This is a genomic window from Myceligenerans indicum, from assembly GCF_016742955.1.
In the GTDB taxonomy this organism is placed as follows: Bacteria; Actinomycetota; Actinomycetes; order Actinomycetales; family Cellulomonadaceae; genus Myceligenerans; species Myceligenerans indicum.
Genome location: NZ_JABBYC010000006.1, coordinates 1 through 115,343, shown reverse-complemented (window position 1 = coordinate 115,343; position 115,343 = coordinate 1). Strand labels below are relative to the sequence as shown.

The 115,343-nt window shown below is 70.5% G+C and carries 94 protein-coding genes and 1 pseudogene (1 of these 95 running past the window's edge); 67 read left to right on the top strand and 28 right to left on the bottom strand.

From position 1 onward, the window contains the following. Window positions 1-584, bottom strand: the 5' portion of a protein-coding gene (locus tag HGK34_RS06220) for a glycosyltransferase family 2 protein (protein WP_201845713.1). The gene continues 520 nt to the left of window position 1, outside the view; the window shows 584 of its 1,104 coding nt (coding positions 1-584); it begins with the start codon at window positions 582-584; the stop codon falls past the left edge of the window. 170 nt (window positions 585-754) lie between these two features. On the opposite strand from HGK34_RS06220, the gene HGK34_RS06215 reads away from it, so the two are divergent. Continuing rightward, entirely contained in the window at window positions 755-1,135 is a 381-nt protein-coding gene (locus tag HGK34_RS06215) for a DUF3499 domain-containing protein (protein WP_307815819.1), read from the top strand. Window positions 1,136-1,272: 137 nt separating this feature from the next. Next, window positions 1,273-3,360: an acyltransferase family protein gene (locus tag HGK34_RS06210; protein ID WP_201845711.1), complete on the top strand. Its 2,088-nt coding sequence runs from the start codon at window positions 1,273-1,275 to the stop codon at window positions 3,358-3,360. Window positions 3,361-3,486: 126 nt separating this feature from the next. Here HGK34_RS06210 and HGK34_RS06205 read toward each other — a convergent pair whose 3' ends face one another. The 4 genes from HGK34_RS06205 to HGK34_RS06190 form a co-directional block, all read right to left on the bottom strand. Beyond that, window positions 3,487-4,830 (bottom strand): polysaccharide pyruvyl transferase family protein, encoded by a 1,344-nt coding sequence (locus tag HGK34_RS06205; protein ID WP_201845710.1) that lies wholly within the window; start codon window positions 4,828-4,830, stop codon window positions 3,487-3,489. A gap of 337 nt (window positions 4,831-5,167) precedes the next feature. Next, a complete protein-coding gene (locus tag HGK34_RS06200) occupies window positions 5,168-6,886 on the bottom strand; it encodes a glycosyltransferase (protein ID WP_201845709.1) in 1,719 nt (572 codons plus the stop codon). Window positions 6,887-6,988: 102 nt separating this feature from the next. After that, on the bottom strand, window positions 6,989-7,162 hold the full coding sequence (locus HGK34_RS06195) for a Trm112 family protein (protein WP_372433080.1): 174 nt from the start codon (window positions 7,160-7,162) through the stop codon (window positions 6,989-6,991). Between the two features lie 23 nt (window positions 7,163-7,185). Continuing rightward, window positions 7,186-8,664, bottom strand: a complete 1,479-nt coding sequence (locus tag HGK34_RS06190) for a phosphomannomutase/phosphoglucomutase (RefSeq protein ID WP_201845708.1) — start codon at window positions 8,662-8,664, stop codon at window positions 7,186-7,188. 116 nt (window positions 8,665-8,780) lie between these two features. On the opposite strand from HGK34_RS06190, the gene HGK34_RS23470 reads away from it, so the two are divergent. From HGK34_RS23470 to HGK34_RS06175, 3 genes are all read left to right on the top strand, one after another. Further along, window positions 8,781-10,877: a polysaccharide pyruvyl transferase family protein gene (locus tag HGK34_RS23470; RefSeq protein ID WP_201845707.1), complete on the top strand. Its 2,097-nt coding sequence runs from the start codon at window positions 8,781-8,783 to the stop codon at window positions 10,875-10,877. A gap of 93 nt (window positions 10,878-10,970) precedes the next feature. Continuing rightward, on the top strand, window positions 10,971-12,896 hold the full coding sequence (locus HGK34_RS06180) for a glycosyltransferase (protein WP_201845706.1): 1,926 nt from the start codon (window positions 10,971-10,973) through the stop codon (window positions 12,894-12,896). Beyond that, entirely contained in the window at window positions 12,893-13,993 is a 1,101-nt protein-coding gene (locus HGK34_RS06175) for a sulfotransferase domain-containing protein (protein ID WP_201845705.1), read from the top strand. The genes HGK34_RS06180 and HGK34_RS06175 overlap by 4 nt, the downstream gene beginning before the upstream one ends. Window positions 13,994-14,057: 64 nt before the next feature. Here the strand turns inward: HGK34_RS06175 and HGK34_RS06170 are convergent, their stop codons facing one another. After that, window positions 14,058-14,951: a hypothetical protein gene (locus tag HGK34_RS06170; protein WP_201845704.1), complete on the bottom strand. Its 894-nt coding sequence runs from the start codon at window positions 14,949-14,951 to the stop codon at window positions 14,058-14,060. Window positions 14,952-15,065: 114 nt separating this feature from the next. Further along, on the bottom strand, window positions 15,066-16,304 hold the full coding sequence (manA, locus tag HGK34_RS06165) for a mannose-6-phosphate isomerase, class I (RefSeq protein ID WP_201845703.1): 1,239 nt from the start codon (window positions 16,302-16,304) through the stop codon (window positions 15,066-15,068). Between the two features lie 168 nt (window positions 16,305-16,472). Here manA and HGK34_RS06160 point away from each other — a divergent pair, with 168 nt between their 5' ends. Genes HGK34_RS06160 through HGK34_RS06150 form a run of 3 tightly spaced genes read left to right on the top strand, consistent with a single transcriptional unit; the run spans window position 16,473 to window position 19,726 of the window. Further along, window positions 16,473-17,714: an acylneuraminate cytidylyltransferase gene (locus HGK34_RS06160; RefSeq protein WP_201845702.1), complete on the top strand. Its 1,242-nt coding sequence runs from the start codon at window positions 16,473-16,475 to the stop codon at window positions 17,712-17,714. 59 nt (window positions 17,715-17,773) lie between these two features. Continuing rightward, window positions 17,774-18,667, top strand: coding sequence for an N-acetylneuraminate synthase family protein (locus HGK34_RS06155; protein ID WP_201845701.1), 894 nt, complete (start codon window positions 17,774-17,776; stop codon window positions 18,665-18,667). A gap of 30 nt (window positions 18,668-18,697) precedes the next feature. After that, entirely contained in the window at window positions 18,698-19,726 is a 1,029-nt protein-coding gene (locus HGK34_RS06150) for a glycosyltransferase family 2 protein (RefSeq protein ID WP_201845700.1), read from the top strand. Window positions 19,727-19,791: 65 nt separating this feature from the next. On the opposite strand, the gene HGK34_RS06145 is transcribed toward HGK34_RS06150, so the two are convergent. Together HGK34_RS06145 and HGK34_RS06140 are read right to left on the bottom strand one after the other, a co-directional pair. After that, window positions 19,792-21,027, bottom strand: a complete 1,236-nt coding sequence (locus tag HGK34_RS06145) for a DUF6716 putative glycosyltransferase (RefSeq protein ID WP_201845699.1) — start codon at window positions 21,025-21,027, stop codon at window positions 19,792-19,794. Beyond that, window positions 21,024-22,034 (bottom strand): hypothetical protein, encoded by a 1,011-nt coding sequence (locus HGK34_RS06140; RefSeq protein WP_201845698.1) that lies wholly within the window; start codon window positions 22,032-22,034, stop codon window positions 21,024-21,026. Before HGK34_RS06140 ends, HGK34_RS06145 begins: the two co-directional genes overlap by 4 nt. A 156-nt stretch (window positions 22,035-22,190) precedes the next feature. Between HGK34_RS06140 and HGK34_RS06135 the strand changes: the two genes are divergently transcribed. Beyond that, a complete protein-coding gene (locus HGK34_RS06135) occupies window positions 22,191-23,168 on the top strand; it encodes an ABC transporter permease (protein ID WP_201845697.1) in 978 nt (325 codons plus the stop codon). Continuing rightward, complete coding sequence (locus tag HGK34_RS06130; RefSeq protein WP_201845696.1) at window positions 23,161-24,132, top strand: ABC transporter ATP-binding protein; 972 nt, start codon at window positions 23,161-23,163, stop codon at window positions 24,130-24,132. Before HGK34_RS06135 ends, HGK34_RS06130 begins: the two co-directional genes overlap by 8 nt. Before the next feature lie 61 nt (window positions 24,133-24,193). Here the strand turns inward: HGK34_RS06130 and cysC are convergent, their stop codons facing one another. Together cysC and HGK34_RS06120 are read right to left on the bottom strand one after the other, a co-directional pair. Continuing rightward, window positions 24,194-25,411 (bottom strand): adenylyl-sulfate kinase, encoded by a 1,218-nt coding sequence (gene cysC / locus HGK34_RS06125; protein ID WP_201845695.1) that lies wholly within the window; start codon window positions 25,409-25,411, stop codon window positions 24,194-24,196. Next, window positions 25,408-26,373 (bottom strand): sulfite exporter TauE/SafE family protein, encoded by a 966-nt coding sequence (locus tag HGK34_RS06120; protein WP_244666465.1) that lies wholly within the window; start codon window positions 26,371-26,373, stop codon window positions 25,408-25,410. Before HGK34_RS06120 ends, cysC begins: the two co-directional genes overlap by 4 nt. Before the next feature lie 160 nt (window positions 26,374-26,533). Here HGK34_RS06120 and HGK34_RS06115 point away from each other — a divergent pair, with 160 nt between their 5' ends. Genes HGK34_RS06115 through cysN form a run of 3 tightly spaced genes read left to right on the top strand, consistent with a single transcriptional unit; the run spans window position 26,534 to window position 29,649 of the window. Then, on the top strand, window positions 26,534-27,415 hold the full coding sequence (locus HGK34_RS06115) for a 3'(2'),5'-bisphosphate nucleotidase CysQ (RefSeq protein WP_201845693.1): 882 nt from the start codon (window positions 26,534-26,536) through the stop codon (window positions 27,413-27,415). 3 nt (window positions 27,416-27,418) lie between these two features. After that, window positions 27,419-28,321 carry a sulfate adenylyltransferase subunit CysD gene (gene cysD / locus HGK34_RS06110; RefSeq protein WP_201845692.1) on the top strand — a complete coding sequence of 301 codons (903 nt, stop codon included), beginning with the start codon at window positions 27,419-27,421 and terminating at the stop codon, window positions 28,319-28,321. Next, window positions 28,321-29,649, top strand: coding sequence for a sulfate adenylyltransferase subunit CysN (cysN, locus tag HGK34_RS06105; protein WP_201845691.1), 1,329 nt, complete (start codon window positions 28,321-28,323; stop codon window positions 29,647-29,649). The genes cysD and cysN overlap by 1 nt, the downstream gene beginning before the upstream one ends. An 81-nt stretch (window positions 29,650-29,730) precedes the next feature. On the opposite strand, the gene HGK34_RS06100 is transcribed toward cysN, so the two are convergent. The 3 genes from HGK34_RS06100 to HGK34_RS06090 all read right to left on the bottom strand — a co-directional run bounded on the left by HGK34_RS06100 (window position 29,731) and on the right by HGK34_RS06090 (window position 34,452). Then, complete coding sequence (locus HGK34_RS06100) at window positions 29,731-31,245, bottom strand: S8 family peptidase (RefSeq protein ID WP_307815817.1); 1,515 nt, start codon at window positions 31,243-31,245, stop codon at window positions 29,731-29,733. 226 nt (window positions 31,246-31,471) lie between these two features. Next, window positions 31,472-33,385: a gamma-glutamyltransferase family protein gene (locus tag HGK34_RS06095; RefSeq protein ID WP_307815816.1), complete on the bottom strand. Its 1,914-nt coding sequence runs from the start codon at window positions 33,383-33,385 to the stop codon at window positions 31,472-31,474. Between the two features lie 77 nt (window positions 33,386-33,462). Next, a complete protein-coding gene (locus HGK34_RS06090; protein ID WP_201845690.1) occupies window positions 33,463-34,452 on the bottom strand; it encodes a stage II sporulation protein M in 990 nt (329 codons plus the stop codon). 87 nt (window positions 34,453-34,539) lie between these two features. Between HGK34_RS06090 and HGK34_RS06085 the strand changes: the two genes are divergently transcribed. The 6 genes from HGK34_RS06085 to HGK34_RS06060 all read left to right on the top strand — a co-directional run bounded on the left by HGK34_RS06085 (window position 34,540) and on the right by HGK34_RS06060 (window position 41,156). Next, window positions 34,540-35,376, top strand: a complete 837-nt coding sequence (locus HGK34_RS06085) for an RDD family protein (RefSeq protein WP_201845689.1) — start codon at window positions 34,540-34,542, stop codon at window positions 35,374-35,376. Window positions 35,377-35,542: 166 nt separating this feature from the next. Beyond that, the gene (locus tag HGK34_RS06080) at window positions 35,543-36,727 is read left to right on the top strand and encodes a hypothetical protein (RefSeq protein WP_201845688.1); all 1,185 of its coding nucleotides are present in this window, start codon (window positions 35,543-35,545) and stop codon (window positions 36,725-36,727) included. Window positions 36,728-36,735: 8 nt separating this feature from the next. Beyond that, window positions 36,736-37,485: a DUF4129 domain-containing protein gene (locus tag HGK34_RS06075; protein ID WP_244666464.1), complete on the top strand. Its 750-nt coding sequence runs from the start codon at window positions 36,736-36,738 to the stop codon at window positions 37,483-37,485. A gap of 5 nt (window positions 37,486-37,490) precedes the next feature. Beyond that, window positions 37,491-38,765, top strand: coding sequence for a DUF4350 domain-containing protein (locus HGK34_RS06070; RefSeq protein WP_244666475.1), 1,275 nt, complete (start codon window positions 37,491-37,493; stop codon window positions 38,763-38,765). After that, window positions 38,762-39,814, top strand: coding sequence for an AAA family ATPase (locus HGK34_RS06065; protein WP_307815815.1), 1,053 nt, complete (start codon window positions 38,762-38,764; stop codon window positions 39,812-39,814). Before HGK34_RS06070 ends, HGK34_RS06065 begins: the two co-directional genes overlap by 4 nt. Before the next feature lie 10 nt (window positions 39,815-39,824). Continuing rightward, complete coding sequence (locus HGK34_RS06060) at window positions 39,825-41,156, top strand: DUF58 domain-containing protein (RefSeq protein ID WP_201845685.1); 1,332 nt, start codon at window positions 39,825-39,827, stop codon at window positions 41,154-41,156. Window positions 41,157-41,364: 208 nt separating this feature from the next. Here HGK34_RS06060 and HGK34_RS06055 read toward each other — a convergent pair whose 3' ends face one another. The 6 genes from HGK34_RS06055 to HGK34_RS06030 all read right to left on the bottom strand — a co-directional run bounded on the left by HGK34_RS06055 (window position 41,365) and on the right by HGK34_RS06030 (window position 49,140). Beyond that, window positions 41,365-43,125: an LpqB family beta-propeller domain-containing protein gene (locus tag HGK34_RS06055; RefSeq protein WP_201845684.1), complete on the bottom strand. Its 1,761-nt coding sequence runs from the start codon at window positions 43,123-43,125 to the stop codon at window positions 41,365-41,367. Next, window positions 43,125-44,855, bottom strand: coding sequence for an MtrAB system histidine kinase MtrB (gene mtrB, locus HGK34_RS06050; protein ID WP_201845683.1), 1,731 nt, complete (start codon window positions 44,853-44,855; stop codon window positions 43,125-43,127). Before mtrB ends, HGK34_RS06055 begins: the two co-directional genes overlap by 1 nt. Further along, window positions 44,852-45,535, bottom strand: a complete 684-nt coding sequence (mtrA, locus tag HGK34_RS06045) for an MtrAB system response regulator MtrA (protein WP_201845682.1) — start codon at window positions 45,533-45,535, stop codon at window positions 44,852-44,854. Before mtrA ends, mtrB begins: the two co-directional genes overlap by 4 nt. A 151-nt stretch (window positions 45,536-45,686) precedes the next feature. Next, window positions 45,687-46,349, bottom strand: coding sequence for a ribosome hibernation-promoting factor, HPF/YfiA family (hpf, locus tag HGK34_RS06040; protein WP_201845681.1), 663 nt, complete (start codon window positions 46,347-46,349; stop codon window positions 45,687-45,689). 208 nt (window positions 46,350-46,557) lie between these two features. Next, window positions 46,558-47,316, bottom strand: a complete 759-nt coding sequence (locus HGK34_RS06035; protein ID WP_201845680.1) for a ComF family protein — start codon at window positions 47,314-47,316, stop codon at window positions 46,558-46,560. Window positions 47,317-47,436: 120 nt separating this feature from the next. Continuing rightward, the gene (locus HGK34_RS06030) at window positions 47,437-49,140 is read right to left on the bottom strand and encodes a cation:proton antiporter domain-containing protein (protein ID WP_201845679.1); all 1,704 of its coding nucleotides are present in this window, start codon (window positions 49,138-49,140) and stop codon (window positions 47,437-47,439) included. 277 nt (window positions 49,141-49,417) lie between these two features. Between HGK34_RS06030 and secA the strand changes: the two are divergent. The 24 genes and pseudogenes from secA to HGK34_RS05915 form a co-directional block, all read left to right on the top strand. Beyond that, window positions 49,418-51,914: pseudogene (gene secA, locus HGK34_RS06025) on the top strand (preprotein translocase subunit SecA); the annotation flags it as partial. A 56-nt stretch (window positions 51,915-51,970) separates the two neighbouring features. Then, on the top strand, window positions 51,971-52,420 hold the full coding sequence (locus HGK34_RS23820) for an SEC-C metal-binding domain-containing protein (protein WP_443677251.1): 450 nt from the start codon (window positions 51,971-51,973) through the stop codon (window positions 52,418-52,420). Window positions 52,421-52,436: 16 nt separating this feature from the next. Further along, the gene (locus tag HGK34_RS06020; protein WP_201845677.1) at window positions 52,437-53,720 is read left to right on the top strand and encodes a homoserine dehydrogenase; all 1,284 of its coding nucleotides are present in this window, start codon (window positions 52,437-52,439) and stop codon (window positions 53,718-53,720) included. A gap of 2 nt (window positions 53,721-53,722) precedes the next feature. Further along, entirely contained in the window at window positions 53,723-54,823 is a 1,101-nt protein-coding gene (gene thrC, locus HGK34_RS06015) for a threonine synthase (RefSeq protein ID WP_201845676.1), read from the top strand. 82 nt (window positions 54,824-54,905) lie between these two features. Continuing rightward, window positions 54,906-55,880 carry a homoserine kinase gene (thrB, locus tag HGK34_RS06010; protein WP_201845746.1) on the top strand — a complete coding sequence of 325 codons (975 nt, stop codon included), beginning with the start codon at window positions 54,906-54,908 and terminating at the stop codon, window positions 55,878-55,880. A 295-nt stretch (window positions 55,881-56,175) separates the two neighbouring features. After that, window positions 56,176-58,140: a transcription termination factor Rho gene (rho, locus tag HGK34_RS06005; protein WP_201845675.1), complete on the top strand. Its 1,965-nt coding sequence runs from the start codon at window positions 56,176-56,178 to the stop codon at window positions 58,138-58,140. 136 nt (window positions 58,141-58,276) lie between these two features. Further along, window positions 58,277-58,492 carry a 50S ribosomal protein L31 gene (gene rpmE, locus HGK34_RS06000; protein WP_201845674.1) on the top strand — a complete coding sequence of 72 codons (216 nt, stop codon included), beginning with the start codon at window positions 58,277-58,279 and terminating at the stop codon, window positions 58,490-58,492. Window positions 58,493-58,612: 120 nt separating this feature from the next. Further along, a complete protein-coding gene (gene prfA, locus HGK34_RS05995; protein ID WP_201845673.1) occupies window positions 58,613-59,713 on the top strand; it encodes a peptide chain release factor 1 in 1,101 nt (366 codons plus the stop codon). 85 nt (window positions 59,714-59,798) lie between these two features. After that, on the top strand, window positions 59,799-60,728 hold the full coding sequence (gene prmC / locus HGK34_RS05990; protein WP_201845672.1) for a peptide chain release factor N(5)-glutamine methyltransferase: 930 nt from the start codon (window positions 59,799-59,801) through the stop codon (window positions 60,726-60,728). Between the two features lie 13 nt (window positions 60,729-60,741). Beyond that, window positions 60,742-61,407, top strand: coding sequence for an L-threonylcarbamoyladenylate synthase (locus HGK34_RS05985; protein WP_201845671.1), 666 nt, complete (start codon window positions 60,742-60,744; stop codon window positions 61,405-61,407). After that, window positions 61,404-62,630, top strand: coding sequence for an MraY family glycosyltransferase (locus tag HGK34_RS05980; protein WP_201845670.1), 1,227 nt, complete (start codon window positions 61,404-61,406; stop codon window positions 62,628-62,630). Before HGK34_RS05985 ends, HGK34_RS05980 begins: the two co-directional genes overlap by 4 nt. Next, on the top strand, window positions 62,623-63,060 hold the full coding sequence (locus HGK34_RS05975; protein ID WP_201845669.1) for a Cg1360 family ATP-synthase-associated protein: 438 nt from the start codon (window positions 62,623-62,625) through the stop codon (window positions 63,058-63,060). Before HGK34_RS05980 ends, HGK34_RS05975 begins: the two co-directional genes overlap by 8 nt. 278 nt (window positions 63,061-63,338) lie before the next feature. Beyond that, window positions 63,339-64,142 (top strand): F0F1 ATP synthase subunit A, encoded by an 804-nt coding sequence (gene atpB / locus HGK34_RS05970; RefSeq protein WP_201845668.1) that lies wholly within the window; start codon window positions 63,339-63,341, stop codon window positions 64,140-64,142. Between the two features lie 125 nt (window positions 64,143-64,267). Further along, on the top strand, window positions 64,268-64,495 hold the full coding sequence (gene atpE, locus HGK34_RS05965; protein ID WP_201845667.1) for an ATP synthase F0 subunit C: 228 nt from the start codon (window positions 64,268-64,270) through the stop codon (window positions 64,493-64,495). An 11-nt stretch (window positions 64,496-64,506) separates the two neighbouring features. Continuing rightward, window positions 64,507-65,085: a F0F1 ATP synthase subunit B gene (locus HGK34_RS05960; protein WP_201845666.1), complete on the top strand. Its 579-nt coding sequence runs from the start codon at window positions 64,507-64,509 to the stop codon at window positions 65,083-65,085. After that, entirely contained in the window at window positions 65,085-65,897 is an 813-nt protein-coding gene (locus tag HGK34_RS05955) for a F0F1 ATP synthase subunit delta (RefSeq protein ID WP_201845665.1), read from the top strand. The genes HGK34_RS05960 and HGK34_RS05955 overlap by 1 nt, the downstream gene beginning before the upstream one ends. A 146-nt stretch (window positions 65,898-66,043) precedes the next feature. Continuing rightward, a complete protein-coding gene (atpA, locus tag HGK34_RS05950; protein WP_201845664.1) occupies window positions 66,044-67,669 on the top strand; it encodes a F0F1 ATP synthase subunit alpha in 1,626 nt (541 codons plus the stop codon). 3 nt (window positions 67,670-67,672) lie between these two features. Continuing rightward, complete coding sequence (locus tag HGK34_RS05945) at window positions 67,673-68,575, top strand: F0F1 ATP synthase subunit gamma (protein ID WP_201845663.1); 903 nt, start codon at window positions 67,673-67,675, stop codon at window positions 68,573-68,575. A 49-nt stretch (window positions 68,576-68,624) separates the two neighbouring features. Continuing rightward, window positions 68,625-70,106, top strand: coding sequence for a F0F1 ATP synthase subunit beta (gene atpD / locus HGK34_RS05940; protein WP_201845662.1), 1,482 nt, complete (start codon window positions 68,625-68,627; stop codon window positions 70,104-70,106). Between the two features lie 84 nt (window positions 70,107-70,190). Then, entirely contained in the window at window positions 70,191-70,451 is a 261-nt protein-coding gene (locus HGK34_RS05935; RefSeq protein ID WP_201845661.1) for a F0F1 ATP synthase subunit epsilon, read from the top strand. A 10-nt stretch (window positions 70,452-70,461) separates the two neighbouring features. Next, on the top strand, window positions 70,462-70,872 hold the full coding sequence (locus HGK34_RS05930; protein ID WP_201845660.1) for a DUF2550 domain-containing protein: 411 nt from the start codon (window positions 70,462-70,464) through the stop codon (window positions 70,870-70,872). A 127-nt stretch (window positions 70,873-70,999) separates the two neighbouring features. Further along, complete coding sequence (gene nucS, locus HGK34_RS05925) at window positions 71,000-71,695, top strand: endonuclease NucS (protein ID WP_201845659.1); 696 nt, start codon at window positions 71,000-71,002, stop codon at window positions 71,693-71,695. 88 nt (window positions 71,696-71,783) lie between these two features. Then, window positions 71,784-73,034, top strand: coding sequence for an N-acetylglucosamine-6-phosphate deacetylase (locus tag HGK34_RS05920; protein ID WP_201845658.1), 1,251 nt, complete (start codon window positions 71,784-71,786; stop codon window positions 73,032-73,034). A gap of 169 nt (window positions 73,035-73,203) precedes the next feature. Beyond that, window positions 73,204-73,821, top strand: a complete 618-nt coding sequence (locus tag HGK34_RS05915) for a ribonuclease FAU-1 family protein (protein ID WP_207193248.1) — start codon at window positions 73,204-73,206, stop codon at window positions 73,819-73,821. Between the two features lie 25 nt (window positions 73,822-73,846). Here the strand turns inward: HGK34_RS05915 and HGK34_RS05910 are convergent, their stop codons facing one another. Next, window positions 73,847-76,549, bottom strand: a complete 2,703-nt coding sequence (locus HGK34_RS05910; RefSeq protein ID WP_207193247.1) for a glycoside hydrolase family 3 C-terminal domain-containing protein — start codon at window positions 76,547-76,549, stop codon at window positions 73,847-73,849. A 166-nt stretch (window positions 76,550-76,715) separates the two neighbouring features. Between HGK34_RS05910 and HGK34_RS05905 the strand changes: the two genes are divergently transcribed. The 3 genes from HGK34_RS05905 to HGK34_RS05895 all read left to right on the top strand — a co-directional run bounded on the left by HGK34_RS05905 (window position 76,716) and on the right by HGK34_RS05895 (window position 80,351). Beyond that, on the top strand, window positions 76,716-78,389 hold the full coding sequence (locus HGK34_RS05905; protein WP_201845657.1) for a type 2 periplasmic-binding domain-containing protein: 1,674 nt from the start codon (window positions 76,716-76,718) through the stop codon (window positions 78,387-78,389). A 128-nt stretch (window positions 78,390-78,517) separates the two neighbouring features. Next, window positions 78,518-79,432, top strand: coding sequence for an ABC transporter permease (locus HGK34_RS05900; RefSeq protein ID WP_307815810.1), 915 nt, complete (start codon window positions 78,518-78,520; stop codon window positions 79,430-79,432). Then, window positions 79,419-80,351 (top strand): carbohydrate ABC transporter permease, encoded by a 933-nt coding sequence (locus HGK34_RS05895; RefSeq protein ID WP_307815809.1) that lies wholly within the window; start codon window positions 79,419-79,421, stop codon window positions 80,349-80,351. The genes HGK34_RS05900 and HGK34_RS05895 overlap by 14 nt, the downstream gene beginning before the upstream one ends. A gap of 30 nt (window positions 80,352-80,381) precedes the next feature. Here the strand turns inward: HGK34_RS05895 and HGK34_RS05890 are convergent, their stop codons facing one another. Further along, complete coding sequence (locus HGK34_RS05890) at window positions 80,382-81,395, bottom strand: LacI family DNA-binding transcriptional regulator (protein ID WP_201845655.1); 1,014 nt, start codon at window positions 81,393-81,395, stop codon at window positions 80,382-80,384. Window positions 81,396-81,630: 235 nt separating this feature from the next. Here HGK34_RS05890 and HGK34_RS05885 point away from each other — a divergent pair, with 235 nt between their 5' ends. The 5 genes from HGK34_RS05885 to yicI are packed head-to-tail and all read left to right on the top strand — an operon-like array spanning window position 81,631 to window position 89,225. Continuing rightward, complete coding sequence (locus HGK34_RS05885; RefSeq protein WP_201845654.1) at window positions 81,631-83,712, top strand: beta-galactosidase; 2,082 nt, start codon at window positions 81,631-81,633, stop codon at window positions 83,710-83,712. After that, window positions 83,709-85,013 (top strand): ABC transporter substrate-binding protein, encoded by a 1,305-nt coding sequence (locus HGK34_RS05880; protein WP_201845653.1) that lies wholly within the window; start codon window positions 83,709-83,711, stop codon window positions 85,011-85,013. Before HGK34_RS05885 ends, HGK34_RS05880 begins: the two co-directional genes overlap by 4 nt. Next, on the top strand, window positions 85,006-85,974 hold the full coding sequence (locus tag HGK34_RS05875) for a carbohydrate ABC transporter permease (protein WP_244666463.1): 969 nt from the start codon (window positions 85,006-85,008) through the stop codon (window positions 85,972-85,974). Before HGK34_RS05880 ends, HGK34_RS05875 begins: the two co-directional genes overlap by 8 nt. A 1-nt stretch (window position 85,975) precedes the next feature. After that, complete coding sequence (locus HGK34_RS05870; RefSeq protein ID WP_201845652.1) at window positions 85,976-86,866, top strand: carbohydrate ABC transporter permease; 891 nt, start codon at window positions 85,976-85,978, stop codon at window positions 86,864-86,866. A 55-nt stretch (window positions 86,867-86,921) separates the two neighbouring features. Next, entirely contained in the window at window positions 86,922-89,225 is a 2,304-nt protein-coding gene (gene yicI, locus HGK34_RS05865) for an alpha-xylosidase (protein ID WP_201845651.1), read from the top strand. Between the two features lie 20 nt (window positions 89,226-89,245). Here yicI and HGK34_RS05860 read toward each other — a convergent pair whose 3' ends face one another. Next, window positions 89,246-89,485 (bottom strand): hypothetical protein, encoded by a 240-nt coding sequence (locus HGK34_RS05860; RefSeq protein WP_201845650.1) that lies wholly within the window; start codon window positions 89,483-89,485, stop codon window positions 89,246-89,248. 182 nt (window positions 89,486-89,667) lie between these two features. On the opposite strand from HGK34_RS05860, the gene HGK34_RS05855 reads away from it, so the two are divergent. The 7 genes from HGK34_RS05855 to HGK34_RS05825 all read left to right on the top strand — a co-directional run bounded on the left by HGK34_RS05855 (window position 89,668) and on the right by HGK34_RS05825 (window position 98,748). After that, window positions 89,668-91,113 carry a GH1 family beta-glucosidase gene (locus tag HGK34_RS05855; protein WP_201845649.1) on the top strand — a complete coding sequence of 482 codons (1,446 nt, stop codon included), beginning with the start codon at window positions 89,668-89,670 and terminating at the stop codon, window positions 91,111-91,113. A gap of 107 nt (window positions 91,114-91,220) precedes the next feature. After that, entirely contained in the window at window positions 91,221-92,666 is a 1,446-nt protein-coding gene (locus tag HGK34_RS05850) for a serine hydrolase domain-containing protein (protein WP_201845648.1), read from the top strand. Window positions 92,667-93,125: 459 nt separating this feature from the next. Next, window positions 93,126-93,368, top strand: coding sequence for a glutaredoxin-like protein NrdH (gene nrdH / locus HGK34_RS05845; protein ID WP_201845647.1), 243 nt, complete (start codon window positions 93,126-93,128; stop codon window positions 93,366-93,368). 25 nt (window positions 93,369-93,393) lie between these two features. Beyond that, on the top strand, window positions 93,394-93,846 hold the full coding sequence (gene nrdI, locus HGK34_RS05840; protein ID WP_201845646.1) for a class Ib ribonucleoside-diphosphate reductase assembly flavoprotein NrdI: 453 nt from the start codon (window positions 93,394-93,396) through the stop codon (window positions 93,844-93,846). After that, the gene (nrdE, locus tag HGK34_RS05835) at window positions 93,843-95,978 is read left to right on the top strand and encodes a class 1b ribonucleoside-diphosphate reductase subunit alpha (protein WP_201845645.1); all 2,136 of its coding nucleotides are present in this window, start codon (window positions 93,843-93,845) and stop codon (window positions 95,976-95,978) included. The genes nrdI and nrdE overlap by 4 nt, the downstream gene beginning before the upstream one ends. Before the next feature lie 120 nt (window positions 95,979-96,098). Continuing rightward, window positions 96,099-97,079 carry a class 1b ribonucleoside-diphosphate reductase subunit beta gene (gene nrdF, locus HGK34_RS05830; protein WP_201845644.1) on the top strand — a complete coding sequence of 327 codons (981 nt, stop codon included), beginning with the start codon at window positions 96,099-96,101 and terminating at the stop codon, window positions 97,077-97,079. Window positions 97,080-97,251: 172 nt separating this feature from the next. Next, a complete protein-coding gene (locus HGK34_RS05825; RefSeq protein ID WP_201845643.1) occupies window positions 97,252-98,748 on the top strand; it encodes an ATP-binding protein in 1,497 nt (498 codons plus the stop codon). An 86-nt stretch (window positions 98,749-98,834) separates the two neighbouring features. Here HGK34_RS05825 and HGK34_RS05820 read toward each other — a convergent pair whose 3' ends face one another. Beyond that, a complete protein-coding gene (locus HGK34_RS05820; protein ID WP_201845642.1) occupies window positions 98,835-99,650 on the bottom strand; it encodes an NmrA family NAD(P)-binding protein in 816 nt (271 codons plus the stop codon). An 80-nt stretch (window positions 99,651-99,730) separates the two neighbouring features. Between HGK34_RS05820 and HGK34_RS05815 the strand changes: the two genes are divergently transcribed. Then, complete coding sequence (locus tag HGK34_RS05815; protein ID WP_201845641.1) at window positions 99,731-100,660, top strand: AraC family transcriptional regulator; 930 nt, start codon at window positions 99,731-99,733, stop codon at window positions 100,658-100,660. Between the two features lie 161 nt (window positions 100,661-100,821). Here the strand turns inward: HGK34_RS05815 and HGK34_RS05810 are convergent, their stop codons facing one another. Together HGK34_RS05810 and HGK34_RS05805 are read right to left on the bottom strand one after the other, a co-directional pair. Next, window positions 100,822-101,694, bottom strand: coding sequence for an oxygenase MpaB family protein (locus tag HGK34_RS05810; RefSeq protein ID WP_201845640.1), 873 nt, complete (start codon window positions 101,692-101,694; stop codon window positions 100,822-100,824). A 324-nt stretch (window positions 101,695-102,018) separates the two neighbouring features. After that, window positions 102,019-103,050: an FKBP-type peptidyl-prolyl cis-trans isomerase gene (locus HGK34_RS05805; protein ID WP_201845639.1), complete on the bottom strand. Its 1,032-nt coding sequence runs from the start codon at window positions 103,048-103,050 to the stop codon at window positions 102,019-102,021. A 171-nt stretch (window positions 103,051-103,221) separates the two neighbouring features. On the opposite strand from HGK34_RS05805, the gene HGK34_RS05800 reads away from it, so the two are divergent. The 3 genes from HGK34_RS05800 (at window position 103,222) to HGK34_RS05790 (ending at window position 105,246) form a co-directional block, all read left to right on the top strand. Further along, window positions 103,222-103,521, top strand: a complete 300-nt coding sequence (locus tag HGK34_RS05800; protein ID WP_201845638.1) for an Rv1322 family protein — start codon at window positions 103,222-103,224, stop codon at window positions 103,519-103,521. Between the two features lie 26 nt (window positions 103,522-103,547). Continuing rightward, a complete protein-coding gene (locus tag HGK34_RS05795; RefSeq protein ID WP_201845637.1) occupies window positions 103,548-104,318 on the top strand; it encodes an alpha/beta hydrolase in 771 nt (256 codons plus the stop codon). An 88-nt stretch (window positions 104,319-104,406) separates the two neighbouring features. Next, the gene (locus HGK34_RS05790) at window positions 104,407-105,246 is read left to right on the top strand and encodes an alpha/beta fold hydrolase (RefSeq protein WP_201845636.1); all 840 of its coding nucleotides are present in this window, start codon (window positions 104,407-104,409) and stop codon (window positions 105,244-105,246) included. 37 nt (window positions 105,247-105,283) lie between these two features. On the opposite strand, the gene HGK34_RS05785 is transcribed toward HGK34_RS05790, so the two are convergent. Beyond that, window positions 105,284-106,786 (bottom strand): DivIVA domain-containing protein, encoded by a 1,503-nt coding sequence (locus HGK34_RS05785; RefSeq protein ID WP_201845635.1) that lies wholly within the window; start codon window positions 106,784-106,786, stop codon window positions 105,284-105,286. Between the two features lie 259 nt (window positions 106,787-107,045). On the opposite strand from HGK34_RS05785, the gene HGK34_RS05780 reads away from it, so the two are divergent. The 4 genes from HGK34_RS05780 (at window position 107,046) to HGK34_RS05765 (ending at window position 111,766) form a co-directional block, all read left to right on the top strand. Then, window positions 107,046-108,638, top strand: coding sequence for a hypothetical protein (locus HGK34_RS05780; RefSeq protein WP_201845634.1), 1,593 nt, complete (start codon window positions 107,046-107,048; stop codon window positions 108,636-108,638). Beyond that, complete coding sequence (locus HGK34_RS05775; RefSeq protein WP_201845633.1) at window positions 108,635-109,657, top strand: DUF8094 domain-containing protein; 1,023 nt, start codon at window positions 108,635-108,637, stop codon at window positions 109,655-109,657. Before HGK34_RS05780 ends, HGK34_RS05775 begins: the two co-directional genes overlap by 4 nt. Beyond that, entirely contained in the window at window positions 109,654-110,688 is a 1,035-nt protein-coding gene (locus HGK34_RS05770) for a DUF8094 domain-containing protein (RefSeq protein ID WP_201845632.1), read from the top strand. Before HGK34_RS05775 ends, HGK34_RS05770 begins: the two co-directional genes overlap by 4 nt. A gap of 115 nt (window positions 110,689-110,803) precedes the next feature. Beyond that, window positions 110,804-111,766 (top strand): tetratricopeptide repeat protein, encoded by a 963-nt coding sequence (locus HGK34_RS05765; RefSeq protein ID WP_201845631.1) that lies wholly within the window; start codon window positions 110,804-110,806, stop codon window positions 111,764-111,766. A gap of 86 nt (window positions 111,767-111,852) precedes the next feature. On the opposite strand, the gene glgB is transcribed toward HGK34_RS05765, so the two are convergent. Further along, the gene (gene glgB, locus HGK34_RS05760; protein ID WP_201845630.1) at window positions 111,853-114,159 is read right to left on the bottom strand and encodes a 1,4-alpha-glucan branching protein GlgB; all 2,307 of its coding nucleotides are present in this window, start codon (window positions 114,157-114,159) and stop codon (window positions 111,853-111,855) included. A 138-nt stretch (window positions 114,160-114,297) separates the two neighbouring features. On the opposite strand from glgB, the gene HGK34_RS05755 reads away from it, so the two are divergent. Next, a complete protein-coding gene (locus HGK34_RS05755; RefSeq protein ID WP_307815802.1) occupies window positions 114,298-115,326 on the top strand; it encodes a LacI family DNA-binding transcriptional regulator in 1,029 nt (342 codons plus the stop codon). The last annotated feature ends 17 nt before the right edge of the window (window positions 115,327-115,343 follow it).

Genomic DNA, 115,343 nt, shown 5'->3' with positions numbered 1-115,343 from the left:
GGGATGCTCGCGATCCGCAGGCGCTTGTTGCCCGCCTGGATGATCGTCTCCATGCAGTAGCTGAACTGCGTCACCACGTTCAGGCGCATCAGTGAGGCGCGCGAGTAGGCGCGGAACCCGCTCGCGGCGTCGGGCAGGTCGGTCTCGGCGGCGAAGTTGACCACCTCGCTGCCCACCTTCTGCAGCGCCTTCTTCAGCGGCGAGAAGTGCTCGATGGTGGCCGTCTGGCGATCTGCGATGGCGATGTCGGCCTCGCCGCTGACCACCGGCGCGACCAGATCGCCGATGCGCTCCTGCGGGTACTGGTTGTCACCGTCGGTGTTCACCACGATGTCGGCGTCGTGGCGCAGGGCGTAGTCGACGCCGTCGCGGAACGAGCGGGCCAGCCCCATGGTGCGCGCGTGGTGCACGAAGTGCCGCACGCCGAGCCGGCGTGCTACCTCGACCGTTCCGTCGGTGGACCCGTCGTCGATCACGAGGATCTCGACCTCGTCGACCCCCGGGATCTCACGGGGGATCGTGGCGAGCACAAGAGGGAGGGTCTCCGCCTCGTTGAGGCAGGGGATCTGCACGAACAGCTTCATGGGGTGGTACTTCCGCCTCGGGGCTGGGGCTCTCCCATCGTACTGAGCGGAAGGAGCGGCGCGGAGCACCGGCCAGGTGGGGCCCTGTGGAGGTGATGTGTCCGCAGATCGGCGGCGCCGGCCCGGCGTGTTCGTCACGTTGCTCCCGGTCAGCGGCGTACCCTCAGCGAGTGAGATCGGTGAGACAGTGCTCGAGGTCCGCATGCACCAATGCCGCGGTCGCGACACTCACGTACGTGTACGCGGACTCGACGGCGGTCCTGGGGCCGCTCGCGCATCTCGCCGAGCCCCATAGCTACGACCTCTGCTCCGAGCACGCCGACGGTCTCACCGCGCCGCGCGGGTGGGAGGTGGTCCGGCTGGTCCAGGAGTTCCCCGCCGAGCCCGCCCCGACGTCCGACGACCTGTCGGCGCTGGCCGACGCCGTCCGCGAGGCGGGACGCTCACGCAGGGGTGCCGACGCCGCGGCGGCAGAGCCCGTCGCCGAGGAGCCGGGGGTCACGGAAACGGCACGGCGAGGCCATCTGCGAGTGCTGCGCGCGGAGGAGTAGGCTTCACCGCGGCGATGCGGCGGCGACGCCCGCTCGTCGCCACAATTCACCCCTGTGCCTCAGGGCTCATCAAACGTGATCGATTTGAGCCCATTTCCGGGCATACCTCCCAGTAGCGCAGGGAATACTGGGCGGCTATGTACGCCATTGCGCCTTATGTGCCGGACTCGGCCAGCGTCGCTTCGACACGGTCCGCATCGACGTCAGGGCGCCTCCCGGAGATCCACGGACTTCGCGGGCTGGCGCTCGTCCTGGTGGTGGTCTTTCATCTCTTCGGCCATGGTCGCGTGTCGGGTGGCGTCGACGTGTTCCTGGTCGTCTCCGGGTTCCTGGTGACTCGTTCGCTGGTGCGACGCGCGGACGGGGGCCGACTTCGGCTGAGTTCCGTGTACGCACGCAACGCCGGCCGTCTGGCGCCGGCGGCTCTCTTGGTACTGGCTGCCGTCGCGGGCGCGACCTGGCTGATCCTCCCAGAGAGCCAGTGGCTCGACGTGTGGCGCCAAACCGTGGCCTCCGCGCTGTACCTCGAGAACTGGGAGCTGATTGCGAACCACCTCACCTACGGTGCGGCCGGCCCGGATACCAGCCCTCTCCAGCACTTCTGGTCCTTGTCGGTCCAGGGCCAGTTCCTGCTCGTCTGGCCGATGGTGATCTTCCTGATTTCCCGGCTCCTGCGTCGGAGCGGCACTTCCGCACGCCTGGTCATGGTGCCGCTCACCGTGGTCCTGACCGTCGCATCTTTCTGGTATGCGGTCGTGCTGACCGCGGAGGCCCAGCCCGTGGCCTACTTTCACGCGGCGTCCCGCCTGTGGGAGCTGACGACAGGGGCACTGCTGGGTCTCGTTCCGCTTGGCGTACCGAGGCGATTGCGAGCACTCGGGGCATGGCTCGGCCTGGGGCTGGTCGTGGCCTCTGGATTCGCTCTCGACGGAGGAGTGCTGTTTCCCGGGCCGTGGACGCTCTGGCCCGTGATCGGTGCGATCCTGGTGATCCTCGGCGCCGGCACCCAGTCGTCGTGGGGCCCGCGGGTCATGCTCGAGTCGAGGCCGCTGCGCTTCCTCGCCGACATCTCCTACGAGCTGTACCTCTGGCATTGGCCGGTGCTGATCTTCCTGATGGCGATCCTCGACATCACCGAGGTCGGCTGGCGCGAGGCGGCGATCGTTCTCGGATGTTCCGTGCTGCTGGCGTGGAGCACGCGGGCGGCCGTGTCGGTTCCGGTGAGCCGGGTCATCGCGCCGGGGCTTCCCGCAGGTCGTTCGATGCTCGCGCTCGGTGCTGCGACGATGGCGACGTTGCTGGTCGCCGTTCCGGTGGTCGGGGCTCACGCCTCGGTCACCAGGGACCGGGAGCAAGCAAGCCAGGTCTTCGGCCAGACCGATGACCTCCACCTCGGAGCCGCGGCGTTCGGTGTCGTGGAGCGGGTGCCGGACGCACCTGTTCGGCCCCGGCTCGATGTCTCGCGCGAGGACATGGGGGAGTTCTTCACGGACGACCGTTGTGTCAATCGGATCCAGGACGGAAAGGGCGCCGACGAACTCCGCTGGTGCGAGCTGAACTCCCCCGCACAACCCCGCTTCACCGTCATGCTGGCGGGCGCATCACACACATATCAATGGGCCGACACCTTCCTGGCCATTGCGAGAGAAAACAACTGGCGCCTGGTCGTCGCGGGCAAGGGAAGGTGCAGGGTGAGATTCGACGAGGCGAAGGACACACCGTGCTACCGCTGGGGCAGGTCGGTCATCGACCTGGCGACCGAGCTCCGACCTGACGCGGTGGTGGTCGCAGGGACACACACCCACTACGAGGGAGAGCTGGAGACGGTCCCGGCCGACCAGGTGGCCGCATGGAGCGAGATCGCCACCGCAGGGATCCGAGTCATCGGGCTGCGTGACAATCCGCGGCCGGGCGGTTCGGCGTCCGCCACGGAATGCCTTGCCGTGAACGGTCCGGAGAGTGGGGCCTGCGACCTGAGGTACTCCCAGTTCTATCAGGAGCAGCCAGTCGGGTGGGAGTCCACAGGGGCTCCTGCCTCGATGGTTCATGTCGATCTGACGCCCTGGATGTGTCGCGTCGAGACGGACCGTTGCCCCGTCGTGATCGGAAACGTCTTGGTGTACCGCGACGGCAGTCACCTGACGAGCACCTTCATGGTGTCGCTGACGCCGATGCTGGAGGAAGCGCTTCAGGAGCAGGCCAGCTGGTTGTTCGAGGCACCATGACCGAGGCGCGCGGCGCGGATGCTCTTCATCGCGCCGCGTAGGGGGCGGGGCGCCGGCGACCCCGCCGATGGCGAGCGCCTGCCCTTCGACCGACGAAGGGCAGGCGCTCTGCTCGTGGCCTGTCGCTCAGCCCAGGAGCTTCTTGCGAAGCGGTCGCAGCCTACGACGCAGCCCTTCAGGCACGATCGACGTGCGGGAAGTTCCTGAGGCGCTGGCGGCCTCGAGCTCCTTGCGCACCTTGCTCAGCTCACGCCTGAGCTGGCCGTTGTCCTGCTCGACCTTGTCGAACCGCATGGAAGAGTCGTACGCCCGTGCTGCGGTGCGGCGCTCCGGCGCCGTCAGCGGACGGAACGACGGCGTGGCCGCCTCGCCCGTGAGGGCCTCGTAGATGCCGGCGAGGTTCTCCATCGACGTGTCGAAGAGCTCCTGGCGGACGCCGGCGAGCTCCTTGCGCAGCTCCGGCTGGCGCTCGTGGACCTCGTTGATCGTCGTGTAGAGGGTGTCCTGGAAGTCGTCTGCGCGGGGGTCGATCGCCCACTCCTCGTGACCGATGTCGGTCGCGAAGTAGCGGGTCTTGTGATGCACGTGCAGGGACAGCGGGATGGTGCCCATTCCGAAGGGCACCATCTGCGCGTGGCCACGTGTACCGAGGATGATCGGCAGGTCGGCGAAGTAGTTGACGCCCTGGTACAGGACATCGCGATTGCCCCAGAGGACGCTCTCGTCGCTGACGATGCCGGTTTCCTTGAGCCGATCGTGGAATCCCATGTCGGCACGTGCGTGGGGCACGCTCTCGATCTGCCAGCCCTCGTGGGACAGCTTCTGCAGGACATCGATCTGGTCCGTGTAGATCTTCTCGGCATCGAACCCGACCCGCGTCTGGCGCTTGCCGACGATCGACTCGGCGGAGATGCGCCGCTCGTGCGGGATCTCGGCCTGGAACAGGTCCGGGTAGAGGAAGGACGACAGCGTCGTCGGGCAGGGCTGGTAGACGACTCGGTCCCGGTTCGGCTCGTCGATGTACTCCTTGATGGACTCCACCGAACCGTGGTTGCGCAAGCCGAAGAAGACCGACTTCTCAAGCGTCAGATTGACGTGCTCACGGAACGGGTCCGAGAAGTCCGCCTGGCCGATGAAGCGGTTGTTGCCCACCGCGAAGACGATGAGCGGCTTCTCGATCCGGCGCAGGAGGTCGAGCGAGATGTTCCACTGCCAGCCGGAGCGCTGGTTCGGGTTGGTGTCGCTGAGGAAGAGGCCACCACCGCCGACCACGACGGCATCGACGTTCTGGTTGATGAAGTCGACCAGGCGGGGTGTCACGGGGTCACGCAGCTGTCGGCTCTGGACGATCTCGAAGGCGTCTCCGCCCGCGAAGCCCTCGAAGAGCTCGCGTACGGTCTCGAAGAGCAGGGTGTCCCCGTAGTTGCCATAGGTCTTGATATCGAAGTGGAACAGTCGGAGTCGCTTCATCGAGTCACGTCCCGGTTCTCGGAATGCACGGGCACCATCCTTGATCGCTGTGGTCAGAACTGCTGGGTCCACCGTCCGGGGACAGCGGAGCGTTTGTGAACGGATCGGTCACTTCCCGCCGCGAGGATCAGGTGACTTCGCCTTGCTCACCGTGAGGTCGGCACGCCGCTCGAGAGGTCACTCGTCACCACCTCGTGCAGGACTCTGTTCGACGGCGGGAGCGCGCTCGATCTCCCCGAGCCACCGGGTCCACGGCGTGAAATGGCCTGGGGAAGGATAGCACCGGGCTGTGCGCGCCAATGTGCGTGGGCCCAGCCCTTGGGCGCCCGCCGCACCCTCAACTCAGGTTTGCGAGAAACGCTTCCGCGCCGTCGGCTTTGTCAAAGAGCGCAAGCTGCCCGAGCAACTCTGCGCGTTCCCAATCGTTCGTTGCGGCATAGCGCACGGCCTGGGTCAAGGGTGCGTCGAATCGACCTGCCTGTACGGCCTCGAGGAGTGCCACCGTACCTGCCGCGGCGTCATCCGACGCGTCGGTCGGCCGCCGGCCCTCGGCAAGGAACTGACGCTGGTCGGCGGGGACCTCGGCCAAGAGCCTCTCGTACCACTGGAGCAACTGCGTGCCGGTCGCGGTGTCATCGGGAGTCTGCGTGACATACCGGCACATGTGAGCGACGTCGCCGACGGCGTACTCGTGCCACCGCTCCTCGACGAGGTGATAGCCCTGCTCGCCGCCCTGCCATGGCTTGAAGCGTCCGGTGAAGTGCAGGACGCTGACGTCCTCGGGCAACGACTCTCCCGGCCGGGTCGCCCGCTTCACCCAGTTGAGCTCGCGGCCGAGCCGTTCGTACTCACCATCGAGCACCGCGGTCAGCACCCCTTGGTCGTGCCGCTCCAGCTCGTAGTCACCGGACAGCCCGACGGCGTCGATGCGGGCGACGAACTCGTCGGTCATGCAGGTGCTGTCGAACACCATGAGCCCGCTGTTCAGCTTGCGGCCACCGTCCGAGTCGAAGAACTGCGGTACCGCCGCGAACGCCGAGTCGCGGTCGAAGAGGTGGCCGATGTCCTTGAGCACCACCATGTCCGTGTCCAGCGTGACCACCTTGTCATAGCGCAGGCGACGGAATACGTCCAGGATGAGGTACGCCTTGACGTAGAGATAGTTGGTCGTGTCGCCCTTGACGTATGACAGGTAGGGAGTCGGGTCCACGCGCACGAACCGTATGGCGGGATACAGCTGGCGCGCACGGAGCACGTTTCGCGGTTCCAGACCGTCGTGCAACACGACGATATCCGTGTCCTTCACGGTGCTCGTGAGGAGGAGGCTCTTCAGGAGGGTCACGAAGCCCTCGAAATAGTTGTCGTCCACGAATGCGGCATAGGCCTTGTGGTGAACGGCCGGGCCGTCACCCGGCACGCGGCCCGCCAGCGTGCGCGCGGCCGACCGGACGGCGGGATCACGCGGAGCATCGAACGCGCGCTTCAGCACGGGGAGGACATCGGAGATGTCGACCTCGCCGAGCAGCGCCCGGGTCACGGCGAGGTGCAGCGTGGGCTTCAGAGCGGGCTCCGTGTCCCTTGCCTGCTTCATGAGGCGAGCTGATCGCAGGCGTGAGCGGTTCGCGAGATCGGCGACGGCGGTGGGGTTCTCGTGAATGTCGACGACCAGCGATGCGGCTCGAGCCGCAAGATCCGGGTGGTCCTTGAGCAGGTCCTTGCCGACCGCCAGGATCGTGTCGACCGCCCTGGTCGCCATCTCGTGCCACGCGACGTGTCCCGTGTCGACTGCGGCACGGCCGGAGAGGCCCGCCAACTCCCCGGACACGGTGGTCTGGAGCCGGAGAATCCTGCGAGTGAGACGAATGTTCGGCCACGACGCGCTCGGGGCGATCCGAACGGCAAGTTGGCCGGTGTCCCGGAGGAAATCGGCGAACTCCTGGTTCGCCGCGAGGTGTGGTCCGACGTCGGCCGGCACGGAACGCTTTCGAGTCAGGAATGCCATGGGTGTTTGCGCGTCCCGCGCGTCTCCTGTGTCCGTTGGGAACCGGGCAGCCACTCAAGAAAATCCGGCCGACATGCCCGTGGGCCGCGTCAGAGTATCAGGGGGTGTGGCTGCAAAAGGGTGCCCGGAGCGGTTCCGCGAGTTCGATGGCGGCCCTCAGAGCTGGCGGGCGTCCGACGCCAGCAGTACCGGGATACCCTCGCGCACCGGGTAGGCGAGCGGCCGCTCACGGCTGGTCGAATGCAGCTCCGGTTCACCGTCGGGGCCCGTACCGTCCGTCAGCGTCGCACCGGTCACGGGGCAGCGCAGGATCTCGCGCACCCATGGCATCAGCGCCTCACTCCTGTCAGTGCTCACGATGTCTCTTCTCCCTCGGACGAAGCAGCCGGACCCCGCACGAGCAACAGGACGTCGTCGCGCACCTTCTCCATCATGTCGTGGTCCGCGGCCTCGACGTTGAGCCGAAGCAGCGGCTCCGTGTTGGACGCGCGCAGATTGAACCACCATTGCGGATGTCCGTCCCAGTGCGACACCGTGAGGCCATCGAGCTCGTCGACCTCGACCTGCCCGGCACCCTCCTGCGTCACGTACGCCTCGTACACGCGGGCACGGGCGGCCGGCACATCGGCCACACGCGAGTTGATCTCACCCGAGGCGACGTACGGTTCGTACATCTCGCCCAGCGCACTCAGCGGGTTCGACTGCTCCCCGAGCGCGGCGAGCACGTGCATGGCGGCGAGCATTCCGGTGTCCGCGAAGAAGAAGTCCCGGAAGTAGTAGTGCGCGCTGTGCTCGCCGCCGAACACGGCATCGTGCCTCGCCATGTGCGCCTTGATGAACGAGTGGCCCACACGGGTCCGGACCGTGGTGGCACCCGCCGCGGAGAGGAGGTCCGGGACGGCACGGGAGGTGATGAGGTTGTGGATCACCGTCGCTTCGCGGCCCGCGGCCTTCTCCTTCTCGACCTCGCGCAGCCCGACCAGCGTGGTGATGGCCGAGGGCGAAACCGCGACGCCCTTCTCGTCGACGACGAAACAGCGATCGGCGTCGCCGTCGAAGGCGAGGCCGATGTCCGCGCCGTGCGCGATGACGGCGGCCTGCAGGTCCAGCAGGTTCTCCGGCTCCAGGGGGTTCGCCTCGTGGTTGGGGAAGGTGCCGTCCAGGTCGAAGTACATCGGCACGATCTGCAGCGGTAGCTCCGGGAGCCCCGCCGCTGTGCCGAGGACCGCCGGGACGGTGTGCCCGCCCATACCGTTCCCCGCGTCGACCACGACCTTGAGCGGCCGGATGGCCGAGAGGTCCACGAGATCCCGCAGGAATGTCGCGTACTCGGCGAGCGTCTCCTTGTCGTGCACCTCTCCGGTGCCGGCGGATGACGGTGGCTGGGCCGCGCCGTCCAGGATTGCCTGGGCGGTGGCGCGGACCTGCGTGAGGCCTGAGTCCTCGCCGACCGGCCGCGCGCCGGCGCGGCACAGCTTGATGCCGTTGTACTCGGCAGGATTGTGGCTCGCGGTGAACATCGCCCCTGGCAGATCCAGGGCGCCCGACGCGTGGTACAGCCCGTCTGTGGAGCAGAGGCCGATCCGTGTCACGTCCACGCCCAGGGCTACGACCCCGGCGGTGAACGCCTCGACGAGTTCAGGGCCGGAGTCCCGCATGTCGTGCCCGACGACGATCCCGGGCCGGCTCCCGGTGCTGTCGCCGACGGCAGGAAGTACCACCTCGCGGGCGAAAGCGGTGCCGATGGCGCGGGCCACGTCGGGGGAGAAGGGCTCGGGCACCGTGCCCCGGACGTCATACGCCTTGATGAGGGCGTGCAGGTCAATCCTCACGCGGACATCCTACGGATGCTGACCGCCCGGCGACAGACGTCGAGGCTCGTGCCGGTATCGGGCACCCTTCCTCGATCTCGTACATCACACCTGGCCGACCGTTCTATGATCACCCGGTGCAGAAACTTGACCCCTCCAGCCGTCGTGCGAATTCGCGTCGCGCGGCCGAGGTGGCGAGCGCCCTCAGGTCCGTCACCGGCACATTTCCACGGCTCGACCGGCGAACGGCTCGTGACCTCAAGGCCGGCCGGACGGCCTGGACGGACGTCGCCCCGCTGCACGACGCCATGGTGCACGGCGTCGAGGCTGCCCTCGGCGACTGGGACAAGGACGGTGCCGCGACGCTCGTCGCGCTGCTCGTCGCCGACGCGGCGTCTCCCGAGAGCAACCGTCTCGCCGGGCTGGCGGCCGGCCTGGCCGGAGACGACGCACTGGCCACGGACTACTTCTACGCGGCGTCCAAGGGCACGGGATCGGTCGAGCGCCGGAAGCGGAACGTGGAGCGGCAGGTGTCCGAGCTCGCCAGGATCCGCCGAATCCGTGAACTGGTCCGCACCCGTGAAGACCAGCCAGGCTTCGAGACGCTCCGACGCGCCGTGCTGACCGCGTCGTTCGGTCGCCCGGAGGACGCGGCGCTCGCGTGCGCCCGGTATCTGGTCGCCGCGCTGCTGTCGGGCGACGTCCGGCCCTTCGGAGAGCTTCTCACCGAGTCCGTCCCACGCGGCTTCGACGCCATCCGGGCGAAGGAGCCCGAGGCGCTGGAGCTCGCCGTCGACAATGCCGCCTGGGTCGCGACCGCCGGCAACCACCCCGGAGCTCTCGACCTGTTGCGAGCCTCCTTCGCCCGGACGGGGACCATCAGCGAGCAGTTCTGCCTGGCTGCCGCGAACAGCCTCTCGGCGATCAGCAGCTACGACGCCGCGCGACACATGTACCTGCTCGCGGACAGCGGGTCCGGGACCGCCGCCGCGGCAAAGGTCGCCTGGATCGTGCACGACGACGACGCCGCCTATCACCTCGGACGCAAGGCGCTCCGGCAGGGCTCGTCACGAGTCTCCGTCCGCGCCGTCCTGGAGCGCTCGCAGGACCCCGTCACCCCGAGCGAGGCGGACGCCCCCCACGGCGGGTTGGGGCATGTCGCGTTCTACGTCGGGCCCGGCGAGAACTTCGGGGACATCGTCCTGCCGGACGCCGTCCGTGACGCCGTCGACGAGGCGGGTTCCTCGAGCGACTCCTCGAGGTGGGTGTCGTTCCACGCACACCAGGTGTTCGACGAGGAGTTCACCCGGATCGCCAACGAGCAGCGTGGGCTCGTCGTCGGTGGCGGGGGACTGTTCCTGCCCGACACGTCTCCCAACGGCAACAGCGGCTGGCAGTGGAACGTGCCCCGGGAATCGCTCGAAGCCCTGCGGGTCCCGGTCTACGCCTTCGCGGTCGGCTTCAATCTCTTCCAGGGGCAGCGGTTCACCGGCGACCTGTTCCCGCGCAGCCTCGAGGCGTTCACGCGCAAGTGCGAGTTCCTCGGCCTGCGCAACACCGGGTCGATGTCGCGGGTGACCGAGATGCTTCCCGCGGACCTGCACGACAAGGTGCGGTTCGTGCCGTGCCCCACGACGGTGCTGCGGCACCTCCGCCCGGGCATCGCTCCGGGGCGGTCCGGAACCGGCAGGATCCTGCTCAACGCGGCGTTCGACCGCAGCGAACGCCGGTTCAGCGCCGGCTACGCCGACTTCCTGGAACAGATCGTCGGGTTCACCGAGAAGGTACGCGGCGCGGGCGTGGGCGCGGACGTCCAGGTGGTGGCGCATACGCGCGGCGACCGCAAGCTCGCGAGGGATCTCGCCGACGCCCATGGCCTCGAGCTTCCGCTCATCGATCTGCAGGACATGGATCAGGCGGACGCGCTCGCCGTCTACGCGGAGTCCTCGCTCGTCATCGGCATGCGTGGCCACGCCGGCATGATCCCGTTCGGGCTCGGCACGCCGATCCTGAGCATCGTGTCGCACCCGAAGATGCGGTATTTCCTCGAAGACATCGACCGGCTGGAATGGGGATGCGATGTCGGCGAGGAGAAATTGGGTGAACTTCTCGCAGAGCGTGCCATCGACGTCCTGAGCCACGAAGACCGATATCGTGCAGACGTCGTGGAGCGTCAGCAGGTCCTCCTGCCGCACGTCCGCTCGGCGGCGGCAGAGATCGCGAACGCGGGATGACGCGCCGCGGCGTGCACAGAGTCCCTGACGCGCCCGGCTCACCGTTCGCACCGGACACAGACTCGACCAGATCCACTGAAAGGGAAGTCACCGATGCCCACCATGCGTAGCGTGCCGCTCGGCCGCGAGCCGGGCGAGGCCGAGATCGCATCGTTCGCCGACCTGATCGACAGGCCCCTGCTCATCGTCGGCAACGGCCCGTCGTCGGCGATGCCTCCTTATCACCGGATTCCCGCGGACGTGGTCGTGTTCCGGATGAACTGGTTCTTCCTGGAGAGCAACTACCACTTCGGCAGGCGGGTCGACGGTTACTTCAGCGCCATCCCCAACGAGAAGATGGAGACGCTACTTCAGGACGAGATCCGTGCGAAGCGCTACGAGGTCGACCGAATCCTCAGCCCGATGCGGCATGCGGCGCTGCGCGACGGTGACCAGTACAGCCTCGAGCCGATGGGCGATGGCGTCGAGGAGCTCGACTCCTGGTCGATCCCGTCCCGGCACCCGCGCCTCGCGCGCGCGTTCATGAGTCGGCCCGGGCTCCCCACCACGGGGCTGCAGGCCCTCGCGTTCGGTCTCGGTGTCGGGTTCCGCGAGGTCTATCTCGCCGGTATCGACCTCTACGAGGCCAAGGACAGCCGCTACGGGTACACGGTCACCCAGGCGGCCGAGTCGGCGCTCAAGGACAAGGACCTGACCCCGGGCTACGAGTCCGCTCACGGCCTGGACACGGACCTGGCCTTCCTCCGCTCGTGCCTCGCCGAGTTCCCTGACGCCACCGTCCGCTCGGTGAGTCAGTCGGACACGCTGCACCTGTTCGTGCCGCAGGCCGAGGACCTCACGGACCGTCCCCATCTGGAACCCGGGACGCCGGACGCGGTGGCGGCGTCGAAGGACACGGTCGACCTCGAACTGCCCGAGGTGGGGGAGCGAACCACCGGCGTCGTGCCCAAGGTGGACGCTCCGCTGTGGAAGGAGATCGACGGCCGGAAGTGCGCGTTCGTCACGGTCGTCTCCGGCGCGTACCACCACGGTGCACGCGCCTTGGCGAACTCGCTCCGAGAGGTCTCGGACGTTCCCCTGATCGCGCTGGTCACGCCGGACGCCGATCGCCTGGCCCTCGCGTCGAGCGGCATCACGACGATCGAGATCCCCGGCATCCGCAACCCGATGAACTCGGGCGGGAACAAGATCCAGTCGCGATTCGCCGCCACGTACACGAAGCTGCACGTGTTCCGCCTCGACTTCCTGGACCGGGTCGCCTACCTCGACAGCGACACCGTCATCTTCCAGAACGTCGACGACCTGTTCGACGGTGACGACTTCGCCGCCGTCCCGGACGCCGGGCTCGACCAGCCCGACGGGCAGATCTTCAACTCCGGCGTCTTCGCCGTGACGCCGGACCATGGGATGTTCGAGCGGATGATGCCGCAGCTCCGGCGCACGACGTCGTACGACGGCGGGGACCAAGGCTTCCTCAACGAGTTCTTCGACGGCTGGCGCAAGCTCGGCATCGAGTACAACACCACCAAGCGCATGTACTCCCACCACCCGCAGACGTTCCACGAGGAGGACGTCAAGGTCCTGCACTACGTGGGGCGCAAGCCGTGGGAGCCGACGGCGAAGGGTGAGCGCTACGAGCAGCTCGACTACGCGTGGCTGCGCCACCTGAGGGACTGGGAGAAGGACGAGCTCATCCGCGACCTGCGGCACGAGGTCGCGGGCGGGAAGCCGCCGGAGGCGGGGTCGCTGAGCCCGTTCCGTCAGGCGCAGCGGTTCAACCGGACGAACCAGGCCGGCGAGGCCATCCACGTTCTCGAGGACGTCCTGGAGAAGCGCGAGCCCACACCGGCGGAGTGCCGGGAGCTGGCCATCGCCTATCGTCGGCTGGGACGGCACTCCGATGCCGCGCGCATCCTGACGCGTGCATACCGCATGCAGCCCAGCAAGTCGCTGGTGCGTGACATCGTGCTCGCACGGGCTCGTTCCTACTCCAGGAAGATCAGAGGTGATTCCCAGTGAGCTCGTCAGCTCACCTGGACACGGCGCGGCAGGGGCTGCGGAAGCTCTTCGGGCGTTCCTCCTCCGTCACGCCACAGGAGCGCGCGCTCCTCACCCACGACTGGGACAGAATGGCGCGCCACCGCACACCGAACACCGATGCCGGCCGGATGGCGCTGGTTCTTCACGCCATTCATGCCGGCGACACGGCAACCGCCCTCGAAGCGATCCCGGACAACCCCGGCGACGTGATGCGGTATCTCAGCGACTACGCCCGCTGGCAGTCCGGGACGCTGATGTCCGCCCGCGGGGAGGAGTTCGCTTCCGCGTTCGCGTCGCTGCACCAGGACGACGTCGTCACCATCGCCACCATCCAGAAATCCGGCACACACTGGATGAGGTTCTTCCTGACCAACTATGCCCGCTGCCTGGACAACCCGGGCGAGGACCGTCCGATCTCGTACAAGGAACTCTTGCGGGACTACTACGGGAACAACCGCTGGCAGTTCTTCCGCGAAGCAGAGCCATATCGGGTGCCGTCGGGCCTTCTGGCCGGGCACGGCATCTCGGATGTGACGATGCAGCATTTCAGCGGCCAGTTCGACCCGTTCGTGTTCAGCCCCGGCAAGAAGATCATGCTCTACCGGAACCCGCTGGACTACGTCATCTCGCTCTTCCACTACACGATCAAGCAGCGGCCGCAGAACCGGGGCAGGGCCGAGCACCCGCGGGACGTCATCGTGTCCATGCTCGACACGTACTCGAAGCACTACCTGACTCTGGACGCCTACAGGGACGACGAGACGACGTTCGTCGCGGCGTACGAGGATCTCAAGGAAGATCCGGCCGGCCGGTTCCGGGATGTCGTTCGGTTCCTCGGCCTTCCGCTTGAGGAAGAGGCGGTCGACCGCGCGCTGGCACTCTCGGACATCTCGACGATCCATGCCATGGAAGACAAAGCTGGCCGATCGATGGTCGTCAAGCTTGACGGCTACTTCACGCGTGACGGATCGATCGGGCAGTGGAAGCAGTTCTTCGACGACAAGGATGTCGCGGTCGCGGCCTCCGTCCTCGACGGATACGGCATCGACCTGGAGACGTTCACCGTCGAGGGCTGACCCGTCCCGGCCGGCCGATGAGTGGGCCGCCGCAAGCATGGAGCCCGACGTCGGCCCACTGCCGTCACACGACGTAGCGGGGCGGCCCGCTCTCGCCGGTCAGGGCGTGCAGCGCCGTGTTCGACACGTTCAGGTCCGAGAGGATCTGCTTTCTGTGCTCCTCGGTCAGCAGCACCGGCTTCGGATGCGTCACGTTGGAGAAATTCTCGTCGAGGAAGGCGCGCAGGGTGCGCTTGTCCTTCGTGTCGAGCACCGCGTTCCCGGCGAGGGCGATCTTGAGAGCGGCGTTGCTGTAGCCCCTGTTGACGGCCTTCGTGTTGAACGGGAGCTTCGGCCGGGGCAGTCGTGGATCCACGAGCCGGAAGAAGTCGCTGCAGTACTGCCGCGGAGTCTTCTCCTGGATGGTCTCGAAGTAGCGGACGTGCACGTCCGCCCCCTGTGGGAGGGCGCCTTGGATCCGGCGGACCAGATCATCCCATTGCAGGGCCTCGGAAGTCACGTGGGCCATGTACTCGTCGAACGTGACGGCCCAGCCCACGCGGACCCGCTGGAGGTACACGCTCTCCAGGAAGCGATCCTGACGGCGCACGTAGAGGATGACGCTGATCTCCTCGGGCTGAAGGACGTCTTGCGCGATACGCAGGACATCGGCGGCGCCGTCGTAGAGCCTTCCCTCTTCGAACGACGCGATCCGTCCGAGTAGATCCTCGTGCGAGATCACGGCGTTCGGCATGGTGATCTGCGGCGCGAGCCGCTCGAACCCAAGTTTCACGGCGCTCAGACCGCTCTCGCCACTGCGCCAGAGACGGTGCGCGCGGCCGGTGCCCTTCTCGAAATGGTGGCGGACGAGCGTCGCGTAACCGTGATCGGCCAGCTGGTCCGCATTCGCGAGCAGTGCCTTCTGCTGGAGACTGGATCCGGTCTTGGGTGCACCGACGTGCAGGACGAGTCGCTTCATGGATCCTCCGATCTTCGATTGGGACGGGATGAGCCTAGTAGGTGAAATTCTCGGCGAAAAGCGCGCAGGACAGCGGGTGCCCGGCCATCTCGTGCCGTTGTGCCAGACGATCCGTCAGGGCACCCAGGCGCACGTCGCGTGACCGGAACCGCTCAGCTCCAGGTTCCCCGCGTCGTGCGGCACGAAGACCGAGTCGCCCTGACGGAGCGTGACCGGTCCGTGGTCCGCGCGGTCCGCGGTGAGCTCCACCGTGCCGTCGAGGCAGAGAGCGATCCGAGGCCCGGTTGCCGGGAGCGAGACGGGTTCGTCGTCGTCGACGTCTGCGGCGGTCAGGGCGAACTCCGAGACCGGGACCCGATACGTGTGCACCTGGCCGCGGCTTCCCGCACGCGTCATCTCGGGTACCGCGGGGGACCGCGGGGCGAAGGACGTGCACCGCACGAGGTTCTCCTCGTCCACGAGCTTCGTGGTGAGGCCGGCGCGGAGCACGTTGTCCGAGTTGGCCATGATCTCGATGCCGAGTCCGGACAGGTAGGCGTGCACCTCGCCGGCCGGGGTGAACAGGGCCTCGCCCGGTTCCAGCGAGACGCGGTTGAGCATGAGGGACGCGATGGCGCCCGGGTCTCCCGGGTGCTGCTCGGCCAGGTCGATGACGGTCCGGTCGGCCCGTGTGAACGGCGATCCGGACTCGAGACGTGCGCGGACACCATCGACGGTGTACTGGATGTCTGACCGGCAGTCGGTGTCGGATCGGGCGGAGAGCAGGTGATGGAACGCGTCGTGCATCCCGGCGCTGCTGCGGTCGCGTGCGAGGGCCTGACGCACGCCGGACACCAGGCTTCCCTCCAAACCCTCCAGGAGGCCGAGGATGGTACGCACCGACCGGAATCCGGCCAGGCCCTCGAACTGCGTGAGGGCGACCATCATCTCGGGCTTGTGCTGGTCGTCCTTGAAGGACCGCTTGGCGTCGCTCAGGGCGAGGCCCGACGCGTTCTCGCGGGCGAACCCCTCACGGGCCTGGCGTGGTGACGGATGCACCTGCAAGGACAGGGCTCGTCCCGCCGCGAGCACCTTGAGCAGGAAGGGGAGGCGTGGCCCGAACTGCTCGGCGACGCGGTGCCCGAGTGCCTGCACGGGTGCTTCCGTGATCAGCCGGTCGAGAGGAACTCGCTCACCCTCGACGGTCGTGACGGACGGCGCGCTGCCGTGTGCTCCCAGCCACAGTTCGGCCTGAGGATCGCCGTCGGGTTCCACGCCGAGCAGCTGAGGGATGGCGTCCACCGCCCCCCAGTCGTAGCGCTGGACGGTGTTGGTCAGCGGCAGCGGATCGTGGAACCTGGCAGCGGCGAGCATCGGCCCAGATTACCGCGCCGGCCCTACGCCGACACCGGCGCCCGAGCGGGGAAGAGGCGTGAGGAACGCTACAGTAGGCAGCGCAGCGGCACCCTGTTCCCGGCCGTCTCGCGACGGTTGTCCCGAGGGCCGCTGTCATCACTTGTCACAGCCATTTCAGAGGACAGAATGCCAGAGCAGGCCGCGCCGTCGGCGATCGTCATCATTCCCGCTCGCGGCGGTTCGCAAGGAGTTCCGCTCAAGAATCTCGCCCGCGTCGACGGCATCACCCTCGTGGGCCGTGCCGTTCGCGCGGCCCTGGCCGCCCCGTCGGTCGCAACGGTCGTCGTCTCGACGGACCACGACGAGATCGCTGCCGAGGCCCGTTCCCACGGAGCGCGCGTGGTGGTCCGCCCGGCCGAGATCGCCGGCGGCACCGCGTCGTCGGAGTCGGCCCTGACCCATGTGCTGGAGCGCGTCGAGGCCGGGGACGGCGGCCTGCCGCCGCAGGAGATCCCGCCCGTCACCGTGCTCCTGCAGTGCACGTCGCCGTTCATCGACTCCGAAGACCTCGACACGGCGATCCGTCGCGTGACGGCCGGCGAGCGGGACGTCGTCGTCGCCGTCGCCGAGACCCACGACTTCCAGTGGCGGCTCGACGACGCGGTGGCCACCCCGGTCGGGCACACCACCGATTACCGGCCTCGGCGGCAGGACCGTGCCCCGCACTTCCGTGAGACCGGCGCTTTCTACGTGATGCGGACGGACGGATTTCGTGAAGGCGGCAAGCGGTTCTTCGGCGACGTCGGCATCCAGCCGGTCGCGCCGGAATGGTCCATCGAGATCGACGAGCCGAGCGATCTCCGCCTGGCACGGCAGCTCGTGGACCAGGACGTCGACACGGCGTCCGAGCCGATCGACGTCGACGCGCTGGTGACGGACTTCGACGGCGTCCACACCGACGACCACGCCTATGTGGACCAGGACGGGACGGAACAGGTCAGGGTGAGCCGGGGCGACGGCATGGGAGTCTCGCGGTTGCGTCGCGCGGGCGTGCCGATGCTCATCCTGTCCACCGAGACCAACAAGGTCGTGGCCTCCCGAGCGCAAAAGCTTCAGGTCGAGGTGCTGCACGGCATCGACGACAAGGCCACGGCTCTGCGCGGATGGCTCGCCGAGCGGGGGCTCGACCCAGCGCGGGTGGCGTACGTCGGGAATGATGTGAACGACCTTCCCGCGATGGCGGTCGTCGGCTGGCCCGTGGCGGTGGCTGATGCCCGTGGTGAGGTGAAGGCACAAGCCAGAATCGTGCTTTCACACAGTGGCGGGAACGGTGCGGTTCGTGAGATCTGTGACCGTATACTCGCTGGGCGTCCGGGTGAGGTCGCAGCCGCAAGCACGGGTGCCGCCCACACGACCGTCGTCGGCTAGCCTTCGGCGGACATCGCATGAGCACAAACCTGAGCACGACCCCTTCGGAAGGATCTGTTATGAGCGCGACGAACGCGCAGCCCGCGCCGGTGAGCATCGGCGAGCACCTGGTGGGCCCGGGGCAGCCGGTCTATGTGATCGGCGAGATCGGGATCAACCACAACGGCGACGTCGAGAACGCCAAGAAGCTCATCGACGTGGCGGTCGAGGCCGGGTGCCAGGCCGTCAAGTTCCAGAAGCGCACCCCGGAGATCAGCACTCCGAAGGACCAGCGGGACAAGATCCGTCAGACGCCCTGGGGCGAGATGACGTACCTCGAGTACAAGTACAAGGTCGAGTTCGAGGAAGCTGAGTACAGCGAGATCGACGCGTACGCCAAGGAGAAGGGCATCCAGTGGTTCGCCTCTCCGTGGGACGCGCCCTCGGTGGAGTTCCTCGAGAAGATGAACGTGCCGACCTACAAGGTCGCCTCGGCCTCGGTCACGGACCACGAGATGCTCCAGGCGCTTGCCGACACCGGCAAGCCCGTCATCCTGTCCACGGGCATGTCGACGCTCGAGCAGATCGACGCCGCCGTGGAGATCCTCGGCACGGACAAGCTCGTGATCCTGCACGCGACGTCCACCTACCCGCTTCCGCCGGAGGAGGCGAACCTGCGCACGATCACGACGCTGCAGGAGCGCTACGGCGTGCCGGTGGGGTACTCGGGCCACGAGACCGGGCTGCAGATCTCGATCGCCGCCGTGGCGCTGGGCGCCGTCGCGGTCGAGCGCCACATCACGCTCGACCGCGCCATGTGGGGTTCGGACCACGCCTCGTCGCTCGAGCCGAAGGGGCTGGAGAACCTGGTGCGGGACATCCGGATCCTGGAGCTGGCCCTGGGTGACGGTGAGAAGCGGGTCATGCCGGGCGAGTTCTCTCCGATGTCGCGTCTGCGCCGGGTGGACGCTTGAGTTCAGCGGTCGCGGCGCCGGGCAGGCGCCATGGCTGAGCACGAGCCGGGCGTCGCCGTCGTGGCGTGCGTCCGGGACGAGGAGCTCAACCTGGAGAACGCGGTGCGCTCCGCTCTCGGCCAGGACTACTCGGGGGAACTCGACGTGGTCCTGGCCGTGGGCCCGTCCCACGACCGCACCCGGGAGATCGCGGACAAGCTCGCCGCGGAGCATCCACAGGTGCACGTCGTGGACAACCCGACGGGCTCGCGGTCGATCGGGCTGAACCTGGCCTTCGCGGCCGCCCCGGCGGATCGCGAGATCATCGTGCGCGTCGACGGACACACCGCGTTCGAGCCTGACTACGTCCAGCGCGGTGTCGCGGCGCTCCTGGAATCCGGTGCCGTGGGTGTCGGCGGCCTCATGTCGCCCGCCGGCCGGACGCCCACACAGTCCGCCGTGGCTCGCGCGATGAGCCACCCGGTGGGCCTGGGGCAGGCGTCGTTCCACGTGGGTGGCGAGGCCGGTCCGGCCGAGACGGTCTATCTGGGGATCTTCCGGCGGAACGCCGTCGACGCGGTGGGTGGCTACGACCCGACGATCTTCCGCGCGGAGGACTGGGAGCTGTGCCTGCGCCTGCGGCGCGCCGGGGGAATGCTCTGGTTCGAGCCGTCACTCGTGGTGACCTATTGGCCGCGGCGCACCTTCAAGGCCGTGGCCAAGCAGTTCTGGCGCACCGGGATGTGGCGTCGTGAGGTCGTGCGACGTGAGCCGACGACGGCGAGCCTGCGGTACCTGGCACCGCCGGCGGCCTTGCTGGCCCTGGGGGTGAGCGTGCCGACGATCGCCGTGGGGGTGGCAACGGGCTCGGCCGGGATCCTGCTGGCCGGGCTGGCCGCCCCGATGGCCTATTCGGCCGTGGTGCTCGCCGGGACGGCGCACGCGGCGCTCAGGCGCCCCCGTCTGTCGCTGCGCTCGGCCCTGCTGGTCGCGCCCGTCGTGGTGACGATGCACATGGCTTGGGGCGCCGGATTCCTTCGCGGTCTCACCGCCCGCGCTGCCGTCGACCACCGAGCCTGAGCTGTTCGGTGGCCGGCGGCGGTCACGCCGGCCACCGAACCCGGGCGGCTGATCGAACTGGCCGATCAGCCGCCCGGCAGCAGGCGGCGGCGCACTCCTGCGACCGCGAGGGCGATCGGGCGAGGCACGGTGAGCCGCAGCAGCGACCACCGGTGCCGCCGTGACGACCAGGGGACGACGTCGTCCAGAGGAGCCAGTCCGCCCTCCGCGCGGAGGCCGGCCAGGTTCTGGATCGCTTCCGGCAGGTTCGACGGTGCCGCATGCAGGTAGTTCTGCTCGAGCCACTCGTGGTCCGCGTGCGGCCCGCCGTCGTTCAGCACGCCGACGAGCTCGTCCAGCCGGACCATGCATCCGCTGGCCGCGAAGGGTTCGTTGAGCAGGTCCTCACGGACGCCGAGATCACCCACCAGGACGGTGGGCAGCCCGGCGGCCAGGGACTCGAGGGCCGCCGTCGAGCTCACCGTGACAAGTGCGGTGCCGGGGATGAGTTGTGCCGACATGGGGCCGTCCGCGAAGGTGAGCGTGTCCGCGGCATGTCCGAGACCGGCGGCGTTCGCCTCCCACAGGCTGTCGTACGGGTAGGCCTCGTTGTGGGTCTGGCGTTCGCCCGCGCGGGCTCGGAGCTTGACCACCACGTCGAGGCCGGCCTCGCTCAGGCGGGCGAGACGGTCGAGCAGGAGGAGGCGCTCCTCGCGCTCGTCAGGCACGGAGGGCTGCGCGGCGAAGACCAGGCGCTTGACCGGGTCGGTGAGCTGTTCACGAGCGGCACCGCTCCCGGCCCCGGACGGCCCACCAGGAAGGAAGGGCAGGCGAGTCAGCACCAGTTCGGGGGTGACGTCATGCCCGGCGAAGGCGTCGCGGTAGGCCTCGACCTCGCGTCGTCCGTGCGTGATGAAGATGTCGCACCAGCGCCGCCATCCCGTGCCGTGCTCGGTCGCGGGCAGCCCCATGCCCGGAAGGCCGGAGACGAAGACGGGGCGTTCGCGGCCCAGCGCGCGGACGGCCAGGCGTGCCACCACCTCCGCTGTCGGCCCCGTGGCTGCCAGGAGCAGGACGTCCGGCCGTTCCCGCCGGAGTTTCCGCCACAGCCCGGGCAGTCCCAGAACAGGCGGCACGGGGAGGCCTGTGCCCGCCACAGCTGCCTCGGCCTGCCCCGGTGTCGGCTTGATCGGGCTGCGTACGACGACGACGTCGGTCGACCCCGCGGTATCGCCGAGCGCGACGAGCGTCGTGGCCGCCCACTTCAGATACGAGTCGCTGTCAGCCACCGCGAGGACGCGGGGCCGCTGGTCGGCGGTCATGGTGCCCCCACCGTGTTGTCGGGAAGCTGTCGCAGTACTTCTCGTAGATGCTCGCGCAGGGCCGGGGACGCCCGGGGAGTCCACCAGTCCTCGGCGACGTCGTGCACCTCGATGGCCACGCCGCGCGGTTCGAGCAGGGGCGGGAGCAGGAGGGCCGCCGTGGTCGGGAGGCAGATGACCCGCTGGCCGGCCGACAGCCCGCGCAGCCGGACCTCGACCGGGGCACCGGGCTCCGCGACGGTGACGCCGGGAAGCGCGGCGATGCGTTCCACGACCTCCCTCCGGTGCCGACGGTGCGGGATGTACCGTACGGGCCCGGACGCCGCCTGCTTCGTCATCCACATGACGTAGGACTCGGCGTCCACGAGCCCGTCGGCGACGAGCGCCGCACCGATGACGACCGTGGGTTCGGCGATCACCTCGGACCGAGGACGCGATCGCAGCCATTCGAGGCTGTTGGGCACGATCTGGACGCCCAGCTCGCGAACCCGCGACCGGTCCGGCTCGGGGAGGGCGAGAGCCGTGAAGATCTCGAGGCGTCCGCGTCCCGCCAGCCGGCGCACGGCGCGGGCGGCCGCGTGCCCGACGGCACGTCGCAGCAGGCTCGCGGGCTTTCCGGGGCGCAGCAGGGGCTGCGAGGGATCTGCGAGGCGAGCGACCAGGTCGAGCGTGGCCAGGCCGTCGTCGATCAGCGTGAGTTGGGGGACTCGCCCCGGAACCAGCAGGAGCGCCTGGAACAGTCCGGAGCACGCGTCGCCGGTCGCGCGGATCGGCGAGCGGTCGGCCGCGATGGCCCACGGGGACCTGGTGTCGATCGTCAGACCTTCCGGCAGTCCCGTGGCGCGCAGGGAATCGAGGGCCGCGGAGAGTCCGGGGACGTCGTCACGGAGGAGCACTCGCGTGCGAGGTCCGAGAAGGCCCGCCGCGTGCGCCTCGACCGTGCACAGCAGCTGGAGCGGGGACTCCACGAGGGCGTGGGACACACCGTCCGGTTCAGGGGGGTTCATCGGTACAAGGATGGCACATGTCCCGCCTCTGCCTTCGCGCTGGTGGGTCTCCCGATCGGTCGGGGAGCGACGCGTCTCGGGGTAGCGTGTGATGGGTACCATGGCACCCGCCGGGCAGGCCCGGCGTCCACCACGTAGACAGGGTTAGAAGTACACGTGACCACTCCGACGACCGCGGGCGCCGCGGCTGAGGCGCGGCCGAAGCCGCCCCAGCCACCGGAGCCGATCGAGTTCGACCTGACGTCCGAAGAACGCCTGGCTCTTGCCGAGCAGAACGGCTTGACACGGATGGGCGTCCGCCCACCTCTGTGGTCCTACATCCGTGACGTCATCCGCCATTGGCAGTTCATCCGCGTTCTCGGTGCGTCGACGGCGTACTCGAAGAACCAGAACAACTACCTCGGCCAGCTGTGGGCCGTGCTGAACCCGTTCCTCAACGCGATCATCTACGTGGTCATCTTCGGCCTGGTTCTCGGGGCCAGCCGAGGTGTGGCCAACACCGTGGCGTTCATCGTGATGGGGACGTTCATGTTCCGGTTCATCGACACGTCCGTGCACGGTGGAGCGCGATCGATCGCCTCGAAGAGCAGTCTGCTGCGCAACCTGCACTTCCCGCGCGCCGTGATGCCGATCTCCGAGGTGTATTCCCAGCTCGCGACGTTGATCCCTGCTCTGGGGGTCATGGTCGTCATGGTGCTGCTCAGCGGATTCATCCCAGCCTACGAGCCCGTGCGGGTCACCTGGTGGTGGACGCTCTTCCCGCTGGCCATCGTCCTGCTGTGGATCTTCAACATGGGCCTGGCGTTCATCGTGGCACGGGTCACGGCGGCCACACCCGACATGGACAACATCATCTCGTTCGTGCTGCGGTTGGCGATGTTCGCCTCGGGTGCGATCTTCCCGATCACTCGCTTCGTGGACAAGTTGCCGCCGTCCGCCGAGTGGTTCGGCATGGTGATGGAGTACCAGCCGGGCCACGTCTACCTGTACCTGGGGCGGTCCATGATCATGCAGGAGAAGACGATCCCCCCGGACCTGACGATGTGGTACTGGGGAATCGGGTGGGCGATCTTCACGTTCGCGCTCGGTTTCATCGTGTTCTGGCGAGGCGAGGAGAAGTACGGTCGTGACTGAGGCTGACGCACACCTGGATCTGGACCTCGATCTCGAGTTCGACCGGGAGGATCTCGACGGCGAACGGCCTGTCCCATCCCTCGGGTCACCGGTGCTCGTGGTCGACGACCTCCATGTCGTGTTCCGGGTGCTGGGCGCGAAGTCGAAGAGCGCCACGGATGCCGGCGCGCACGTCCAGGAGGCTTCGCCGCGGCGGCAGAGCCTGCTCAAGCGGCTCGTGACGTCAGGGTCGCGACACGTCGGCGCGGTGAGCGAGGTGCACGCCGTGCGCGGCGTCTCGATGGTGGTGCGGCACGGTGAGTCCGTCGGCATCGTCGGGGTCAACGGCTCCGGGAAGTCGACGATGCTGCGAGCGATCGCCGGTCTGATCCCGCCCACGGAGGGTTCCGTGCACGCTGCGGGCGAGCCCGCACTGCTCGGCGTCAATGCCGCGCTCATGCCGCAGCTTTCGGGTGAGCGGAACATCATGATCGGCGGGCTCGCCCTGGGCCTCACGCAGAAGCAGGTCGAGGAGCGGTACGACGAGGTCGTGGACTTCGCCGACATCGGCGAGTTCGTGAACCTGCCCATGAAGACCTACTCGTCAGGCATGGGCGCGCGGCTGCGGTTCGCGATCTCCTCGGCGGCACGGCCGGACATCCTGATGGTGGACGAGGCGCTGGCCACGGGCGACGCCGCGTTCCGCGAACGGAGCCGGGCACGGATCGAGGAGATCCGCAAGGACGCCGGCACCGTGTTCCTGGTGAGTCACTCCATCGGCACGGTGGAGGCCATGTGCACGCGGGTGATCTGGCTGCACCAGGGCAAGATCGTGATGGACGGGAGCACCGATGAGGTGGTTCCCGAGTACCAGAAGTTCGTGCGCGCGCACAAGCGGACCAAGTCTGGTGGACGCGCCGGTGGTGTCGGCCCTCGTGCCCGCAAGAAGCGAAACGGCGGCAAGGGCGACAAGCCCGTCGGGTAGCCGGCTCGTTCCGAGCCGTCGTGGCCCTTCCCGGTACGGGGAGAGGGCCACGACGGCTGTCTCAGCCGGGCAGCCCCAGGTGGGCGCGGACGATGGCGACCGCCTCCGGCACCTCGACCTGGGAGGTGTCGATCGCGACGTCCGCGTCCAGCGGCGTCTCGTACGGGGACGAGATCCCGGTGAAGTCGGGGATGGCACCCGCTCGTGCCTTGGCATAGAGCCCCTTGCGGTCGCGCGCCTCGCAGACCTCGAGCGGCGTGCTGATGTGGACGAGCAGGAATCGTGCACCCGCCCGCTCTGCCAGGGCGCGGACCTCCGCCCGGCTCGACGCGAAGGGCGCGATCGGTGCGGCGACGGCGATGCCGCCGTGCTTGGCGACCAGTGAGGCGACGTACCCGATCCGTTCCACGTTGGTCTCCCGGGACTCGCGGTCGAATCCGAGTCCCTTCGACAGGTGGTGGCGCACGGCGTCGCCGTCGAGCAGCGTGGTGCCCAGACCCTCGTCGTCCAGTTCGGCTGCCAGCGCCCGCGCGACCGTCGACTTGCCGGAACCCGACAGGCCAGTGAAGAAGACCACCGTGCCCTGCTGGTGCCCGGCCGCGGCGGCCCGCTCCACCTCGCGGGCGGACGTCTCGGGGTAGACGCGTCGCAGCGCGTCGGCGTAGGCGCGCGGCAGCGCCGCCAGGGAGGTTCGCGTCCGCTCGGACCGTCCGGCGGGCGGCACGAGAATCTGCTCCGCGCCGTATGCGGCCGCGATGTCCGACGGAGCGGGTGCCTGCTCCCCGTGAGGCCACGGGACGACGACGACGCGGGTCGCGTCACGGGAAGGGCCGTTCGATCCCTGGATCCGCTCGGCGATGCCGAGTGCCGCCCGGGTGAGCCCGGACGCGCCCACGGTGCCCGGCTCTGTGTGCCGGGAGACGGGCACGAGCAGGACGACGTCGTTCGTCGAGGCGACGTCGGCGATCCCGGTGGCGTCCTCCAGCGTCGGAGGCTCTGCCAGCCACACCGCCGTCGTCCCCGGGGCGGCGCCTGCCGCGACGTCCCGTGCCGGGACGCGCAGTGCTTCGTCCCACTGCGGGCCGAGCGCCGTGGCGATCGGCTTGAGCGGGGTGAGGGAACCGTCGGCTGCCACCTCGGCGAGCGGTGTGTTCTCCGTGTCCGTGAGTACGACGGGTCCCTGACCGGCGAACGGCAGACGCTCGATGGCGCCGCCCAGGGCGAGTTCGAGGAGGTCGAGCTCGTCGTCGGTCAGGACACGGGTCGGGGAACTGGTCATGGTTTGCGGCTCGATTCGTCGATGCGGGTGGGGTCGTCCGGGGCGGTGAGCGTCCTGGGCGCCGTCCGCTCCGTGACCGGTGTCGCGAGCCGGCGCCTCACCCAGACCCATACCAGGTTGCCACCCACCAGGGAACTGCCGGCCGCCACGAGGACGAGCCAGAGCGGCGCACCGAGCAACTTGAGCGAGGACGCGAGGAGCAGGATCGCCAGGGCCCGGCGGATGATCCCGCCCGGTGCGCGACTCGAGACGTGCGCGCCGAACCAGGCCCCGGGGATCGCGCCGATCAGGAGCGAGACCGTCAGCCCCAGCGAGAAGTCGCCGTACAGCAGGTGTCCCACGGAGGCGGCGGCGACCAGGGGAACGGCCTGGACCAGGTCAGTACCGACCACCTGGGACGCCTTGAGCGCGGGGTACATGAGCAGCAGGATCACGATGATGACGGAGCCGGCGCCCACCGAGGTCAGGCCAACCATGAGGCCTGCGACGGCGCCGAGCAGCACGGTGGGCAGCGGTCGCACCACGAGCTCGGGTGCGCTGGGTGCCGCGGGTCCTTCCCCGAAGGCGGAACGGGCGCGGACCATCTGCAGCACGGCACGCACGACCAGCCCGAAGGAGGCGAGCAGCAGTGCGACTCCCAGGACGTAGCGCAGCACCGTGTCGAGCTGGTCGCCGAACGGGATGGCCTTGATCAGCAGGGCGCCGGAGAACGCGGCCGGGACGGAACCCAGGCAGAGCCAGCCCACGAGCGGCAGGTTCACGGTGCGGCGCCGCAGGTGCACCCACGCGCCGGCGGGCTTCATGAACAGGCTGGCCACGACATCGGAAGACACCGCGACGAGGGGATCGACCCGGAACACGAAGATCAGCATGGGTGTCATCAGCGCGCCACCGCCCATGCCGGTCAGGCCGACGACGAAGCCGACGACCAGACCGCCCAGGACGAGGGGAAGGTCGACCATCATTTCCTACCTTTCCGGCCGGAGATCTCGACCATCAGTCTGCCACCGGCGGCAGTGATCGTCGAATGGTAGCCTCGGCGCGACCTCGGGTTTCACCCCCGTTCGCGTTCTGCGCGCGGGATCCGGGGTGTCATTGCGCCCCGGAGCCGGCTGGAGACTGATGAACTCGCCCTCACCCCACCTGCCTGCGGCGTCACTCGATGACACCGCTCTGGCGCACGCCCTGGCCGACGGGGCCGCGGAGGTGCTGCTCGCACTCCGCCGCGACGTCGACGCCGCGGGCGGTGGCTTCGACCCGAAGGCGCTCAAGGACGCCGGTGACGCCGCCGCCCAGGACTGGCTGGCGCGCGCCCTCGCCGCGGCCCGGCCGGACGACGCCACGCTGTCCGAGGAGGCGAAGGACGATGTGTCGCGCACGAGTGCAGATCGTGTGTGGATCATCGACCCCCTGGACGGCACCCGCGAGTTCGCGGAGCGCCACACCGGTACCGACGGCCCGGACGGCGAGTGGCGCGACGACTTCGCCGTGCACGTGGCCCTCTGGGAGCGCGGCGCGGGGCTGACGGTCGGGGCCGTGGGCCTGCCGGGCCGAGGAGCCGCGCTGACCACGGCGGACACGACGCCGGGCGGGCCCGACGACGTGGAGACCGTGCTGCGTGGCGACCGGCCCCTGCGGATCGCGGCCAGCCGGAGCCGTCCGCCGGAGTTCGTCGCCACGCTCGCCGAGCGCGACGACATCGAGCTGGTCCCCATGGGATCGGCCGGGGTCAAGGTGATCTCGGTCGTAGGGGGTACGGTTGACGCTTACGTCCACGGCGGCGGGCAGTACGAGTGGGACTCGGCGGCACCGGTCGCGGTGGCGCAGGCTCGCGGACTCGTGTGCACCCGTCTGGACGGGACACCACTCGAGTACAACCGGGAGAGCCCGTGGCTCCCGGATCTGTTCGTGTGTCACCCGGCACTCGCTGCGCGGCTTCGCGAGCTGCTCGACTCCGTCGGTGTCGAGTCGAAAGTCGCATCGATGAGCAAGGAAGGTGCTTGAGGAGTGAAGAGTCACGTCCTGAGCCAGTTGCGCAGCCTGGAGGCTGAGGCCATCCACATCATGCGCGAGGTGGTCGCGGAGATGCAGCGCCCCGTGCTGATGTTCTCCGGCGGCAAGGACTCCATCGTCATGCTGCACCTGGCGGCCAAGGCGTTCGCACCGGCGCGGATCCCGTTCCCGATCCTGCACGTGGACACCGGCCTGAACTTCCAGACCGTCCTGGACTGCCGTGACCGGTGGTCGGAGCGCCTCGGGGTGCAGCTGGTCGTGGCCTCCGTCCCGGAGGCGATCGACCGTGGCCTGGTGCGGGAGGAGCCGAACGGCTCGCGCAACCGGATCCAGACCCCGGTTCTCCTCGAAGCCCTGGAGAAGCACGGCTTCGACGCGGCCTTCGGCGGCGGCCGCCGTGACGAGGAGAAGGCACGCGCCAAGGAGCGGGTGTTCTCCTTCCGCGACGACTTCGGCCAGTGGGACCCGAAGAACCAGCGTCCGGAGATCTGGAACCTCTACAACGGCCGCGTCCACATGGGTGAGTCGATCCGGGTCTTCCCCCTGTCGAACTGGACCGAGCTCGACATCTGGTCGTACATCGAGGCCGAGGAGATCGACCTCCCGGACCTGTACCTCGCGCGCGAGCGTGAGGTGGTCAGCCGCAACGGCATGCTGTACGAGGTCAACGAGTTCACCCCGCTCAAGGACGGCGAGACCGCGGAGGTCCGGCGTACCCGCTACCGCACCGTCGGGGACGCCAACCTCACCGCCTGCGTCGAGTCGGAGGCGACCACGCTGCGTCAGATCGTCGAGGAGGTCGCCGCGGTGCGCCTGACCGAGCGCGGCGCGACGCGGGGCGACGACAAGGTGAGCGAGGCCGCCATGGAGGACCGCAAGAAGGAAGGCTACTTCTGATGACGACGGCGACGGATCCCGCCGAGGGCGCGGTCGCGCAGCCCGGCGTGTACGAGGCCGGTTCGACGGACCTCCTGCGGTTCGCGACCGCGGGTTCGGTGGACGACGGCAAGTCGACGCTGATCGGGCGTCTCCTGTTCGACTCCAAGACGATCTTCGAGGACCAGCTCGAGTCGGTGGAGCAGGTCAGCAAGGACCGGGGCAACGACTACACGGACCTGGCGCTGCTGACCGACGGGCTGCGTTCCGAGCGCGAGCAGGGCATCACCATCGACGTGGCGTACCGCTACTTCGCCACGCCCAGGCGCAAGTTCATCATCGCGGACACCCCGGGACACATCCAGTACACGCGGAACATGGTCACGGGCGCGTCGACCGCGGACGTGGCGCTGATCCTCGTGGACGCCCGTAAGGGCGTGGTGGAGCAGTCGCGCCGGCACACGTTCCTCGCCACGCTGCTGGGCGTGCCCCACGTGGTGGTGTGCGTGAACAAGATGGATCTCGTGGACTACTCGGAGGAGGTCTTCGAGAACATCCGCAGCGAGTTCACGGAGTTCGCCGCCCGGCTGCGGGTGCCGGACATGACGTTCATCCCGGTGTCCGCGCTCAAGGGCGACAACGTCGTGGACCGCTCGGAGAACATGACCTGGTACGAGGGCACGACGCTGCTCAGCCACCTGGAGCGGCTGCACGTCGCCTCGGACCGCAACCTGATGGACGTGCGCTTCCCGGTGCAGTACGTGATCCGGCCGCAGCAGAACGACACGCGCGACTACCGCGGCTACGCGGGCACCGTCGCGTCCGGCGTGATGAAGTCGGGCGACCGCGTGCTCGCACTGCCCTCGGGCCTGGAGTCCACGATCGAGTCGATCGACACCGCCGACGGCCCGGTCGACGAGGCGTACCCGCCGATGTCCGTGACCGTGCGGCTGACCGACGAGATCGACATCTCCCGGGGCGACATGATCTGCCGCCCGAACAACTCGCCGACGGTCACTCAGGACGTGGACGCCCAGATCTGCTGGATGGACGAGGCCGCGTCGCTGACGCCGGGCAAGAAGTACGCCATCAAGCACACCACCCGGTGGGCGCGGGCCATGGTCAAGAGCATCAACTACCGCGTGGACGTGAACACGCTGCACCGCGACGAGGACGCCGGCGAGATCAAGCTCAACGAGATCGCCCGTGTCATGCTGCGAGTGACACAGCCGCTGTTCATCGACAAGTACCAGACGAACCGTCAGACCGGATCCTTCATCCTGGTGGACGAGTCCACGAACAAGACCGTCGCGGCGGGCATGGTCGGCGGGCTGCCCCACTCCTTCTGACGCCGACGGCGCCTGCTCCGACGAGCACGGCCGTGGTTGCCTCCAGGCAACCACGGCCGTGCTCGTCGTCCGTCCGGCGCGTCAGCGGCCGACCGCCTCCAGGGCGTCCGCGATGCCGTCACCGTAGAAGGAGTTCACCTCGAGGGAACCCACGCACTCCGGGCCGCGATCGACCGGACCGCACTCGTGGTCCTCGGCCTGGAGACGGATCTCCTGCTCCATGAGCTGCGGCGACCAGTCCGGGTGCGCCGACTTCATGAGCGCCAGGACGCCCGCCACGTGCGGGGAGGCCATCGACGTTCCGCTGTACAACGCGTACCCGTGACCCGTCACCGTGGACAGGATCCGCGATCCGGGCGCTGCCACGTCGATCTCGCCGAGGCCACGGTTGGAGAAGTACGACAGGTTCGCCTCGGAGTCGAGCGCGGACACGGTCACCACGCCGTCGAGCTCGGTCGGGATGTCCTCACAGCCCGAGTTGATGACGCGGTCGATCGCCTCGGAGTCGTTCGGGCTGGTGCTGTCGCTCGTGTTCGTCGCCAGGTCCGTGGCCGCGTTGCCGGCCGCCGCGGCGTGCACCACGCCCCGGTGCGTGGAGAAGTCCACCGCGCGCCGCACCGCCTCCTTCGCGGCGTACTGGTCCGGCTGGTCCGAGCACCAGTACATGAACGGGTCGATGTAGTAGCTGTTGTTCGTCACGTCCATGCCCTTGAGGCCGGCCCACATGAACCCGCAGATCGCGTACTCGGGGAAGATGTAGCCCTGGTCATTGACGACCTTGACCGATGCCAGCGTCACCCCGGGCGCCACGCCCACGATCCCTGTGCCGTTGCGCGCCGCGGCCACGGTGCCGGCCACGTGCGTCCCGTGGGACGACGTCGTCGGCCACCAGCCCTCGGCCGAGGTGTCCGGGCGTCCCGCGTCGGTGCAGTTCACCGACAGGTCCTCGGACACCTGGCCCACCAGGTCCGGGTGATCCGCCTCGATGCCGCTGTCCAGGATGCCGACCACCACATCGGGCGAGCCGTCGGTGATCTCGTGCGCCGCATCGGCCTGGATCATCGACATGTCCCACTGCTCGGCCTCACGAGGGTCCTCGGTGACCATCGCGGTGAACTCCTCGTCCGCAGCGGCGTCCGCCGTCGCCGCGCCCGCGTCCGTGCTCGCCCGCAGCGACGGCGCGCGCAGGGCATCCGTCCCGACGACCGCTGCGGGCGTGCCCTCGACCGGCGAGGCGGTGCGCGTCGCGCCGACCGAGTCGATCGCCCAGCGGCCGTGGCCCGAGACGACGTCGTCCCGGAACGAGCCGTTCGTCGAATGCGCCACGACCACGCCGATCTGAGGCCAGGACTGGACGACGACGCCACCGGCCGCCCGGACCGCTCGCTCCACCAGGCGGGTGAACCCCGGGTTCGCGTGCCTGGCGTTGACGACGTACGAGAACGTCTCGCCGTCGGGCGTGACGATCGGGACGGGCGTCGAGGTGGGCTCGTCGATTGTTGCGGCGCTCGCTGAGATGCCGAACGACGCGGCCGCGAGCGCCGCCGCCGCGGCGACCGCGAGGGCGCGCGCGGGGCGGGGGTATCGCATACGCATGAGTGCTCCCTGAAATTGGCGCAGCCCCGTGGTCCGGGGCCAAAGGGCAACTTACGGGTTCACCCGACATTCGGGAAAGTGTTCGACAATAAAGTCACCCGCTGGAAACATACCCGGGCGGATCCGCTTTCGCGAGAAGAGTCGGAATTCGACGGTTGCCCGTCCGGGCTTTCCGGTTCGGGGTCGCGGGGCCCGCGGCGTGACGTCTCCCTGGGGCCGGCCGACGTCAGCGGCCCGCCGCGTACCCCTGGGCGCCGCGTGAGTTGGCGGCCGCGCCCAGGAGTCCCGTGGAGGGGTCGCGGGTGACAGCCGACAGGCGGCCCAGTGCCCAGTCGCCGGCTCGTGTGATCCGGTGCCCGCGCGTGGCGAGCTCGGTGATCACGGCGTCCCCGAGCCGGTCCTCCACCACCAGCCCGCCGGGGGTCCACGTGCGTGGCCAGAAGGATCCGGGGAACGAGGTGGTGTGCCAGGCCGGGGCGTCGATCGCCTCCTGCGGCGTGTAGCCGCCGACGAGTACTCGCAGGAGGAACAGCAGCTGCCACTGGTCCTGCTGGTCGCCGCCGGGGGAGCCGCAGGCGAGCACGGGTTCGCCGTCGCGCAGGACGAGTGTCGGGGTGAGGGTGGTGCGGGGCCGGAGCCCGGGGGTGAGGGCCGACGGCGATGCCGGGTCCAGCCAGGTCATCTGCAGCCGCGTGCCGAGGCAGAAGCCGAGGTCGGGGATGGTGGGCGAGGACTGGAGCCAGCCGCCCGACGGCGTCGCGCTGATGATGTTTCCCCAACGGTCGACGACGTCGATGTGGCAGGTGTCGCCCCGCGTGGTGGCCGGCGGGTCCGGGACGGTGGGCTCGCCGGTCCCGGCCGCCGCGCCGCCTCCGGGCGCACCGGGCAGCGACCCGGCCGGGGCGGTGCTCGCGTGGTCGGTGTGCAGTGGGGGCACGGGCGGCCGGACCCGCCCGGGGACGTCGCCCGGCCGGATCTCGTGGCTCGCCGTCTCCCCGATGAGTTTCCGCCGCGACGCCGCGTATGCGGGCGACAGCAGGTGGTCCAGCGGGACCGGGCGCGCCGACGTGGGGCGGTCCCCGTCTCGGGCGCCGGCGGTTCCGTCCGTCCCCGCCGGGGTCTCCGGTCCGGCCGGGAGGCCGTCCCCGTACCAGGTGTCCCGATCCGCCAGAGCGAGTTTCTGCGCCTCCGCGACGGTGTGCACCCCGTGGGCGGTGCCCGGGTCCAGCAGGGCGTCGTCGTACCCGTCGAGGATCGTCAGCGTCTGGAGCAGCGCGGGTCCCTGTCCCCAGGCGCCGGTCTTGGCGACGGTCACGTCGCGGAACCGGGCCATGGCGGGTTCCTCGAAGGTGGCGGTGAACCCGGCGACGTCGTCGGCCGTCATGACTCCGGCGTGGTCGGCGCCGTCGGAGTGGCGGTGCGGGGTGCGGACGAACGCCTCGATCGCGGGTCCGGTGAGTTCGCGCCACCGGGTGCGGGCGGCGTCCGCGCCGGCCTCGCGTGACCCGGCGGCCTCGGCCGCCGCGGCCAGGGACTCCAGCACCGCCGCGTAGGCGGGATTGGTGACCAGCTCCCCGGGAACGGGTGGCCTTCCTCCCGGCATCCAGCGCTCGGCGGAGGTGGGCCAGTGCTCGCGGAACAGGTCCTGCACGGCCGAGATGGTCCGTGCCACCCGGTCCAGCACCGGGTGCCCGTCGCGTGCGTAACCGATCGCCTGGTTCAGGACATCGCGCACGGCCCAGGTGCCCCGGTCCCGCAGGAGCAGCAGCCAGGCGTCGACGGCGCCGGGGACGGCGGCGGCGAGCGCCCCGGAGCCGGGAACGAGCTCCAGATCCTCGCGACGGTAGTGCTCGATCGTGGCCCCGCTCGGTGCCGGGCCCTGGCCGGCGAGCACGACGGGCCTGCCGGGCTCGGCGGCGGAGGCGAGGACGGCGGTCATGTCCCCGCCGGGACCGTTCAGGTGCGGCTCGACGACGTGCAGCACGAAGGCGCCGGCACAGGCGGCGTCGAACGCGTTGCCACCCCGCTCCAGGACGGACTGCGCGGTGGCGGTGGCGATCCAGTGCGTGGACGCGGCCATGCCGAAGGTACCGGTCAGGTCAGGTCGTGTGGTGTGTGCGGGCGGTGGGACGAAGGACACGGCGACACCGTAGCCCGCCAGGCCGACACGGGCCGGCACCGGGACACCACCGGGACGGCCGCCGCTGCGACGCGGGGTCAGCCCGCGGTCACCGCATAGGCCCCCGCCTCGTCCGCGGAGAGGTCACCCGTCTCCCCGTCGCGCACGGCCCGCCCGCCGAGGGCGTACACGTACGCCCAGAAGGCCGCGAGGGCGATCGCCCCGATGACGATCTTCAGCCACCAGAACATCGACGACCCGGTGACGAACCCCTCGATCAGGCCGGACACGCCGAGTACCACCACGAGCGCGATGGCCACCGTGATGAGCGCGCGGCCCTCACGGGCCACGGACGTCGACCGCCTGAGGGGGCCGGGGTCGATCCACGACCAGAAGAACCGCAGGCCGGCGGCCCCGGCCACGAAGATCGCCGTGAGCTCCAGGAGGCCGTGCGGGGCGATCAACGTCAGGAACGTGTCGAGCTCGCCGTGCGCCGCCATCATCCCGCCCGTCGCACCGACACTCACGAAGTTCTGCCACAGCATGTACAGCGGAACGATCCCCGTGATCCCGCCCGCGACACACCACCACGCGATCCAGAAGTTGTTCGTCCACACCCTGCCCGCGAACCCCACCCCGGGGTCGTAGTAGTCCGCGAACGCCTCGTTCACGTACTGCTCCTGCACCGACGGCGGACCCATGGCCCGCAGCGCCTCCGGGTCGTTCGCCACGTTCGCGCCGGTGACGACGGCGACCAGGAGGGCCGCCGCGGTCACGCCGTGCGCCCACCAGCGGATGCGGTAGAGCGCCGCGGGCGCCGTGACCACCGCGAACCGCACGACCCCGCGCCATGCGGGTTCGTGCGAGCCGGCGATCTTCGTCCGGGCGCGGACCAGCAGGTCGGACAACCGCGTCACCACCGCAGGGTCCGGCGCGGCGGACCGCACCGTGGACAGGTGCGTCGCCACGGTCTGGTAGAGCCGCACGAGCTCGTCCGCCTCGGCGCCGTCCAGCCGCCGCCGCCCCGACAGTTGCGCGAGACGGTTCCACTGGCTCGAATGCACGGCGGCGAAGGCATCGATGTCCACGGCCGATAGTCTGCCTCACGCCCGGCACATCCCCTAGATTTTGTCCTGGCACCCACGGCCCCCGGCACAGCCCAGCAAGGAGATCACGTGCACGACGGCATCGTCATCGGCGAAGGAGTGCTCCTCGACGCGCGCCCCGCCGGGTTCCTCTCCAGGGCGCTCGCGGTGCTGCTCGACCTGGTCGTGCTCACCGTCGCCCTCGTGCTGCTGCTCACGCTGGCCGTCCCGTGGCTGACCGAGCAGCTCCAGCGGGGCGAGTCGGGGTTCGACACGCTCATGATCACGAACGTACTGGTCACGATCATGATCATGGTGGGCGTGCCCACCACCGTCGAGACACTGACCCGCGGACGTTCGCTCGGCAAGCTCGCCGTGGGGATCCGCGTCGTCAGGGACGACGGCGGACCCATACGCTTCCGCCACGCGTTCGTCCGGGCACTGGTGGGCGTCTTCGAACTCTGGCTCACGTTCGGGTTCCTCGCCGCCATCACCTCGCTGATCAACCGCCGCGGGAAGCGCCTCGGGGACCTGGGCGCGGGAACCTACGTGGTGCGGGTGCGAGGAGGGCATCCGCCGTCGGCTCCGGTCGTCATGCCGCACGAGCTGGCGGCGTGGGCGGACGGCACCGACATGCGCCGGCTGCCCGACGGGCTGGCGCTCGCCGCCCGCCAGTTCCTCGGACGGGCGCACAAGCTGGCGCCGCAGTCACGGCTCCGTCTCGCGGACGATCTGGCCGGCCGTGTCGAGCCATATGTCGCGCCGGGACCGCCCGCCGGGACGCACCCCGAGGCGTTCCTCCACGCCGTGCTCGCCGAACGGCGGCTGCGGGAGGAGGACGCGGCGCAACTGCGGCAGTCGCGTGCCCAGGAACATGCGAGCCTGCTGCATCGTCTCCCGTACGCGGTGCCGGACCTGCGCGACTGAGGACACCGGGGCGCCGCGGGGCGCGGGGTGGGTGAACCGGGGCGTCGCCCCCGCGGCAGCGCGCGTTTCTGCCCGCCCTGTCACCGTGTCGCGCTAGGGTGGCGACGGCACCAACCGACATGTCGTGGTGCGCCCACACCCCACGATCACCCCGGGAGACCAGCCTGTGACGACGCCAGCCAGCCCTGACGGCGGTTCGGGTACGCCTGCCCCCCAGAACGGGTGGGGCGAGCCGCCGCGCTACGGCCAGTACGCGCCGGGACACGGCCCGGGTCAGCAGGCCGCGGGCGCCCCCGGAGCCGCGTCACCGCAGTCGGCGCCCCAGTACGGGCAGCACCAGTACGGTCAGGCGCAGTACGGACGCCAGGGATGGGAACAGCCCGGAGGCCTGCCGCCGATGGCCGACAAGCCGGGCATCATCCCGCTTCGTCCCCTCTCGCTGGGTGAGATCTATGACGGAGCCTTCCAGGCCGTACGCCACAACCCGGGTGTGGTCCTCGGGTTCACCACGATCGTGCTGGCCGTCGCCGCCGCCGTGGGTGCCGTGCTCAGCCTCCCTCTCACCACGATCTTCGCGGACCTGTGGAGCCAGTTCGAGGACGCGGTGGCGACCGGTGCCGCCGACCCCGCCGACCTCGCCGCCTTCAACCAGGTGAGCGGCCTGGTCCCCGGGCTCTACGGGGTGGCGATCGGCACGTCGGTCACTCTGGGGCTGGCGACCCCCCTGGGCATGGGTGGTGTCGCGCTGTCCGTCAGCGAGTCGGTCATCGACAAGAAGGTCTCCATGGGTGAGACCTGGCGTCGCGTCGGGCCACGCTGGTGGTTCCTCATCGCCCTGGGCCTCCTGCAGGGCGTCGCCGTGTTCCTGTTCGCGGTGCTCATGGTCGCCCTGGTCGCCGGGATGTTCGCGCTCGACGACGGTCTCGGTGTGCTCGGCATCTTCCTGGCGCTCCTCGGCTATCTCGCCTTCGTCGCCTGGCTCGTCGTGCGAACGCTGCTCATGGCGCCGGCAATGGTGCTCGAACGCCAGGGGTTCTGGAGCACGGTGGTTCGGGGCTGGAAGCTGACCCGTGGAGTCTTCTGGCGCATGCTCGGCATCTACCTGCTCTCGGCCATCCTCGTCTGGGTTCTCGGGCAGATCATCGGTGCGCCCCTGTCGTACGGCTTCAGTTTCGCCTCGGTGCTCGCCAGCCCGGTCGTCGTGCAGATCGGCGTCGCGCTGACGACGCTCGTCGTCGCGCTGCTGGAGACCATCTTCATGGGCGCCGTCGTCGCGCTGCTCTACATCGACACACGGATGCGGCGTGAGGGTCTGGACGTGCAGCTCGTGGCGGCCGCGGCGGACCGATGAGCCTCTGGATGGAACCTCCGGTCGAGCCCGGCCGCGAGGAAGCGCGCGACTGGCTGTGGACCGAGCTCCAGCGTGCGGAGTACGCCGACCGCGAGAGCCTGCTCCAGCGCCTCATCGGCGCGGTGACGGAGTGGCTCCGTGGCCTGCGCGTCCCGGACACCGGATTGCCCTCCACCCAGTTCGCCGTCGCGATCCTGGTGCTCGTCGTCGTGGTGCTCGCCGTCGCCTGGTTCGTGGCCGGTCCGGTCCGTCGCGAGCGCAGGGCCGCGGGCTCGGCGGTCGTCGTGGAGCGGGACGACACACGCACGGCGGCGCGGATGCGCGCTGCGGCCGATGCGGCCGCCCATGCCGGTGACTGGTCGGCCGCCGTGGCGGAGCGGTACCGCGCCGTGGTCCGGTCCTGCGAGGAACGCGTCGTCATCGACTTCCGGCCGGGGCGCACCGCCCAGGAGGCCGCAGTGGACATCGGCGCCCGGCTGCCGGAGCTCGCCGCTCGGCTGCACGTCACCGCCGGGCTCTTCGACCGGGTCGAGTACGGCGGGCAGATCGCCTCGGCGGCCGACGACGCCGCGCTGCGTGACCTCGACGACGCGGTCACCGCCGCACGGGTCGAACGTACGGCCCCGGCGCCGGCCGCTGAGGGAGGGAACCTTCCGCCGGTGCCCGCCGAGACGGCCGGGGCCGCTTCTGCGGGTATCGGCGGGGCCCGGTCCACCTCGGACGACCATGCCCGCCCGGGACCAGGGAGCACGTCGTGACGATCATGTACGGCACCACGTCACCGGGCGCGGCCGGTCCTCGGGCAGGCGGCGGCCCGGAGGAGGGCCCGCCGGTGGTTGTCGGGGGTCCCGCCCGGCGCGGGTTCCCGTGGAAGACGGCAGGATGGGTCGCGCTCGTCGTGGCCGCGATCGGCCTGTTCGTCTTCGTTCTCGCCTTCACCCGGCCCGTCGGCTCGAACGTTCCCTTCTCGACCGCCAATGCCGACGACGACGGGGGCCGTGCCCTCGCGCAGGTGCTCGGGGACCACGGGGTCACGGTGCACGAGGTGCACACCGTCCGCGCGGCCTTCGACGGTGCCTCCGCAGGCGAGACGCTGGTCATCACACCGCATCCGGCCTACTTCGAGCCAGGGCAGATCGAGGCCCTGACGGCGGTCGGGGCCGACGTGGTGCTGCTCGCACCGGATCCCCAGCTCCTCGACTCCTTCACGGACGGCCGCGTCGAGGAGTGGTACGCGGGACCCGTCGCCGGCGGTGGGCCCGCATGCGCCGTGCCCGGCGCGCGGGCCGCGCAGGACGTCCGCCTCGAGGCCGGTCTGACCGTCACCGACGGCTCGGGCGACACCTGCTGGCCCGCTGCCGGCGCGGACGGGTTCGCCTACGTGCGGGTCCGGTCCGATGACCGGTGGGTGCACGTGATCTACGATCCTTCCCTCATCCGCAACGACAGCGTGCTGGCCGGCGGCAACGCCGCACTCGCGTTGTGGATGCTCGGCGCTCACGACGACCTCACCTGGCTGGTGCCCGACATCTTCGACACCACGATGCTCGACGGACCGCCTGGCGGCTCGGGCGGCGAGGACGACGGCGCGGGCCGCCCGCTGCCTCCCGAGGCGAGCGCCGGGAGCGTGCTGCCCCAGGGTGCGATCCCCGTCGTCTGGGTGCTCGCGCTCACCGGGCTGGCGGTCGCGATCTGGCGCGGGCGTCGCCTGGGTCCGCTGGTGACCGAGCCGCTGCCGGTGCTGGTCAGGTCGGCCGAGACGATGCGAGGCCGTGCCCGCCTGTACCGTGCGGTACGTGCGCGGGGCCACGCTGCGGCGGGGCTCCGTGCCTCCGCGGCGCACCGCATGGCACAGCGGCTGGGTCTGGCCCGATCGGCCGACGCCACGGCCGTCACCGACGCGGTGGCAGCCGCCACCCATCGATCCACCGAACAGGTGGCGCACCTGCTGTACGGGCCCCCGCCCGCCGACGACGGCGAACTCACCGAGCTCGCCCGGAGTCTCGACAACCTGGAGAGCGAGGTCCACCGATCGTGACCGAACCCGTGTACACCCGGCCCGAGTCAGGCCCCGGCCCGGAGCCCGCCCCGCGGCCCGACGCGCCGCAGGCCGCCGCCCCGCAGCCGCCCACGCCGTCGCAGAGCCTGCGATCCGCCCTGGCGGGGGTGCGGACCGAGGTGGGCAAGTCGGTCGTGGGTCAGGACTCGGCGGTGACGAGCCTGCTCATCGCCCTGCTCTGCCAGGGGCATGTGCTGCTGGAAGGCGTTCCGGGCGTCGCGAAGACCCTGCTCGTGCGATCTCTCGCCGCCTCGCTGTCCCTGGACACCAAGCGTGTGCAGTTCACCCCGGATCTCATGCCCGGCGATGTGACGGGTTCGCTCGTCTACGACGCCAACACCGCGCAGTTCTCCTTCCGCGAGGGCCCGGTGTTCACCAACCTGATGCTCGCCGACGAGATCAACCGCACGCCGCCCAAGACCCAGGCCTCGCTGCTCGAGGCGATGGAGGAACGGCAGGTCTCGGTGGACGGCGTACCGCGCATGCTGCCGGACCCGTTCGTGGTCATCGCCACGCAGAACCCCGTCGAGTACGAGGGCACCTACCCGCTGCCGGAGGCCCAGCTCGACCGGTTCCTGCTCAAGCTGGTGCTGCCGCTGCCCGAGCGCGAGGAGGAGGTCGAGGTGCTGGCCCGGCACGCGGCCGGTTTCGACCCCCGCGACCTGCGGGGAGCGGGGCTTCAGGCGGTGGCTGACGCCGACGTGCTCGCCCGTGCCCGGGCCGAGGTGAGCCAGGTTCAGGTGTCGCGGGAGGTCCTCGGCTACGCCGTGGACGTGTGCCGTGCCACGCGGCACTCGCCGTCCCTCTCCCTCGGGGTCTCGCCGCGCGGGGCCACGGCACTCCTGCGCACCTCGCGCGCGTGGGCCTGGCTTTCCGGCCGTTCGTTCGTGACGCCCGACGACGTCAAGGCGCTCGCCCACCCGACGCTGCGGCACCGGATCCAGCTGCGGGCCGAGGCCGAGCTCGAGGGCGTGACCGCCGAGGGCGTGCTCGACACGGTGCTGGCCTCCGTGCCGGTACCCCGCTGAGGCAGGACGCATGGTCCTGACCTGGCGAGCCGCCGTCCTCATGGCAGCGGGTGTGATCCCGGTGCTGCTCTGGCCTACCGGAGGGACCGTGGTCGCCTGGGCGTTGCTCGTGGTCGTCGTGTGCGCGGCGGACGTCGCGCTGGCGGCCTCGGCTCGCCGTGTCGAGGTCCAGCGGTATGTTCCGTCGTCCGTCCGGCTGGGTGAGCGGACGGCCTCGCGGTTGGTGGTCCGGAACGTGTCCGAGCGGCGGCTGCGGGGCGTCGTACGGGACGCGTGGCCGCCGTCGGCGGGTGCGGGCGAGGCCTCGGTCGGAGGCGGGCCGGGACGGCATGCCGTCGACCTGCCCGACCTCGAGGCCGTCCGCCTCACCACCACGCTGCGGCCGGTCCGGCGCGGCGACCGGCCGGCCGGCGGCGTCACGGTCCGCACGATCGGTCCGCTCGGCATCGCGGGACGGCAGCACACGCTCCCGGTGCCGGGCCGGCTCCGGGTGCTGCCCGAGTTCGCCAGCCGCAAGCACCTGCCCTCCCGCATGGCCCGCCTCCGCGAGCTCGACGGGCGGGCGGCGGTGCAGGTACGCGGCGAAGGCACCGAGTTCGACTCGTTGCGCGAGTACGTGGTCGGTGACGACGTCCGCTCGATCGACTGGCGTGCCACCGCCCGCCGGGGCGACGTCGTGGTCCGCACCTGGCGGCCGGAACGTGACCGTCGCGTCCTCATCGTGCTGGACACCGGACGCACCTCGGCCGCCCGGGTCGGCGCGGTGGGCAGCCAGATCGGCGCCCCGCGCCTGGACGCCAGCATCGAGGCGGCGCTGCTCCTGTCCGCCCTGGCGAGCCGGGCGGGTGACCGCGTCGAACTGGTCGCCTACGACCGTGCCGTCCGGGCGCGGGTGCAGGGTGCCGCCGGTCCGCGGCTCATGCCGGCCATGGCCGAGTCGCTGAGCGTGGTCGCGCCGGTGCTGCTGGAGACCGACTGGCCGGGCGTGGTCGGGCAGGTGCGCGAGCGCATGTCGCAGCGCGCGCTGGTCGTGCTGCTCACCACGCTCGACCCGGCCGCCGTCGAGAACGGACTGCTCGGCGTCGTCGACCAGCTCACACGCGAGCACCAGGTCGTGGTGGCGTCCGTCGCCGACGAGGAGGTCGCCCGGATGGCCGCCGGTCGTGAGTCGTCCTGGGAGGTGTACGACGCCGCCGCGGCGGCACGAGGCAACCTGGAACGCGGGGCGGCGACCACCATGCTGCGTCGTTACGGCGCCGAGGTCATCGATGCCCTTCCCGACGATCTCGCCCCCCGCCTGGCCGACACCTACCTCGCGCTGAAGGCCGCGGGCAGGCTCTGAGACCGCCCGGCAGGTTCTGAGACCGCCCGGCAGGTTCTGAGACCGCAGAGGATCGGCAGGACGTGGGGCCGGCTCCCCGGGCCGGGCGTCTCCCCCGGCTCGGGGGCTACCAGCGCCCGGCAGGCGAGTATCTGTCCGACCGGGCCCGGTACCCGTGACCGGTCAGCCCGGCACGATGCCCGGCACGGCACGATGCCCGGCCCGACGGTCAGCCCGGGTAGCCGACCGCGAGGATGCCTTCGGCGATCGGGTCGCCCCAGCCGGTGGTGTGCTCCTGGTAGAGGTCCCCGTGGTGCGTGAGGGCCAGCGCGCCGGAGTCGGTCACGCCTGAGGTCAGGATCTTCACGTCGGCCAGTTCCTGGACCGTCTCCGTGCCGCCGCTGTCGTCCGGCAGACCGCCCACGCCGGTCTCGAAAATCGCGGTCGTGTCGTCGTCCTGGGTCAGCAGGAGAAGCGCCGTCTGACCGGACCACTGGGCTGAGACCACGCCGGAGACGGAGGCCGCGACCTCCAGCGGCTTCGTGAGCTTCTCGGGTTCGCCGTTCTCACCTCTCACGATGGCGGCGACGTGCACCGACGTGCTGTTCGCCCGCTGGCTCACCACCGCCACCCGCGCGCCGTCCGGGGCGACCCGCACGCCGATCACCTGCCGGCCGCCGAGCCAGTCCGGTCGCCGGACGTGCTTCGTGCCCGACTGGTCCACCACGAGCAGTTCCCCGTCATCGTTCGCGGGGTCGAAGTCCGTCCGTCCGGGGTCGTCGCTCGACCAGACGAAGCCGTACCGGTCCAGTGACGGTGCCACCAGCCGCGCTCCCGTCAGAAGCTCGGGCTGGTCGTCGCTGCCGTCGACGTCGGTGACACGGACGAGTCGGGTCTCCCCGTCGCGCACGACGACAGGTGCGGAGCCCCGGCCGACGGCGATCGCGGTCGGGTCCAGGCCCTCCAGGTGGACCGCCTGCTCGAAGTCCAGCAGCTTGTCGTCGGACACCGTGTAGAGCTCGTTGCCCGACACCGCGACGGGCGCCCCCCGTGTGACAGGCATCGCCGGCTCTGCGATCGCCGGCCTGGTCAGTTTGGCTTCTCCGGCGTACAGGGCGATCTCGGGTTGCACCTCGCCGTCGGTCAGGGTCACGCCGAGCTGCGCGAACAGCAGGCCGAGCTGCGGCTCGTCCAGCTCGGCCATGTCGTCACCCAGCCGTACCTCGACGATGCCCTCGCTGTCGTCGGTGACGGTCGGGACGGCGAGCTGCGTGCCCTCCGGCGCGGCCGTGGCGACGGCACTCTGCAGCCATGCGGGCGGGCCGTACAGGACCTCGGCGACCGCGCTCGTGCGCCACGCGCTGCGCGGGAACCAGCGCTGATCGGGCACCCAGGCCTTGAGGTCGCGGGTGGGGAAGTACAGGCGTGTCGCCCGGAACTGGTTCGCGAACTGGCGCTCCGGCACGAAGACGCCGTCGTCCAGTTCCGAGATGCGCCACTGCTGGTCGGAGTTCCGTCGCAGGGTGAAACTCGTGGTGAACGGAGCCGGGCTCTCGGCCTCGGTGTACATCCCGTGCGCGTCGACGCGGGCAACCGCCTCTACCGAGACGGACACCTCGGCGGTCTCCGCGGCACCGCCGGTGCCCGGCTGGACGGTGATGTCGGGTGCACCGGAGTAGAGCACCACGTTGCCCGTCGGAACCCAGGACTCCTGCATGTCGCCGGTCAGGTAGAGCTCGGCCGTGTCGTACTGCTCGTACGTCTTCCCGGTGGAGCCGGATCCGCCGGCGAGCAGGAAGGACTGGACAAGGGCGGCGGGGTCGGCGTCGTCCTGGGGAGCCGGCGGGACGAAGAAGAAGGAGTCGTCGCTACCCTCGTCCGCCTGCCGGTGCATGACCGGCCCCGACGAGGGCACCGAGGCGCAGCCGGACAGCGTGACCAGCAGCGTGAGCGCCGCTGCCAGGCCGGCGACGAGGCGGGGGGCGCGCATCAGCGGACCTCCAGGTCGGGGATGGCGGTGGGGGACGCCCCTGCGGGCGGATGCACGACGGGGATCTGACCCGTGGCAACCTCGGGCTCGTGCGACTCGGGCACCAGCGGGACCGGGGACGAGTCGAGCCGGATGCCTGCGCGGCGGGGCAGGGTGAGCCGGAAGCTCGCGCCCCGGCCGGGCCTGCCCCACGCCTCGAGCCGGCCGGCGTGCAGACGCGCGTCCTCGTGCGCGATGGCGAGCCCGAGCCCGCTCCCGCCCGTGGTGCGCGCGCGAGCGGGGTCCGCCCGCCAGAAGCGGTTGAAGACGTGTTCCACCTGGGGTTTGGTCATCCCGACCCCGTAGTCGCGCACGACGACGGCGACCGCGCTGGCATCCTGCCCGACGGTCACCTCCACCGGGCGGCCCTCCGAGTGCTCGATCGCGTTCACCACGAGGTTGCGCACGATGCGTTCGATGCGTCGCGGATCGATGTCGGCGACGGTGTCCCCGTCGGGCAGCCGCACGGACACCGGCGCCTGCTTGTTCTCGGCGAGCGGGAGGGCCATCTGCACCACCGATCTGACGACGTCACCGAGATCGCGCTGCTCGGCATCGAGCACCGCCGCGCCGGCATCGAACCGGCTGATCTCCAGCAGGTCCGAGAGGAGCCCTTCGAAGCGTTCGATCTGGTCGGTCAGGAGCTCGGCCGACCGGCTCGCGTCCGCGTCGAGCTGTTCCCGGGCCGCGTGGATCACGTCGCCCGCCATGCGGATCGTCGTGAGCGGCGTGCGCAGCTCGTGCGACACGTCGGACACGAACTGCCGCTGCGCGGTCGACAGCTCCTCCATCTGCTGGATCTGCTGCTGCAGGCTGTCGGCCATCGCGTTGAACGACCGGGACAACGTCGCCATCTCGTCGATGCCGGTGACCCCGGGGAGTCGTTCGTCCAGATGGCCGTCCGACAGCCGCTCCGCCACGGCCGCGGCTCGTGTCACCGGCGCCACCGTCTGGCGGCTGACGAGAGCCGTGATCAGGCCGATGAGCAGGAGGACGAACGCAGCCCCGATACCGAGCACCCGGTACACGAACGACAGGGTCTCCTGCTCCGGCTGCAGGGAGTACACGTAGTAGATCTCGTAGGTGCCGAACTTGGGTACCTGCAGCGACGTACCGACCACGATGCCGGGTCCCGTCCGGTTCGGCTGTCCGGGGTCCTGGACCTCGGCGAACTGCACGACCTGTTCGTTGGCGCCGGCGCGCTGCTCGCGCAGCCTCGCGTTCTCGCGGCGCAGGTCCTCGGTGAGCAGAGCGTCCTGCTGAGCGCCCATGCTCACCGGGATGATCACGTCGCTGACCTGCGGCTGTGTTCCCAGGGGGTGGACCACGAACACGGCCTCGACGTTCGAGGCGCTGGTCAGGATCCGCTGGGCCACCAGACCCATGAGCTGCTGCGCCTGCTGCTCGTCCGTGACCGCCGAGCTGCGGAACTGCTCGTTCGCATCCGTGGTCAGCGCGGCGGTCTCGTTCTCGATCGACTCCAGCCGGCGCTCCACCATGCCGTCCCGGACCGACGTGGACAGGTACAGCCCGAGCGCGGCGACAGCCACGACACCGATGGCCAGCGCCGATGCCATGATGCGCAACCGCAGGGAGGCGCGGAACGCGTGGACCACCCGTCGCACCAGGCGGGCCATGGTGATGCGCGCGCGGACGATCGCCCGACGCGGCCAGGACGTGACCCTGGTCATTGCTGCGGGGTGCCCGCCTTGTAGCCGACGCCGCGTACGGTCAGGACGATCTCCGGGTTCTCCGGGTCACGCTCGATCTTCGAGCGCAGGCGCTGGACGTGGACGTTCACCAGCCGGGTGTCCGCGCTGTGCCGGTAGCCCCACACGCGCTCCAGGAGCACCTCGCGGGTGAAGACCTGCCACGGCTTGCGGGCGAGCTCCACGAGCAGGTCGAACTCCAGGGGCGTCAGGGCGATCTTCTCCCCGTCCCGGGTCACGGTGTGTCCCGTGACGTCGATGTCGATGTCGCCCACCTGGAGCCGCTCGGGGCCAGGGTCCTCGGTGCGGCGCAGCCGCGCCTTCACCCGGGCGATGAGCTCCTTGGGCTTGAACGGCTTCGAGATGTAGTCGTCGGCTCCTGACTCCAGGCCCAGCACGACGTCGACCGTGTCGGACTTGGCGGTGAGCATGATGATCGGGACGCCGGACTCGGCACGGACCTCGCGGCAGACCTGGACGCCGTCCTTGCCGGGCAGCATGACGTCCAGCAGGATCAGGTCCGGCTGGTGCATGCGGGCCATCGACATGGCGTCGTCCCCGTCCGTGCAGAAGATCGGTTCGATCCCCTCGCCCCGAAGCACGATGCCGATCATCTCTGCCAGGGCAGTGTCGTCGTCGACGACAAGGACGCGGGATTTCATGTCGTCCAGTGTGCCAGGTCCATCGGTGTGCAGCGGGTGAATCGGCGCGGCGAGGCGGGGCGGCTCCGCCCTGGCAGGGCACGGATGCGGCGGCGGAGGTTCCGGCTCCGCCGCCGCATCCGCTCATTCGCCCCGGTGCAGCGCAGCGGGGCTACCGGGCGGCGACCGCCTCTCCGATGCACGCGTCGTCGAGCTGGACCACGCCGAACGACCATCCCTTGCGCTTGTAGAGCACGGACGGGCGTGCGGTCTCCTTGTCGATGAAGAGGTAGAAGTCGTGACCCACCATCTCCATCTCGTAGACGGCGTCGTCGAGGGTCATCGGCTCGGCGCTGTGCAGCTTTTGGCGGATCACCACGGGCGAGTCGCCCATCGTGGTCTCCACGGAGTCGCCGGGCTCTGCCAGGGCGGCGGGAGCCTCGACCTGCGGCTCCGTCCGGTTGTCAGGCGTGAGCACGTCGTCGTCGATCGGGCGGGTCGTGGTGGCGCCCGCGTTCGGCCGGTGGTTCCGGTGGTGCTTGCGCCGGTCGCGTGCGCGGCGCAGTCGTTCGTTGAGCTTGTCGATGGCGAGGTCGAGCGCGCCGAACCGGTCGTCCGCCGCGGCCTCGGCCCGGATCACGGGCCCCTTCGCCCGGACCGTGAGTTCCACTCGCTCGCGCTGCTCTGCCATCCGCGGGTTGTTCTCTCGCGTGACCTCCACGTCCACCCGCCGGGCCGTGGGGGAGAGGAGCTCGACCTTGGAGAGCTTGTCCTCCACCTGCTTGCGGAACCTGTCCGCCACCACCGTGTGCCTGCCGACGACGACGATCTCCATGTTGCTGTCTCCGCTTCGGGTCGAGGGCGCCGTGTGCGCCCGGGGTTCCGTCTGAAATGGGGCACCTCGTGCGGTGCCGGGATGGATCACCCCCGTCGCGGTTTCGAAGGGCCGCTGCGCCCCTCGGGGAAACTCAGGCTAACCCCGCACCGCGAGTTTGCGACAGCCCCAACGGCAGGTAAAAAACACAGCATGTTCTGACTGTTCGTCAGTACGCGGGGCCCCGTCCGCGGCGCGTATCCGGTGGTGGCGTCGCTGCCAGCACAATTGCCCCGAGCACGTCAGCCCCGGCCGCCTCGAGGGCGTGTTCGCTCGCAGCGAGAGTCGCCCCGGAGGTGACGACGTCGTCGACCACGACGCAGGCGCAGCCGTCCAGGCGCCGGGTGGATCGCACCGCCGAGGAGAGGTTCTGGCCGCGAGCCCGGGAGCCGAGCCCGACCTGGTCACGCGTGGCGCGGCGGCGCAGCACGCCCGAGCGGCGAGCGGGTGTGCCGCCGTCGCGCAGCCCACGGACGACAGAGGTGGCGAGCTCGCGGACGGGGTCGCGCCCGCGCCGGCGCCGCGCCTGCCTCGTCGAGGGAACCGGGACCACCGCGACCGGAGCGCGCAGCAGCGGGGCGAGGTGCCGGGCGGCCTCCAGAAGAGCTCCCGCGAGCAGGCGGTCCAGGTCTGCCCGCCCGCGGTCCTTCCAGTGGACGACGACGTCCCGGACCGGCCCCGAGTACTCCGTCAGCGCCCACACCGGCAGGGGTGGCGCACCGTCGACCCGGTCGAGCCGGCCCGCGCCGTGCTCCACCCGCACGGGTGGCCCGTCGAAGCGGCGGGCGCACGCCGCGCACCATCGCACGTCCCGCTCGCCGCACGGGCAGGCGACCGGCAGCAGCAGCCGGGACAGGTCGACGAACGGGCGCAGGGCCGCGCGCGGCGGCGCGGCGGCGGGCCGAGGGAACGTGTGCGACGGAGGCATGCGGCCAGCCTGCCCCGGATCGCATCCGCGCACCGGCTGTCCACAGGCGGGCGTCCGCCCGAGGCGGCCCACCCGTGCCCGCACCCGTCGCGCCCCTGGAAGACGGGCCTGCTGACGGGCCTACTGACCTGGCGCGCGCCGCTCGGCCTCGTGCCGCGGATCCTCGCTCCCCGAGTCCTCGCCGGCGGTGTCGTCCGGGCCCCGGCGTGTCCGGGTCTGGGCGTCGCGGCGCTCCTCGGCCACGTCGTAGCCGAGCGCGGCCTCTGCGGCATGGTCCGCGAGTGCCAGCCCGGCCGTGCCGTACAGGTGGAACACCGCGTCGGCGCCGTGCCGTCGCAGCTCGGCGGCATCGTCGTCGTACCGGGCCACGGCCGCGACGGTGCCGTTGAACTCGCCCGCGCGCAGCTGCCCGAGTGCGATGAGGTTGGCCTGGTGGAAAGGCATGGCGAGGATTGCCAGCCGGATGTTGCCGGCGCTGCGTACGCGCGCCCAGAACTCGATGTCGGTCGCGTCGGCCTGGACCACGGTGTAGCCGTCCTCCCGGAGCGCGGCGACGCGTTCGGGGTCGTGCTCGACCCCGATGACGCTCATGCCGTAGTCCTCGGTGAGCTGGCGGAACGCCCCGCGGCCGATACGGCCCATGCCGAGAACGAGCGCCTCGGCGCCGGACACGTCGATGAGGCGTTCCTCGCGGTGCAGCCACTCGTTCGGCTTGGAGGGGAACCTGCTGGCGAGCGCGATGGCGATCTCGTTCCCGCGGGTGTTCAGGGCCGAGGCGACCACGAAGCTCACGGCGACCGCCACCGCCAGGACGACCACCCAGTCCTCGGCGAGGAGACCCGCCTCCGCGCCGACGGCAACGACGATGAGTCCGAACTCGGAGTAGTTGGTCAGCACGAGGCCGGTCAGGATCGCCGTGCGCTTGCGCAGGTGCATGAGGCGCAGCAGGAGTGCGGTGGCGATCCCCTGCAACGGCAGCATGAGCAGCACGAGGAGGCCGACGGCGATCGTCGAGCCGCTGGGCTCGCCGGCGAATCCGATGGACACGAAGAAGCCGACGAGCAGCAGTTCCTTGAGGGTGAACAGGTTGCGGCTGAGCTCGGTGCTGTTGGTGTGCCCGGCCAGGAGGACACCCATGACGAGGGCGCCGAGATCGCCCTTGAGACCCGCGAGGTCGAACAGGGCGTACCCGGGGCCGAGCGCGACGGCGATGCCGAACAGCGCCTGCAGCTCGCCGTGGCCCACGTGCGACCAGGCCTTGCGGAGCAGCCACGCGCCGGGGACCAGGAGGACGAGGGCGAGCGCCCACGGGCTCGGCGGTTCGTCGGCGGTGACCGAGACGAAGACGACGGCGATGAGATCCTGCATGATCAGCACGCCGATCGCGATGCGTCCGTACAGCGCGCGCTGGTCGGAACGGCCGTCGAGCACCTTGACGACGAAGACCGTCGAGGAGAACGAGAGCGCGAGGCCGATGAGCGCGAGGGTCCCCAGGTCCTTGTCCGCGAGGAGCGACAGCCCCACGGCTCCGAACATGCCGAGGAACCCGACGGCGATGGCGACGCTGATGACCAGGTGGGCGACGGTGGTGAGCCAGACCTCCTTGCGCAGCAGGGAGCGCAGGTCCAGCTTGAGGCCGATGCCGAACAGGAGCAGTGTGACGCCGAGCTCCGCCACGGTCTCCAGGTAGGTGGGTTCGGCGAAGCCCGCCGCGTGCAGCACGAAACCCGCGACCAGGAACCCCACGAGCGGAGGGAGGCGGAAGAGGTGTGCGCCCAGACCCAGAGCCGTCGTGACGAGCAGGAATGTCGCCGCGGTCACCATGAGGTGATGGTATGCAAGAAACGTTTCGTACGGTCGTCCGTGGTGTTGCGGACGCGCAGGGTGAGGGCGGCGGCGGTCCGGCGTGGTCCCGGGCGGCCCCTGCCGGGACGGGGCTCACAGGCAGTTCTCCCGAGAGCGAACCCGGCGGCGCGGCGTCCTCGGGGCTGACACCGTTGTGTTCGAACATTCAGCCTTACGGCCTACGATGGGCACGCATGTCCACGCAAGCGTGCCCACTGGTGGGCAGTATCACACCGACCGATCCGGGAGAACCCGCGTGCCCTCGATTCTCGAGAAGGTCCTGCGCTTCGGCGAGGGCCGGACGCTCAAGAAGCTGCACTCCATCGCGGAGCAGGTGAACCGGCTCGAGCCCAGTTTCGAGGAGCTGAGCGACGCCGAGCTCCGTGAGGAGACCGAGCGGTTCAAGGAGCGGCTCGCCGCCGGGGCGCCGCGCGAGGAGATCCGCGCCGAGGCGTTCGCCGCCGTGCGCGAGGCGGCGCGCCGCACGCTCGGCCAGCGGCACTTCGACGTGCAGATCATGGGGGGCGCCGCGCTCGACCTGGGCAACATCGCCGAGATGCGCACGGGTGAGGGCAAGACGCTGGTGGCCACGACCGCGGCGTACTTCAACGCGCTGGACGGCAAGGGCGTCCACGTGGTCACCACGAACGACTACCTCGCCAGGTACCAGGGCGAGCTGATGGGCCGCGTGTTCCGCTTCCTGGGGATGTCGACCGGCATCATCGTCTCGGGCCAGGCCCCGGCCGAGCGCCGCGAGCAGTACGCGGCCGACATCACCTACGGCACCAACAACGAGTTCGGCTTCGACTTCCTGCGGGACAACATGGCCTGGTCGCCCGGCGACCTGGTGCAGCGTGGCCACCACTTCGCCGTCGTCGACGAGGTGGACTCGATCCTGATCGACGAGGCACGCACGCCGCTGATCATCTCCGGCCCCGGGTCGGGCGACGCGAACCGCTGGTACGTCGAGTTCGCCAAGGTGGTACGCCGCCTGGCACCCACCCAGGACTACGAGGTGGACGAGAAGAAGCGCACGGTCGGCGTGCTGGAGCCGGGCATCGCGAAGATCGAGGACTACCTCGGCATCGACAACCTCTACGAGTCGCTGAACACCCCGCTGATCGGCTTCCTCAACAACGCGATCAAGGCCAAGGAGCTGTTCAAGCGCGACAAGGACTACGTCGTGCTGAACGGCGAGGTCATGATCGTCGACGAGCACACCGGGCGTATTCTCGCGGGCCGCCGCTACAACGAGGGCATGCACCAGGCGATCGAGGCCAAGGAAGGCGTCGAGATCAAGGCCGAGAACCAGACGCTCGCCACGATCACGCTGCAGAACTACTTCCGCCGCTACAGCAAGCTCTCGGGCATGACGGGTACGGCCGAGACCGAGGCCGCCGAGTTCCAGGGCACCTACGAGATCGGCGTCGTGCCGATCCCCACGAACAAGCCGCCGCAGCGCATCGACGCCTCCGACCTCGTGTACAAGAGCGAGGAGGGCAAGTTCACCGCCGTGGTGGACGACATCGTCGAGCGCCACGCCGCCGGCCAGCCGGTACTCGTCGGCACCACCAGCGTGGAGAAGTCCGAGCTGCTGTCCGGGCTGCTGAAGAAGGCGGGCGTGCCGCACAACGTCCTGAACGCGAAGGAGCACGAGCGCGAGGCCTCGATCATCGCGATGGCGGGCCGCAAGGGTGCCGTGACCGTCGCGACGAACATGGCCGGCCGCGGTACCGACATCATGCTCGGGGGCAACGCGGAGCACATCGCCGTCGCCGCGCTCGCCGAGAAGGGCCTGGACCCGTCGGAGACCCCGGAGGAGTACGAGGCGGCGTGGCCGCAGGCGCTGGAGCAGGCGCAGCAGGCGGTCGCCGCCGAGCACGACGAGGTGACGCGGATCGGCGGGCTCTACGTGCTGGGCACGGAGCGCCACGAGTCACGGCGCATCGACAACCAGCTGCGCGGCCGCTCCGGTCGTCAGGGCGACCCGGGTGAGTCGCGGTTCTACCTGTCGATGCAGGACGACCTGATGCGCCTGTTCAACTCGGGCCTGGCCGAGACGATGATGCATCGCGCGGGCTTCCCCGACGACATGCCGCTGGAGTCGAAGATGGTCACGCGCGGCATCCAGTCCGCGCAGGCGCAGGTGGAGTCGCGCAACTTCGAGATCCGCAAGAACGTCCTGAAGTACGACGACGTCCTGTCCCGCCAGCGCGACATCATCTACGCCGAGCGTCGCAAGGTGCTGGACGGTGAGGACCTGCACGAGCAGGTGCAGCACTTCGTCACGGACATCATCACGGAGTACGTCACGGCGGCGACCGCCGAGGGCGCACCCGAGGAGTGGGACCTCGACGGGCTGTGGACGGCGCTGCGCAACGTCTACCCGGTGTCGATCACCGTCGACGACGTGGTCGCCGAGGCGGGCGGCGTCGGCAGCGTGAGCCGCGAGCTGCTGCTCGAGGAGGTCCTCTCGGACGCGCGTGTCGCCTATGGGGCCCGCGAGGAGGAGCTCGGTTCGGCCGCGATGCGTGAGCTCGAGCGCCGGGTGGTCCTGTCGGTGACCGACCGCAACTGGCGTGAGCACCTGTACGAGATGGACTACCTCAAGGAGGGCATCGGCCTGCGCGCGATGGCGCAGCGCGACCCCCTGGTGGAGTACCAGCGCGAGGGCTTCCAGCTGTTCGAGGCGATGAAGGACGCCATCCGGGAGCAGTCCGTCGGCTTCCTGTTCAACCTCGAGGTGACGGTGCAGCAGGCCGACGACGGGCAGCAGGGCCGTGCGGTCGCGGGCGCCGTCGCCGGTGCCATGGCCGAGGGCGCGGCGGCCGCCCCGCAGCCCGCACCCTCGGGACCGGGCGCCACGGACGCGGCGGGAGTGCCCGGTGCCACCGGCATGACCGGCGTGATGGCCCCGGTGGGCCGCGACGAGAAGGTGCCGCCGCGCGGTGGCCGCCTGGGCACCGGCCAGCCGGAGCCCACGGAGACCCAGCCGATGCCCGTGCTCCAGGCTCGTGGACTCGAAGGGCCTCGTCGCACGCCGTTGACGTACAGTGCGCCCAGCGACGACGGCAGCGGTTCCGCCTTCGTCCAGGGACCGGCCACTCGTCGCGGTCGCCGTGCGTCCGCCGGCTCCACCGAACAGGCGGCCGCAGGTCCCGCTGACACCCGGACCTTCCCGGGAACGCCGCGCAACGCGCAGTGCCCCTGCGGTTCGGGGAAGAAGTACAAGGCCTGCCACGGCCTCAACGACATGTGAGGAGACACGAGTACCGATGACCGAACCTCGACCGTTGCGCGTCGCCCTGCTCGGTTGCGGAGTCGTCGGCACCCAGGTCGCCAAGACGCTCCTGTACGACCAGGAGGACCTCTCCGCACGTGTCGGCGCACCGCTGGAGATCGCCGGTATCGCGGTGCGCAACGCCGACGCGCCGCGCGACATCGCGATCCCGCGTGAGCTGTTCACCGAGGACGCCGAGACCCTGGTCGACGAGGCCGACGTCGTGGTCGAGCTGATGGGCGGCCTGGAGCCGGCGCGAACCCTGCTGCTGCGTGCCATCGAGGGTGGGGCCGCCGTCGTCACGGCGAACAAGGCACTCCTGGCCGACGACGGTCCGTCGCTCTACCAGGCGGCCGACGCGGCCGGTGTGGACATCCACGGCGAGGCGGCCGTCGCCGGCGCGATCCCGATCGTGCGGCCCCTGCGCGAGTCCCTCGCGGGCGACGACATCACGCGTGTGCTCGGTATCGTCAACGGCACCACCAACTACGTCCTCGACCAGATGTCGAGCCACGGCCTCGAGCTCGATGTCGCCGTGAAGCAGGCACAGGAGCTGGGGTACGCCGAGGCGGACCCGACCGCCGACGTCGAGGGGTACGACGCCGCGGCCAAGGCCGCGATCCTCGCCAGTCTCGCCTTCCACACCCGGGTCCGGATGAAGGACGTCGCGTGCGAGGGCATCTCCGGTGTCACGGCGGAGGACGTGGAGTGGGCCGATCGGACCGGCTACTGCGTGAAGCTGCTGGCGATCGCCGAGCGGACGTCCGAAGGCGTCTCCGCGCGCGTACACCCGGCGCTCGTGCCGAAGGACCACCCGCTGGCGAACGTCCGCGGAGCGTTCAACGCGGTGTTCGTCGAGGCCGACGCTGCCGGCCCGTTGATGTTCTACGGCCAGGGAGCCGGCGGTCGTCCGACGTCGTCGGCCGTGCTGGGCGACATCGTCTCCGCGGGACGGCACCGGGTGCTCGGCGGCAAGGGCCCGCAGGAGTCGACGTACGCGGCCCTGCCGGTGCTGCCGCAGGATGCGGCGGTCACCCGCTACCAGGTGCGTCTCGAGGTCGCCGACCGTCCCGGCGGGCTCGCCGAGGTCGCGGGCGTGCTCGGTGACCACGGTGTCTCGATCGAGACCGTCAGCCAGACCGCTGCCACCAGCGGCAGCGCCACGCTCGTCCTCACGACGCACGCCGCGCGAGAGGCTTCACTGGCGGCCACGGTCGCCGCGGTGGACGGACTCGAGTCCGTCCGCCGGATCATGTCGGTCCTGCGAGTCGAGGGATGAAGATGACCGTCGCTGCCCCCACCGCCCACCAGTGGCGCGGTGTGATCCACGAGTACGCCGACCGGCTCCCCGAGCACCTCACGAGCCATGTCGTGACGCTCGGCGAGGGCGGCACGCCGCTGATCCCCGCCCCGGCGATCGGTGACCGCGTGGGCGCCGAGGTGTACGTCAAGTTCGAGGGCATGAACCCGACCGGCTCGTTCAAGGACCGGGGGATGACGACGGCGATCTCCGCCGCGGCCGCCCGGGGCGCGAAGGCCGTGGTGTGCGCCTCCACGGGCAACACCTCGGCGTCGGCCGCCGCGTACGCCACGCGGGCCGGGATGACGTGCGCGGTGCTCGTGCCGGACGGCAAGATCGCCATGGGGAAGCTGAGCCAGGCCATCGCGCACGGTGCCCAGTTGCTGCAGGTGGACGGGAACTTCGACGACTGCCTGGTGGCGGCGCGGAAGCTGGCCGAGGCCTACCCGGTCGAGCTCGTGAACTCCGTCAACCCGGACCGTATCGAGGGGCAGAAGACGGCGGCGTTCGAGGTGGTCGACGCGCTCGGGGACGCGCCGGACATCCACGTCCTGCCGGTGGGGAACGCGGGGAACATCACGGCCTACTGGAAGGGTTACACCGAGTACGCCGATCCCTCCGCGGGGCCCGTGGGGGCGTCGCGCACCCCGGCGATGTGGGGGTATCAGGCGGCCGGCGCCGCGCCGATCGTCAAGGGCCACCCGGTGGACCAGCCGGAGACGGTGGCCACCGCGATCCGCATCGGAAACCCGGCCTCGTGGCAGCAGGCGATCGATGCCCGGGACACGTCCGGCGGCGTGATCGAGGCGGTGTCCGACGACGAGATCCTCGCCGCGCACCGGATCCTGTCCGCCGAGGTCGGCGTGTTCGTGGAGCCGGCCTCCGCCGCCGGTGTGGCGGGTGTGCTGTCCCGTGCCGCGCGCGGGCTCGTGCCGGCTGGTGCACGGATCGTGATCACCGTGACGGGACACGGGCTCAAGGACCCGGGCTGGGCCCTGCGCACGCCCGACGGCGGCGAGGTCGCGCCCACGAAGGTGGGCGCGGACGTCGTCACCATCGCCGCGGCGCTCGGTCTCGACTGAGGACATGTTCACCGGGCGCCCCGCTCCGGGCGAGCGCCGCCCCCTCGACCGACGGACCTGAATGATCCAGAAGGCAGACCAGATGCAGCTCGGTGCCGACCACGTGGTGGTCCGGGTGCCCGCGACGAGCGCCAACCTCGGGCCGGGGTACGACGCGCTGGGGCTCGCGCTCGCGGTCCATGACGAGGTCGAGGTGCGCCTCGTCGCGGCCGACGAGGTGATCGTCGACGTCGAGGGAGAGGGTGCGGGCGAGGTCCCGCTCGGCGAGGACCACCTCGTGGTGCGTGCCCTGCGCCGGACGCTGGACCTCGCGGGTGCCACGCCCACCGGGATCCACATGACGTGCCGCAACGTGATCCCGCACGGGCGTGGCATGGGGTCGTCGTCGGCCGCGGTGGTCGCCGGCATCGTGGCGGCGCGTGCCCTTCTGGCGGACCCGCGCGCCGTCGACGCCGCGACCGTGCTCCGGCTCGCCACCGAGTTCGAGGGGCACCCCGACAACGCCGCCCCGGCCATCGCCGGTGGGGCCACGGTGGCATGGACCGGACACGAGGGGCCGCGCGCCGTCGACCTGGAGGTGGACCCCGCGATCGAGGCGACCGTGATCGTGCCGGAGGCGCGCCTGGAGACCTCGCGCGCCCGCGCCGCGCTGCCGGCGAAGGTCGACCATGCCGACGCGGCGTTCACCGTCGGCCGGGCGGCGCTGCTCGTCGAGGCTCTGGCCCGCCGGCCGGAGCTCCTGCTGGAGGCGACCGAGGACCGGCTGCACCAGTCGTACCGGGGAGAGGTGCTGGGGGCCTCGAGCGAGCTCCTGCGTTCGCTGCGCGCGGAAGGACTGGCGGCGACGATCTCGGGTGCGGGACCCTCGGTGCTCGTCCTCTCCGACCGCCAGGACGCGGCGCGGCGGGATGCCGTGATCTCCTCGGTCGTCGACGAGTCGGCGGGATGGCGCGTACTGCACCCGGGAATCGACACCGCGGGTGCGAGGGCGAGGAGACTTTCGGGTCACTCGGATGCGTTATCGTCCGTGCCGGCGACTCGGGAAAAAAGGGCCTGAGTTTCCGGATACCAAGCCTTGACGAGGTGGTAGGATGCAGTGAGCCTTTCGGGATTGAAAGCGGCATCATGTGAGTCATCACGCCGCGAACCCGTGAGCAAGGCCGAACCACCACCGCCCACACTGTGTTCGTGTGCGCGAGTTCGTTCAGCCGCCGCATCTCAGGCCGACAACTGCCCCCGTCAGCCGACGTCGTACCACTGATGCGAGGTTTTCAGCGCCCGTTCTCATCTGGGTGCACCGCCGATGTGGCCTCCCAGAAGCAGGCCGCAGTTCCGAGGGGGAAGGGTCCTTCGTGACAGACACCACCGATAACGCCAAGCCGGCTAGCGGCGCGCTGAGCGCCATGCGCCTGGCAGAGCTTCAGTCGCTCGCCTCTGAGCTCGGCGTCAAGGGCATCTCGAAGATGCGCAAGAGCGATCTTGTCGAGGCCATTCGAACCACCACTGGTGAGCCCGTCTCCGGTGCCGGCGCAACGTCGCGTCGTCGACCCGCGCAGAAGAGCGCGCCGAAGAAGGCCGGCGCGCAGAAGCAGACGGAGTCCACGGCTCCCGTCGCGGCCGCAGCGGCCGCCCCCGTGACAGCAGCCGTCGCGCCCGCCACGGCGAGCGCGACCACCGATTCCGCCGCGGCCCCGTCGACCGGCGAGGACCGTGCCGCTCGGCTCGCCGAGCTCGCGGAGGCCGTCGCGCAGCCGCGTTCGCGCCGCGCGGGTCGTGACCAGGGCGCGCCCGCCGAGGAAGGCCAGGGGGACGGCGAAGCCGGCGGTCGCCAGGGCCAGGGCCGTCAGCCCAAGCAGGACCGCTCGGGCAACGCGCCCGGCCGGGACGGCGGAGCCCGTGAGGCCGGAGGACGTGACGGAAGCGGGCGCGAAGGCGGCGGCCGCGGCGACTCGCGCCGGGACAACCGCCAGCGTGACAACGGTCCCCGCAACGAAGGCCCGCGCGCCGACGGCAACCGGGACGACGAGCGCGGCTCGCGCCGTCGCCGGGGCCGGGACCGCGGGCGGGACCGCAAGCGTCGCGGCCGCGGTCAGGGCCCGGACATGGACCTGGAGAACGTCGAGGTCACCGAGACCGACGTGCTGCTGCCCGTGGCAGGCATCCTCGACATCCTGGACAACTACGCGTTCGTCCGGACGTCGGGCTACCTCGCCGGACCCAACGACGTGTACGTCTCGCTGAACCAGGTGAAGAAGGCCGGTCTGCGCCGCGGCGACGCGATCACCGGCGCCGTGCGCCAGCCCCGTGAGGGCGAGGAGCCGCCGTCGGGCAAGAACGCGCGGAACAAGTTCAACGCGCTCGTCCGCCTGGACACGGTCAACGGCATGACTCCGGACGAGGCGAAGGGGCGCGCGGAGTTCAACAACCTCACGCCGCTGTACCCGCAGGAGCGTCTGCGCCTGGAGAACCCCGAGGCCTCGAAGCTCACGCCGCGGGTGATCGACATCGTCGCCCCGATCGGTAAGGGCCAGCGCGGTCTGATCGTCGCGCCGCCCAAGGCCGGCAAGACGCTGATGATGCAGCAGATCGCCAACTCGATCACCAGCAACAACCCCGAGGTCCACCTCATGGTGGTGCTCGTGGACGAGCGGCCGGAGGAAGTCACCGACTTCTCGCGGTCGGTGCAGGGCGAGGTCATCTCCTCGACGTTCGACCGCCACGCCTCGGACCACACCCTGGTCGCGGAACTCGCCATCGAGCGGGCCAAGCGCCTCGTGGAACTGGGGCAGGACGTCGTCGTGCTGCTGGACGGGATCACCCGCCTGAGCCGTGCGTACAACCTGGCGGCCCCCGCCTCCGGGCGCATCCTGTCCGGTGGTGTGGACGCCGCCGCGCTGTACCCGCCCAAGAAGTTCTTCGGCGCCGCGCGCAACATCGAGCACGGTGGTTCGCTGACGATCCTCGCCACCGCTCTCGTCGAGACCGGTTCCAAGATGGACGAGGTCATCTTCGAGGAGTTCAAGGGCACCGGGAATATGGAGCTGCGGCTCTCGCGTTCCCTCGCCGAGAAGCGCATCTTCCCGGCGATCGACGTCAACGCGTCGAGTACCCGGCGTGAGGAGATCCTCATGTCGAAGGAGGAACTCTCGATCGTCTACAAGCTGCGCCGCGTCATGGGTGCACTCGACACGCAGCAGGCCACCGAACTGCTGCTCGGCAAGCTCAAGGAGCACCGGACCAACGTCGAGTTCCTCATGGAGGTGCAGAAGACGACGCCGGGCAAGCTGACGGACGAGCGGCCCGGCGAGACGGTCTGATCGACGAGTTCCGCGTCACTCACACGACCGCGGCACCCGCGAGGGTGCGGCGGTCTGGCAGAATAGATCCTCGGCCCGCCGCTTCACGGCCCGCAGACAGCGGGGCGACCCGGCGGCCTCAGATCAAGGAGCATCCATGAAGTCTGGTATCCACCCCGAGTACGTGGTCACCGAGGTGACCTGCACCTGTGGGAACACGTTCGTGACGCGCAGCACCGAGACGTCCGGCAAGATCAGCGCCGACGTGTGCAGCGCCTGCCACCCGTTCTACACGGGCAAGCAGAAGATCCTCGACACCGGTGGCCGTGTGGCCCGGTTCCAGGCGCGCTACGGCAAGAAGACCGCCAAGTAGCACCCACGCAGCGCCGGCGGTCCCGCACCGACAACCTCTCCAGGGGCAGTCGGATCGTGGGACCGCCGGCGCTGCTGTTCGTTCGGACGACGCCAACTGACCAGGCCGAGGAGCCACGACATGACCGAGCAGTTCTCCGCCGTCGGACCGCTGCTCGAGGAGCACGCCGAGATCGAGCGAGCGCTGGCGGACCCCGCGGTGCACGCCGATCAGGGGCGTGCGCGCAGCCTGGGGCGGCGGTACGCCGAGCTCAACCAGGTGGTGTCGGCGCACCGTGCCTACCAGCGGGCACGTGACGACCGCGAGACGGCGGAGGAACTGGCCGCGCTCGACGACGGCGGTGAGCCCGAGTTCGCCGAGGCGCTCCCCTCGCTGCGGGCGGCGGAGAAGGAAGCCGCCGAACGGCTGCGTCGCGTCCTGATCCCGCGTGACCCCGACGACGGGCGCGACGTCATTCTCGAGATCAAGGCCGGTGAGGGCGGCGACGAGTCCGCTCTGTTCGCGGGCGACCTCCTGCGCATGTACCTCCGCTTCGCGGAGCGTCGTGGCTGGTCCACCCAGGTGCTCGACGAGAACCGTACCGAGCTCGGCGGCTACAAGGACGTGCAGGTGGCGATCAAGGCCAAGGTCGTCGAGGACCCGTCCGAGGGCGTCTGGGCCAACCTCAAGTACGAGGGCGGCGTACACCGGGTCCAGCGCGTCCCGGTCACGGAGTCCCAGGGGCGCATCCACACTTCGGCGGCGGGCGTCCTGGTCTTCCCCGAGGTGGATGACCCCGGCGAGATCGAGATCGACCAGAACGACCTGCGCATCGACGTGTACCGCTCCTCGGGTCCCGGCGGGCAGTCGGTCAACACCACCGACTCCGCGGTTCGCATCACGCACGAGCCCTCCGGGATCGTCGTGTCGATGCAGAACGAGAAGTCGCAGCTGCAGAACCGCGAGGCCGCGATGCGCGTCCTGCGGGCACGGCTCCTGGCCGCACGGCAGGAGGCGGCCGCCGCCGAGGCAGCCGACCTGCGTCGCTCCCAGGTGCGTACCGTGGACCGGTCCGAGCGGATCCGGACGTACAACTTCCCGGAGAACCGGATCGCGGACCATCGCACCGGCTACAAGGCCTACAACCTGGACCACGTCCTGGACGGGGACCTGGAGCCGGTCGTCCGGTCCGCGATCGACGCGGACGAGGCGGCGCGGCTCGCGGAGGCGGGCGACGTATGAGCCGTGCCCCGCGCTCCGCCACGCCCTGCGGGAACCGCACCGCACCGCAGACGGTGCCGGCCCGCTCGTCCACCCCCGCGCTCCGATGATCGCCACCGAACGGCTGATCGCCGGAGCGGCGCAGGTCCTGTCCGACGCCGGCGTGGCGTCCCCGCGTGTCGACGCCGAGCTGCTCCTGGCGCACGTCCTCGGAGTCGACCCCGGCGAGGTACGTCGTCGCGCGATTCTCGGTACGCCCGTGCCCGACGACGCCCGGTCCCCGTTCGACGCTCTCGTCTCCCGGCGCGCGGCCCGGGAGCCGCTGCAACATCTGACCGGCGTCGCTCACTTCCGCCATCTGGAACTGGCCGTCGGGCCGGGCGTCTTCGTCCCCCGGCCCGAGACGGAGCAGGTCGCCCAGGAGGCGATCGACGAGGCATGCCGACTCGTCCGGGAGCCGGCCCCCGGGGTGGGGGATCCGCCGGGCTCCCGTCCGCCCGTCGTCGTCGACCTCTGCACCGGGTCCGGCGCCGTGGCGCTGTCCGTCGCGACCGAGGTCCCCGGCAGCCGGGTACATGCCGTGGAGCTGGACGCCCGAGCGCACGAATGGGCGGCCCGCAACATCGCCGGGTGCGCGGCCGGGCTCGTGCGCCTCGTGCGTGGTGACGCGCGCACGGCGCTGCGCGAGCTGGACGGCGCGGTCGACGTCGTCGTCTCCAACCCGCCGTACGTGCCGTCCGACGCGGTGCCGCGGGACCCCGAGGTGGCTGCCCACGATCCTGCGGTCGCGTTGTACGGGCTCGGCGCGGACGGGCTCGAGGTGCCGCGGGGCATCGTCGCGGCCGCGGCGCGCCTGCTGCGCCCCGGCGGGCTGTTCGTCATGGAACACGCAGAGGTCCAGGCCGCGGAGGCGCGCGCGATGGTCGACCGGACCGGCGCGTTCGCGCCCGCCGTCACCCGGGAGGACCTCACCGGGCGGCCCCGTATGGTCGTGGCCCGGAGGACCACTCGGGACGAATCCACCCCCGGATCGTGAAAGACTGAGGCTCGTGACCGTACCTGCACGTCCCACGCTCGATGCTACGAACCCGCAGACCTGGGGACCGGCGATCGACGAGGCGGTCAACGCGATCGCGCGCGGCAGTCTCGTGGTGCTGCCGACCGACACCGTCTACGGCATCGCGGCCGACGCCTTCGACGCCGAGGCCGTCGCCGCCCTCCTCGCCGCCAAGGGCCGGGGCCGGCAGATGCCACCGCCCGTGTTGATCGGCGACGTCGCCACCCTCGACGGGCTCGCCACCGAGGTTCCCGACGACGCCCGGCGGCTGGCCGAGGCGTTCTGGCCGGGCGGCTTCACGATCATCCTGAGGTCCCAGCCGTCCCTGCAGTGGGACCTGGGGGAGACGCACGGGACGGTGGCGCTGCGCATGCCCGACCACCCGGCGGCCCTCGCGCTCCTGCGGCGCACAGGCCCGCTGGCCGTGTCGAGCGCGAACCTCTCCGGCAGGCCGGCGGCGGTCGACGTCGACGACGCGCGCGAGCAGCTCGGCGACTCGGTGTCCGTCTACCTCGACGGCGGGGCGGCCCCCGGTGGCACGGCGTCGACCATCGTCGACGCCACGGGCGAAAAACTGCGCGTGGTACGGTCCGGAGCCGTCGGGTCGGAGGCGTTGCGCGAGGTGGCGCCCGTGCTGGGCCTGGAGGAAGACGCGTGAGGGTGTACCTGCTGCTGATGCTCGTGGCCGCCGCGGTCACGTTCCTGACCACGCCCGCCGCGCGGTGGGTGGCGATGCGGACCTCGGCCATCTCGGCGGTGCGCGCCCGCGACGTGCACTCGGTGCCGACGCCGCGTGCCGGTGGTCTGGCGATCATGCTCGGGATCGTCGTGGCGGTGCTCCTGGCCTCGCGGATGCCGTTCCTCGAGGGCGTCTTCGAGGATCGCCAGGTGTTCGGCATCGTGGGCGGGGCGCTCATCGTGTGCGCCCTCGGCTGGGCCGACGACATCTGGGACCTGGACTGGCTCACGAAGCTCGCCGGCCAGGTGCTCGCCGCCGGCTTCATGGCGTTGAACCAGGTCCAGCTCGTCACCCTCCCCACACCCGGCGGCCTGACCATCCCGTCGTCGCGGCTGTCGCTGATCGCCACCGTCCTGGTGGTCGTGATCGCGATGAACGCGGTGAACTTCGTGGACGGGCTGGACGGGCTGGCCGCGGGGATCATCGCCATCGGTGGCACGGCCTTCTTCCTGTACACCTACCGTCTGACGGCTGAGGACACGCCCGACAACTACGCGTCGCTCGCCGCCCTGATGATGGCCGTGCTGGTGGGTGTGTGCGTAGGCTTCCTGCCGCACAACTTCTTCCCGTCCCGCATCTTCATGGGCGACAGCGGGTCGATGGTGCTGGGACTCGTGATGGCGGGAGCCGCGATCACGGTGACCGGCAACATCAAGCCCGACGTGATGACGGGCGCCGCCGCGATCCCGGCGCTGTTCCCGCTGCTGCTGCCCGTCGCGGTGATCATGCTGCCGCTGACCGACATGGCCATGGCCGTGGTGCGGCGGCTGGCCGCCGGGAAGTCGCCGATGGCCCCGGACCGGCTGCACCTGCACCACCGGATGCTCGCTCTCGGTCACTCGCACCGCCGCGCCGTGCTCATCCTGTACGTGTGGACGGCCGTCTTCGCCTTCGGCGCCGCGGCCCTGGTGGAATGGGACTGGCGGATCGTCATGTCCTGCACGGCGGCGGCGGTCCTCCTGGCGATCGTGGTGACGATGGGCCCGCTGCGGAACCGGGGCCGTTTCCTGGACGACGACGCCGCGCTGGAGCAGGCAGGCCACGGCTCGGCGATGGCCGGCCGCCCGGCCGCGCCCCGCCCACGGGCCGGTGCCGGCCTCGGACCGCACGCGCCGCAGAACAACGAGGAGAGTCATGCCTGAGACGAGTGCCGAACCCCAGGGGCCGGAGCGCGCCGTCCTGCGATCAGCGCTGCGCGACGGGGGACTGCTGGTGGCCGGCCTGGTCGTGGTCGGCGGCCTCGTCGGTCTGGCGACGGCGGGTCTGCCGGGCCTGCTCGGTGCGCTGGCCGGCGGCGTCGTCGTCGCCTTCTTCTGCGGCACCACCGTGTGGTCGATGTGGGCGAGCGTCGGAAAGCCACCGGCCACCATGGCCGGGTACGTCATGGGGAGCTGGCTCGCAAAGATGGCGGTGCTCTTCCTCGCCCTCCTGGCTCTGCGCGGGGTGATCGACGGGATGCCCGCGGCCGCCCGGTTCGTGGTGCTCGGCGTCGTGGCGCTCGGTGCCGTCGGATCGGCGCTGCTGGACTACCGGGCCGTGCGCAACGGCCGGGTTCCGTACGTCGACGGCTGACGGTGCCGCGCAGCTGCCGGAGCCCTGCCGGCCGGCAGCCGTCCGACCTGGAGTGATCCCCATGGTGTCGGCACAGCGACATGACAAGCCATGCGCGATTCGTCACAAGCGGCCAATCCACCGGCCTAGGACGCCCTGAAGACGCTAAACATGAGTTAGGCTACTCGCGAATCCATGACGGCCAGGCCCGATGGTGCGCCCGTACCGCCAATCGCGGTTGCCTTGCGCGCCGGGCCTTCAGACCACCGGGAGTCATCCTGTCCACGTTTGCGACGTCCATGATCCTCGCCGCCGCAGAGGGCCACGAGGGTGAGAGCGGCTTCCACGCGCCGTCCATCGCGGACTTCTTCCCCCCGGCGATCCTGTTCGAAGGCACACCGTTCGAGCTGAACCGGGTGATGCTCGTCCGGTTCATCGCCGTAGCCGCCCTGATGCTGGTGTTCGTCATCGCCGCCCGGCGTGCGACGGTCGTGCCGGGACGCTTCCAGACGGCCGTGGAGTTCGTCCTGGAGTTCTGCCGCAAGTCGATCGCGTTCGAGATCCTCGGTGAGGAGCGCGGCCGCAAGTACGTCCCGATCGTGACGACGATCTTCTGCGCGATCCTCTTCTTCAACCTCACCGGCGTCATCCCGGGCCTGAACATCGCCGGAACGGGCGTGATCGGCCTGCCGATCGTCTTCGCCCTGTGGGTGTACATCACCTACCTCTCGGCCGGTGTCCGGGAGCACGGCGTCGGGGGCTTCCTGAAGAACAGCCTGTTCCCCCCGGGTGTGCCCGCGCCGCTGTACATCCTGCTGACCCCGGTGGAGATCCTGCAGGTCTTCCTCCTGCGCCCCGCCACGCTCGTCATCCGGCTCCTGGCGAACATGATCGCCGGCCACCTGCTGCTCGCCCTCTGCTTCGCCGCCACGCACTTCCTGCTGCTGGAGGCCCAGGGGGGCATGAAGGTGTTCGGTGTGGTCACCTTCGCGGGTGGCTTCGCCTTCACCCTCCTGGAGCTCTTCGTCGCGGTGCTTCAGGCGTACGTGTTCGCGATCCTCGCTGCCGTGTACATCAACATGTCGGTCGAGTCGGAGCACTGACCCAGACCCTCGAGTCCCGGCGGGACGGCCACCACGGTTCGTCCCGCCATACAGTCGTTCGATCCTGAATCAAGTTACGAGACGCCCGGCCAACACCGGACGGGCGCCCAACGGAAGGAAATCCAGTGGACGTCACCACCCTCGCCGCAGTCGATGGCAGCATCGCGACCGTCGGTTACGGCCTTGCGGCCATCGGCCCGGGCGTCGGCCTCGGCATCCTGTTCGGCAAGACGATCGAGGGCATGGCTCGCCAGCCCGAGATGTCCGGCCAGCTGCGTACCACCATGTTCATCGGTCTGGCGTTCATCGAGGTGCTCGCGCTGCTGGGCCTCGTGACGCCGTTCTTCCTGTGACGGAGCCGGCCATGAAGGTCCTGAACAGCACACTGTTCGCCGCGGAGGATGCGGCGGAGCCCAACCCGCTGCTCCCGGAGACGTACGACATCGTGTGGTCCGCGGTGATCGTCGTGATCATCGCCGTGGTCTTCACGCGCTACGTGCTGCCCAAGTTCCAGGCGGTGCTCGACGAGCGCAGCGCACAGATCGAGGGCGGGATCAAGAAGGCCGAGCAGGCACAGGCACAGGCGGACAAGGCCGTCGAGGAGCAGGAGCGCCTGCTCGTCGAGGCCCGCACCGAGGCTGCGCAGGTGCGCGAGGAAGCTCGTGCCGAGGGCGCGGCCATCATCAAGGAGCTCAAGGCCAAGGCGAACGACGAGGCGGCACGGATCACGGAGACCGCGCACCGGCAGATCGAGGCCGAGCGTCAGTCGGCCTCGGTGTCCCTGCGCTCCGAGGTCGGTGCGCTGGCGACGGACCTCGCGTCCAAGATCGTCGGCGAGTCGCTCGAGGACTCCGCACGCCAGTCGCGCGTCGTGGACCGTTTCCTCGACGAGCTCGACGCCGCCGAGGGCGCCGTGCCTGCCGGAAGCTCGAAGGAGGCGTGATGCGGGGAACGAGCGGAGCATCCCTGGCGGCGGCGCAGGAGCGGTTCGAGCCGGTCCTGCGGGCCGCGGGTGCGGACGCCCTCGCGCTCGGCGAGCAGTTGTTCGCCGTGGTCGAGGCGCTGGACGAGTCGGGCGCACTGCGCCGCTCGCTCTCCGACCCGTCCCGTGCCGGCGAGGACAAGGCCGCCCTGGTGGCCGGTCTGCTGGGCCGCTTCGACGGGCGCGTGGTCGACCTGCTCTCGGGCATGGTCCGGTCGCGCTGGTCCAGCGAGGCCGACCTGGTGGACGGCATCGAACGGCTGTCCGTGGACGCGACACTGGCTGCGGCCGAGGCACGCGGCGCGCTCGAGACCGTCGAGGACGAGCTGTTCCGGGTGACCCGGGTGCTCGTCGGGCAGCGCGAGGCACGCCACGCGCTGTCGGACAGCTCGACCGCGCCCGCGCGGCGGCGCGCCCTGGTCGACGCGCTGCTGGGCGGCAAGGTCGACCCGGTGACGCAGGAGCTCGCCCAGCGGGCGACGGTGCACCCTCGGGGTCGTCGCTTCGTGCCGACCCTCACCTGGTACGGCGAGGCCGCGGCGGAGCGTCGTCAGCGACTCGTCGCCATGGTGACCTCGGCGACGGTGCTGACCCACGCCCAGGAGCAGCGCCTCGGTGCGATCCTGGAACGGTCGTACGGCCGTGCCGTGCAGCTGAACGTCACCGTCGACCCCGTGGTCGTCGGAGGCTTGCGCATCCAGGTCGGCGCCGACGTCGTCGACTCCACCGTCCTGTCGCGCCTGGCGGACGCGCAGCGTCGCCTGGCCGGTTGACGTGGAGGTGCAGCGCAGGGTGGGGGGCGAGGCACGAGCCGCCCGCCCGGAGCGGAACCGAGACCGAAGCCGAGATTCGGGACAGCTGAATCACGTGAGTACAACCCTTCCGCCGCGCCCGACCGCGGCACGACAGGAGAAGAGCAATGGCTGAGCTGACGATCCGGCCGGACGAGATCCGTGCCGCGCTGGACAGCTTCGTGAAGTCCTACGAGCCCGACGCCGCGGCGGCCGAGGAGGTGGGCCGCGTCGTCTTCGCCGCCGACGGCATCGCGCGCGTCGAGGGTCTGCCCGGCGCGATGGCCAACGAGCTGCTGCGCTTCGAGGACGGCACGCTCGGCCTCGCGCTGAACCTGGACGTTCGCGAGATCGGTGTGGTCATCCTCGGTGAGTTCACCGGCATCGAGGAGGGCCAGGAGGTCCGCCGCACGGGTGAGGTTCTCTCGGTCCCGGTGGGCGAGGGCTACCTCGGCCGCGTCGTGGACCCGCTGGGCAACCCGGTCGACGGTCTCGGCGAGATCGCGACGGAGGCTCGCCGCGCCCTGGAGCTGCAGGCTCCCGGCGTCATGCAGCGCAAGTCGGTGCACGAGCCGCTGCAGACCGGTATCAAGGCGGTCGACTCGATGATCCCGATCGGCCGCGGTCAGCGTCAGCTGATCATCGGCGACCGGCAGACCGGCAAGACGGCGATCGCGGTCGACACGATCATCAACCAGAAGTCCAACTGGGAGTCGGGCGACCCGTCCAAGCAGGTTCGCTGCATCTATGTCGCCGTCGGCCAGAAGGGTTCGACGATCGCCTCCGTGCGCGGTGCGCTCGAAGAGGCCGGTGCGCTGGAGTACACGACGATCGTCGCGGCCCCGGCGTCCGACCCGGCGGGCTTCAAGTACCTCGCCCCGTACACCGGCTCGGCCATCGGCCAGCACTGGATGTACAGCGGGAAGCACGTCCTGATCATCTTCGACGACCTGTCCAAGCAGGCCGAGGCCTACCGCGCCGTGTCGCTGCTGCTGCGCCGTCCGCCGGGCCGCGAGGCGTACCCCGGTGACGTCTTCTACCTGCACTCCCGCCTGCTCGAGCGCTGCGCCAAGCTCAGCGACGACCTGGGCGCGGGGTCGATGACCGGCCTGCCGATCATCGAGACCAAGGCGAACGACGTCTCGGCGTACATCCCGACGAACGTCATCTCCATCACGGACGGCCAGATCTTCCTGCAGTCCGACCTGTTCAACGCCGACCAGCGCCCGGCGGTCGACGTCGGTATCTCGGTCTCCCGAGTCGGCGGTGACGCGCAGGTCAAGGCGATGAAGAAGGTCTCCGGAACCCTGAAGCTGGAGCTGGCGCAGTACCGCTCGCTCGAGGCGTTCGCGATGTTCGCGTCCGACCTCGACGCGGCCTCGCGCGGTCAGCTGCAGCGCGGTGCGGCGCTCATGGAGCTGCTCAAGCAGCCCCAGTACTCGCCGTACCCGGTCGAGGACCAGGTCGCCTCCGTGTGGGCCGGTACCAAGGGCAAGCTGGACGATGTCCCGATCGAGGACATCAAGCGGTTCGAGTCGGAGATGCTGGACCACCTGCGCCGCAAGTCCGACGTCCTGCAGAAGATCGCCGAGACGGGCAAGTGGGACGACGAGACCGAGGCTGCCCTGCAGGCCGGTGTCGACGAGTTCCGCGCCGCCTTCGTCAAGAGCGACGGCGTGGCCCTGGTCGGTGGCGGTGACGGCCAGCCCGTCGACGTCGAGCAGGAGCAGATCGTCGTCTCGAAGAAGGCCTGAGACATGGCCGGAGGCTCCCAGCGCATCTACAAGGCGCGGATCAAGTCGACGCAGTCGCTGAAGAAGATGTTCCGTGCCCAGGAACTCATCGCGGCGTCGCGCATCGGCAAGGCCCGTGCACGGACCGCCGCGGCGGCTCCCTACGCCACCGCGGTCACGCGTGCCCTCTCGGCGGTGTCGGCGCACACGATCGTCGACCACCCGCTGACGAGGGAGCGCAAGCAGCCCACGGGCCGTGTCGCGGTCCTGGTGGTCGCGTCCGACCGCGGTATGGCGGGTTCGTACTCGGCGTCGATCATCCGCGAGACCGAGCGGCTCATCGACCAGCTCCAGGCCGACGGCAAGGAGGTCGTGCTGTACGCGGCCGGCCGGCGTGCCATCGCCTACTACTCGTTCCGCGGGCGTGACCTGGCGGGCGAATGGTCCTACGGTTCGGACGCCCCGACCACGGAGGTCTCGGACGAGATCGCCGACGCGCTCCTGGGTGCCTTCCTGGCACCCGCCGAGGAGGGCGGGGTCGACGAGCTGCACGTGGTGTCGACGCAGTTCGTGAACATGGTGACGCAGCGGCCGCGCGTCGTGCGGATGCTGCCGATCGAGATCGTCGAGGGCGTGACCGTTCCTGGCGAGGACCAGATCCTGCCGCTGTACGACTTCGAACCGTCCCCCGATGCCGTGCTCAGCGCCCTGCTGCCGCGGTACGTGCGGGCGCGGATCTTCGCGATCCTGCTCGACGCCGCGGCATCCGAGCTGGCGGCCCGCCAGCGTGCCATGCACACGGCGACCGACAACGCGGAGGACCTGATCCGCACGTACACGCGCCTGGCGAACCAGGCGCGCCAGGCTGACATCACCCAGGAGATCAGCGAGATCGTCTCGGGTGCCGACGCCTTGGCATCCGCCTGAACCCGACCCCCGCCGGAGGACCCTCCGGCCCACCGAAGCGAGGCAAGCAATGACCGCCACCACCGTGGAAGCCACGGTCGATCACACCAGCGGCGCCGGCACCGGCCGGGTCGCCCGTGTGACCGGCCCTGTCGTGGACATCGAGTTCCCCGAGGACGCGATTCCCGACATCTACAACGCGCTCACCACCGAGATCGACCTGTCGACCCAGGGCGAGGGCGAGGAGACCTTCACGCTCACGCTCGAGGTCGCCCAGCACCTCGGCGACTCGCTCGTGCGTGCCATCGCCCTGAAGCCGACCGACGGCCTCGTGCGCGGCGCGGCCGTGACCGACACGGGCTCGCCGATCAGCGTCCCCGTCGGTGACGTCACCAAGGGCAAGGTCTTCAACGTCACGGGTGACGTGCTCAACCTCGCCGAGGGCGAGAAGTTCGAGGTGACCGAGCGCTGGCCGATCCACCGCACGGCCCCGGCCTTCGACCAGCTCGAGTCCAAGACTCAGATGTTCGAGACGGGCATCAAGTCGATCGACCTGCTCACCCCGTACGTGCAGGGTGGAAAGATCGGTCTGTTCGGCGGTGCGGGCGTCGGCAAGACGGTCCTCATCCAGGAGATGATCCAGCGTGTGGCGCAGGACCACGGCGGTGTGTCCGTGTTCGCCGGCGTCGGTGAGCGCACGCGTGAGGGCAACGACCTCATCCACGAGATGGACGAGGCGGGTGTCTTCGACAAGACGGCGCTCGTGTTCGGCCAGATGGACGAGCCGCCGGGCACGCGTCTGCGGGTCGCGCTGTCGGCCCTGACGATGGCGGAGTACTTCCGCGACGTGCAGAAGCAGGACGTGCTGCTCTTCATCGACAACATCTTCCGCTTCACGCAGGCGGGCTCGGAGGTCTCCACGCTGCTCGGCCGTATGCCGTCCGCCGTGGGCTACCAGCCGAACCTCGCCGACGAGATGGGCCTCCTGCAGGAGCGCATCACCTCGACGCGCGGACACTCCATCACGTCGCTGCAGGCCATCTACGTGCCCGCGGACGACTACACCGACCCGGCGCCGGCCACCACGTTCGCCCACCTCGACGCGACGACCGAGCTCTCCCGTGAGATCGCGTCGAAGGGTCTGTACCCGGCGATCGACCCGCTGACGTCGACGTCGCGCATCCTCGACCCCCGCTACGTGGGCGAGGAGCACTACGAGGTGGCGACCGAGGTGAAGTCGATCCTGCAGCGCAACAAGGAGCTGCAGGACATCATCGCGATCCTCGGTGTGGACGAGCTGTCGGAGGAGGACAAGACGCTGGTCGCGCGTGCGCGCCGCATCCAGCAGTTCCTCTCGCAGAACACCTACATGGCCGAGAAGTTCACCGGTGTGGTCGGTTCGACCGTGCCGCTGAGCGAGACCATCGAGGCGTTCAAGAAGATCGCGGCCGGCGAGTTCGACCACATCGCCGAGCAGGCCTTCTACAACATCGGTGGCCTCGAGGACCTCGAGCGCAACTGGGCCAGGATTCAGAAGGAGTACGGCGCCTGAGGCACCGTGCCCCGTACGGGACGCCGCCGGGCCGATGCCCGGCCCGGCGGCGCCCCGCCCGTACTATCGAGAGGGAGGCCCTGAATGGCTGAGCTGAGCGTGGACCTCGTGGCGGCGGACCGCAAGGTCTGGTCCGGCAGTGCCAGGGCGGTCGTCGCGCCGTCGGTCGAGGGCGAGATCGGTATCCTGGCGAACCACGAGCCGCTGCTTGCTGTGCTGCGGCCCGGTACGGTCACCGTACGCACGGACGACGGCGTGGCCCTGGAGGCGAAGGTCGACGGCGGGTTCGTCTCCATGGACGAGAACCTGGTCACGATCGTCGTCGACGAGATCGAGCAGGTCTGAGGGAGGGGCGGTGCCGGGCGTCGTATGGATCGCGCTGGCGATCGTCGTCACGATCGCACTGGTCCTCGGCCTGGGTGCGTCCCGCCTGCGGACCCTCTCCCGCCGGGTCGGGTCCTTCTCCTGCAACGCCCGCGCGTCCGGGCAGGATGCCTGGACCGCCGGGATCGCGCAGTATGCCGTTGGCCGGATCGAGTGGTGGCGCTGCTGGTCCCTCTCTCCTCGGCCGGCGCGCACGTGGTATCGCGAACAGCTCGAACTGGTCGGCCGTGAGCCGTTCGACGACGACGGCCCCGGGCACTATCTCGTCCGGTGCCGGTACGAGGGTCTGGACTTCGAGCTGGACCTGGCCGCGGGCGACTACTTCGGGCTCGCCTCGTGGCTCGAAGCCGCCCCGCCGGGCCGCCGCGACCTGGTTCTGTAGCGCTGGCCCTGTGTTCGCCGAGGTAGTAGCTTCCCCGTGGAGTCTGCTGCCTCGGCGTTCTCGCACCATGCGGCCGGGTCGTGGATCCTGGCCGCCATCTCCGGTTCCCACCTGCTGAGGAGAATCCTTGCGTCTCGTCGTCGCCGACTGTTCCGCCCGGTACACGGGGCGGCTCACCGCTCACCTGCCGCTCGCGACACGGCTGATCGTCGTGAAGGCCGACGGGAGTGTGCTGCTGCACTCCGACGGCGGCTCCTACAAGCCGCTGAACTGGATGAGCCCACCGTGCACGATGACGGAGGCGGACCCGGGCGAGGCGGCGGCGGAGCGCGGCGTGGCCCGCGTCTGGACCGTGCAGCACAAGAAGTCCGACGACCGTCTCGAGATCGACCTTCACGCCGTGCACCACGACTCGGCGCACGAGCTCGGCGTGGATCCCGGCCTGGTCAAGGACGGCGTCGAGGCCCACCTGCAGGAACTGCTCGCCGACCAGATCGGTCTGCTCGGTGAGGGAAGCACGCTGATCCGGCGGGAGTACATGACGGCGATCGGTCCGGTCGACATCCTGGCCCGGGACCCGGAGGGTGCCACGGTGGCCGTCGAGATCAAGCGGCGCGGTGAGATCGACGGCGTCGAGCAGCTCACCCGATACCTGGAACTGCTGAACCGCGACCCGCTGCTCGCCCCGGTCCGCGGTGTCTTCGCCGCCCAGGAGATCAAGCCTCAGGCACGGGTACTGGCGAACGACCGCGGCATGGACTGCCTGACGTTGGACTACGACGCCATGCGCGGCGCCGACGACCCGACCTCACGGCTGTTCTGAGCGGTCCGAGCGCAAGGGACCGCAGGGTCCGGGCGCAGCGTGTGCGCAAACTTGCGGGCCATGCCCCGAACTGGGGCAGGATGGGGCCATGCCGGAGAACTCCATGGTCGTCCTGCGCGGACGAGTGGTCCTGCCCGAGGCGATGATCGACGACGGTGTCGTGATGGCGCGGGGAGATCGCCTGGCCTTCGTCGGCTCGGCCGCCCAGGCCCGTGACGCCGGTCTGGAGGCGCAGCTCGGCCAGGCGCCGTCGTCGTACGACTACGTGCTCCCGGGCCTGGTGGACATCCACAACCATGGTGGGGGAGGCGTCGGTTTCCCCGACGCGACCAGCGCCGGCGAGGCGCTCCGTGGCGTCCTCGAGCACAGGCGGCACGGGACGACGACGATGCTCGCCTCCCTCGTCACCGCGGACCCGGAGACCCTGCGCGCCCGGATGGAGATGCTCGCGGACCTTGCCGACGCGGGCGAGATCGCGGGAATCCATGCCGAGGGGCCCTTCCTGTCGTACGAGCGGCGTGGGGCTCACAACCCTGCCCACCTGCGGGACGGCGACGCGCAACTCGTCCACGAGCTCGCCAAGGCCGCACGCGGCCACCTGGCGACGATGACGGTGGCCCCGGAGGTCCCGGGTGTCGCGGGTCCGGGTGGCGCGGCGACAGCGCTCATCGAGGCGGGCGTCATCCCGTCGCTCGGGCACACGGACGGCACGACCGAGGCGGCCGAGGCGCTGATCTCCCAGGTCACCGCCGGCCTGCGGCTGGCCGCGAACGTGGCCGGGACCGTCGGCCACCGCGAGATGACCGCCACCCACCTGTTCAACGGCATGCGGCCGCTCCACCACCGCGCCCCGGGGCCGGTGGCGGCCTGCTTCGCCGCCGCGGCGCGTGGCGATCTCGTCGTCGAGCTCATCGGCGACGGTGTCCACCTCGACCCCGCCACGGTGCGCACCGTGTTCGGGACGGTCGGCGCGGACCAGGTGGCCCTGGTCACGGACGCGATGGCCGCCGCCGGCATGGCGGACGGCTCCTACGACCTGGGCCCGATGCCGGTGAGCGTGCGGGACGGGGTGGCTCGGATCGCCGACCCCGATGCTCCTGACGGGGGTCCGATCGCCGGAGGCACGGCCCATCTGATCGATGTCCTGCGCCACACCGTCGCGGCGGGCGTCCCTCTCCCGGACGCGGTCCGTTCCGCGTCCGCCGTGCCGGCTCGGGTGCTCGGGCTGAACCGCGAGCTGGGTGCTCTCGCCCGGGGGCTGCGCGCCGACGTCGTCGTGGCGGACGAACAGCTGCGGCCTCGGAGGGTCCTGCGCGGGGGCGTCGACGTCCCCAGGTGATGTCCCGCCCACGTTCCGCCGGTGTCGCTCCCGCGCACCGGCATCGCTCCCGCGCACCGGCATGGCTCCCGCGCACCGGCATCGCTCGGGCGCACCGGCATCGCTCGGGCGCACCGGCATCGCTCGGGCGGTCGGCACCCGGCAACATCGCCCTGTTAGCGTGCGGGCCATGACGAAACGTTTCGAGCCGGGCAGCACGGTGGTGCGCCGCGAGATCATGCGCGGCGAGCCGTGGATCGCGATCCCGCAGATCTGTGTGCACGACGACGGCGACCTGCTGGTGACCTACACGCCTGGTGGAGCGCGCTTCGGCTATCCGGAGTCGGGGACGTTCCCGGTCGGCGAGCACCCGTGGAAGCTGGCGGGCAGCACGTACTGGTGGGGGCACGGGAGGCTGGAACTGCATTGGGCCGGTGTCGAGCACTCGCTCTTCCTCTTCTGGGAGGGCGCCGAGCGCGAGTTCCAGGGCTGGTACTTCAACCTGGAGGACGCCCCGCGACGCACCCCGATCGGCTTCGACACCCTCGACCACGAGTTGGACGTGTGGTGGGCCGCCGACGCCGAGACCTACGAGTTCAAGGACGTCGAGGACTTCGAGACGACGGGACCGGCCCGCTATCCCGGCCGCATGGAGCAGATCCGGGCCGAGGGCGCCCGGATCGCGGCTCTGCTGGACGCCCGAGACCACTGGTGGGACAAGGCCTGGGCGGACTGGACCCCGGACGCGTCCTGGACCGCGCCGGACCTCCCCGCCAACTGGGCGACGGTCCCGTTCGAGGCCCGGTGAGCGGGATCGGGGCCGCCACCGGGCGTCAGGACGGGGCCGTTGCCTCCTCGTGGACGGTGAGGGAGGTCAGCAGGCTCGGTGTCCCCGCGGAGGGTCCGGCCGCCAGAGTGTAGTCGCCGGCCTGGACCCGCAGCCGACCGGCCGTCTCGTCCCAGACCGCGAGGCGGTCCACGTGCAGTGGCACCACGACGCCGCGCGTCTCGCCCGGTAGCAGGCGTGCCCGCGCGTGGCCCAGCAGCAGCCGCCGGGGTGTCTCGACCGGTGCCCCGGACAGGCCCCGCGAGTAGACCTGGACCAGTTCCTCGGCCGGCCGGTCCGAGTCGTTGCGGACGGTGACCGTCGCCGTGTGCTCCTCGACGCGCGGGCCGTCGCCGTCCCGGGCTGCTCGCGGCTCGGGCGCGGGCCCGCCGCCCGCTGCTGCGCCGGACGGGGAACCCTGGGCGGGGGACACCCGGAACCCCGTGTACGCGACGTTCGCGTACCCCAGGCCGTGCCCGAACCAGAACGCGGGCTCTCCCTCCAACCAGCGGTAGGTCTGCCCCTGGGCCCGCACGTCGTAGTCGAACAGGTCGCCCGCCTGCTCGCTGGTCGCGGGCCAGGTCTGTGCGAGCCGCCCGTACGGTTCGCTGTCCCCGGACAGCACGTCCACCAGCCCGTGTCCCAGTTCCTGCCCGGCGTGGCAGGTCCACACCACGGCCCGGGCGTCGTCGTACGACCCGTCCAGCACGTAGGGGTAGGAGGAGATCACCACCAGCACCGACGCCGGGTTGGTGTCGCGGGCGGCGCGCCACAGCCTGCGCATCGGTTCCGGGAGCGGCAGCGAGGGGCGGTCCTCGGTCTCACGTCCCAGCAGGTGCGGGTCGTTGCCCACGGCGACCAGCACGGCATCGGCCCCGTTCGCGGCGCGGGCCACGTCGTCGGCTCCCGTGTACAGCGTCTCCCACGCGAACCGTGTGGCGTCCTCGGGGCGTGTCGCATCGGCCACCAGTGCGCCCATGCCGCGCTGCACCCGTAGCCAGCGCCCGCTGCCGACGTGCTGCAGCGCCCACGCGCCGCTGACGTCGAGCCGCCGGAACGACTCCTGCACCACCCAGCCGCCCACGCGGTCCGCATCGGCGGTCACGATCCAGTCGGCCCCGGTCAGCAGCCTGCCCGAGGCCACCGATCGCAGCGTGAGCAGGCCCTCGCTCCAGTCGGTCACGTCGAACCACGTGTCGAAGGTCGCCTCGGTGGCGCAGGCCGTCACGGTCCCGTCGGCCTCCACGGACACCAGCACGTCCGGATCGAGCGCCCGGAGCGCCACACGGTCGGCACCCGTGACCACGTCGACCTGCACCTCCGCCCACCGTTCCCGGACCGCGTCCGCGAGGGTGACCGTGTAGGGCGGCGTGCCCGAGTACCAGTCCGTGAGCACCTGGTCGGCGTGGGGGCCGACGACGGCGATCCGCGCGGGCGTTCCGGGACCACCGGCATCGCCCGCCGTGGCATCGCCCTCCGTGGCGGCGTCCTCCGTGGCAGTGCCCCTCGTGGCAGTCTCCCGGGTGACGGCGTCCCGGGTGACGGCGTCCCGCGGTGGCCGGGGGAGCGACCCTCCCCGGGGCGTGCTCAGCGGCAGCAGCCCGTCGTTGCGCAGCAGCACGACGCACCGTGCCGCCGCCTCGCGCGCCAGGAGCCGATGCTCCGGCAGGTCGATCGCCTCGGGGCCGATGGTCCGGTACGGGTCGGCGCCCGCGAGTTCCGGGGAGTCCAGTTCTCCCGTCCGGATCCGCAGCTCGATCAGCCGCAGGGCTGCGACGTCCACGTCGTCCCAGGTCATCAGCCCCGCCCCCAGCGCCTCGCGCAGCCGTTCCAGGGTCACGGAGGCGTCCTGGTCGTGGTCCGTGAACGAGTCCACACCGGCCCGCACCATGGCGGCGTGCCCGGCGGCGTGGTCCGGGAACGCGCGCTGCACGGTGACGAGAAAGCTGGGGGCGCCGGCGTCGGACACGACGGCCAGGGAGCCCGGCGCCGCCTCCCGCAGCCGTGCGATCAGGTCCCCGGCGATATGCGCGGGCACCCCGTTCACCCGGTTGTAGGACGGCATCACCGCTCCGGCCGCTCCGGCCCGGACCGGTCCGAGGTAGCAGGGCAGCTCGTACTCGTGCAGGCTGCGCGGGTCCAGGTTGGACGACGTCGCCGCGCGGTCGGTCTCGTTCCCGTAGCCGAGGAAGTGCTTGAGCGTGGGGACGGTCTTCCAGACCCGCGCGTCGTCGCCCTTCAGGCCCTGGCAGTAGGAGGTCGCGAGGGACGCGACCAGCCATGGTTCCTCGCTGTACCCCTCTTCACCGCGTCCCCAGGCGGGATGCCGCAGCGGATTCACCACGGGGGCCCACACGTTGAGGCTCACTCCGGCGTCCTGGGCGTGCCTCGCCCGGACCTCGGTCGACACCGCGTCGCCGATCCGGCGCAGCAGGTCGGCGTCCCAGGTGGCGCCCATTCCCACGGGCTGGGGGAACACGGTGGCGGCGCCGAGCCACGCGAGGCCGTGCAGCGCCTCGTTCCCGGTGTGGAAGGCGGCGATTCCCAGCCGGTCGACGGGCGGCTGGTGCTGGTGCAGCAGGGCGAGGCGTTCCTCGGGCGTGAGGCGCGCCAGCAGGTCACGGGCGCGGTCGGGAAGGGCGGACCGCGGGTCACGGAACAGGGGCGAGGCAGGCACGACGTCGTGCTCCTTCCGCTCGAATCGGTTCAACGGTGAGGATACCCGCAAGGATTGATATGTCCACCTTTCTCCCCTATTCTCGGCGATAACGACTTGTTGAAGCGCTTCGACAACAGTGTGACGGGAACCGGTTACCCGCTACTGTCGCCGGGCGTCGGCCACAGCGCAGTGCGTCGCTCACGAAGGAGTGAAGTCCATGTCCCAGAACGCCCTGGATGCCGCATCGACCGCCGTCGGACCCGTGAACCGCCGGTCCTTCCTCAACCTCGTCGCGCTGGGAGCGGGCGCCGTCGGCGTCCCCTCCCTGCTCACGGCGTGCACCTCGACCGCCCCGGCCGGTCCCGTCGAGGGCGGCGGCACGGTCAGCTCGGACGTCCTGCCGTCCTACGTCCCGATCGAGTACGTCGCGCCGGACTTCCCCGGGGTCAACGGCTCCACCGCGGGCTATGCGGCGATCCCGGACGAGCTCGTCACCGCCTTCGAGGCGCCCCCGGCATCGGGAGGGACCTACACGGCGATGACGCCGCTGTGGAGCGCGATCCCGAAGATCGACGGCAACCCGTACTTCGAGGCCGTCGGCGCGGCGATGGGCGCCACCATCGACTTCCGGATCTCCGACGGCAACACCTACGGCGACAAGCTCGCGGCCGTGCTGGCCTCCGAGAAGGACGTGCCGGACTGGGTCTGCATCCCCACGTGGAACGTCCCCCCGCGCTTCGGCCAGGCCGTGGAAGCGCTCTTCGAGGACCTCACGCCCTACCTCTCCGGCGACAACATCACGAGGTACAAGAACCTCGCCAACCTCCCCACGGACGCCTGGCGCTACTGCGTCTTCAACGACAAGCTCTACGGCCTGCCCTTCCCCGGCGAGGTGATCCAGAACGCCACCTTCCACCGGGCCGACATCTTCGCCGAGCTCGGTGTCACCGAGCAGCCCCGGGACGCCGAGGAGTTCATCGAGCTCGCCAAGGAGCTCACCGACCCGGACAAGAACCGCTGGGGCTCGGCCGACCAGTGGGTGGCGGCCAACATGATGTTCGCGGTGCCGCCCCAGAACAACTGGAAGCTCGCCGACGACGGCTCGCTGGTCAGCCGGATGGAGTCGGAGGAGTACCGGGCGGCGCTCGACTGGCAGGCCCGGCTGTACGCGTCCGGCGCCGTGCACCCGGACGCCGTGGCGGACAAGGCCGAGGAGATCAAGCCGCTGTTCGAGGCCGGCGAGATCGTGATCGCGACCGACGGAGTCGGAGGCTGGCACGAGTCGCTGGGCCGGGTCCTGCCTGGCAACCCGGACTTCGACCCGCGGCCGTTCGCCCCGATCGCGCACGACGGCGGCACACCGGTGGTGTGGAAGGGCGCGCCGGCGAACATCTTCTCGTTCCTGAAGAAGCGCGAGAACAAGGCCGAGATCGAGGAGCTGCTCGCCGCCGCCGACTTCCTCGCCTCGCCGTTCGGCACCACGGAGTACCAGCTCATCAACTACGGCGTCGAGGGCGAGCACTACACCCTGGACGGTGACGGGCTGCCGGTCCCCACCGAGGCGGCCGCCACCGAGGTGGCGCAGTCGTACATCTTCCTCGTGGACCCGCCCGTGGTGAACACCAAGGTGCAGTACCCGGGCTTCGTCGAGGCCTACTGCACCTGGATGGCCGACGCCAGCCAGTACGTCACCGAGCCGCTGTTCTACGGTACGCAGATCACCGAGCCGCAGCGGTTCGCCTCGTTGAACGCCCCGTTCGACGACCTGGAGAAGGACATCGCGCGTGGCCGCAAGACCCTCGCGGACCTCGACGAGGCCGTCGAGACGTGGCGGTCCTCCGGCGGTGACGAGCTGCGCGCCTTCTACCAGGACATCCTGGACAAGCAGTGAGCGTGCACGTCAGCCCCCGCCGGGGGCACCCGCCCCGGGGACCGGAGCCGGCCACGACGACGGACGGCGGGCGCGGGCCGGGACGGCCGGCCGCGCCCCCGCGGCCGGCTCCCGGCAGGCGCCGGAAGGTGGCGTTCCGCACGCGACTGCGCCGCGACGGGGCCCTGCTGCTCATGACGCTGCCGGCCGTGGTGCTGCTGGCGGTGTTCGCCTACGTGCCGATGCTCGGCAACGTCATCGCCTGGCAGGACTACTCGCCGTACACGGGCTTCCTGAACAGCCCGTTCGTGGGCTGGTGGAACTTCGAGCGGGTGTTCACCAACCCGCTGTTCCTCGACGCGGTGGTCAACACGCTGATCATCTCCGCGTTCCAGATCGTCCTGTTCTTCCCGGTGCCGATCGCGCTGGCGCTGCTGCTGCACAGTGTGCTGTCCCCCGCCGTACGGACCACCATCCAGTCGATCGTGTACCTCCCGCACTTCTTCTCCTGGGTGATCGTCGTGACGATCTTCCAGCAGATCTTCGGCGGGGCGGGCTACGTGGCCGGCCGGCTGCGCGAGGCGGGCTCGGCCGGGTTCGACCTCATGACCGACCCCGACACGTTCTACCTGCTCATCACGGCACAGGTCGTCTGGAAGGACGCCGGGTGGGGGATCATCATCTTCCTCGCGGCCCTCAGCACCGTGAACCCGAACCTGTACGAGGCGGCCGTGGTCGACGGCGCGAACCGGTGGCGGCGCATGTGGCACGTGACCCTGCCCGCGCTGCGGCCGGTGATCGTGCTGCTGCTGATCCTGCGCCTCGGCGACTCGCTCACGGTGGGGTTCGAACAGCTCATCCTGCAGCGCAACGCGGTGGGGGTGGGGGTGTCCGAGGTGCTGGACACGTTCGTGTACCACCAGGGCGTCATCAACGGCGACTGGGCGTTCGCGGCGGCCGCCGGCCTGGTCAAGGGCATCGTTTCACTGGTCCTGGTGCTCGCGGCCAACAGGGTGGCCCATGTCTTCGGGGAAGCGGGGGTGTATCAGCGTGCTGAGCGCTAGTGCGTACCGGAAGTTCGTGCGGGGCGGGAACCGCCCCGTCTGGGAGGAGGACCCGAACCCGGCAGGGCTGGCCGTGAAGGCACTGGTCCTGGTGGCGATCGTGGCCGCGGTGCTCTTCCCGCTGTACACGATCGTGCTGACCAGCCTGTCCTCGCAGGCTGACGTCACGCGCGCAGGCGGGCTCGTCACCGTGCCCGGGACGCTGTCCCTGGCCGCCTACGAGCAGATCCTGTCCGGAGGGATCGTCACCCGGGCCACCCTGGTGTCGATCGGGGTGACGGCGGTCGGGACCGTGCTGTCGACCGTGGTCTCCATCCTCGCCGCCTACGGGATGAGCAGGCCGGGATCGCTGTGGCACCGGCCGATCCTGTTCGTCTTCCTCGTCACCATGTTCTTCGGCGCCGGGATGATCCCCACGTACCTGCTGGTGAGCAATCTCGGGCTGATCGACTCCTACTGGTCGCTGATCCTGCCGACGGCGGTCTCGGCGTTCAACGTGCTGATCCTGCGGTCGTTCTTCATGGGGATCGACCGCGAGATCCTCGATGCCGCGCGGGTCGACGGGGCGAACGACTGGCTGGTTCTGGGCCGGATCGTGCTGCCGATGTCGAAGGCTGCGATCGCGGTCGTCGCCCTGTTCTACGGGGTGGGCTACTGGAACGCGTTCTTCAACGCGATGCTGTACATCAACGACAACGCCAAGTGGCCGCTGCAGCTCGTGCTGCGCTCCTACGTGCTGCAAGGAGTGACGCTGCCCGGCAGCGGGACCGGTCAGGTCGACGTGGACGACGGTGCCGTGACCGGGCTGCCGGTGAAGATGGCGGTGCTGGTGCTCGCGGTGATCCCGGTGCTGCTCGTGTACCCGTTCGTGCAGCGCCACTTCACCAAGGGCGTGATCCTCGGGGCCATCAAGGGGTAGGCGGCGGCCTGACGGCGGGTGGCGCCGCCGTCAGCCGTCGGCGGCGGGCCCGGGGGTGGAGCTCTCCCGCTCGGTGAGCACCGGAGCGAGCAGCCGCGTCTCGGACGGCTGATCGCCGTCGAGCCGGGTCATCACCATGTCGACCGCGACCCTGCCGATGTCCTCGGCGGGCAGGTCGATGCTGGTCATCGGGATGCGCTGGGCCAGGGCCACGTCCTTGGGGCAGACCGCGACCACGGCCATGTCGGTGCCGACCGCGATGCCGCGCTCGGCCAGGCGGGACAGCACGTGGGGGAGGGCGCCCTCGTTGTGCACGATGATCCCGGTGGTGTCGGGCGCGGTCGCCAGCAGCGTGTCCACCGCCTGCGAGGCGCCCGACGGCGAGGAGTCGCAGGCCTCCACCCGCACGGTGACGTCGGAGGCCTGGGCCTGGCTGCGCAGCCCGCGCATCAGCCGTTCGGCGTACGAGGTGTGCCGCCGCAGCACCTCGGGCGGTGAGCCGATGAGTGCGACGTCGGTGTGTCCCGTCGCGGCGAGGTGCCGGACGGCGAGCCGGCCGGCGGCCTCGAAGTCGAGGTCGACGCAGCTGAGGCCCTCCGGGTCCTCCGGAAGCCCGACGAGCACGGCCGGCTGCTTGGCGGCGGCCACCAGGGGAACGCGCGGATCGTCCGCCTCGATGTCCATCATGACCAGGGCGTCCACCATGGAGCCGCCGGTCACCCGGTCCAGGCCGCTCACGTCGTCCTGGGTCAGCAGGAGAACGTCGTGCTCGAAGTCACGGGCGCGGGTGACGACGCCCGTGACGAACTGCATGATCACCGGGACGTTCACGCCGACGCGCAGGGGTGCCATCAGCGCGATGACGTTGGTGCGGGCCGAGGCCAGGGCCCGCGCCCCCGCGTGCGGGCGGTAGCCGAGCTTCTCGATGGCGCGCTCGACGCGTGCGCGGGTGGGCCCGGAGATGGGCCGTTTGCCCGACAGCACGTAGGACACGGTCGAGGCCGAGACTCCGGCTGTCTTGGCGACGTCGTCGATCGTGGCCACGGTGCTCCTTCAGGTCGGGTGCCGCGGTGCCCGGCGGGGCGGCAGGTCGTGTGCTCGGCACATGCCGGCACATCAGTGTGCCTCATGGTAGGGAAGCGCTTCGATGGAATGCTAGCGAAATTCGCCAAGGATGGCACTGGACATGAGTCCCTGCCTACAGCTAGCGTGTTGAATCGCTTCGACGATCCCGTCGAGGCGATGAGCCAGACACCGACGTCCGGACAGGAGGGTGACGATGCCGACGACCGAGGGGTTCGACGCGCTCGTGGCCGACGGCGGCATCCGCTTCGGTGGGGACTACAACCCGGAGCAGTGGCCGCGCGACGTGTGGCACGAGGACGCGCGCCTCATGCGGCAGGCCGGCGTCAACCTCGTGACCGTGGGCGTCTTCAGCTGGGCGACGTACGAACCGGAGCCCGGTGCCCGCGACCTCGGCTGGCTGGACGACGTGCTCGGACTGCTCCACGAGCACGGCGTCGGCGTGGACCTGGCGACCCCCACGGCCTCGCCACCGGCCTGGCTGGGCGTCCGCCACCCCGAGACCCTGCCCGTCGACGCGGACGGCGTGCGGCTCGTGGCCGGCTCCCGGAACCACTTCAGCCCCGCCTCGCAGGTCTACCGCGACGCGGCCCTGGCCATCACGCACGACCTCGCCGAGCGCTACGCGGCCCACCCGGCGGTCCGCATGTGGCACGTCGGCAACGAGCTGGGCCAGGTCTGCTACGGCCGCGAGGCGGCGGGGCGGTTCCGCGCCTGGCTGCGTGCCCGCTACGGCGACATCGACGGCCTCAACGAGGCCTGGGGAACCACCTTCTGGTCCCAGCGCTACGCCACGTTCGACGAGATCCTGCCGCCCCGCCGCATGCCCTACCACCCCAACCCGACCCAGTCGCTGGACTGGCGCCGGTACTCGTCCGACCTGCTGCTGGAGATCTACCGCGAGCAGCGCGACGCGATCCGCGCCGCCGGCGCCACCCAGCCGGTCACCACCAACCTGATGGGCTTCTTCCCGCTCGTCGACTACGCCACCTGGGCCGCCGAGCTCGATGTCGTGGCCGACGACGCCTACCCCGACCCGGCCGACCCGCACGCCCCGTCGTCGTCCGCGCTGGGGCAGGACCTGATGCGCTCGCTGCGCGGCGGCGAGCCGTGGATCCTCATGGAGCAGGCCGCCGGAGCGGTGAGCTGGCGGCCGCACAACCTGCCCAGGTCGCCGGAGCGGTCGCGGCTGGAGTCGCTGCAGGCGGTGGCCCGCGGAGCGGACGGGATCTGCTTCTTCCAGTGGCGGGCCTCGCGCGCGGGAGCCGAACGCTTTCACTCCGCGATGCTTCCCCACGCCGGGCCCGACACCCTCGCCCACCAGGGGATCCGCCGTCTCGGCGCGGACCTCGCCCGCCTGCGGCCCGTCACCGGCGGGCGCGTCCCCGCGCGCGTGGCCCTGCTGTGGGACTGGCCCTCCTGGTGGGCCGCCACCGAGCCGGCCGGGCCCACCGACCGGCTCGACCCGCTCGAGCAGCTCCGCGCCTGGCACCGCGTCCTGTGGACCGACGGCGTGGCCGCCGACGTGGTGCGGCCCGGAACAGACCTGGCCGCGTACGACGTCGTGCTGGTGCCCAACCTGTTCATCCTGGACCCGGTCGGCGCCGACCTCCTGGCCGGAGCGGTCGAGCGGGGCGCGAACCTCGTCGTCGGGCCCTTCAGCGGCGTCGCCGACGGCAACGCGCACGTGCGCACCGGCCGCTTCCCCGTGCTGCTCGCCGGCCTGCTCGGCGTGAGCGGCGAGGAGTGGGCCCCGCTGCCGGACGGCGGCGTGGCCCTGCACCCCGCGGGTGGCGCGACCGTCCTGGGCGAACGCCTCCGGACCGACGGCGCCGACGTACTCGCCACCTTCGCGTCCGGGCACCTCGCGGGCAGTCCCGCGATCACGCGGCACACGCCGCCGGACGGCGACGCGTCCCGCCGCGGCACCGCCTGGTACCTCGCCACCGTGCCCGACGGCGACACCCTCGCCACGGTGCTGCGCGCCGCGGTGGAGCAGGCGGGGGTCGAACCCTTGCTGCCCGGCCTGGCCGCCCTCAACGCCCGGCGGGACCCCGGGGACGAGACCGAGGCAGTGCGCCGCGGCGACGTCCTGTTCCTGCTCAACCACTCCGGCGAACCGGCACGCCTCGACGTGCCGGGGACCTGGACCGACCTGCTCACCGGCACGACCGTGTCGGGCGAGACGACCGTGGGACCGACCGACGCGGTGGCACTGCTGCCTGCCGACGCCGGGCACCCGGCCCCGCGGTTTCGCGAACAAGGAGATAGGCAATGAACCACAAGCGCACGACGGCCGTCGTGGGGACCGTTCTCGCGGGCGCCCTGGCCCTGACCGGCTGTACCGGTCAGGCCGCAGGCGGCGGCGACACGGACGACAGCACGCTGACGATCTGGCACTACGAGAACGACGACTCGGCGATGGGCAAGGCGTGGGCCGAGGCCATCCGGATCTTCGAGGAGGAGAACCCGGACGTCACGGTCGACGTCGAGAAGCAGACGTTCGAGCAGATCCAGAAGAACGCCAAGATCGTCCTCACCGGTGACGACGTGCCCGACGTCATGGAGTTCAACAAGGGCAACGCCACCGCGGGCCAGCTCGCCGCCCAGGGACTCCTGACCCCCCTGACCGACCAGGCCGCCGAGCGCGGCTGGGACAAGACGCTGACCGGCTCGCTGGCGACCACCGCGCGGTACGACGAACAGGGCCTCATGGGCTCCGGCGACTGGTACGGGGTGCCGAACTACGGCGAGTTCGTGGGCGTCTACTACAACAAGGACATGTTCGCCGAGCTCGGTCTCGCCGAGCCCACCACCCTCGACGAGTTCGAGGACGTGCTGGCCGCCTTCAAGAAGGAGGGCATCACCCCCCTGGCCGAGGCCGGCGCCGAGTACCCGCTGGGCCAGCTCTGGTACGAGCTCGTGCTCGCCTACGGCGACCGGGACCTGGTGGACGACTACCAGCTCTTCGCGAACGACGTCGACTTCCACGACCAGGCGATGACTCAGGCCACCGAAAAGCTCGACGAGTGGATCGACAAGGGCTACATCGCCTCCGACTCGGCGGCCCTCACGGCCGAGGACATGGGCGTCTCGTTCATCGACGGCACGTACCCGATCATGGTCAGCGGCTCCTGGTGGTTCGGCCGCCTCGCGTCCGAGGTCCAGGCGGACTGGGGTCAGTTCAACTTCCCCGGCAACGCCCTGCACCCGGGCTCGTCGGGCAACCTGTGGGTCGTGCCGGCCAACGCGGACTCCCCGAGCCTGGCCGAGGAGTTCATCGACATCACGCTGCGCCCCGAGGTGCAGAACGTGCTGGCCACCGAGGGCGGCCTGCCCGTGGCGGGCGACCCGTCCGTCATCGACGACGAGCGCACCCGCGAACTCACCGAGAACTTCCAGGCGATCCTGGACGACGACGGCCTCGCCTACTACCCCGACTGGCCGGTGCCCGGCTACTACGACGTGATCGTCAGCCAGCTCCAGTCCCTGGTCAACCGGTCCAAGACACCGAGCGAGGTGCTGGACGGGCTGCAGAGCGCGTACGACGAGGGCAAGGCAGACCTGCTCGATGGCTGAGAGCGTCCTGACGGCACGGCGCTCGCGGGCCCGGCGGCGCCCGCGAGCACCGCGCCGCGCCCGGGCGGCCTGGGTGGGCTATCTGCCCTACCTGCTGCCCGGCGCGGTCGCGTTCGCCGTCGTGATCGGCTACCCGCTTCTCACGAACGTGTACTTCAGCCTGTTCAAGTGGCGCGGAGGCATGGCGCCGCTGCGCTGGAACGGGCTCGGCAACTACGCGGACCTGATGGGCGACGACCAGTTCTGGACGTCGTTCGGCAACTCCGTGGCGATGATCGTCGCGATGGTGCTCGTGCCCACGCTCGTCGGGCTGCTGCTCGCGGCGGTGCTGTTCGACTACCTCGGACGGCGGTTCGGCGAGCGGGTCTCCTCGGTGCTGCGGGCCACCTACTACCTGCCGCAGATCCTGCCCGTGGCCGTGGCCGGCGTGCTGTGGAACTGGATCCTGAACTCCCAGACCGGCGCGCTCAACGAGATCCTGCGCGGGATGGGCATGGACTCCCCGCCCAACTGGCTCGGCGACCCCGCCACCGCGCTGCCGTCCGTGATGCTCGTGCTGATCTGGATCCAGATCGGCTACCCGGTGGTCATCTTCATGGCGGCCCTGCAACGCGTGGACCCGGAGCTGTACGAGGCGGCCGAGCTGGACGGCGCCGGCTGGTGGCACCGGTTCCGGGCCATCACCGTGCCCCAGATCCGGCCGGAGACCTTCGTGGTCACCCTGACCTGCACGGTGGCGGCCCTCAAGGTGTTCGCCCCCATCTACGTGCTGACGCGCGGCGGCCCGGAGAGCTCCACGCTGGTGCCGAGCTACTACTCCTACCTGAACTTCTTCGACAAGTCCCACGTCGGGTACGGAGCCGCGATCGCCACGGTGCTCACGCTCGTGATCGTCGCGGTGGCCGTGATCATCCTCGGGCTGCAGAGCCGGGCGGAACGGCGTGAGCGAGAGGGGATCTGACATGGCTGTCGCCACATCCGTGCGCGCGCCCCGCCTGCGCCTGCGTCACTCCGGCATCGACTCCCGCTACCGGCGTGGGGCCGGCCGCTGGCTGGTGCTTGCCGTGGCCGTTCTCGTGGGGCTCGTGATCCTCGCGCCGTTCGGCATCATGCTGCTCAACGCGGTCAAGTCGCCGCAGGACTACTCGGCGAACGGGCCGTTGTCCCTGCCGTCGAGCATCTACCTCGACGGGGTGGTGGCCTTCTGGGAGCGCACCGAGTTCCCGGTGAAGCTGTGGAACTCCGTGTTCATCTCGGCCGTCGTGGCCGTGCTGGGCGCGCTGCTGTCGCTGCTCAACGCCTACGCGATCGGCATCGGGCGGGTGAAGGGGCGGCTGTGGATCGTCACGCTGTTCCTGCTGGCGAACATGCTGCCGCAGGAGGCCCTGATCTACCCCCTGTTCACGATGGCGCAGTCCGTGGGCCTATCCAACTCGCAGTGGTCGGTGATCATCATCTTCACCGTCATCCAGTCGGCGTTCGGCACCTACCTGCTGTCCTCGGTACTGGGCACGTTCCCGCCCGCGCTCCTGGAGGCCGCCGCGCTCGACGGCGCGAGCCGGTGGCGCATCCTCTGGCAGGTGGTCTTCCCGATCATGCGCCCGACCCTGTCGGTCCTGATGATCTTCTTCTTCATCTGGACCTGGAACGAGTTCTTCATCCCGCTGGTCATGCTCACCACCAACGACACCCAGACCATCCCGATCGCCCTGGCCTCACTGCAGGGCGACCGGATGATGGACGCCCCCACCATCAACGCGGGGACGCTCGTCTCCCTCGTGCCCGCCGTCGTGTTCTTCCTCATCTTCCAACGCACCCTGACCCGGGGCGTGACCGCCGGGGCGGTCAAGTGACCGCGTCCGGCCCGTTGGACCACGACCCCGACCACGATCAAGCGAGGTATCAGCCATGAGATTCACCGACGGCTACTGGGAGCTTCGACCCGGCGTCGACATGCTTCGCCCGCGCGACGTCGACGCGGTGGAGGCCGGCGCGGACACGCTCACCGTGTACGCGCCGACCGCGCCGATCACCCGGCGTGGCGACACCCTCAACCGTCCGGTCGTGACCGTGACGTTCGACGCCCCGGCCGACGACGTGATCGGCGTGCGCATCGAGCACCACCAGGGCCGCCGTGATCCCGGGCCGCACTTCGCGGTCCACCGGGAGCCGGCGGTGGTCAAGATCGTCACACCCGACACCCTGGGCGACGGCCCCGCCGAGTTCACCTCGGGCGGCCTCACCGCCCGTGTCGCCACGGACGGCCCGTGGCAGGTCGACTTCGTGGCCGACGGAGAGGTGCTCACCACCTCCTCCGCCCGGAGCATCGGCGTCGCGACGACCCCCGAGGGCGACTTCGTGCACGAGCAGCTCGGTCTCGGCGTCGGCGAGCACGTCTACGGTCTCGGCGAGCGGTTCGGCGCGTTCGTGAAGAACGGCCAGAGCATCGACATCTGGAACGAGGACGGGGGCACGGCGAGCGAGCTGGCCTACAAGAACGTGCCGTTCTACCTCACCGACCGCGGTTACGGCGTGTTCGTGGCCCACCCCGAGCGGGTGTCGTTCGAGGTGGGAACCGAGGTCGTCAGCCGCACCCAGTTCTCGGTTCCGGGCCAGTCGCTCCAGTACTACGTGATCCACGGGCCCACCCCGGCCGACATCCTGCGGCGCTACACGTCCCTCACGGGACGGCCCGCCGTCGTCCCGGCCTGGTCCTACGGCCTGTGGCTCTCCACCTCCTTCACCACGAGCTACGACGAGGCCACCGTCACCAGCTTCATCGACGGCATGGCCGAGCGTGACATCCCGCTGTCGGTGTTCCACTTCGACTGCTTCTGGATGCGCCAGTTCCACTGGTGCGACTTCGTCTGGGACCCGGCCACGTTCCCCGACCCCGAGGGGATGCTGGCCCGGCTGCACGACCGCGGGCTGAAGGTCTGCGTGTGGATCAACCCCTACATCGCCCAGCGCTCCCACCTGTTCCGCGAAGGCGCTGAGAAGGGCTACCTGGTGACCACCCCGGACGGCGACGTCTGGCAGTGGGACAAGTGGCAGGCCGGCATGGCGCTGGTCGACTTCACCAACCCCGACGCCGTCGCCTGGTACCAGGGCAAGCTGCGCGTGCTGCTGGACCAGGGCGTGGACTGCTTCAAGACGGACTTCGGGGAGCGTGTCCCCACCGACGTCGTCTGGCACGACGGGTCCGACCCGCAGCGCATGCACAACTACTACGCCCAGCTGTACAACCAGGCGGTCTTCGACCTGCTCGAGCAGGAGCGCGGGCGCGGGGAGGCCGTGCTGTTCGCGCGGTCCGCGACCGCAGGCGGACAGTCCTTCCCCGTGCACTGGGGCGGTGACTGCGAGTCCACGTTCGTGTCCATGGCGGAGTCCCTGCGCGGCGGCCTGTCGCTGTCACTGTCCGGGTTCGGCTACTGGAGCCACGACATCGGCGGGTTCGAGGGCACGCCGGATCCGGCGGTGTTCAAGCGGTGGACCGCGTTCGGCCTGCTCTCCTCGCACTCGCGTCTGCACGGATCCGACTCCTACCGCGTGCCCTGGGCGTTCGACGACGAGGTCGTCAGCGTGCTGCGCCGGTTCACCCGGCTGAAGATGTCACTCATGCCGTACCTCGGCCAGGCGTCCGCCCAGGTGGACCGCGACGGCACTCCCGTCATGCGCGCCATGGTGCTGGAGTTCCCGGGCGACCCCGCGGCCGCCACCGTCGACACCCAGTACATGCTCGGCGACAGCCTGCTCGTGGCACCGGTGTTCCGCTCCGACGGGCGGGTGAGCTACTACCTGCCCGAGGGGGAGTGGAGCCCGCTGCTCCCGGCGCTCGCCGACGGCCCCGCCGACACGGCGCCCGCGACGGTCCGCGGCTCACGGTGGGTCACCGAGGAGCACGGCTTCGACTCTCTGCCACTGCTCGCTCGGCCGGGCGCGGTCGTCCCGGTGGGCGCGCACGACCACCGGCCGGACTACGCCTGGGCCGAGGGCGTCACGCTGCACTGCTTCGAGCTCCCCGACGGGTACGAGCGCGAGGTCGTCGTGCCAGGCGGGACCGGGCGGCCCGCGCGGTTCACCGTGCGGCGGACCGGCGACACGGTGAACGTGAGCTCCACCGACGCGCCCGCCGGATGGGGAGTCGAGGTCGCCGGTCGTGGCGCCCGCGCGGAGGGTCCCGGCGAGGTGGTGATCCCCGTGGCCGGGTGACCCTCCGGAGCGCGTGCCGCCTATCCGGCCGGTGCGTCCAGGTCCGTGCCACCACGGAGCACGGCGGCACGGGCCGGGGCGCCCGCCGGCCGCGGGGGACCGGCGGGCACGTGCAGGGGCTCCGGAGGCACGACCACGTCGTACCGGGTGCCGAAGCCGGAACGCGGCGGGTGCGTGGCCTCCGCGTGCCGGTAGGTCACCATCGGTGTGGTCAGAATCGCGTCGATCGCCGCGGCCAGGGCCGCCTCCACTGCTGACATCCTGCACCCCTCCATCGCCCCGCTGTCGTAAACATGTTCGAAGATACCCGCACACCTCCATCCCCGCCAGCCGGTTTCCCCCTCCGGCGGTCGCGGGTGACGATAGATCCGGTGGCCGACATCGACGACGGCGATGCCGCTGCCCGACGAAGAAGTTCGACATCGATTTCACGGAGACACACATGGCGACACCGAGCGACGCCCGTACCTTCCCCGGCGACTTCACCTGGGGATCGGCCACGGCCTCCTACCAGATCGAGGGCGGCGTGACCGAGGGCGGCCGTGGCCCGTCGATCTGGGACACGTTCTCCCACACCCCGGGCAAGACCCTGAACGGCGACACGGGCGACGTGGCCGACGACCATTTCCACCGGTGGCGCGAGGACGTGCGACACATCGCAGACCTCGGCCTGGACGCCTACCGGTTCTCGATCGCCTGGCCGCGCGTGCAGCCGTCCGGTAGCGGCGACTTCAACGCGGAGGGCATCCGGTTCTACTCCGACCTCGTGGACGCCCTGCTGGAGGCCGGCGTCAGGCCCGTCGTCACGCTGTACCACTGGGACCTGCCGCAGGAGCTCCAGGATGCGGGGGGCTGGACGAACCGCGCCACGGTCGAGGCGTTCGCCGCCTACGCGCGCCGGATGGCCGAGGAGTTCGGCGACCGCATCGACGTCTGGACCACGCTGAACGAACCCTGGTGCACGGCACTGCTCGGCTACGGCTCGGGCGTCCACGCCCCCGGGATCAGCGACCCGGTCGCCGCCCTGACGGCGATCCACCACCTCAACCTCGCCCACGGCCGGGCGGTGCAGGAGATCCGCGACGTCCTGGGCGCCGCGGCGAAGGTGTCGATCACGCTCAACCTGCATGTCGTACGGCCCGACGACCCGTCGTCGGACCTCGACCTCGCGGCCAGGCGCAAGGCGGACGAGATCGCCAACGAGTCGTTCCTCGGGCCCCTCCTGGAGGGGGCCTACCCGGCGGGGCTGCTCGAACGAACCGCCCCGCTCACCGACTGGTCGTTCGTGCACGACGGCGACCTGGACATCATCAGGCAGCCGCTCACCGTTCTCGGGGTGAACTACTACTCCACCGCCCGGGTGCGGGCCTGGTCGGGCGAGGGGGAGCGGCAGCAGGCGGACGGCCACAAGGACTCCGCGGGTACCCCGTGGATCGGTGCCGAGGACGTCGAGTTCCTGCCCCAGCCGGGCCCCTGGACGGCGATGGGCTGGAACATCGAGCCGGCCGGCCTCACCGACCTGCTCGTCGAGCTGCACGAGCGCTACCCGGACCTGCCGCTCATGGTGACCGAGAACGGCGCGGCGTTCGACGACGAGGTCACGGTCTCCGGCGGTGTGGCGCGCGTGCACGACCCGCGTCGCGTGCGGTACCTGCACGACCACGTCGAGGCGCTGGGCAGGGCGCGCGACAAGGGTGCGGACGTGCGCGGCTACTTCGCCTGGTCCCTCCTGGACAACTTCGAGTGGGCCTACGGCTACGACCGCCGCTTCGGCATCATCCGGGTCGACTACGACACCCAGGAGCGCATCTGGAAGGACTCCGCCCACTGGTACCGCAGGCTGGTGGCGACGGGCGTGCTTCCGGAGGTGACCGACGTCGAACCCTGATGCCGGCGGACCGGCCGCACCCGGGGTCCCGCCTGGGGCGGGCCCGATGCCGGGCGGCGGGTGGTCGTGGTCCTCGCGCGATCGTCGTGCGTCGGTAACCTTCCAGAATGAACGACCTCGCGCCCGCGCTCGACGAGCTCCTGGACCGTGCCCGCCGCCACTCCCGGGTCCCGGCGCTCGCCGCCGCGGCCGGGCGTGGCGGCGAGCTCGTCTGGGAAGGGGCCGTGGGAAGCGCGAGCCTTCCTGCCGGGCCGCACGCCGGCGAGCCGGCGGACGCGGACGGTGCGCCCGGTGAGCCGGCGACACCCGGCCATGCCTTCCGCATCGGGTCGATCACCAAGCCGATGGTCGCCGTCGCCGTGCTCCGGCTCGTGGAGGAGGGGCGCGTGGCGCTCCCGGACCCGATCGGCACGCACGTCCCGGACGCGCCCGCCGGCGATGCGACGGTACGCCAGTTCCTGACGCACACGAGCGGGCTGCCGGCGGAGCCTCCGGGTCCGTGGTGGGAGCGCGCCGGCCACGGGCCGTGGGAGGACCTGGTCGCGTCCGCCCCGCAGCCGCTCTGGGATCCGGGCGACCGCTACCACTACTCGAACACGGGCTTCGCGGTGCTGGGCAGGCTGGTCGAGGTGCACCGCGGGCGCGCGTGGGACGAAGTGCTGCGCCAGGAGCTGTGGACGCCGCTCGGGATGACCGCGACCGGCCGTGCGCCGGCCGGGCCGGCCGTCACGGGGTACGCGGTGCACCCACACGCCGGGCTCGTGCACGACGAGCCCGTGGCCGCCTACGGCGCCCTGGGTCCCGCGGGCGAGGTGTGGTCGACGGCGGCCGACCTCGTGCGCTTCGGCATGTGGCTGACGGGCCGGGGGCCGGACGTCGCGGCGGACGGCCTCGTGCTGTCGCGCGAGCTGCGGGAGCTCATGGCGGTGCCGCGTGTCGTCGCGGACGATGCCGGGCCCGGCGGAGGGCCGTGGGAGACCTCCCACGGCCTGGGGGTGCGCGTGCGGCAGGACGGCGACGTCCGGACGGTCGGTCACGGTGGCTCGGTGCCGGGCTTCACGGCGGACCTGCGTGCCGACCCGGTCTCGGGCGACGTCGTGGCGGTCTGCGGGTCGTCGACGGCCGGATTCGGCGGTGGCGGACCGTTCCTCCGGGTGATGCGGGACGAGCCCGGGCACGTGGGGCGCCCGGTCGGCGAGGGCCCTCCGGGCCACGGCGCGTCGCAGGACCGTGGCGAGGTTCCGCTCGACGTGCTCGGCACCTGGTACTGGGGTCCGGCTCCGTTCACGGTGAGCCTGGAGGGGCCGGGGCGCCTCGTCCTGCGGTCGGCGGACGAGGGGGGGCGGGGGACGGCGTTCACGCGACCTGGTGGCGGGCCCTGGACCGGCGTCGACGGCGGGTACTGGCTGGGGGAGCGACTCGTGCCGGTCGAGCGCGACGGCACGGTCGTCGCGCTCGACGTCGGCACGTTCTGTTTCACGCGGATGCCGTACGATCCGGATGCCGACCTGCCCGGTGGGGCGGGTGGATGGCGGCCGGCCCCTCTGGAGTGAGACACGCCCAGGCAGGTGCGACACGCCGGGAGTTCAACTCGGATTCGCCTGGTGTTGGCGGGCGGTTAGTCCTTTTTGTCGGGCACGACTCCGGGTGTCGCTCCCTGTCGGGCAGGCCGTCCGTGCGTCCCGTGCGGGGGCTCCGACGGGTCCCGGTGTGTCGTTGCCGAGCAGCGTGTGACGGGCCCGGACGGGCGGCCCGCGGGCTTCCGGGAGGCGCCTCCGGGGTGTCGGCGGATCCCCGTGACACCATGGTCGGCGAGCGGAATCCGGCGATCGGGTGTAGACGCCGCGCCGGTCCGTGGCCGGTGTCAACCACAAGATGTGGTTGTCGAGCAGGTGTCAGACGCTAGGTGTAGTGTTTTCCGTAGCGGGGCAAGCACGGCTCCGCGCAAACCACATCGGTGTAGTTCCACCGGTGTTCTTCGAGGTCATCGGCATCCAAGGGGAGGGGCGGGCATGAGCGTCACCGTCTACAGCAAGCCGGCGTGCGTCCAGTGCGACGCAACGTACCGCGCACTCGACCGCAAGGGCATCGAGTACTCGGTCGTCGACATCACACAGGACACCGACGCGCTCGAGATGGTCCGCGGCCTCGGGTATCTCCAGGCGCCCGTCGTGGTGGCGGGAGACACCCACTGGTCGGGCTTCCGCCCGGACCGGATCATGGCGCTCGCCGCCGCGCAGGCGGTCGTCGCCTGACACCCGCGAAGGCAGGGTCGGAGTGATGGGATCCCTGGTCTACTTCTCCAGCGTCTCGGAGAACACGCACCGTTTCGTGAAGCGCCTCGGGCTCGAGGAGCTGGAGATGGCGGTGCGCCGGATCCCGCTCCGCCCGGCCGACGGGTTCCTGCAGGTCGACGAGCCGTACGTCCTGGTGGTCCCCACCTACGGTGGGGGCAACGAGGGCGGGGCCGTCCCACGGCAGGTTCGCAAGTTCCTGAACGACGAGCGCAACCGGTCGTTCATTCGCGGCGTCATCGCCGCAGGCAACACCAACTTCGGGGCTGCGTACTGCATCGCCGGGGACATCATCGCTGCCAAGTGTGGCGTCCCGTACCTGTACGCCTTCGAGCTCCTGGGCACAGCGCAGGACGTCACGCGCGTCCGCAACGGATTGGCACGATTTTGGCAACAGCAACCACAGAACCCGCCCCGGCAGGTACCGCTCTCGGCGTGAGCGCGGTGGCGCCGGAGGAGACCCAGCCGGACTTCCACGCGCTCAACGCGATGCTGAACCTGTACGGCACGGACGGGAAGATCCAGTTCGAGAAGGACCGCGAGGCGGCCCGTCAGTACTTCCTGCAGCACGTCCTGCCGAACACCGTCCAGTTCGAGACGCTGGAGGCCAAGCTCGACCACCTCGTCGAGCACGAGTACTACGACCCCGAGGTGCTCGGGAAGTACTCCCGGGCGTTCGTGAAGGCGCTGTTCCAGCGCGCGTACAGCAAGGACTTCCGGTTCGAGACCTTCCTCGGCGCGTTCAAGTACTACACCTCCTACACGCTCAAGACGTTCGACGGGACCAAGTACCTCGAGCGCTTCGAGGACCGTGTGACCATGGTCGCCCTCGGTCTGGCCGACGGCGACGAGGCACTCGCCGAGCACATCGTGGACGAGGTGGTCGCGGGACGGTTCCAGCCGGCCACGCCGACGTTCCTCAATGTGGGCAAGGCTCAGCGCGGTGAGCCCGTGTCGTGCTTCCTGCTGCGCATCGAGGACAACATGGAGTCGATCGCGCGAGGCATCAACTCCGCCCTGCAGCTGTCCAAGCGTGGTGGCGGTGTGGCGCTGCTGCTCAGCAACGTCCGCGAGCACGGCGCGCCGATCAAGCACATCCAGAACCAGTCGTCGGGTGTGATCCCGGTGATGAAGCTGCTGGAGGACTCGTTCTCCTACGCGAACCAGCTCGGTGCACGCCAGGGCGCGGGTGCGGTGTACCTGCACGCGCACCACCCGGACATCATGCGGTTCCTCGACACCAAGCGAGAGAACGCGGACGAGAAGATCCGTATCAAGACGCTCTCGCTCGGCGTGGTCATCCCGGACATCACGTTCGAGCTCGCCAAGAAGAACGAGGACATGCACCTGTTCAGCCCGTACGACGTCGAACGCGTCTACGGCAAGCCGTTCGCGGACGTCTCGATCTCCGAGAAGTACGACGAGCTGGTGGCGGACGAGCGCATCCGCAAGACCACGATCAACGCGCGGGACTTCTTCCAGACGCTCGCGGAGCTGCAGTTCGAGTCCGGCTACCCGTACATCATGTTCGAGGACACGGTGAACGAGGCGAACCCGATCGCGGGCCGTATCACCCACTCGAACCTGTGCTCCGAGATCCTGCAGGTCTCGACGGCCTCGACCTTCAACGAGGACCTGTCCTACAGCGAGGTCGGCCGCGACATCTCCTGCAACCTCGGCTCGCTGAACATCGCCAAGGCGATGGACTCGCCCGACTTCGGTGCCACGATCGACACCGCGATCCGGGCGCTGACGGCGGTCAGCGACCAGACCAGCATCGAGTCCGTCCCGTCGGTGCGCCACGCCAACGAGCTGGGGCACGCGATCGGGCTGGGGCAGATGAACCTGCACGGCTACCTCGCGCGTGAGCGCATCTACTACGGCTCCGACGAGGGCGTCGACTTCACGAACATCTACTTCTACACGGTCGCCTATCACGCGATCGCCGCCTCGAACCGGCTGGCGAAGGAGCGCGGGAAGGCGTTCGGCGGGTTCGAGGAGTCGAAGTACGCGACCGGGGAGTACTTCGACAAGTACACCGACCAGGAGTGGAAGCCGGCCACCGGGCGCGTGACGCGGCTGTTCGCGGACGCCGGCGTGCGGATCCCCACGCAGGAGGACTGGAAGGCTCTCAAGGCGTCGGTGATGGAGCACGGTCTCTACAACCAGAACCTGCAGGCGGTCCCGCCGACGGGTTCGATCAGCTACATCAACAACTCCACGTCCTCCATCCACCCGGTGCCGGCCAAGGTCGAGATCCGCAAGGAGGGCAAGCTCGGTCGCGTCTACTACCCGGCGCCGTACATGACGAACGACAACCTGGAGTACTACCAGGACGCGTACGAGATCGGCTACGAGAAGATCATCGACACCTACGCGGCGGCGACGCAGCACGTGGACCAGGGGCTCAGCCTGACGCTGTTCTTCCCGGACACCGTCACCACCCGTGACGTGAACAAGGCGCAGATCTACGCCTGGAAGAAGGGCATCAAGACCCTGTACTACATCCGTCTGCGTCAGATGGCGCTGGAGGGAACCGAAGTGGAGAACTGCGTCAGCTGCATGCTCTGACGCCCTGGGAGGGTGCGTCCGCGTCTGCGCGGGCGCACCCGGACCGACCATGAACAACCTGGCCGCAGCCGTCGTACATGCCCGGCGGAGCCGCCGTCGTACATCGGAAGAAGAACGAAGATGTCGCCCACAGGGAAGCTCAAGCTCATCGATCGCGTGTCCGCGATCAACTGGAACCGCCTGGAGGACGAGAAGGACCTCGAGGTCTGGGACCGTCTGGTCGGGAACTTCTGGCTTCCCGAGAAGGTGCCGGTGTCGAACGACATCCAGTCCTGGAACACGCTGTCGGAGCCGGAGAAGCTCATGACCACCCGGGTGTTCACGGGCCTGACGCTGCTGGACACGATCCAGGGCACGGTCGGGGCGGTCTCCCTGATCCCGGACGCGCTGACGCCGCACGAGGAGGCGGTGTACACGAACATCGCGTTCATGGAGTCGGTGCACGCCAAGAGCTACTCGTCGATCTTCTCCACACTGCTGTCCACGCCGGAGATCGACGACGCCTTCTCCTGGTCGGAGAACAGCCCGCACCTGCAGAAGAAGGCCGAGATCGTCCTGGAGTACTACCGGGGCGACGAGCCGCTGAAGCGCAAGGTCGCCTCCACCATGCTGGAGTCGTTCCTGTTCTACTCCGGCTTCTACGCACCGATGTACTGGTCCAGCCGGGCCAAGCTGACCAACACGGCCGACCTGATCCGCCTCATCATCCGTGACGAGGCCGTGCACGGGTACTACATCGGCTACAAGTACCAGAAGGGTCTGGAGCAGCTCACGCAGCCCGAGCAGGACGAGCTCAAGGCGTACACGTTCGAGTTGCTGTTCGAGCTGTACGAGAACGAGGCGGAGTACACCGAGTCCCTGTACGGCGAGCTGGGCCTGGTCGACGACGTCAAGGCCTTCCTGCGCTACAACGCCAACAAGGCCCTGATGAACCTGGGCTACGAGGCGTTGTTCCCGAAGGAGGACACGGACGTCAACCCGGCCATCCTCGCGGCCCTGAGCCCGAACGCGGACGAGAACCACGACTTCTTCAGCGGTTCGGGTTCGAGCTACGTCATCGGCAAGGCCGTCGAGACCGAGGACGACGACTGGGACTTCTGAGTTCTCTTGGACCCGGTAGCCCGGAAGGGCTGGTGAGGGGCCCGTAACCGCAGGATTCTGCGGTTCCGGGCCTTTCTGCGTGCCGATGGCGACAGGTGCGAACAAGGGCGAGGGCCGATCGACCTTGCTTGCGAGGGACAACTAAAGGATCGCTGGATGTAACATACATGGAGTGACCCTTGATCGTGAGTTCTTCGGGCGTGACCGCATCCTGGCCGACCTCTCGCGGCGTCTCGACGCGGTGAGTCGGCGTGGCAGGGGGCAGATTCTCGCGGTCCGGGGGCGTCGCCAGGTCGGCAAGTCCACGCTGTTGGAACACTTCGTCCAGAGCGCCGACGTCCCCTATGTGTTCACGACCGGGAGATACGGGGCCGCTATACGGCAACAGATCGATGGTGCAGACCGTGCGCTGAGCGAGTCTCGAAGGCCCCTGCCTGACCTCGATCTGATCGCATCGAGTTCGGCCAGGAGCTGGGAGGACTGGCTGACCCGGCTGGCAGTTTCCGCTCGGTCCGGACCGGTCGTCGTCGTTCTCGACGAGTTCCCGTGGCAGACGGCCGCGGACCCGTCGCTCGAAGGCGTGCTTCAGGTCGTGTGGGACCGTGTGCTGGAGAAGTTGCCGGTTCTTCTGGTGCTCGTCGGCTCGGATGTCGCGATGATGTCGCGCCTCACCGAACACGATCGGCCGTTGTTCGGTCGCGTCCGTCCACTCGTGGTGCCGGCGCTGAACCTCGCGGAGGCCGCTCAAGCGCTTCCCGGCTGGGAACCGACAGGGGTGATCGACGCCGCCCTGGTAACCGGCGGCTACCCGCGCCTGCTGGCCGATCTTGCCGACAGCGGCAGGGCGACCGTCCAGCACTACGTCCACGACGGCTTGCGGGACCCCTATTCGCCCCTTGTCACCACGGCTCGTCTGACGCTGGACGCCGAGTTCCCCAGCCCGCAGGACGCCACGCGCGTCCTGGCGGCGATTGGCGCGGACGAGACCGCCAATCCCGGGTTCAACGACATCCTGGGAACGATCACGAACGAGGGGGAGGGGCAGAGCGCTCGTACGGCTACGACCCGGGCGCTCAAGATACTGACCGAGATCAAGGGGCTGATCGAACGCGAGCAGCCCGCGCTGGCGAAGCCCAGCAGCAAGCTGCGGCGCTACCGGATCACGGATCCATACCTGAGGTTCTGGTACCGCTACGTGGAATCGTCTCTCGACCAGATCGAGCGCGGCCGCGCCGATCTTGCCGTCGCACGGTTCGACCGCGACTGGTCGAGCTGGCGCGGCCGTTCCGTGGAACCGCTCGTGCGCGACTCGCTGGTTCGTCTTGCCGCCACGGACGAGCGGCTGGCAGGCATCCAGCGGTTCAGTCCGTGGTGGAGAAGGGCGCGCAAGGGGGAGCCGGATGTCGAGGTCGATGTGGTCGGTACCGATCGCTCGACCCCGCTCCTGGTCGGTTCCATCAAGTGGCGGCCGGGAGGAAGAATCGCGCCGCAGGAGGTCGCCGAGCTGCGAGCCCATCGCGCCCTGATTCCTGGAGCCGACAACGCCATGCTTGCTGCGATCACGCCGGAAGGCCTTCAGCCCGAGGGGGTCGACATCGCCCTGGGCAGCCAGGACCTGGTGGAGGCCTGGTCGCCTGACGTGGACGGCTCAACTCCGATGGGCCGGTGAACCGGTCGGCGCTCGGCGTCCGCGCCTGATCAGAAGGCTGGACCAACGATCAGCAGATCTGTATGCCCCGACCGGCCACGCGCCCCCTACCGCGCGGGCACCTCGCGCCGCGCCCACTCCTGGAAGCTCGTGGCCCCACGGCCCAGCACGCGCTCGACGCCGTCGCTGAGATAGGCGTCCTCGCCTCGGCGGATGCCGCGGAGCATCGCGGCGCGCCAGGGGATGTAGCCGGCAGGTGTTCCGGCCTCGGCCAGGCGTCGTTCGTGGGCGTCGTCGGCCTCGTCCTCGAACCGCACCGGCGCGCCGGCCGCCTCGGAGAGAACGGCGGCGGCCTCGTCGAACGTCAGGGCCGCGGGCCCCGACAGCGCGAGGACCTGACCGGCCCACGTCGCCGGATCCCGCAGCACGGCCGCCGCGACCTCGGCGATGTCCTGGACGTCCACGAACGGTTCGGCGCCGCTCCCGACAGGGGCCACGATGCGGCCGTCCGCGTCCGGGACGAACATCGCCTCGGTGAAGTTCTGCGCGAAGTGCGAGGGACGCAGGATCGTCCAGGCCACGGGACCAGCCTGGAGTGCGGCCTCGGCGCGCGCGACCACACCGTCGGGCAGGAACTCCACACCGCGGGCGGACAGGAGGACGGCGTGCCGCACACCGCGCTCCGCCGCGGTGGCCAGGAAGTCGGACAGGAGGGGGCTCCAGTCGGTCGCGGAGCCGGGCCCGACGACGAACACACCGTCGACGCCGGTCAGGGCGGTGGCCCAGGTGGACCGGTCGTGCCAGTCGAACCGCGGTGTGGTGGAGCGACCGGCGGCGCGGACCACGTGCCCACCGCCGGTGAGAGTGCGGGCGAGGCGGCGGCCGGTCTTGCCGGTGCCGCCGAGGATCAGGAAGGTTGTCATGCCTCGACCGTACGAACGCGCAGTCGGCGGATCAATGTGTGATCTGCTCGCCTGGATTCGTGATCGTCTACGATCGTGCCGTGGATGTCCTGTCGGACCAACTGGCTCAGGCCCGTGCGCGCGGCGCGGTGTTCTCCGTCCTGCGCCGGACGGCCCCCTGGGGCCTCGGGTTCGAAGGCCGGCGTCCCCTGACGGTCCACGTGCTGCTGAACGGGTCGGGCCGCCTGCTGCAGGAGGGGGCCGCGCCGATCGGGCTGCGCGCGTACGACGTCGTCCTGGTGCGGGGTGGCGCGCCCTACGTCATCGTCAGCGAGGCCGGGGCGCCGGCCGAGCCGATCGCCGATGCGCGGCGGCGCGGGTCCGACCCAGGCAGCGCCGACGCGACCGTGCTGTGCGGGGCGTACACGCTGGAGGGCACGGTGGGCCGGGCTCTGCTGCGGGAGCTGCCGCGCTGCGTCGTCGTTCCCCGCGAGCGGCAGGACGGCGACCAGGCCGCGGCCGTCGGCCTGCTCGCGGCAGCGGCGGGGCGTGACGACCCCGGCCAGCAGGCGATGCTGGACCGGCTGCTGGACGTCAACCTGGTCTCCACGCTGCGCGCCGCGTGGTCGGCGTCCGACGATCCGGCACCGGGCTGGTACCGCGCACTCGGCGACGGCGTCCTGCGCCCGGTGCTCGAACGCTTGCACGCGGACCCGTCGCGGTCCTGGACCGTGGAGGAGCTCGCCGGTATCGCGGGGCTGTCGCGAGCGGCCTTCGCGGCGCGGTTCACGGCCGCCGTCGGACGGTCGCCGTTCCGGTACCTGACGGAGCTCAGGATGCAGCGCGCCGAGGACCTGCTGGTCCGCACCGACCTGCCGCTGGCGCGCATCGCCACGCAGGTCGGCTACACCAACGAGTACGCGTTCGCCACGGCCTTCAAGCGGCGGTCCGGCGTCGCACCCGGCCGCTGGCGGGACGAGGCCCACGTGGACCCCGACCCACACCCGGTTCCCGACGACCACGAGCCCTGACGACCGCGGCCGCTGACGACCGCGGCCGCTGACGACCGCGGCCGCTGACGGCCACGGCCGCTGACGGCCACGAACCTGACGGCCGGAAGCCGGCCCCGTCTGTACCGGTGGCGCGCAGTGGGTGCGCGGGCCGATGCTCTCGCCGATCCTGGTCTGCCCGCTCAGGCTCTGACCGGGACCGTGGTCGTGCCCAGGCTCCAGCGGATCGCACCGACGGCCACCCGGCCGGCGAGCCGGGCCGCGGCCCCGTGCGGCCATCGCTCCAGCCGCAGCTCCGTGCGGGCCCAGGCCGGCAGGGTCGCGACTGCGCCGGCGGCGAGCAGTGCGTACGGCACGCGCACCGGGCGGGGCAGCGGCGGCTCGCGAAGGAGGAAGCGCGCGGTGTCCAGGGCCTGAGGTGTGGCGCGCAGCTCCGGGCGGTACGACTCCAGGCACTCGGCCAGCTCCGCCACGGTCTGCGGAACGTCACGAGCCCCGAGGGCGCCGGCGACCTGTCCGAGCTGGGCCACGTACTCGTCGGCTCGGTCGGCGCTCAGGGGCCGGGCTCCGAAGCGCTGGTGCGCCGTGAGGAACGAGTCGGCCTCGGCGGCATGGACCCACGTGAGCAGGTGTGGGTCCCCGGCGCGGTAGGGGACGCCGTCGGGCGAGGTGCCCCGGACCCGGTCATGGACCGCGCGCACCCGGTCGACGGCGGCCTGCGCCTCCTCCGCCGTGCCGAAGATCGTCGCCGCGAGGAACGTGGACGTACGCGCCAGCCGGCCCCAGGGGTCGCTGCGGTACCCCGAGTGCCCCGCCACTCCTGCCATGGCCAGTGGATGCAGGGCCTGGAGCAGCAGGGCCCGGAGGCCGCCGGCGAAGGTTGCCGCGTCCGCATGGACCGCCCGCACCGCACTTTCGGGAGGGAACCAGCGGGGGCCGGGGGTGAGGTGGATGCGGTCGCGGGTGGCGTACGCGTCGGGCCCGGCCACACGGAGGAATATCGCGCCGCCCACCCGGGTGCGGACGCGCTCGATCGGATTGGCCACCACGGGCATGACGTGAGTATGTCGCAGTATCCGCCTGTGGGGTGAGCCCTCATCGCGATCAGCGAAATGCGACGGTGACCGCGTCCGTGCCGGCACGATGAGCCGAGAGCCGAGAGCCGAGAGCCGAGAGCCGAGAGCCGAGAGCCGAGAGCCGAGAGCCGAGAGCCGAGAGCCGAGAGCCGAGAGCCGGGAGTCGGGCTGACGCGGCGAGGCGGCGCGCCCCGGCAAGGGCGCACCGCCTCGTGAGGTCCCGCATCGCGATGCTGGCTCGGCGCGATGCTGGCTCGGTGAGGTGCCGGCTCGGTGAGGTGCCGGCTCGTGGGCGCGGCCGGGTCAGGCCGCAGGCTCGGCCGCGAGGATGTCCACCACGAAGATCAGCGTCTTGCCGCCCAGCTCGTGAGCGCTCGGGTCCTCTCCGTAGGCCTCCGAGGCCGGGGCGACGAGCAGCACCTGGCTGCCGACCTTCTGCCCGTCGAGTCCGTCCGTCCAGGCGGGAATGACGCCGGAGAGCGCGAAGGACGTGGGGGCCGAGCGGCTCCAGGAGGAGTCGAACGACGTACCGTCCAGCAGGCAGCCGAGGTACTGGACGGTGACCTCGTCGTCCTTCGTGACCTTGGCGCCGTCACCCTCGATGAGGGGCTGCACGACGAGCTCCTCGGGGTCGTCGTAATCGTCCGCGATGGTGACGGTCGGGGCGCCGTCGTCACCGAGCTCGACCGTCGGCAGGCCGTCCTCGGGCTTCACCGTGGTGCCCTTGGCGCGCGTCGGCAGCGACTCGGACTCGACGATGTCGAGCACGTGCACCTGGGTGGTCCCGTCCATGGCCTTCATGGCGAGCGTCAGCCGCGCACCGACGTGGAGACCGGCGAACGGCTCGTTGAGCACCTGGTAGGACGGGTCACCCAGGGTGAAGCTCTGCGGAGCCTGCCCCTCGTCCCAGGTCGAGGGGTTCGTCTGTTCGCCGTCCGACCCGTTGACGATGTAGTCCTGGAAGGTGACGCGGTTGCCCGTGGCCAGTTCGGTGCCGTCGCCCTCGTCGAGCACGTTGACGGCCAGGCCCTCCACCTCGAGCGGTGTGTCGAACTCGACCTTCTCGGGCTCCTCACCGGCCGCGCCGGTGACCGTCACGCCCTCGATGGCCTTCTGGTCGGCCTCGCTGGGTTCGGGGATCTCCGCAGGTGCCGAGGGGGCCTCCGGTTCGCAGACGCCTCCGGCGACGACGGGCTCCGCGCTCGCGCCCGAGGCGTCGGCGGACGGGCTGGCCGATGCATCGGCACCCGAATCGTCGCCGTCACCGCATCCGGTGAGCACGAGGGCGGAGCTCAGGGCGAACGCCGCCAGGCCGGCTGAGGTGCGGTGCTTCACGTTGTGTCCTTCGATCGGTGAGGTAGTGCCAGACCGGCACACTGTAACGGTCCGAGCGGGGAAACCTCTGTGCCGAGGTGAATCCGGGCCGGACGCTGCGGCGACGCCCCGCCGTGGGCCGGCGTGACGACGGTTTGGCGGTCGTCGCCGAGGTCCTGGGACAATGGCCGCATGCCGTCCAGACGTCGATCGAGCAAGCGACCCTACGGAGCCGAGCACCGCCCGCTCGACCTCGATCGGGCCACGGGCGGCCGGAGCAGCGAGTCCGCGCCGGACGGCGAATGGGTGGTTCAGCACGTCCGTTCCTCGGACAAGACCTACGTCTGCCCCGCCTGCCGGCAGGACGTCGCGCCCGGCACCGCCCACGTCGTGGCCTGGCGGTCCGACGCCATCGGCGGCCCCGAGGCAGGGCTCGAACAGCGCCGGCACTGGCACACCAGCTGCTGGAGCCGCCGCGCCAACCTCCGCTGACGGGCTCCGTCCCGGTCCGGGTGAGAATGGTCCCGATGACTACCCAGACCTCTCATCAGATCCGCTCCACGACCGTCCTGCCCGCACACCGGGAGGACGTGGAGCTGCACACCGCGGACGGGCTGACGCTCGTGGGCGAACTCGCACTGCCCGTCGGGCCCGACGGCGCCCCACGGACGCCGTCGGCCACCCTGGTGACGTTCCACCCGCTGCCGACGCACGGGGGGTTCATGGACTCCCACGTGTACCGCAAGGCCGCCTGGCGGCTGCCCGCGCTGGCGGACCTCGCCGTCCTGCGGTTCAACACGCGCGGCACGAGCTCGCCCCGCGGCACCAGCGAGGGCGAGTTCGACGGCGGCGAGGCGGAGCGGTACGACGTCGCCGCGGCCATCGAGCTGGCGGAGTTCCGCGAGCTGCCCAGACCGTGGCTGGTCGGCTGGTCGTTCGGCACCGAGCTGATCCTCAAGCACGGGGCCGACCCGAGCATCGAGGGAGCCATCCTGCTCTCGCCGCCGCTGCACCGCGCGACCGACGAGGACCTGGACCGGTGGGCCGCGCTCGGCAAGCCGCTCGTGGTGCTGGTCCCGGAACTCGACGACTACCTGCGTCCCGAGGAGGCCCGTCGCCGGTTCGCCCGGGTCCCGCAGGCGGAGGTCATCGGGGTCGACGGCGCGAAGCATCTGTGGGTGGGCGAGTCGGCGGTCCGCCGCGTGCTCGACGAGATCGTGGGTCACGTCCTGCCGGATCACCCGCTTCCCCTGCCGACACACTGGGAGGGCTCCCTCGATCCGGCCTAGCGTTTGCGCGGGAGAGCACTAACCTGAGAAGTGGGGCGGAGGTCGTCCCGGAGCGAGGGGCGCGGGCGTCCCGCGAGGAGGCGTGGCAATGACTCGGACGACTCCGCTGAACACCATCGACCTGCGTACGGGCGGGGGCCTGCCGCTCGTCCTCCTGCACGGCTTCCCGCTGGACGTGCGGATGTGGTCCGCGTGCGCCATGGCATTGCCGCCCGGGATCCGCGCGATCGGCGTCGACCTGCCCGGGGCCGGGCACTCGGACCTGGACGGCGCTCGGCCGGCGCTCGAGCACAGTGCCGAGTGCGTGCACGACACCCTGAGAGGGATGGGCGTGGGCAACGCCATCGTCGTCGGCCTGTCGCTGGGTGGATATGTCGCGCTGGCTCTGGCCGACCTGTATCCCGACTTCGTGTCCGGGCTCGGCCTCGTCGACACGAAGTCGGTTGCTGACACCGATGAGGTCCGGGCGAAGAGGCGGCGGATCGCGAACGCCGTCGAGGAGTCACAGACCGTCGACGCCGTGCTCGGCATGCCCGCGGTTTTGCTGTCGGAAGTCAGTGCCGCGGAGAGGCGGAACCTCTTCCCCGTTCTCGAGAGCTGGATCCGTTCACAGTCGCCGGCGGGGGTCGCATGGACGCAGCGTGCGATGGCAGCACGCCCGGACAGGACGGCGGTCCTGGAGAAGTTCGACCTGCCGGTGGCGGTGGTCGTGGGAGCGCAGGACGTGTTGTCGCCACGTGACGAGGCAGAACACATGGCGGCCGCGGCGCGGACGGCCGGTGCGGACGTCACCCTGACGGAGATCCCTGGTGTCGGTCACATGGCACCGGTCGAGGACCCGCAGGCAGTCGCCGATGCCCTCGCGGACCTGCACCAGCGGGTACAGGCGAGACCCCGGCGGCGGACCTTGCTCGACTGGTGGCCCTGACCCGCCGGGGTCTCGTCGCTGTCCTACGGGAGGACTGTCAGGCGTTGGCCTCTGCCTTGGACTTGCCGGACTTGGGCTTGCCGGACTTCGGATCGGCTTCCTCGACCTGCGGGATGACGACGGTGGCCGAACTGACCTCGTCGGCCGACGGCGCCGGGTTCGGGGAGCGGGGCGGGATGGCGGCGGGCGGCCTGCCGGCCGGCTCGTCATCGTCGTCGTGGTCCGCGCCGACGCCCCCGAAGCGGGCCTTCTGCGCCGGGGTCAGCGGGCTGCCGCCGGTCGCCGTGGCGAGCGCCGCCGAGCCGTCGGGCTTGGGAGCCTGACCGCCACCACCGAGCATGCCGCGCAGCTCGTCCAGATACCCGTTGATCGAGTCGTGCTGCCGGGTGAGGTCCTCGAGCTGGTTCTGTGCCGCCGCGCGCTGCTGCTCCGCCTCGGCGCGAGCGTCCGCGATGGTCTGGTCGGCGAACTCGCGAGCCTCGGCCACGATGCGATCGGCCGTCCGCCGCGAGTCCGCGACGAGGTCCTTGACGTAGACGTCGGACTCCGAGCGCACCTTCTCGGCCTGCTCAAGGGCGACGGCCACGCGCTTCTCCGCCTCGCCCGCGTGCTCCTCGGCGGCCTTGACGAGCTTGTCGGTCTCCTCCTTGGCCTTGGCGTGCCGCTCGGAGAGCTCGGTCTCCACCTGCTCCTTGCGGGTGGCGATCTCGAGTTCCGCGTCGGCCAGTGCCGTACGTGCCTGCTCGCGCAGGTCCTCGAGGTCCGAGGTGACCGCGTTGGACGCCTCGGCCGCCTCACGCTTCGCCTCGGCCACGAGCTGCTCGGCCTCGCGGCGAGCGCGTTCCAGGAGCTCGCTGGACTCGGTCTCGGCGCTCTCCCGCTGGGCCGCGGTCTCGGCCGCGACCTTCGCGCGGAGCTGGGCGGCCTCGCGTTCGGTGTTGACCCGCAGCTCGGTGGTCTCGCGCTCGACGGTGGAGCGCAGCGTGCCGAGCTCGCGCTCCAGGCTGGAGCGGCGTTCGGACTCCTCGGTGGCGATGCCCGACGTGATCAGCGCGGCCTCGCGCTCCGCGGACCCGACGAGTTCTTCCGCGCGCCGCTGTGCGGCGACGAGGTGGCCGTCGGCCTCCGCGGCCATCGTGGTGCGGATCTCCTCGGCCTCGCGGCGGGCGCTGGCGAGTTGCTCGGCGGCCTCGGACTCGGCGCGCGAGCGTACCTGGCCGGCGGAGAGCTTGGCACGTGCCAAGATGTCGGCGGCCTGCTGGTTCGCCTGCGTGAGAATGTCGGACGACTGCTCCTCCGCGGAGCGCAGCAGCATCTCGATCCGCGACCCGAGGCCTGCGTACGACGGCTTGTCGCTCTCCTTGAGCCGCTGCTGGGCGTCGCCGAGGTCGGACTCGAGCTTGGAGGCGCGGGAATCGGACGACTCGACCTGTCTGCGTGCCTCCTCCAGCGCCGCGTTGAGCCGGTCGAGGTGGCTGTGCACCTGGTCGCGGTCGTAACCGCGCATGACAGTCGGGAAGAGCGAACGCTCGTCGGACACGTGCAGACCTCCGTGGCAAGACCGTGGTTCCCCGGCCAGGGATGCCGCAGATTCGCGGCCCGTCCGGCGCCCAGGATACGCGCCGCGTGGCTCGATGGGTAGCCGCTTGAAATATGGCTTTCGAGGTATTCGTCGAAAGGGCATGAAGACAGCAGGTGAAAGAAGCGTGATGATCTCCGCCGTCGTCTCCCGCTGGACGCTCGCGTAGCAGACCACCCTATGCTGGACCGTCGGTCCTTGGCACCTACGAAGGGAACGGATGGTGCAACGCGTTCTGGCGGTCCTCCTCATCCTCGCCGGCCTCGGCGGAGCTGGATACGGGGTCGCGACAGCGACGGTTCTGCGCGACTCCGACACGGTGGTCGCGACGGCGACCCCGAGCGGCGACGGGACGATGCTGGTCACCGTTCCTGGTGTGCTGGGGATGGTCGACGATAGCGTCACGGTTCGCGCGTCCGTCCCGGAGGGGCAGAAGCTCACGCTCGCGGTCGGCACCGAGACGGATGTGCTCGGCTGGGTCGGCGAGGACCCCTACGACTCGGTGACCGGGATGTCGGACTGGACCACGCTCTCCGTGGTGCCGGGGGGCGGCGTGGCCGAGGGTGGCGACGACGCGGCCGCCGAGGACGCGGCCAGCGCGGACGCGACCGGCGACGACGCAGTCGGCGATGATGCGGCCAGCGCGGACGCGGCCGAGTCCACCGAGAAGCCGTCCAAGGGCCCCGAGCCCGCCGGGTCCGACATGTGGATCTCCGAGGTCAGTGGAGAGACCAGTGTCAGCTTGCGGTACACCGACCAGCCCGGTCCCTACGTTCTGCTCGCCGCGGGCGTCGGCAAGGGCGCGGAAGCTCCGACGGTCGAGCTGACCTGGCCCCGGCCGGTCACGACCCCGTATCTCTGGCCCTGTGTCATCGGCGGCGCATTCCTCGTTCTCCTCGGGCTGTTCCTGCTGATGGGTGTCGGCGGGAAGAAGGGGGGCAAGAACGGCGGCAGCGGCCGGAATCCGCGCAGGACCGTCCGCGAGCCGATCGACCGGCACGAGGAACTGCCGCCTCCCGGTTCGGCGGGCGAGTCACCGTTCTCCCCCGCCCCTGGCGAGAAGCTCGACGCCCCCTTCCCGCCCGGTCCGGCCGAGAAGTCACCCTTCCCGCTGACGGACGACGATCAGTCGGCAGCACCCTTCCCGCCCGCGGCCGCGCCGGCGTGGGGGTCGAGCCCGACACCGCCGCCTCCGGGAGGGGCCGGTCCGGCGGCCGGTCGGCGACCGGCCACCGCCGGTTCGGCCGCGGCTTCCGCTGCTGCCGTGACACCCCCCGGTGTCGGGGCGCCTTCCACAGCCTCACCATGGGGAACCGACAGGTCCGGCGCCTCCGGTCCCACCGAGCCTCCCGTGACGCCCCCGGAGTCTTCCGCGCCGGCAGGGCCTCCCGCACCGGGAAGCCTGCGCCGCCGCCGCGGGCGGCGTGGTGCGGCCGGTCCCGGCGGCGCCGCGCCGGTCGCCCCGCCGCCTGCCGCGGCGCCGCCGCGGGCATCGGCCGCGCCCCAGCCGGGGGCGCCTCAGCCCGCCGCTCCCCAGCCCGCCGCTCCCCAGCCCGCCGCTCCCCAGGCAGCCGTGCCCCAGCCGCCCGCGCAATCCAGCGGATCCTCAGGAACTCCGGGCAAGCTGATGACCCGGCGCGAGCGGCGCCTTGCCGAGCAGGCCGGCCGCCGCGGTAACACGGGCATCCAGCCCGCCGTGGCGCCGCAGCAGCCCGAACAGCCGCAGCAGCCCGAGCCCGGGCAGGACGCCCCGTCGAGCCGCGCCGCCGCCTGGCGTGAGGCCTGGGGGATCAAGGACGGAGAAGACCGATGACCCACCGCCGACTCGCACGCCGTGCGTCCGTAGCGGTCACCCCTCTGCTCGTCGTCGGTCTGCTCGCCGGTTGCGCACAGGAGCTCCCGGCTCCTGAGCCTCCGTCTGCCGCGGTCGGCGCGATGGTGACCGAGAAGCAGGAGAAGACGATCATCAGCCGGGTGGCCGAGTCCGTGGAGAAGGCCACCCAGGAGCGGAAGATCGACGCCCTCGACGCCCGCATGACCGGGCCGGCCAAGACGATCCGCACCAGCCAGCTCAACGTGGCCAAGAAGCTGGACAGCGACAAGCAGGTCACGAAGCTTCCGATGAGCATGCAGTCGGTGACCCTGCCCTCGGATCCGCAGTGGCCGCGCCTCAGCATGGCGGCGAGCACGCAGCCGAAGGACCTGACGCCTCCGGTGCTGTACGCGTTCGAGCAGGCTTCGGCCCGCAGCGACTACAAGCTGTGGGCATGGGCCAGGCTCCTTCCCGGCGTGACACTGCCCAGGTTCGCGCCGACGGATACCGGGACGGAGACGGTCGCGGACGACGACGAGAAGACGCTGGCGTCGTCCCCGGCGAAGGCGGTCGCCATGTATGCCGACGTCCTGTCGGAGGGGAAGGACTCGAAGTTCTCCGGCAAGATCGAGGACGACGACTTCCGTGACCTGATGCGCAAGCAGGAGTCCGCGCAGAAGAAGGCGGACGGGTGGAAGAAGGCCGAGGGGAAGTACTCCTTCAGCGCCAAGGCGGACAAGGACGCCGGCGTGCGGTCGATGCGCACCCTCGACGGCGGCGCGATCGTGATGGGCGCGATCGACTCGGCGCAGGTGATCCAGCTCCAGGACAAGGCTGAGGCTCCTCCGTCGAACGGGTTCGTGACGCAGAAGGCCCTCTTCGGCGACCAGGACGTCACGAACGTGCTGCGCACGAAGTACCTGGATGTCGTCGCGCTCTACGTGCCGCCCGCAGGCTCCGAGGAGAAGGTTCGCCTGGTGGGCTTCGAGCACATCGCCGTCGCGGCGACCAACGAATGATCGGTGTGCCCCGCGCGGCGGCGGGCGCCGTCGCGATGCTGCTGTGCGCCACCGTGGCGGGCTGCGCGCCGGGCCTGCCCGCACCTGATCCAGGGGCGGCCGCGGCCGGCGCCGCGGTGACCCAGGAGCAGGAGGAGAAGATCATCGGGCGGGTGGCGGCCGCGGTGGAGGAGGCCACGGCGGGGCGGAAGACCGCTGTTCTCGACGATCGCGTGTCCGGGCCCGCAAAGGCGCTGCGGACCAGCCAGATCGAGGTCGCCGGGAACCTGGACAGCGACAAGCAGGTCACGAACTTGCCGATGACCATGCAGGCGGTGCTGCTCCCCTCGGAGCCCGGCTGGCCGCGGACGAGTCTCGCGGTCAGCACGCGTCAGGAGGACAGGGCCGCGCCCGTGCTGTACGCGTTCGAGCAGCGGTCGCCGCGCAGCAACAACAAGTTGTGGGCGTGGGTGAAGCTCCTGAGAAACGAGACGCTGCCACGGTTCGCGCCGACGGAGACCGGTGCGGAGACGGTGGCGCCCGACGACGGCGAGACCCTTGTCATGTCCCCGCGGGAGGCCGTCGCCGCGTACGCGGACGTACTGTCCGAGGGGTCGGACTCGTCCTCCTCCGGGAAGGTGGAGGACGACGAGTTCCGCGACCTGATGCGCGAACAGGAGTCGGCGCAGGAGAAGTCGGACGGCTGGAAGGACGCCGACGGCAGGTACTCCTTCGGCGCGACGGCGGACGAGGACTCGGGCGTGCGGGCCATGCGCGTGCTCGACGGCGGCGCGATCGTGCTCGGCGCGCTCGACTCGTCACAGCTGATCAAGCTCCAGAAGTGCGCGAGGATCGAGAAGGACAGCCTCACCGACACCCAGCGTGCGCTCCTCGGGGAGCAGCAGGAGAGCAACGTCCTGCGGACCACCTACCTGGACGTCGTCGCGCTGTACGTGCCGCCCGCGGGCTCGGCCGACCGGACGCGTCTGGTCGGCGTCGAGCATGTGGCGGTGGACGTCGACTCGGCGGGAGACATGTCCGACTGCGGGTGATCCGGGGGCGCTGAGCCCGTCCACGTGCCGAGGCCGCACGAGGGGTCTCGTGAAGGTGTTCCGCAAGACGTTTCCTGGGTCCCGCGGTGCCACGTGCTTTCGTAGGATGAGTGCCATGACCACGTCCGACCAGCCGACCCCGGCACCCGAGAGCTTCGCCGCCGCGCGCGGCGCCGTCGACCTGTCCGCCCTGACGCGCCCGCAGGCGCCGCCGCCGGGTGAACCGGGCGGCGCACCCGAGGCAGGCGGCTACGTGCTGGACCTCACCGACGCGAACTTCGAGCAGGTGGTGCGCGACTCCGCCACCTACCCCGTGGTGATCCTTCTGTGGGCACCCACGGACGCCGCGAACGCGGAGCTCGCCACCACCCTCGCGAGCCTGGCCCGCGAGTACGCCGGCAGATTCCTCCTGGGCCGTGTGGACGCGCAGACGTACCCGCAGATCGCCGCCGCGTTCCAGGTGCAGGGCGTGCCCGCGGTCGTTGCCGTGCTGCAGGGGCAGCCGCTGCCGCTGTTCGCGGGGAACGCGTCCGAGGAGCAGGTCCGCCAGGTGCTCGAGCAGGTGCTGGCCGCCGCCGAGCAGAACGGCGTGACCGGGCGGGCACCGTCCGCCGAGGGCGGGGCGGGCGAGCCCGCGGAGCCGGAGCCCGAGGCCGAGAAGCCGCTGCCGCCGCTGCATCAGGAGGCCTACGACGCCATCGAGCGTGACGATCTCGGCGCCGCGGAGGAGGCCTACACCAAGGCCCTCAAGCAGGATCCGAAGGATGTCGACGCGTCGGCCGGCCTGGCCCAGGTCCGTCTCATGCAGCGCACCCACGACGCCGACCTGGCCACCGTACGCAAGGCGGCTGCGGACTCGCCGTCGGACGTGTCCGCACAGCTCGCGGTCGCGGACCTGGACGTCCTCGGGGGCAAGGTCGAGGACGCCTTCGGCCGGCTGCTGGACCTGCTTCCCGGTCTGGGCGGCGACGACAAGGAGGTCGTCCGTGTCCGTCTCCTCGAGTACTTCGAGGTCGTCGGCGTCGCCGACCCGAGGGTGAACAAGGCGCGCCAGCGCCTTGCGATCAGCCTGTACTGATCACGCCGCCGCCCGTCGCCCGCCGGACGGACAGCGGTGCTTCCCGCCCGGGCGTGCACGGAGCGAGCGCCCGGGCCGCCGGCCGGTCACCGGTTGACCGGCCGGCCGGTCCCGGCGGGGCGCTCGGGGACGAGGACCAGGGCGCCCAGCGGAGGAACCCGGATCGACGCCGACCAGCCGCGGCCGTAGTGGGGGACCGCCTCGGCCGTGACCCGGCCCAGGTTCCCCACGCCCGAGCCGCCGTAGATCTCGGCGTCCGTGTTCAGGGCCTCACGCCAGACCGACCCGCCGGCCGGGGCCGGCGAAGCCTTGCCGGCGGGCCGGGTCCTCCGGTCCGATCCGAGCGGACCGCCCGGGGCGTCGGGCAGCGGCACGCGGTAGCCCTCGTGCGGCACGCCCGCGAAGTTCACGACCACGACGACCGGGTCACCCGCCGCGGAGCGGCGCACGTAGGCCAGGAGGTTCCGGTCGGCGTCGTCGGAGTCGAGCCATTCGAAACCGGAGCCGTCGAAGTCCCGCTCCCACAGGGCGGGGGTGGCCCGGTACAGCGCGTTGAGGTCGCGCACCAGCCGCTGCACCCCGGCGTGCCGGCCGTCGGCCAGTACCTCCCAGCGCAGCCCCTCGCCCTCGGACCACTCGGTGTCCTGCGCGATCTCGCAGCCCATGAACAGCAGCTGCTTACCGGGATGCGTCCACTGGTAGGCGAGGAGCGAGCGTATGCCGGCCAGCTGCTGCCACCGGTCGCCGGGCATCTTGCGCAGCAGCGACCCCTTGCCGTGCACCACCTCGTCGTGGCTGATGGGCAGCAGGAACTGCTCGGAGTACGCGTAGACCATCGAGAACGTGAGCTCGTGGTGGTGGTACCGGCGGTTGACCGGGTCCTCGGCCAGGTAGCGGAGGGTGTCGTTCATCCAGCCCATGTTCCACTTGAGGCCGAACCCGAGCCCGTGCGAGGACGTGGGCCGGGTGACCCCGGGGTACGACGTCGACTCCTCGGCGATCATCATGACGCCCGGCGTGCGCCGGTAGGCGGTGGCATTCGTCTCCTGCAGGAACGAGATCGCCTCCAGGTTCTCCCGCCCGCCGTGCACGTTCGGGTGCCACTCTCCCGGCTCGCGCGAGTAGTCGAGATAGAGCATCGAGGCGACGGCGTCCACCCGCAGGCCGTCCGCGTGGAACTCCTCGAGCCAGTAGGTGGCGTTCGCGACCAGGAAGTTGCGCACCTCGCGGCGGCCGAAGTCGAAGATGTACGTGCCCCAGTCCCGGTGCTCGCCGCGCGTCGGGTCGGCGTGCTCGTACAGGGGCGTGCCGTCGAACCGGGCCAGGGCGAACTCGTCGCGCGGGAAATGGGCCGGGACCCAGTCGAGGATGACGCCGATGCCGGCCTGATGCAGCCGGTCCACGAGGTGGCGGAAGTCGTCGGGCGTCCCGAACCGGGAGGTCGGGGCGTAGTACGAGGTCACCTGGTAGCCCCACGAGCCACCGAACGGGTGCTCGGCCACGGGCAGGAACTCCACGTGGGTGAAGCCCTGCTCCGACACGTACTCGGTGAGCTCGTCCGCGAGGTCCCGGTAGGACAGGCCGGGACGCCAGGAACCGAGGTGCACCTCGTAGACGCTCATCGGCCCGGAGTGGGGGTCGGACGCCGCGCGCTTCGCCAGCCACGCGTCGTCGCCCCACTCGTACTCCGACTCGGTCACGATGCTCGCCGTGCCGGGCGGTAGCTCGGTGGCCCGGGCCATGGGGTCTGCCTTCGCCCGCCAGACGCCGTCGGCCCCGAGCACCTCGAACTTGTAGTGCGTCCCGGGCGCGACCCCGGGGACGAACAGCTCCCACACGCCCGAGGACCCGAGGGACCGCATCGGATGAACCGGCGTCCACAGGTTGTGGTCGCCGAGCAGGCGCACGCCACGCGCGTTAGGCGCCCACACGGCGAAGCCCGTACCGACGATCTCGCCGGACACGCTCGGGTACCGCCGCACGTTGGCGCCCAGTACCTTCCAGAGCTCCTCGTGCCGTCCCTCGCCGATCAGGTGCAGGTCGATCTCGCCCGGCGCCGGCAGGAAGCGGTACGGGTCGTCCGCCACCTGTTCCGTGCTGCCGTAGCGGGTGCGGACCCGGTAGTCGGGAGCCGACCAGCCGGAACCCCCGTCACCGGGAGAGCCGGTGGGGACGACGGCGGTCCAGACGCCGGCGCCCTGGTGCTCGCACGGATGATCGCCGTCGTCGGTGACGATCGAGACCTCGTCGGCCAGCGGACGCAGCGCCCGGACCACGGCGAGCGGGCCGCCGTCCGCGAGCGGATGGGGTCCGAGAACGGAATGCGGATCGTGATGCGAACCCTGTGCGACGGCGGTCAGCGCCTCGAGGTCGGCGGGAGGCAGATCGGCCATGGCCACACCTTTCCACGTCCGGGTGCCACAACGCGACAGTTAGCGGGTACGGGTCCGTCCGCGTTTCCCACGCGCGCCCGTCGGCACCGGGCCGGCCGCATTACTGGTCGGTGGGCGGACCGGGCCATGATGGTGTCCGTGGGGCGGATCACGATTGCTGACATTGCTCGCCATGCGGGCGTCTCGACCGCTGCTGTCTCCTACGCGCTCAACGGCCGGCCGGGCGTCTCGGACACGACGCGTGAGCAGGTGCTCGCGATCGCCGCGGAACTGGGCTGGGCCCCGAGCTCTGCGGCACGGTCGTTGTCCGGGGCGTACACGGAGACCGTCGGCCTGGTGCTGGCCCGCGCGCCCGAGACGCTCGGCTTCGAGTCGTTCTACATGCAGTTCGTGGCGGGGATCGAGTCCGTGCTGTCCGAACGCGACTTCGGCCTGCTCCTGCAGGTGGCGCCCGATATCGACGCGGAACTGCGGACGTATCGCAAGTGGCGGGCCGCGCGGCGGGTGGACGGGGTCGTCATGGTGGATCCGCGGGTGCCGGACCCCCGGCTCGACCTGCTCCTCGCTCCCGACGCCCTGCCTGCCGTCGTCGTCGGCGACCCGAGCCTGTCCGGCGGGCTGACGAGCGTCTACACGGACGACGCGACGGCCATGGCGTCGTGCGTGGAGTATCTCGCAGGGCTGGGGCACACCGTGGTCGGGCACGTGACGGGCACGCCGGAGTTCGGGCACACCCACATCCGGGAGGAGGCGTTCACCCGTGAGGCCGCGGCCCGCTCGGTGACGGCCGAGGTGCGGCACGCGGACTACACACCGGATGCGGGTGCCGCCGCCACGCGGGATCTGCTGTCGCACGGTGGAGTGACCGCGATCGTCTACGACAACGACGCGATGGCGCTCGCGGGGCTCGGCGCCGCGCACGAGGCCGGCGTGCGGGTGCCCGAGGACGTGTCACTGGTGGCCTGGGACGATTCGCCGGTGTGCCGGGCGGCGTACCCGCAGCTCACGGCTCTGAGCCATGATGTGGCGAGTTACGGCGCACACGTGGCGCGCCGCCTCTTCGAGCGGATGGCCGGCGAGCCGCCGGCGTCGTACCGCGACTCGACGCCTCAGCTCCGGGTCCGCGGCTCGACGGCCCCGCCCGCCCTGTCTCTTATACACATCTGACGCTGCCGACGATAAGG

Coding starts and splice junctions, on each gene's coding strand:
- HGK34_RS05765 (WP_201845631.1), top strand. CDS start 110,804: ATGACCACGTCCGACCAGCCGACCCCGGCACCCGAGAGCTTCGCCGCC.
- HGK34_RS06055 (WP_201845684.1), bottom strand. CDS start 43,125: ATGCGCGCCCCCCGCCTCGTCGCCGGCCTGGCAGCGGCGCTCACGCTG.
- mtrB (WP_201845683.1), bottom strand. CDS start 44,855: ATGACCAGGGTCACGTCCTGGCCGCGTCGGGCGATCGTCCGCGCGCGC.
- HGK34_RS06120 (WP_244666465.1), bottom strand. CDS start 26,373: ATGGTCGACCTTCCCCTCGTCCTGGGCGGTCTGGTCGTCGGCTTCGTC.
- HGK34_RS05945 (WP_201845663.1), top strand. CDS start 67,673: ATGGCCGGAGGCTCCCAGCGCATCTACAAGGCGCGGATCAAGTCGACG.
- HGK34_RS06100 (WP_307815817.1), bottom strand. CDS start 31,245: ATGCGTATGCGATACCCCCGCCCCGCGCGCGCCCTCGCGGTCGCCGCG.
- prfA (WP_201845673.1), top strand. CDS start 58,613: ATGACCGAGCAGTTCTCCGCCGTCGGACCGCTGCTCGAGGAGCACGCC.
- HGK34_RS06180 (WP_201845706.1), top strand. CDS start 10,971: ATGCCCACCATGCGTAGCGTGCCGCTCGGCCGCGAGCCGGGCGAGGCC.
- nrdI (WP_201845646.1), top strand. CDS start 93,394: ATGGGATCCCTGGTCTACTTCTCCAGCGTCTCGGAGAACACGCACCGT.
- HGK34_RS05880 (WP_201845653.1), top strand. CDS start 83,709: ATGAACCACAAGCGCACGACGGCCGTCGTGGGGACCGTTCTCGCGGGC.
- nrdF (WP_201845644.1), top strand. CDS start 96,099: ATGTCGCCCACAGGGAAGCTCAAGCTCATCGATCGCGTGTCCGCGATC.
- atpD (WP_201845662.1), top strand. CDS start 68,625: ATGACCGCCACCACCGTGGAAGCCACGGTCGATCACACCAGCGGCGCC.
- HGK34_RS06150 (WP_201845700.1), top strand. CDS start 18,698: ATGGCTGAGCACGAGCCGGGCGTCGCCGTCGTGGCGTGCGTCCGGGAC.
- HGK34_RS05920 (WP_201845658.1), top strand. CDS start 71,784: ATGCCGGAGAACTCCATGGTCGTCCTGCGCGGACGAGTGGTCCTGCCC.
- HGK34_RS05850 (WP_201845648.1), top strand. CDS start 91,221: ATGAACGACCTCGCGCCCGCGCTCGACGAGCTCCTGGACCGTGCCCGC.
- HGK34_RS05915 (WP_207193248.1), top strand. CDS start 73,204: ATGACGAAACGTTTCGAGCCGGGCAGCACGGTGGTGCGCCGCGAGATC.
- HGK34_RS06070 (WP_244666475.1), top strand. CDS start 37,491: ATGTACGGCACCACGTCACCGGGCGCGGCCGGTCCTCGGGCAGGCGGC.
- prmC (WP_201845672.1), top strand. CDS start 59,799: ATGATCGCCACCGAACGGCTGATCGCCGGAGCGGCGCAGGTCCTGTCC.
- HGK34_RS05860 (WP_201845650.1), bottom strand. CDS start 89,485: ATGTCAGCAGTGGAGGCGGCCCTGGCCGCGGCGATCGACGCGATTCTG.
- HGK34_RS06160 (WP_201845702.1), top strand. CDS start 16,473: ATGCCAGAGCAGGCCGCGCCGTCGGCGATCGTCATCATTCCCGCTCGC.
- HGK34_RS05875 (WP_244666463.1), top strand. CDS start 85,006: ATGGCTGAGAGCGTCCTGACGGCACGGCGCTCGCGGGCCCGGCGGCGC.
- HGK34_RS06195 (WP_372433080.1), bottom strand. CDS start 7,162: ATGCCATGGGTGCGCGAGATCCTGCGCTGCCCCGTGACCGGTGCGACG.
- HGK34_RS05780 (WP_201845634.1), top strand. CDS start 107,046: ATGGTGCAACGCGTTCTGGCGGTCCTCCTCATCCTCGCCGGCCTCGGC.
- HGK34_RS05855 (WP_201845649.1), top strand. CDS start 89,668: ATGGCGACACCGAGCGACGCCCGTACCTTCCCCGGCGACTTCACCTGG.
- HGK34_RS05935 (WP_201845661.1), top strand. CDS start 70,191: ATGGCTGAGCTGAGCGTGGACCTCGTGGCGGCGGACCGCAAGGTCTGG.
- HGK34_RS05790 (WP_201845636.1), top strand. CDS start 104,407: ATGACTCGGACGACTCCGCTGAACACCATCGACCTGCGTACGGGCGGG.
- cysN (WP_201845691.1), top strand. CDS start 28,321: ATGACGACGGCGACGGATCCCGCCGAGGGCGCGGTCGCGCAGCCCGGC.
- HGK34_RS06035 (WP_201845680.1), bottom strand. CDS start 47,316: ATGCCTCCGTCGCACACGTTCCCTCGGCCCGCCGCCGCGCCGCCGCGC.
- HGK34_RS05795 (WP_201845637.1), top strand. CDS start 103,548: ATGGTCCCGATGACTACCCAGACCTCTCATCAGATCCGCTCCACGACC.
- HGK34_RS05820 (WP_201845642.1), bottom strand. CDS start 99,650: ATGACAACCTTCCTGATCCTCGGCGGCACCGGCAAGACCGGCCGCCGC.
- yicI (WP_201845651.1), top strand. CDS start 86,922: ATGAGATTCACCGACGGCTACTGGGAGCTTCGACCCGGCGTCGACATG.
- HGK34_RS05955 (WP_201845665.1), top strand. CDS start 65,085: ATGCGGGGAACGAGCGGAGCATCCCTGGCGGCGGCGCAGGAGCGGTTC.
- HGK34_RS06155 (WP_201845701.1), top strand. CDS start 17,774: ATGAGCGCGACGAACGCGCAGCCCGCGCCGGTGAGCATCGGCGAGCAC.
- HGK34_RS05800 (WP_201845638.1), top strand. CDS start 103,222: ATGCCGTCCAGACGTCGATCGAGCAAGCGACCCTACGGAGCCGAGCAC.
- HGK34_RS05770 (WP_201845632.1), top strand. CDS start 109,654: ATGATCGGTGTGCCCCGCGCGGCGGCGGGCGCCGTCGCGATGCTGCTG.
- HGK34_RS06060 (WP_201845685.1), top strand. CDS start 39,825: ATGGTCCTGACCTGGCGAGCCGCCGTCCTCATGGCAGCGGGTGTGATC.
- HGK34_RS05775 (WP_201845633.1), top strand. CDS start 108,635: ATGACCCACCGCCGACTCGCACGCCGTGCGTCCGTAGCGGTCACCCCT.
- HGK34_RS06075 (WP_244666464.1), top strand. CDS start 36,736: ATGGAACCTCCGGTCGAGCCCGGCCGCGAGGAAGCGCGCGACTGGCTG.
- HGK34_RS06170 (WP_201845704.1), bottom strand. CDS start 14,951: ATGAAGCGACTCGTCCTGCACGTCGGTGCACCCAAGACCGGATCCAGT.
- HGK34_RS06020 (WP_201845677.1), top strand. CDS start 52,437: ATGACCGAACCTCGACCGTTGCGCGTCGCCCTGCTCGGTTGCGGAGTC.
- HGK34_RS06115 (WP_201845693.1), top strand. CDS start 26,534: ATGAACTCGCCCTCACCCCACCTGCCTGCGGCGTCACTCGATGACACC.
- HGK34_RS06210 (WP_201845711.1), top strand. CDS start 1,273: ATGTACGCCATTGCGCCTTATGTGCCGGACTCGGCCAGCGTCGCTTCG.
- atpA (WP_201845664.1), top strand. CDS start 66,044: ATGGCTGAGCTGACGATCCGGCCGGACGAGATCCGTGCCGCGCTGGAC.
- hpf (WP_201845681.1), bottom strand. CDS start 46,349: ATGGAGATCGTCGTCGTCGGCAGGCACACGGTGGTGGCGGACAGGTTC.
- thrC (WP_201845676.1), top strand. CDS start 53,723: ATGACCGTCGCTGCCCCCACCGCCCACCAGTGGCGCGGTGTGATCCAC.
- HGK34_RS05810 (WP_201845640.1), bottom strand. CDS start 101,694: ATGCCCGTGGTGGCCAATCCGATCGAGCGCGTCCGCACCCGGGTGGGC.
- thrB (WP_201845746.1), top strand. CDS start 54,906: ATGCAGCTCGGTGCCGACCACGTGGTGGTCCGGGTGCCCGCGACGAGC.
- HGK34_RS05885 (WP_201845654.1), top strand. CDS start 81,631: ATGCCGACGACCGAGGGGTTCGACGCGCTCGTGGCCGACGGCGGCATC.
- HGK34_RS06145 (WP_201845699.1), bottom strand. CDS start 21,027: ATGACCGCCGACCAGCGGCCCCGCGTCCTCGCGGTGGCTGACAGCGAC.
- atpB (WP_201845668.1), top strand. CDS start 63,339: ATGATCCTCGCCGCCGCAGAGGGCCACGAGGGTGAGAGCGGCTTCCAC.
- manA (WP_201845703.1), bottom strand. CDS start 16,304: ATGCTCGCCGCTGCCAGGTTCCACGATCCGCTGCCGCTGACCAACACC.
- nrdH (WP_201845647.1), top strand. CDS start 93,126: ATGAGCGTCACCGTCTACAGCAAGCCGGCGTGCGTCCAGTGCGACGCA.
- HGK34_RS05870 (WP_201845652.1), top strand. CDS start 85,976: ATGGCTGTCGCCACATCCGTGCGCGCGCCCCGCCTGCGCCTGCGTCAC.
- HGK34_RS05975 (WP_201845669.1), top strand. CDS start 62,623: ATGCCTGAGACGAGTGCCGAACCCCAGGGGCCGGAGCGCGCCGTCCTG.
- HGK34_RS06205 (WP_201845710.1), bottom strand. CDS start 4,830: ATGAAGCGACTCCGACTGTTCCACTTCGATATCAAGACCTATGGCAAC.
- HGK34_RS06140 (WP_201845698.1), bottom strand. CDS start 22,034: ATGAACCCCCCTGAACCGGACGGTGTGTCCCACGCCCTCGTGGAGTCC.
- rpmE (WP_201845674.1), top strand. CDS start 58,277: ATGAAGTCTGGTATCCACCCCGAGTACGTGGTCACCGAGGTGACCTGC.
- HGK34_RS05905 (WP_201845657.1), top strand. CDS start 76,716: ATGTCCCAGAACGCCCTGGATGCCGCATCGACCGCCGTCGGACCCGTG.
- HGK34_RS05960 (WP_201845666.1), top strand. CDS start 64,507: ATGAAGGTCCTGAACAGCACACTGTTCGCCGCGGAGGATGCGGCGGAG.
- cysC (WP_201845695.1), bottom strand. CDS start 25,411: ATGACCAGTTCCCCGACCCGTGTCCTGACCGACGACGAGCTCGACCTC.
- HGK34_RS23820 (WP_443677251.1), top strand. CDS start 51,971: ATGGCCGAGGGCGCGGCGGCCGCCCCGCAGCCCGCACCCTCGGGACCG.
- glgB (WP_201845630.1), bottom strand. CDS start 114,159: ATGGCCGATCTGCCTCCCGCCGACCTCGAGGCGCTGACCGCCGTCGCA.
- mtrA (WP_201845682.1), bottom strand. CDS start 45,535: ATGAAATCCCGCGTCCTTGTCGTCGACGACGACACTGCCCTGGCAGAG.
- HGK34_RS06030 (WP_201845679.1), bottom strand. CDS start 49,140: ATGGTGACCGCGGCGACATTCCTGCTCGTCACGACGGCTCTGGGTCTG.